This is a genomic window from Clostridium ganghwense (genome assembly GCF_026735165.1).
GTDB classification, from domain to species: Bacteria; Bacillota; Clostridia; order Clostridiales; family Clostridiaceae; genus Clostridium_H; species Clostridium_H ganghwense.
Map to the genome: position 1 here is coordinate 57,672 of NZ_JAPQES010000003.1, position 115,343 is coordinate 173,014.

Below are 115,343 nucleotides of genomic sequence, written 5' to 3' on the forward strand. Positions count from 1 at the left end.
GGAAGTCCTGAAAAATTTGAAGAAATGATGAATAATAAAATAAAAGAATTAGGTCTGAAACATACTCATTTTGTAACTCCAAATGGATTAGATTCTGGTATAAAAGACCATTACACTTCTGCTTATGACTTAAGTGTAATAGCCAAAGCTGCATACAAAAATCCATGGGTAAAAAAAGTTATGAATACCAAAGAAGATAGAGTCGAAATTTCTAATGGTACTATTGGTTATGTAACCAATAGAAATAAATTATTAGATGTCAAAATTGATACAGCATATGCTGATAAAATAGGTATTGATCTCAATCAAATGCCTGCTTCTGACGCTGTTTGTGTTGGTGGTAAAACTGGATATACTTCAAAAGCTGGAAGATGCCTTGTTGCTATTTTTAATAAAGATGGAAGAACTCTTGCTGGAGTAGTTATGAAATCAGTTTATGATGCAAAAGACTCTTATGTGTTTAATGATATGGCTAAAATAATAAATTGGAGTTATGCTGCAAAAAGAACTCCTTTATATAAAGCCAATACAGAATTAAAAAAGATTACTGTAAAATATAAGCCACTTAAGTTTATAGGCCCTGAAAAAGAAGTAACTATACCTTTAGTATCAAAAAAAGATGCAATGTATTATGAAAATGAAGTTAATAAATCTGAAGTAAAAACTGAATTTAAAATTTCTGATATAAACGTTGGAGATTTAAGTAAAGATAAAAGTGTAGGAACTCTTGTAGTTAAAGAAAGAGATGCTGTTAAAACCTATGAATTGTACCCAACAATTTCTTCAAAAGACATTATGAAACAAAATATCCTTCTATATGTAGGAGTAGGTGTAGGTGTTATAGTAGCAATCTTAATAATTCTTCTTCTAATAAAACTAATATCTAGAGGTGGAAGAAGACGTAGACGAAGATATTAATTTCATTGAGTTTATAACAAAAATATAAAAAACTATAGTATAGTTGATAGCTATACTATAGTTTTTTATATTTTATAAGATTTGTCTACTCATAATTAGTAAAAACACTTTAAAAATCTATTGTAAATTATATTTGCTGCTTCATCAAAAGCTTCAGCTACTTTTATCATCTGCTCTTTTGTATTGTAAAAATTTACTCCTATTCTTATATAGTTATCTTTAACAGTTGCAACTATTTTATATTTTTCTATAATCTCTTTAACTTCCTTTTCAATTATTCTCGGATAATATATACTCAATATGCCTGAATAATTTTCTTTTTCTAGTGGGGTCTTAAATTTAATAGGTAAATGACTAATATTTTGAATTAATTCTTGCTGCAATTGAAGCACATGTTTCTCTATTTCTCTTATACCTAATTCATTTATAAGCTTAACTCCTGCATCAATAGCTGCTATACCTGCAAAGTCTAAGTTACCTGCTTCTAATCGCCTACTGTCTTCATGCCATTCAATTTTTGAGAAATCTTTTGGCATTTTAAAAGTATTATCACAGTTTATAACACTTTGATGATTTGCTGATAAAGGAGTAATATCATTGATAATAGCAGAATCACAAAAAACGAATCCTGCACCAAATGTAGATAAAAGTCCTTTATACCCTCCACAAACAAGATAACTAATATTCATTTCTTTCACATCTATATTAAGTCTTCCTACTGCTTGAATTCCATCTACCACAAATATAATATTATTGGCTTTGCAAATTTCACCTAATTTCATTAATTCTATATAAAACCCTGTAGTAAACTGAACTGCAGATATTGCAATTACCTTAGTGTTTCTATCAATAACATCTACGATATCATCAATTACTATTTTATCTTCTTTGCTTCTAACTACGCTAAGTTCTACACCCTTGCTTTGAAGATTTATCCATGCATATAGGTTTGCTGGAAACTCTTGGTCAAAGACAATTATATTGTCACCTGGTTTTAAAGCAAGTCCATTAGCAATAATCCCCATTCCTTCCGAGGTATTCTTAACAAAAGCTATTTCTAATGGCTTTGCATTTATTAATTTAGCTACATTTTTTCTTGCTGAATTAACTATTTTCCATCCATCTGAAACTGCAGTTTTACTATATGTTTCTACATATTGTTTCATAAAATTAAAATATGCATCCTGAACACATTTAGGAGGTACTACTACGGAAGATATATTTAAAAATATAATATCCTTAATATTTGAAAATTCGTAATCAATTAGTTCTCTATTTAACATAATATTAACTCCCCTATTTTCTTTCTTTAAATACTCTCATTATATCAAATATAATTTAATTGATGCAAAAAAACAAAGGGATATATTGTTATAAAGACGTTTCACTTCACTAAGAAATTCTAAAATTTTATAATTTCCTATAGATTAAAAAAATATTGTTAACCATTTGACAAGTATATTCATATATTGTAATATATAAATATATTAATTAAACATTATTTCGTATGTGGGGTGAAAAACTTGGATAATAATTTTCAAAAATATAATGAATTAGCTGAACTATTAAAAGTAATTGCACATCCTGTGCGTTTATGCATAATTAGAGGTTTATTAGAAAAAGGCAAATGTAATGTAAGCACAATGCAACACTGCCTGGATATACCTCAGCCTACTGTATCAAGACATCTACAAAAATTAAAAAACTGCAACATTATAAAAGGTGAAAGAAATGGACTTGAAATAAATTATAAAGTCTGTAATGAAAAAGTAATCAAATTAATTGATTTATTATTTGAAGAAGAAAATGACCAATAACTTTATGGGGGGATTTTTAATGAATAAAAAAATCTTAATTATAGGCGGCGTTGCTGGTGGTGCTTCTGCTGCTGCAAGACTTAGAAGATTAGATGAGCATGCTGAAATTATTTTATTTGAAAGAGGAAACCATATTTCCTTTGCTAATTGTGGTCTACCATATTACATCGGGGGTACAATTCAAGAAAGAGAGAATCTTTTAGTATCTACTCCAAAAGATATGGACGAAAAATTCAATATTGATGTAAGAATCAAAAGTGAAGTTGTTAAAATAGATACTGATAAAAAAGAAGTTACAGTTAATAGCTCTGAAAAAGGAACTTATACAGAAACTTATGATTCTTTAATTTTATCTCCTGGTGCTAAACCAATAAAACCTCCTATTTCTGGTATAGATAATGATAAAATATTCACTCTAAGAAATATGGATGATACAGATAAAATTAAGAATTTCATAACTAATAACAAAATTGATTCTGCAGTAGTTATCGGTGGTGGATTTATAGGTGTTGAAATGGCTGAAAATCTAAATGATCAAAATATAAAAGTAACTTTAGTTGAAGCTGCACCTCATATACTTGCTCCTTTTGATGATGACATGGTAACTATGGCTGAAAAAGAATTACAAGATAATAATATAAATCTAATTTTAAATAATGGTGTAAAATCCTTTTCTCAAAATGGATATAAGTTAGATATTACTTTAAATAATGATGAAAAATTAACTGCTGATATGGTTATTCTTGCAATAGGTGTAACCCCTGATGTTGGATTCCTTAAAGATACTAAATTAGAATTTGGTCCAAAAGGACATATTATAGTTAATAACCATCTAGAAACTAACCTTAAAGATATTTATGCTGTTGGAGATGCTATAGAAATTGTTGACTTTGTAAATGGCAAAAAAAGTGCTATTCCTCTAGCAGGACCTGCTAATAAACAAGGTAGAATTGCAGCTGATAACATTTGTGGAATAAATACAACTTACAAAGGAACACAAGGTACTTCTATTCTTAAAGTATGTGACTTAACATGTGCAAGTACAGGTAATAACGAAAGAACTCTACAAAGAAACAATATACCTTATAATATTATATATGTTTATCCACAAAGTCATGCTTCATACTATCCTGGTGCAACACCAATAACTTTAAAATTACTCTTTAATAATGAAGGTAAAATATTAGGTGCTCAAGCAATTGGCTACGATGGTATTGATAAGAGAATTGATGATATTGCAACAGTTATAAGATTAAATGGTACTGTAATTGATCTTACAGAACTTGAATTATCCTACGCTCCACCATATTCTTCTGCTAAAGACCCTGTAAATATAGCAGGATATTATGCTGAAAATATTATAACTGGTAAATCGGAAGCTGTACTTCCTCGTGATATAGATGGAAGAGATAGAGATTCTATAATTCTTTTAGATGTTAGAACAGATTTAGAGCAAGAGACTGGTTCTATTGAAGGATCTACTCACATCCCATTACAACAACTAAGAGCTAGATTAAATGAGTTAGATAAAGCCAAAGAAATTTGGACATACTGCCAAATTGGCCTTAGAGGTTATCTAGCAGAAAGATTATTAAAACAACATGGATTCAAAGTTAAAAATATTACAGGAGGATTTAAATCATATATGTCTCAAAAATTTAAGCCACAAAAATTAAATTATTCTGAAGAATTAGTTACTTCTGTTGAAAATCCTAAAATAGATACAGGCGTTATTAAAAACTTAGATGCATGTGGTCTTAGCTGCCCTGGTCCTTTAATGAGAGTTAAAGGTGCAGTAGACGAATTAAATCCAGGAGATACTTTAAATGTTTCAGCATCAGACCCTGGTTTTTATGAAGATATTAAAGCATGGTGTAAAAAGACAAATACAGAATTAGTTAACCTAAACAAAGAAAAAGGTATAATTAAAGCAACTTTAAGAAAAAAATCTGAAGTAAATACATTATCTAAAAATGAAGCAGCAACTACTAGCCCTGTAAAGGATTCTCAAACTATGGTAGTATTCAGCGGAGACTTAGATAAAGCTATTGCCTCATTTATAATAGCAAACGGTGCTGCAGCTATGGGTAAAAAGGTTACTTTATTCTTTACATTCTGGGGAATAAACATTCTAAGAAAAAATGAACCAGTATCAGTTAAGAAAAACTTCATTGAAACAATGTTTGGTAAAATGATGCCAAGAGGAAGTAAAAAATTAAAACTATCAAATATGAACATGGGCGGAATGGGTCCAAAAATGATAAGAGGCATAATGGAAAAACACAATGTACATTCTCTTGAAGAACTTATGCAGTCAGCTATTAATAACGGCGTTGAATTAGTTGCTTGCCAAATGTCTATGGAACTTTTAGGCCTAAAAGAAGAAGAATTAATAGACGGTGTAAAATTTGGTGGAGTTGGCTACTATCTTGGCGAAGCAGATGACTCTAATATAAATCTATTTATTTAAAACACATAAAGAAAGCAGTAAAGGAATTACAAGTCCTTTACTGCTTTTTTTATGGTCACTGGGAATTAGTGATTGCAAATTATATATATTAAAGCTCAATAAAAAAACTATTAAACGGTTTTATAGGTCTTGTAATTCTATAAAAATATCTAAAACTTATTATTAAAATTATAAGTCCTATCACGATATACATTGGAATATAACAAGGTATTACTCCCTTTGATATGTTTATAATACCAGGAACTATAATTAAACCAGAAATATTAAAAACTCCATGAGTTAATATGGCTGCCCATATCGAATCACTCCATGTATAGATAATTGCCAGTATGATACCTAAAATTCCTGTATAAACTGTTTGAAATGCATTTCCATGAAATATCCCAAAAATTGAAGCTTGAACTATAATTGCAGAAACTAAATCAATATTTTCTCTTAATTTATTATATATTATTCCTCTAAATAAAACTTCCTCAAAGATTGGAACAAAAATTAATAAACATATAAGTTCACTAATGCTATTACCTCCATTAAAATATGAACCTAATATTTCCCCATATATATGTAATATGTTTACATCACTTTTAGCTATACAACTAGTCATTAAACTAAAGCTAATACTTATTAAAATTATTGGTAAAATATATTGATTCTTAAACTTGTTAAAATCACAATACTTAATTAAATCTTCATTATCAAGTTTAAATAAAAGATAATAACCAATAAAAGTAATTATTATGGCTATAGGAAGTGTGCTAAATCCATATTTAATTATTAAATCATCCACTCCTTCTAACCCAATTTCTTTCTCCATAATAAAAATAGTGATTATAGTAACTAATGACTGTACTAGTATATAAATAAAAAGATACTTTAAGATGTAGAATACCAAATACAAAAATTTTTTCATTGGTTTCCTCCTCTAAACAAAATTATAAAATCTCCTTTAATTTATTTCCATTTTTTTCAAGTCACTTTCTTAATAATACACCATTTAATGTTTTTTGTAAATATTTAACAATAAAAACTCTATGTAAAATACATAGAGTTTTTTTCTGCTTATTTTTATAATTTATAATTTATAAATTATATTTTTCAAGTATTTCATCCATTAATTTACCATTTTCATAAAACAATTCTCCATCTGCATAAATCTTTCCACCATCTCTCATATCACAAAGCATATCCCAGTGAATTACAGATTTATTCTTTCCACCAGCTTCAGGCATAGAGTCTCCTATAGCCATATGAATAGTGCCTCCTATTTTTTCATCAAATAACATATTTCTAGTGAAATTTTTAATTCCATAGTTTGTTCCTATTGCAACTTCTCCAAATCTTGAAGCACCTTCATCTGTTTCTAATAAAGTTTTTAAAAGTTCTTCTCCTTTTTTAGCAGTAGCTTTTACAACTTTACCCTCTTTTACTTCTAAACTAATGCCTTCTATTTCTTTTCCTGCATATATTCCAGGGAAACTGAAAGTTATATGTCCATTAATTCCATCTTCAACTGGTGAAGTAAAGATTTCTCCATCAGGGAAATTAACTTTTCCATCACAATTTATCCAATTTCTACCCGCCATATTAACTTTTATATCTGTACCTTCTGATATTATATGTAGTTCTTTTTTATCATTTAAATATTTTATCCATCTCTCATGATAAGCACTTATCTTCTTCCACTCTGCCACAGGATCTTCTGAATCTAAAAGTCCTGCGCCATAAACAAAGTCTTCGTATTCTGAAAGACTCATATTTGCTTCTTGAGCATCTGCATATGTTGGGAACTGAGTTCCACACCATCTTAGACTGCCATCTCCCATTTTTTCTGAATATATCTTTCTCCAACTTGTTGCACCCTTAGTACTTAATTGTATCTTCTTAGAATCTACATTTGAATTAGCCTTAGTATTTTTTGTTCCCCAAGCAGTAAGCCATACATCTGCCTTTTCTAAAGCAGTTTTTTGTATAAAATTCTCTTCTTGTAATTGTTCATCACTACTGTATTTTAATTTTGCTTGGCTAACTTCATGTGAAGTTAAAACAGTTTCAACGTGAGCACCTGCTTTTATAGTTTCTTTTACAACTTCAACCATCCAAGGCTCTGCAACATCCTCACACTGAACTAAAACAAAGTCTCCTTTTTTAACCTCTGCTGAATAATTAACTAAAAGTTTAGCAAGCTTATTTAATCTTGGATCTGACATTTTAATTCCTCCTTTTTATTTAAAACTGATTATTAACAAATTTAGTATTTTAATCTATATATTATAGTCAGCTCTTCTTTGTTGTCTATCAACTATTTTTTTCTTTCCACTAAAACTAACTAAAAATACTCCTGCAAGAATGATAACGCTTCCCATACCTTGCCAAATAGTTATACTTTCTTTCAAAATTAATGCAGCTGTAACTAAAGTAATCATGGGCTGTAAATTAACATATGTTGTTATTACTGTAGCTCCTAATTTTTCTAAACAATATATGTATATAGCAAATCCTATACAAGAACAAAATATCGCTAGATATAACAAATTTAAAGCTACTTTCATTGACGGCATTTGTAAATTAGCAACTAATAATGAAGGGCTTAAAAATATACACCCCCATATAGCCTGATATGTTGTCACAGTTATACTTTTATACTCACCTTCGACCTTACTATTTACAATATTATACATAACCCAACTTAAAGCTGCGCCTAATGCCATCAAATCGCCAATAGTTCCTTTTGAAAATAAGCTTACTTTGCCTTTTGAAGATACAATTATGACTATTCCTATTAAGCTCAATGTTGTACCTAATATTTTTCTTAATGTAAACTTTTCTCCAAATACTATTCTTTGTGATACAATGGTAAATATAGGTATAGATGCAATAAGTACTGATACATTTGAAGCTGTAGTATATGAAACTGCTAAATTTTCAAATGTAAAATATAATGATATTCCAAATAATCCACCTAAAGCCATCTTGCCCCTATCTTTTTTTAATATTTTTTCCTCCGGAAACTTAATTTTTAAACTTATGTATAAAATAATAGCTGCAACCAAGTATCTATAAAATGCTGATAATATTGGATCAATCTCTTTTACAACTACTTTAATACTTAAATAAGACATCCCCCAAAGAAACATTACAATCCATGCCATCATATGTGCAAATTTCTTATTCATAAATACTCCCCCTTTCATCATTAACCCTAACCATATTTCCACTAAACTACATATACTTTAATATTCTAACATTTCAATATAATTACTGTAAACGATAAAATATACTAAAACCACTAAAATTTCATCAAATTTTAGTGGTTTTAGCTTTAAACTAAATATTTAATTAAACTATCTTTGTCACATAAAGTAAATCTCCCTTTTTCTAAATTCCAATACTGAACATCTTTTGATACCTCGTGTATATATTCTAATAACTGAGGATGACAAGTTGTTAAAAAAATTTGGTTAGTTTTTGATATTTCTAATAAAATTTTCATAACTTGTTTAGTATGCTTCTCATCAAAATTTACAAAAGAATCATCCAATATTATAGGTAATGGAGGATTAATTTCTTTTATTCTACTTAAACGCACCGCCAAAAATAGCTGTTCCTTTGTAGCTCTACTCAAAACCTCTGGATTATGATGAATATTTCCATCTTCCAAAGTAGTTTTAAACTCTAAACTAGATAAGTCTTCTGGTGGAAGTATGCTTTTATATTCACCTTCTGTAATCTGTGATAAATATTCACTAGCACCTCTTAGTAAAGAATCCTTAGTGTTTTCAATAAAATGGTTTTGAAGTTTTCTTAATATATACTCTGCTGCTTTTAGAGAAGCATATTTTTTTGCAAGAGGCCTTAGTCCTTTTCTTCCATTATCAATATACTGTTCTGCATTCTCAATATTTTCTGTAGTTTTCAAAATATCCAGTTCATATTTTAAACTTTGACGTTTTTCCTTTAGATTTTCCAATTCTTTTCTAATATTTTTGAACTCTTTTTCTACAGTATCATATTCTTCATCAACCTCTGAATACAATTTATACTTTTCAAATATATTTTTATAATTGCCATCATATTCACAATAATTTTTTAAAGTCTTCTCTAATATTTCTTGCTCTGACTTTAACTCTAAAACTTCTTTGTATCTCTTATTCATTTCTATATATTCTTCTAAAACTCTTAAAATATCTTCTTTATTATATTCTTCACCTATTGTTTCATATATCTTTTTTTCCAATAAATCTTTTCTATACTGCACCAATTGAAGTTCTTCTGAAAAATCCACATAATCATTAAGAATTTCAATCATATTAAATAGCTTGTCACTATTTTTAATCAAACTTTTTCCTACAGCATCTATCTCTTCTTTATAAATAGTTTTCCTAAATTGACACACTATATTAAGCATAGAATTTAATTCATTATTAACTACGTTTCCTGCTTTAGAAGCTTTACTTACCATTCCTTGAAGATTAATAATTCTACTTTTAAGCTCCTTAACTCTTCTAAAATACTCTTTTAACATATCACCTGAAACTTCTACCTGAAGATTTAATAAACTTCTATAGCCTTGGATTTTTTTATTGTTATTTTCTGCTTTTTTGCATACTTCTTCATAAAGTTTATTCTTTTCATTTAATTCATCCTTGATGTTTTCTATACCATTTCTTAAATCATCACTACTATCACCGCTAACCGTATATGAAATATACTTTATTACACCGTATATTCCTCCTAAAATCGTTCCGGACATAGCTAATATAATTCCAGCTTTATAGTAATTTATAAAAGATAGCACAACACCTAAAATTATAATCATTAACGAGATATAAAAATATCTTTTTATAAACTCATCTATATTAAAATAAACATTTTTAGAATTTGTTTTCTCTATTACTTTTTTATTTACTTTTAACGATTTTAATTCATTTTCTATCATATTTTTTTCATACATCAATTGATTATATTTATCTATAGTATTATTTATATCTTCTATGTTAATAATATCTGTTTTAATACTTAGTACTTTATTAAAGTCATCGCTCCATTCCTCATTAATATTCCTAATTTCTTTTATAATTTCTTCTCTTTCCTGAAGGCAATTTTCCTTCAATTCCTTGTAATTTTTTATCTTTTCAGTCATTCCAGAAATATTATTATAGAAATATTTAATCTTGTCTTTATAATTTATGAGCTTCTCTCTTAAACTTTTATGTCCTCCAGTATTTTGTTTAAATTTAAAATCACTTTGTTCGTATTCATATAAAACATCTTCATATTCTTCTTTTAAGCTTATAACTCTTTCAATAGCTTGATACTTAAAATCCTTTATATCGTTTTCTTCCTCAAAAATATTCAGTTTTAATTGAATTTCTTTAAGCTTTTCATAGGAACTAAAATTACTTTTAATTATTTGGAGAATATTAATTCTTTTTTCTAGGTTTTGAATCATATCTTCTTCTTCACTTATTTGTTTATTGACTTTTTCTAACTCTTTACTTTTATCATAATATTCTTCAACCTCACTTATAGCTTTTTCTCTAAGTTCAATACCTTTTTTTATAGATTTATTGTATTCCTTAAATTGAGCTGTTGAAGAATTCCCATTTTTTCCACCTATTTTTATTGCTTCTTTTTGAATCTCTTTCAATATTTGAGGAACTTGAGCAATTTCCTTGAAACCTGCTCCTAAAAATATTGTCTGCATATTATTTATTTCTTTTGAATTTTTTAATCCTGTGTTTTGTAATTCATCTAAACTTATGGTAAAAAGCTGCTTATATTTAAAATAATCCACATTACTATATATATTCTGAATAGAAATTTGTCTATTAACATTTAAGCCCTTTACCACAGGGTTCTTGTTTCCTTTTATATCTATATTGAATATCTCTCCTTCTTCAGTTTCAACATCATAATTAACCCCATATTCAACATTTGGCGGAGGTAACTCCCTATTATTAGATAAAAAGCCAAAACCTAAATGTCTTAAAAGTTCCATAAAAGATGACTTACCCGCCCTATTATGTCCACCTATTACAACTATGTTTCCATTTAGATTATCCAGCTTTTCATCTCTAAATATGCCAAAATCCTTTATATATATTCTTTTTATTCTCAATTTCCTTCACCTTTTTCTAACAATTTCTCTATGATAATTTCTCCTGCTTGATTTATTATCTCTTCAATGATGTTTTGATCTAGCTGAATCTTTTCCTCATTAAAATCTTCTTTATCATACTTTTTTTGAAATACACTTCCAAAAGTACTTATAATTTCTTTGTTTATATTGTCACATGAAAAAATCTCCTGCACAATTTTATCTATTTCTTTAAATGCTGCATTAGTTTGCTTTAAACTTTCTATATCTAAAATTTCTTTTCTAGTATTAATTTCTATAGAATCCGTATATAAAAATAAATCATTATTCATAAAATGATTATTTAAAGTTTGAACTAAATAATCTCTTATATTTTCCTCATCTTCTCTTAAGATTTCATCAATTTCTCCTCTACCTTCTATACTCCACTGTACGATATATCCTTTTAAAATGCTTGATAAAGGATAAGTACTCTGAAATCCTTCTGGTATCTTTGGAATATTTTCTAAAATAACTTGTCCTTTTTCTATAAACATATCTTCAAGTTCACTTAAATTAATAGGCTTTTTTTCTTTATCTTCATCTATTCTAAGTATAATTTTTTTCCAAATAACCGTTGATGTAGGAATATAACTAATATTACTAGAAAGCTCCTCATTAACCTCTACAAGTAGGCATCCTCCTATGCCATCTTCTCCTATATCTCTTCCCTGAGGAATCCCAGGATATACTATGATAGGACTTATAGGATTAATTAATTTACATTTATGAATATGCCCAAGAGCCCAATAATTTATATTTTCATTTCTTTTTAATTCTTCTACACTACATGGAATATAATTCTTGTTTTTAGGCTCCAATTGAGTATGTAATAAACCAATATTATAAACTGAATTGTCTATAGGTTCATAGGAATTAAAAACTTTTCTTCCTTCCCATTTTCCTCTATATGATTGTCCTAAAATTCTAGCAATTAACCTTTCACTTTTATATTCCTCAAAAGTTTCTGCCTCTTCGCTGCTAAATAAATAAACATTAGTAGGTAAATCAAATAATTCTTCAGCTTTTCCTAGTGGATCATGATTACCTCTTATGATGTATACATTAATCTCATGTTGTTTAAGTATTTTGCACTGACGTTGAAAAAATTCGCCTGCTTTTACTGTCCTAATCTCTCTATCATAAATATCTCCAGATAAAAGAATAAAATCCACCTCATATTTAATAGCACTGTCACAAATTCTTTTAAAAGCCTCGTATACTGCTTCTTTAAACAATGTTTTTATTTCTTTTAAGCCGTCATAATTTATATGTAAAATACTTCCTAAATGAATATCTGCAGCATGAATAAATCTTAGTTTATTCCTAATTGTATTCTTCATTTTTTCGCTCCTTTTATATAAATAAAGATAGGCATAAACATCCTATCTTTATTTTACTCTACTTTTGCTATTTCTTCACTTATCATTAAAAGTTCCTCTTTTACTGATAAATTTTGTTTCCATTTATCGCTTATGTTATGATATCCATAATATACTCCTGCAATTCCTCCTGTAATTGTTCCTATAGTATCCCTATTCTCATAGATTTCTATAGATTTTAATACAGCTTCATCATAAGATTCTGTATTTAAAAAACACCACAAAGAACACTTTAGGGTGTCTACAGCACATTCACTTTTATTTAATTCACTTTCATTAATATCTAATATATCTTTGTATTCGGTAAATTTTTTTAAAACTTCGATTACAGCGTCCCTCTTATTTTCTCCTTTCAGATATCTATATACAAGCATGTTGTAAATTATACATACTTCTGCCGCACTTTTACTGAAATGTGTTAAATTTGACTGTTGTCTTGTAACTTTTATCATATGATCTAATTCCTTATAATATAGTGCTACTGGAATAGTTCTCATAAGTGAACCATTTCCAGCACTTCTTCCCCCTAACTTCAAATGTGCTTTTACTGAAGCTTTTCTCCAATTCTTATATCTTTCATATTCTGCTAAAGCTATTCTAATAGTTAATCCTAAATTTTCAAGATTACCATGATATATTTTAAGAAAATGTTTTCCTATAGCATCTAAAGGTTCTTTAGGCTTTTCTATAATTCCCTTTGCAGTTGCTATCATCATTTTAGTATCATCCGTTATTTCTCTATCATTATATTCAATAAAATATTTTTCAACATCTTCACATCTATTTCTATACTTATTGGGATTATATTTTAAATATTTAGTCAATGAATCTCCACAGGCAGCACCAAATAATCCTCCTCTTATTCTATCTATATTCTTCACTGTACACTCCCCCTATTTACTAAATCATAAATAGATTTAATAAAAATAAACAAATTCATCTACATAATAAATAATATTTATAATTAATCATTTATTCTTTTTAGTATAATCTAATTTTACATCTTGAGTTTATGTATTACAATATTTAAAATTATTTCTTTTTTATGGTATTTTTGTTGTTTTTAATGGCAATATATTAATTTGTTCACAAATTAATATTAGTATCATATCTTATATATGTAGAAATAATTTTGAAAGGTGACTAGTTTATGTATTTTTATCCTCTCTTTAGAACAGCAATGAAATCCTATATAAGAATTTTTCACGCATCTCCTGATGCACCACCTGTAGATGTTTATGCAAATGGTAAATTAATAGCTAGAAATTTACCTTATAAGAATTTTACAGAATACTTACAAGTACCTGCTGGAAACTATAATATTAAAGTATTTCCTACTGGTAAGACTATAAATCCAGTTATAGATACTAACGTAACTCTTGACCCTGAAACAATTTATACAGTAGCTGCTGCAGATACACTAGCTAATCTTAAACTTATTCCATATGTAGATCCAATCATACCTAAAGTAAAAAATAAAGCTTATGTTAGATTTGGTCATTTATCACCTAATACTCCTAACGTAGATATCACTCTTCCAGATGGTAAAATATTATTTGGAGACGTAGGCTTTGAAGACTTAACTAACTATATTGCTGTAGATCCTGGAGTATATACTCTTCAAGCTAGACCTGCTGGAACCTCTGAAGTTGCATTAACAATACCTAATATAAGATTTAAAGAAGATAGATTCTATACTGTTTATGCAGTAGGACTTTTAGGTGAAACTCCTCCTCTTCAAGTTCTTATACCACTTGATGGAAACACATACATCGAGTTTTAAGAAAAGTGCGGCATAAGTTATCAGCAACTTATGTCGCACTTTCTTATAGAACGTATTTTGCTTTTCCTACAAGCTCCATTCCCTCATAAGGAGAATAATCAGTTCCCTCATGTAAATCTTCAATATTCACCTTAAATTTTTTATCTTCCCATATTACTATATCTGCAGTTGCGCCTTCTCTTATATATCCTCTATCATAAACACTAAAAATTCTTGAAGGATTATAACTTAAAAGCTTTACAAAGTTCTCTACTGAAAATCCTCTTTCTTTAACAAGAATAGTATATATAAGACTAGGTCTTAATTGAATTCCAGGTATCCCTTCTGCAGCTTTACTTATATCGTAATAATATTTCTTCTTATGCTCTTCAAATAAATAAGCACAGTGATCTGTAGAAATTAAATCTACAGTCCCATCAAGACAAGCCTCTATTAAAGCTTTATTATCCTTTTCTTCTCTAAGTGGAGGGGATACTAAAAATTTTGTCCCCTCTTTTAATGAAGATTTTAAATATTTAGACGAATTTAAAATCAAATAGTGTGGACATGTTTCTAAATATACTTTTCCACCTTTTTGTTTTATCCTTTTAATAATCTCAACACTTTTGCTGCAACTTATATTGCAAAAATATGTTATGCATTTTGTTATTAATGCATAATTAGCAATTGTATATACAGCATTTTCTTCTGCCTTTGCAGGTCTTTTAAAATTATAATTATGTTTGTTTTTACAATATTCTATGATAGCATTATCTTCACAGTGAACTAGCACCACCAAATCTAATTTAGAGCAATAATTCATAACCTTTATTATTTCTTCATTAGTAAGTCTTTTATCATAAGTTGTATATATTTTTATTCCTTTTATTCCTTTTCTCTTCAACTGTTTAAGCTGCTCATATAAATTATCTTTTACTTCAGTTAATACTACATGAAACTGGTATTTACAGTTAGCAGTCCCTTCATAGTATTTAACTTTTCTATTCAGAGCATCTATTAAGCTTTCATTTTTCTCTGGTAATACAAAATCAAATATAGTAGTTGTTCCCCCAGCCAATGCTGCCATAGTTTCGGTTTCAAAATCATTTGTATCCTTTGAAAATCCTAATCTTTTTGGAAGTTCTAAGTGAGTATGAGTATCTATAAATCCTGGAAATACATAATTATCTTCTGCATCTATTAACTGATCATATTCACAGTATAGTAACTTCCCTATTTTTTTAATTATTCCATCCTCTATTAATATGTCACCGTGAAATTTTCCGTCAAAATTTACAATAAACCCATTTTTTATTAAGGTTTTTATGTTACTCCCCTCCTTACTTCTATTACCGTTTAATATCTATAATATGTCATTGTTTCCCTATAATATTTATTCGGTACATGTAAATATTTTCCTCTAAATTTTCACGTTTTTCTATAATATTTTCACTATAGTATTTATATTAATCAACCCATTGTATATATAACTATTAAAAAAAAGAGAATACATAATTTCTGTATTCTCTCCTCTTAACTCTCTATTATAAATTTGATAATCCTCAATCGAGTAAATTTTAGTTTTTAAAATTTAACACTATATCTTCTATATACAACTAAAACTATAACTACCCATACCGCAGATATAGCCCATGCAGCAATAACATCACTTAAATAATGTACTCCTACATATATTCTACTAATTCCAATCAACACTGCATATGCGAAAATAAAAATACTACTAATTACAGATAAAATTTTATTCTTTACCATAGATAAAATAAAATAAATAACTAAAAGGGCTCCTGACATAGCTATCAATGCATGTCCACTTGGAAAACTATATTGTCCAATATGAGTATATTTTGTAATATCCACTAGCCAATCTCCTTGCGGTCTTGGTCTTCTAGCTATATACTTTGATCCCTGACTTATTCCTGCAGTTATCAGCATATGTAAAGCATAGACTACTGCTTCTAACACTTTATTTCTGTAATATAAAGTTCCAATTACAATTAAAGCTAGTATAATTACTACTACCGTATCTCCACTTACAGTTATAAATACAAATATCTTATTTAGCATCTCACTTCTTATGCCTTTTACCATATTTATAGTCTGGTTATCCAAACTACCTCCAGCAGGTTGAAAACTATCTCCCATCTTGATTATAAAAAATCCTGTCCATATTATAGCTAACACTGCAACCATATATAAATAATAGCTGCGTTCTTTTTTAATCTCATTATATGTACTTCTATATAACATATTCTTCTCCTTTGCTAATTTTAATCCTTTAATAGTATACTATCTTTCTATTCCTATGTCATCAATAATAATCTGTCCATTTTCACTTTCATCAAAAATAAATTCTATTTTCTTTAATTCTTTAGGATTAAATCTACTATTGCTATTTATAAAATCCCTCATTTTAAACTGATAAGTTTGAAGAACAGGTTCAAATTCCTCTCCATACTGAACTTTGTTATAATAATTCCATTTAGCAAATTTAATGCCTATTGCAGGAGGCATAATATTAAAACTACTTAAAGGTAGAGATGCTTCTTCCCCTTTACTGTCCACTACTTTTACAGTAAAATCTGTTAAATCAAATTTATCACTTTTAGTTTTGGTTTCATCTATATCACAAGCTGAAAATATAAGCTTTGAATCTAAATGAATGTTCAATTTATCAGTTGTATTTTGGGATAAATCTATAGTATATCTTCCTCCTTTATTTCTCCATTTTAAATATACTACGTTGTTGTTACTTTCAAAGTCACCTCTTAACTTTAAACTTCCTTCTTTCCACTCCCATAGTCTTTCACCTTCTGCAATACCTCCAGAAATAGTTGTACTTCTCAAATCTACATCTTCTTCATAATTACCTATAAGATTAAAATTAGAATCTTCAAATCTATTTATATAAAGAGTTTGTGGCAAATTTTTTTCTGCTGTATTATAGTCTCTAAAAAGAGAAATATATTTTTTTTCATTCATTAAAGTAGTTTTTAGAAAAGCTGATATATAAATCTTTGCAATCCTTCTCTGGTCTTCTCCCTTTAATATTTGTTTTGTGTTTAAAAGAAAACTTAATGGCTTAGATAAATCTGCTCTTCCCCAAACAGTATTAAATTGCCCATGATTTGCTCCAAAAATATATAGCATACTTTTAAAATGATATTTTTCATCATTAAATTTCACTCTATTGTATTGATTGCTTCCCATAAAAGTTGATATATCACCATCATTTGCTCCTTGTAAAAGTAGATAATCAATATTTTCTAATTGTGTAGGTTTATCTCCCGGCTTATACTGTTCGTCTGTTGGTGCAATGGCAACTATGGACTTTATACTATAGTTAAAATCAAAAGTAGTATCTGCATCAAGTGGATAATATTTAAGCTTATTAAATAACGCTGCTGTAGCTACAGCTTCTCCTCCTCTTGAATGTCCAATTAGTGCTATATTATCTAAGTCAACTTTGTTATAAAAAGCATTTTTATTATCATAATTAAATTTTTTCCACTGTTCTAAATGTTTAAGTATAATCCAAGCTCTAGCATCATTTTCATTTCCTAAATTTCCTGACCAAGAACTATTTAAAAAGTTTTCATCTATGGAAACAGTTATAAAACCTTGACTAGCTAAAATCTCCCCTAAATATTCATATCCACCTTCTGAATACTCTTCCATAGTATGATTTCCATGAACTATTAAAACTAAAGGAAATACACCCTCTCCTTTTGGATACCATACAATGCCATTTAGAGGCATTTTTCTATCATCAAAGCCCCAATATTTACTCCTCAGTTTTCCTTTTATTCCTTTATAATTTTCAAGAAAATTATATGCAAAAACTTCCTTAGTTTTTATATTTACCTTTTCAGCATATTCTTTTCTGTTTTTATCCTTGCCACTTCCGTAGTACAGTTTTTTAACTTCGTATTTTCCTTTTAAAGCAGGACTATCTATAGCTCTCTTTGATACAAATTCTTTATGTAAAACTAAATACCTCTCTAATTCTTTATTATCTGTTCCTGAATTTTTTAACAAGAATACTACACTTAAATTTATAGCTATAGTAAAGAACACTAAACTTATTCCTAAATAATTTTTACTCTTTCTTTTTAATAGTAACCATATACCAATTCCTAAAAATGACTCAATTACTGCAATAGTAAAGGCAATTAATAAATCAGCATAAATGGCTAATCCAAAAACATTATATAAAACTATAGTTATAACTATTACAAATATTAAAAAGAACGCCATAAATTCTGCGGGTATATATCTAAATATTTTTATAAGAACTTTTAATAAAACTCCACTTATATTTACTATTAGAAAACCTACTAAACCACAAATAAAAATATCTATAATTACACCAAGTCCTGTATTTATATATGCTCCTACTATAGCAAATAAAATAAATACACATACTTTTAAAGCAAGTTTTCCTCCTATCCAGCCTTTACCAATATTATCTTTAAACCCATTTAAAATACATGTCCCTTTACTTTTAATCCAATTTTGGGCTTTTCTCTTGTTCATTCAGTTCACCACCAAATTTAAAATCAGTATTTATAATCAAGAATTATATATTTAATTAATTTTACCATTACTAAAAAAATAAGCCAATAGAACTATCTTTTTAGCTCTATCGGCTGTTGAAATTATACTTTACTATCAAATTTTCTCTACTAATTGGGAATTTCCTCTTTCAATTCCTGTAAATCCAGTACGAACTAATTCTAGAATTCCATACTCCTTCACGTTATCAATAAAACCTGAAATTTTATCTTCACTTCCTGTTAGTTCTATAGTAAGACTTTTAGGGGCTACATCTATTACTTTAGCTCTAAATAAATTTACCATTTCAATAACAGCTGCTCTATTTTTGTCGTTAGCTTTAACTTTTACTAATATTAATTCTCTATAAACAGATTTTTCAGGTTTTAACTCTATTATCTTTATAACATTAATAAGCTTATTCAATTGCTTTTTTATTTGTTCTAATATGTGTTCGTCACCAGTAACCCTTATGGTCATCCGAGAAATTTTAGGATTTTCAGTTTCTCCAACAGACAAACTATCTATATTATAGCCTCTGCGGCTAAATAGTCCTGAAATTCTACTAAGAACACCTGAATTATTTTCAACTAATACAGATAATACATAACTTTTAATGTTAATCCCTCCCTCTATAAAGTACTGAATTTTGGATCCACTATACACTCTATAAGACAAGGCCTGTTGCTACCCATAGCTTCTTTAAAGACTTCTTCAAATTCCTCATTAGAATCAACTCTTTTGCTCCACATACCATAAGCTTCACTTATCTTAACAAAATCAGGCTTTATACCAAATTCAATTCCACAATATTTACCTTTTCCAATGTGGTTATCTTGCAGTTCTCTAACCATACCAAGTCTAGAATTATTAAACAGTATAATAATATTACTAAGATTATTTTCAGATAAGGTAGCAAGTTCCCCTAAGTGCATTTGTATAGCCCCATCTCCAACTACTGAAATAACTCTCTTTTCTGGTGCGGCTAATTTTGCACCTATACCAGCTGGAACACTATACCCCATAGTTCCAAGTCCTCCTGAAGTAAAATACTTTCTTCTACCTTTCATATCAAAATTATGAGCTGCCCAAATTTGATTCTGCCCTACATCTGCTGTTAGTATAGTATCTTCCTCTACAAGTTTTGAAATAACTTGAAGTACTTTTTTAGGATTAACATATTTATACTCATAGTGAGTCTCTTTACAAGAATTCTTAATAATATTAATTTCATTAATCCATTCATCTATTTTAAGCTGAAATGAATTTTCCATAAATTGCTTTAATATAGTTTTAGCATCTCCAACAACGGGAATAGTGGTTTCAATATTTTTTCCTATCTCTGCTGGATCAATATCCATGTGTATAATTTTTTTATTTTTAAAATTATAATTAGCATTGGATCGATTTGTTATTCTTGCCCCTATAACTATTAATAAATCAGCTTCGTTAATAATTTTCTTAGAATAACTGTTACCGTGAAACCCTATCATACCAACATAAGAAGGTGAATCTACTGTTAAAGCTCCAACTCCCATTAAAGTGTGTACTACAGGTATTTTAAACTTTTCTGCAAAAACTTTTAATTCTTTAGTAGCTTTTGATGATATTACTCCCCCTCCAGCTAGAATTAATGGTCTTTTGCTATTTTTCAGTGCTCTTAAAGCTCTTTTTATCTGTCCAGCATGCCCTTCTATTACAGGTTTATATCCTGGAATATTAACCTCTCTGGGATAACTAAATTTAATTATCTGATTTTGAACATCAACAGGAACATCAATTAATACTGGACCTTTTCTTCCTGTATTGGCAATATAAAAAGCTTCTTTAATTATTCTTGGAAGTTCTTTTGCATCCTTTACTAAGTAATTGTGCTTAGTAAAAGGTTCTGTAGCTCCTGTTATGTCGACTTCTTGAAACACATCTTTTCCAATTACCGTTGTACTCACTTGTCCAGTAATAGCCACTAAAGGAATTGAATCCATATATGCTGTAGCTATTCCTGTAATCAGATTTGTTGCACCTGGTCCTGAGGTAGCTATGCACACACCTACAGCATCCTTTGCTCTTGCATAGCCGCTAGCACTAAGTGCTGCTGCATTTTCATGTCTAACTAAAACATGCTTAATATTAGAATTTCTAATTGCTTCGTATAAGGATAAAACTGCCCCTCCTGGATAGCCAAAAATTATGTCTACATTTTCTTTCTCCAAACATTTTATTATTACTTCTGCCCCTTTCATATAATTAATCGCCCCTTATCTTATATGAAAATAATTAAAACTATAGATTATAAAGATCTATAGTTTTAATTTTAAATATTTTTAGTATTATAACAAATTCATGTCAACATTTCAAACATTTTTTCAAATAATATAGAATTTTCTCAATATTATTTGGGATTGATTATATACTTATCATATTTTAAACTTCTTCCTTCCTCCCACGGTTTGTAAATCTTAAAAAAATCTATACGCTCTTTTATTGGAGGATGATCATACTTCCACATCTTATAAAATATATCTGGCTTAGGAACTACAACTCCACCTTTAGACAATTTATGAAAGGCTGAAACTGCCGCCTCATTATCTCTAGTTATTTCAATAGCAAAGGTGTCTGCTTGACGTTCCATATAACAAGAATATGCATTAGCTGATGGTACTATGAATAGAAGACAAAAATTAATTATTATTATAGCTAAAGGATATGACGCCACATTACTAATTTTATTAAATTTAAACTTTCCTCTATATCTTTTTATTATACTCGGAGCAACTTTGCTTATTATATATAAAACAATAAATGTAATTATTATCTGTATAAAAATTAATTTTTTAATGTGTCCTAGAACATAATGTCCAATTTCATGAGCCATAACAAAGCTTAATTCTCTTAAATTGAGTTTATTTATAGCTGTATCCCATAAAACAATTCTTTTAGCCTTACCTATCCCCGTCATATAAGCATTAATCATAGATGTATCTCTACTCTTATCTATCTGAAGAATTGTACAGTCTTTTATATTAGCTTTTTCCGTTAACTCCACTAAACTTCTTTCTATTGTTTCATTTCCTAGAGGTTTAAATTTATTGAATAAAGGATCAATAATCACAGGTTGTGCTAAATACATAAAAAGTGTTATAGGTATAATAGCTATTCCAGTATAAATCCACCATTTCTTAGGAGACTTTTTCATTAATTTATACGGTATCCAAAGAAATAAAAATATCCCCACAAAGTTTAATAATAAATTTATAGAATAATTCCTTATCCATGTATTAAAAGATTGATGGGAAAATCCAAAAACATGACTCTGAATATATCCTGCATAATATGTCAAAGGTAAATTAGCCAAACTGTCTATCAAATTATATACAATTCCATAAATACCTATACTCAAAAACAAATTTTTTCCTATACTCTTAGAAAAATTGCTCAGCTTAGCAGAGAAACCTGTAAATAATATAACCACTGGTACTAAAAAACCCATTATTATCTTTGCTGCTTGAACAACTCTATCACTTCTATAATAGCTTTCTCCTAGATTATCATCATTTTTATCATATAAAGTATTACTAATTTTACTCTCATTAAGTACTTTTCTACTAATTGATTTACCTGTTTCTCCTGCAAAAACTGATTTTTCTTTTGTAAAACTAAAAACTCCTATAGTTAAAGTAAGTATAAAAATTAATATCCACACTTTATTTTTGCTCTTCATCCTTTATAATTCCATCTCCTTTAAATTAATTGAAAATTGACAATAAATAAATTGTCAATTTTCAACTGTGCAAAATTTTGATTTATAAAATTTCACACCCATATCTAATTATACTCTAAGTTTTTAAAAAAATTATACAAATCACCAAATAATGTATTGACAAATTACGTTTCAACTGTATATACTGTATATGAACAATATATACAGTATATACAGTTTGTGCACAAAAGGAGAATGTTAAATGAAAATTATAATTTCTAACTCCTCTGGAGAACCAATTTATGAACAAATCAAAAATAGTATTAAATCCCAAATCATAAAGGGTACACTTGCAGAAGGAGATGCTCTTCCTTCTATAAGAAGTCTAGCAAAAGAACTTCAGATAAGTGTAATCACCACTAAAAGAGCTTATTCAGAACTTGAATCAGAAGGCTTTATAGAAACTGTAGCTGGCAAAGGCTCCTTTGTTGCAGCTCAAAATAAAGAGCTTCTTCGTGAACAGAAATTAAAACTCATCGAAGAAAAACTAACTGAAGTTGTTGATGAAAGCAAAATAATAAATTTAAGTTTCGATGATCTTGTAGAAATGCTAAAAATTCTTTTTGAAGAAAGTTAATTAAGAAGGAAGGGTTTTATATGGAAAATATTTTAGAAGTTAAAAATTTAAGAAAAGAATACAATGATTTTACTTTAAATAACATAAGCTTTAGTTTAGAAAAAGGCTTTATTATGGGCTTTATTGGTCCCAATGGTGCTGGTAAAAGTACTACCATTAAACTAATAATGAATTTAATTCATAAAAATCATGGAGAAATTAAAGTATTTGGCCTTGATAATATTGAACATGAAAAAGAAATCAAGAATAGAATAGGCTTTGTTTATGATGAAAACTATTATTATGAAGAATTATCACTGGAAAAAATGAAAAAAATCATAGCTCCTTTTTATACTAAATGGGATGATAAAGTCTTCAATAAATATATGAAACAATTTGACTTAAACCCTAAAAAGAAAATAAAAGAACTTTCAAAAGGTATGAAAATGAAGTTTTCTCTTGCCATTGCTTTATCTCATAATGCTGAACTGATAATCATGGATGAACCAACTTCGGGTCTTGATCCTGTATTTAGACGTGAAATTTTAGATATACTTTATTCACTTATTCAAGATGAAAATAAAAGTGTTTTCTTCTCAACACATATTACTACTGATCTTGAAAAGATAGCTGATTATATAACATTCATCAATAAAGGTAAAATAATCTTTTCAGAACCTAAGGACGATATAATGGAAAGTTACGGAATTGTAAAGGGAGGCCTTGATATTTTAAACAGCAGCACTAAGAAAGAATTTATAAGCATTAGAGAAAATTCCTTCGGTTTTGAAGCACTAACTAATAATGTTGAAAGAATAAAAAGACTATTTAAAAATGAAGTTTTGATTGAAAAACCATCTCTTGAAGATATTATGGTTTATAGTGTGAGGAGGTAATATAATGATAAATCTAATAAAAAAAGATTTAACCATTAGTTTTCATAAAATGACTATATTAGCTTTTATTGCTTATTTCCTAATAATGGTTACATCCCAAGACTATATACCATCAGATACTGTATATCTAATTATGATAACTACAATGGCTTACTTCCTATCAACTATATCCTTTACCTATGACGATAGATTAAAAGGAGAATACATACTTAACTCTCTGCCTATAGATAGAAAAGATATAGTTATATCAAAATATGTATCAATATTTTTTTATATCTTAATTGCTATATTATTTAATGGTATTTTAGGAGGTATATTTGCTACTACAGGTATTGTTGGAAATTTAAGTTTTTTAAATCTAAGCATTATAAAGAAGATACTAGTTACTACTTTTTTAATGTGTTCTTTAAACTTTCCTTTATATTTCAAGTATGGCTACAGAAGAGGAAAGATATTTTCTATCATAATTTATTTCACATTTTTCGCCATAGCAAATTTCTTATCTGCTATTGGAGATATAAACTTCTTACAAAAAATCATTGCATTTAAACAGAATAATCTCCTCTTAGTAGGTAGTATAGTTTTACTAATATCTATATGTATACTAATAACTTCAGCTATAGTTTCCCTTCACATTTATGAAAATAAAGACCTTTAGGAGAGTGATTTTTTAATGTTTAATTTGATACTCAAAGATGTAACAGTTACTAAAAAAACAAATATTATATTGGTTGTATATGCAGTAATTCTTTCTGTAATAGGACTAAAAATGCCTGAAGCTTCTGGATTTCTTTATATTATGTCAATCTTTATGATTGCCTATATAACTATACTTACTGCAAATAGTTATGATGAAAAATATAAATTTCATATTTCCTTAAACAGTCTTCCTATAAACAAAAAAGATATTGTATTATCTAAATATTTATCATTAGTTGTATATGTTATTTTTTATTCAATGGTTGTAATACTCCTTACAAATATCCTTTATAGTTTGGGATTTAAATCCTCTGGTAGAGCTGCAACTATATGGGATCTAATAGTTAGCTTTAATATTTTAGGAATATTTTATTCAATATATTATCCACTCTACTACAAATTTGAAGGTAGCAAATTAAGAATATTTAGTTTTATTTTATATATACTTGTAATAGTCTCTCCAGGTTACGTTGTAAAACTTATTAAGACTACAAATGGACAACATATTCTATATCTACTTTCAAAAATAAATAACATAAATACTCTTCATTTGAGTTTCTTTGTAGTAGTTCTAATTATAATGTTTATTTCTATACAAATATCTACAAAAATTTATTCCAATAAAGAATTTTAATAATTCTCTTATTATTGACATATACTACCCTTTAGTATATGATAAAAATATCGTTTAAAATATGCCTTTCGTCCCAGAATGAGGATGGGAGGCATTTAAAATATTTACATAGGAGTGAAAAACATGGCAGGAAGAGAAGTTAGAACTAGATTTGCACCTAGCCCAACTGGTTACATGCATATTGGAAACTTGAGAACAGCCCTTTATACTTATCTAATAGCTAAACATGAAGGCGGAAAATTCATACTAAGAATAGAAGATACTGACCAACAAAGATATGTAGAAGGCGCTGTTGATGTTATTTACAAAACTTTAGAAATGACCGGATTAAAGCACGACGAAGGTCCAGATATAGGTGGTCCTGTAGGTCCTTACATACAAAGTGAAAGAAAAGGATTCTACCTTGATTATGCTAAACAATTAGTAGAAAAAGGTGAAGCTTATTATGTTTTCAGTGATAAACAAGATGTAGTAGCTGAAATATGTGAAAAAGAACAAAAACCTTATAAATATAATGCAGAATACCATACTATTACTAAAGAAGAAATAGAAGAAAAACTAGCTGCTGGAGTTTCTTATGTTATAAGACAAAAGAACCCTACAGAAGGTGAAACTATTTTTGAAGATGAAATATATGGAGCAATTAAGGTTGAAAATTCAGAATTAGAAGATATGATTTTAATAAAATCTGATGGACTTCCAACATATAACTTTGCTAATGTTGTAGATGATCATTTAATGGGAATTACTCATGTAGTTCGTGGTAATGAGTATTTATCTTCAGCACCAAAGTACAACCGTCTATATGATGCTTTTGGTTGGCCTGTACCAACTTATGTACACTGTCCTCCAATAATGAAGGATGCACACCAAAAGCTAAGTAAGAGAAATGGAGATGCTTCTTTTGAAGATTTACTAGCTAAAGGATACTTAAAAGAAGCTGTAGTAAACTTCATTGCATTACTTGGATGGAGCCCTGGAACAGATCAAGAAATCTTCTCTTTAGAAGAATTAGTAGAAAAATTTGATTATAGACATATAAATAAATCTCCTGCAATCTTTGATGATGTAAAATTAAAATGGATGAATGGAGAATACATTAAAAAACTTCCACTTGAAGATTTCCACAATAAAGCTCTTCCTTATTATGAGGAAGTATTCTCTAGGGAAAATATGGGAAAACTTGACTTAATGAAAATAAGTGAACTTCTTCAAACAAGAGTTGAACTTTTAAATGAAATACCAGAAAAAATTGATTTCTTTGATGCTTTACCAGAATATGATTCAGCACTATACATTCATAAAAGAATGAAAACTAATCCTGAAAACTCACTACCTACTTTAGAAAAAGTTTTACCAACACTTGAAAATTTAGAGGATTGGTCTTTAGATTCAATACATGATACAATATTTAATCTAATATCAGAAATGGAAGTTAAAAATGGTGTGGTTTTATGGCCTATAAGAACTGCTCTTTCAGGTAAAAAATCTACTCCAGGTGGAGCTTTCGAATTAGCTGAAATTCTAGGTAAAGAAGAATCTTTAAGAAGAATAAAAGCTGGTATTGAAAAACTAAAAAATGAACAAAACTAATTCCTATATAAAAAGAGATGGAAAGTAACTCCATCTCTTTTTTATAGTTTATTTATCATACTAGCCAAATATCCTGCTCCAAAGCCATTATCTATATTAACTACACTAGTACCACTTGAACAGCTATTTAACATGGATAAAAGAGCTGAAAGTCCTCCAAAATTAGCTCCATATCCAACACTAGTAGGTACAGCTATTACTGGTTTATCCACAAGTCCTCCTACCACACTAGCAAGTGCTCCTTCCATTCCAGCCACTGCAATTACAACTTTTGCGCCTCTAATCACATCTAATTTATTAAACAATCTATGTATTCCCGCTACTCCAACATCACTAATTCTCTCTACTCTATTTGCAAAAATCTCTGCTGTTACTGCTGCTTCCTCTGCTACAGGTAAATCTGATGTCCCTGCAGTAACTACAGCAATATAAGTGTCTGTAAGCTCTATCTCTTTTTTCTTTACAGTAATAGTTCTCGCCAACTCATTATATTTAGCATCTTTACATATTTCTCTAACCTGCTCATACATTTCTTTAGTAGCTCTAGTACCTAAAATATTATTTTCCTTAGTATTCATAAATTCTATGATGCCTTTTACCTGCTCTACTGTTTTCCCTGCACAATAAATAACCTCTGGATAACCTACCCTAATTTCTCTGTGATTATCAATCATTGCATAACCTAAATCTTTAAAAGGTAAATCACTAAGTTTATTTACACCTTCATCAACTGATACATTTCCACTTTTTATTTCTTCCAGTAAATTCTTTATATTCTCTGAATTCATATTTTCTTCACCTCTTTTAAGGTTTCATTTAAACTTCCAACTCTATACCCTTCCATATCTAAAGATACATACTTAAATCCAAACTCTTTAAGGTTAGTAGAAATACTATCTAAAAGTCCTTCATTAAATAACTTGTGTCTATCTTCTCTCTGTACTTCTACTCTTGCTAAATCTTTATGACATCTAACACGAACAGCTTCAAAGCCTATACTCATTAGATACCTTTCTGCTTTTTCAACTCTTTGTAGTTCTTCTATTTTAATCTCATTGCCATAAGGAATTCTTGAAAGCAAGCAAGCATAAGCTGGTTTTTTCCACGTTTTAAGTCCTAATTCTTTAGATAATTCTCTTATGTCATTTTTTGTTAAATTGTTTTCTAGTAAGGGACTTTTAATTTTAAGTTCACGTAATGCAATAAGTCCTGGTCTATAATCCTTTGTATCATCTAAATTAGTACCATCCAAGACATATTTATATCCATTTTTACTTGCAAATTCTTTTATTTTAGTAAAAATAGCTTTTTTGCATAAGTAACATCTATTATCTGGATTAAATTTAATTTCATCCATTATCACAGGAACCTCTACAAACTCATGCTTTATACCTAATTCAGCCACCAATTCCTTAGCTTCTTCTATTTCCCAATTAGGTATATAAGGCGATACTACAGTTACTGCTATAACCTTATCACCTAAAGCCTCTTTTGCCGCCTTTAGTAAAAAGGTACTGTCCACCCCACCTGAGAAAGCAACAGCTGCACTTTTCAACTCTTTTAAATATTCTAGAAGTTTGTTATATTTATCATTCATCATTAGCTTTCTACTCCTTTATATTTTTTAAAACTTCCTCATATACATTTTTAATTGGAACATTATTTTTTTCTGCTAATTTTCTACAGTCCTCATACTCTGCTTTCCACTTAATTTTCTTACCTTGATAATATCCATTTTTAACCCTTACTTCTCCATAGATTGTACTCACATTAGAAAAATTTCTTTTAAGCTTACTTCTATGAACTTTGTATTCTCTAATTCCCAGTGTTGTAGTTTCCATAAATATTATTTCTTTTAGATTATCCTTGTTTTCTTCCCCACAAAGAACACTCAGTATTATTCCAAGCCTGTTCTTTTTCATAAAAATTGGTGTTCTATATACGTCTAAGGCTCCACTATTAAAAAGCTTCTCCATTATATAACCATACACTTCTGGATTCATATCATCTATATTACACTCTAATATATGACATTCATCCTCTTCTATTTCTTCATTTATTAATTTTTTACTTTTTTTTTAGCTAAATAAACTCTCAATACATTAGGTATTTCTGTATCTCTTCCACCTACACCATATCCAATTTTCTCTATACTAAACTCTTTTATATCAGTAAATTCATCCACATTAGAAGCCAAAATTGCAGCTCCTGTTGGTGTAGTTGTTTCGAAGGGAACAATCCCTGATTTTACTGGAATTCCTTTCAAAATTTCTACTGTTGCTGGTGCTGGAACTGGAATTAGTCCATGAGCACATTTTACAAATCCTCCACCAAGCTCTACGGAAGATGCCATTACCTTATCAACCTTTAAATAATCTAAACATATAGCTGCTCCAACAATATCTACTATGGAATCTGTAGCTCCTACTTCATGAAAGTGAACTTCGTACAAAGGCTTTCCGTGAACCTTTGCTTCTGCTTCTGCTACCTTCATAAACATATCTAAACTTAATTTTTTAACATTATCACTTAAACTACTAGAGTTTATAATCTCTTCAATATCCTTTAGATTTCTATGTACATGATGATGCTCATGACTATGTGCATGATGATTATTGTTATGATCATGATGGTGATGATGCTTTAAAATCACATCAACTTTTGTTCCTTCAATCCCTTTTCTGCTGTCTCTTCCTACTCTTATTTCATATTCATCATCTAGATTTAATTTTGAAAGTTCTTTAATTAGATAATCCTTATCCACTCCTAAATCAACCATAGCACCTAAATTCATATCTCCACTTATTCCTGAAAAACAATCATAATAAAGTATTTTCATAGGTTTCTCTCTCCTTTTTACATTTACTTTATGTTATTTTTAACTAAAAATTCTTCATCTTGTATAACCTTGTTATAATCATCATCTCGTATTATTCTATGATCTTCAGAAAATACAATAGCTCTTTTAAAAATCCCCTCTACATATTCAAAATCATGTGTAGAACAGATAAGGGTTTTTCCTGAAGCATTAAGCTTTTTCATAAGCTCTCTTAGAAATTTTTTCCCCTTAGGATCAATTCCATTCATGGGTTCATCTAAAGTTATAACCTCTGGATTCATGGAAAGTATACATGCAATAGCTGCTCTCTTTTTTTCTCCTCCACTTAAATTATACGGAGCTTCGTGCTTTATTTTTTCAATATTTAAAAGTTCCAGACAATCGTATACTCTTTTGTTCACTTCTTCCTCATCAATTCCCATCTGCCTAGGTCCAAAAGCTATTTCTTCATATACTGTAGAGCAAAAAAGCTGAGTATCAGAATTTTGAAATATAAATCCCATCTTTTTATGAAAAAGCTTTGAAAAAGTATTGTTATTCAGCTTTTTCTCTGTAATTTTCTCACCATCAAAAATGTATTCTCCCTTTTGTGGAAAAGCTATACCATTTAAAACCTTTAGAAAAGTAGACTTACCACTACCGTTAGGACCAATTAGTGCAATAGCTTCACCTTCATTTATTTCAACGCATATGTCCTTAAGTGCAATTCTATCTTTATAGCTATAGGTTACATTTTTTACTTCAATCATACTGTCTCCTTCCCCTAAAGTTTATATTGTAGTTAATATGAAAATTATTATAAAACTTAAATTTATTATGAAGTACAGAACATCATTTTTTCTTATCTTTGAGTTAAGCGGAGCAGTATACTCACCAGTAAACCCTCTGCATTCCATAGCAGAAAACATCTCTTCTCCCATTTCCTTTGACTTTAAAAATAAATTACCCATAATTTTAGATATACTCTTATATTTTTTATTATTTTTTCCTACAGATCTGAGCTTTAGGGCATATAATAGTTCAACAGAGTATTCTCCTAAAAGCACAATATATTTAATGGTTATTTCCATAACCCATATAAATAAGTCGGGTATAAATAAGAGCTTTAATGCTTTAGTTACATGATCCCATTTAGTTGTATATGATAAAAGGTTTACAGAAACTATAGTTCCTATTACCTTAATTAAAATGAGTATGCTATTCTTTATATTCCCTCCCATTAACGAAGGAATTAACATTATAAGTGTAAATAAAGGAATTACCACACTAATTGTTAGAATATTTCGTCTTTCTTCATTATCTAAAGTTAATGCAGTTCCCAAAACACATGTATCTATTAATAAAACATATATATAACTTCTAGATATAGAGATTAAAATAATATTTAAAAGTGTAAAAAACACCTTTAAAGTTGGATTTACTCTGTATATAAATTTATTACTGTATACTCCTCTTCTTCTAATTTTTGAAAGTACCTTTAAGATAGAAATAATACTTTTATCCAAAAACTGCTGATGATCTTTCTCTGGTATATATTCTTCTTTTTTAAAAAGCCAATCTGCTGACATACCTTCACCTGCTTTATTTAATAAGTTACATGGTTCTTATGTTTTTTCTTTGTTGCAAATTTAATAATAATCAATATTAATGCAACTCCAGCTACAGCTGAAAGAATATATCCTGCAATTTCTGGAAGTCCTGAAATAGAATAATCAGGCATAATAGCTTCAAAATTAAATCCATCTTTCATACCCTTAGGTATAAATCCCAGCATATCTTTTATTTCATCTGTACCCCATTCTCCCCATGCTGTTCCTGTAGCCAAAAGTCCTATAGGTACAAATAAAATCATAGCTGTAATTAATCCATAAATAGGGTTCATTTTTACAGAAGTGTCTTCGTATATTGCAGAAGGTGAAGTTTTCTTTACATAACCATATACAGCTGTAGTAACCACTCCTTCAATTACTCCTGCCACTAATAAATGAGGTATCAACATAGCTGGTATTGCAGCCTCAATCCCATATGGGCAATAGAGTGGAAGACCTACTGCATCTTTAAATAAAAGCGGCTGAATTCCAAATTCTAAAGCTGTAAAAAATGCTGCTACATTTAAAGATATATATGCTCCAATAAAGCTGGCAACATATTCACCTTTTTCTCCTTTTAATCTACTACTTATAAATTTATAAATATAATATCCTACAAAAGGCATAATAAATGCCATATTAAAACAGTTAGCTCCAATAGCTAAAATTCCACCGTCTCCAAAAAATAACGCTTGTATAACAAGGGCAATAGTAACTGAAATAGCTGCTGCATAAGGACCTAAAAGAATGGCTGCTAAAGTAGCTCCTACAGCATGACCTGTTGTACCACCTGGAAGAGGTACATTAAACATCATTATAAGAAATGAAAAAGCCGCACAAATGCCAAGAAGAGGCATCTTTTTTCGTGATAGCTCTTGTTTAACTTTTACTGCTGCTCTTCTCCATATCGGAAGCATAACTGCCCCCAGCGCAGCACATGTAGATGGACTTAAATAATTATCTGGAATGTGCATAATTATTCCCCCTTCTTTTATTTTTAATTTTAAGGAGCAATAATTATGCCAATTTTTTCATTACTTATTTTCAGCTTTTTTTACAAATTCGAACACGTCAATTTCTCATATTGAGAAATATTTTGTCTCAATATGAGAAATCACTTTCTATTTTCTCATATTGAGATTTTTATTTATATCTGGTTTCACCATTTGTTCCTTCATATATTTAGCCCTTGGATTTAATTTTTTATAATTGAGACTATATATTTCTATCACACTCTTAATCTTCTCACTATAAAAACTGTCTTTAGAACTGTCATATCTTGAATTTAAGAAATTGTAATAAGCATTATACATTGGATAATAAAATTTTTCTTTTTCTATAAACTCTTCATAGTATTTAACTGCCTTATTATCATCTTTTAATTTATCGTAGCTAAAAGCTAGATTGCCTACTATTCTTGGATCATACCCATTTATTTCATGAGCTTTTTCTAAATTCTCAATACATCTTTTTAAGTTTTCTTCATTTCCTGTCTCTAAATATTTCTTGTTATATACCTGAGCTATTGCAGCATAATTTTTAGGATTTTTAAACGTAATATTTTTTTCTATATTATAAATACCTAAAGCTTTTTCGTATTTTCCTTTATTTTCATAATTGCTGCCAATAAAACTCATAAAATTAATCATTATTAAATAGACGCTGAACAGTATTAAAACAAATTTGCCTAAAATCATTACTATCTTTTTATTCTTTATATTCTGCAGCTTTTTCTCTGCTCCTCCAAAAGCTACAATCATAACAACAAATATAAAAATTTGAGGATATGCAAAATCAAAATCTAAAAGACTGTGACAATATATACTTAAAACTAGTGGTATATAATATTTTTTGTTTTCATCATCACTTTTAACTAATAAATATATTCCATAACCTCCTATAATAACAAAGATTAACACACCTAAAATTCCTAAATCATATCCTCTTTGAAGTATAGAATTATGCACATATCTAACATCATAAAAAGCTGACTGCTCTAAGTATTGTCTGTATTCAAAAGCATTTATTCCATGTCCCATTGGATTTTTTATTATACTTTTTAGCACATCGTCATAATACACCAATCTTTCCTGCAAAACTGGAGTCTTAAACGAAATATTTTTTATTCTAAGCAGCCACTGAGTTTTAAAGAACATAGAAAAGGTAATACTTAAAATCCCCACGATTACTACTGCGAAATTTTTAGACTTTAAGCTCATTTTTTTACCTATATAATGTAGTAAATACAAAACTAAAGGTATAATAAACATTATGCCTATTCCTAAGTACTCAACCCCTATATAAATCAAGAGCGCTATAAATAAGCTCCATAAGCTTATAAATTTTTCTTTCTTAAAATTATAAAATAATCTAACTCCTAAAAAGATTATCAAATAAAATAATGAATTTCTTGATCCTGTATAAAAAATTCCAACAATTAATATTATCTCAAATAAAAAAGATAATTTTTCTTCTCTCAAAATTTCATTTATATATAATCCTATTATTAAAACTAAAGCATATGTATTTGCATATCCTAAATTACCATCTATTCTTTTATGTAGTATAATTCCTTGATAAATTACAAATACTAAAGTCGAAGCACTTATTAAATAAGTTACTACTTCTAATATGTGCTTCCTGACCTTCCTTAAATTTGAGAAAATAATATAAAATAATACTGCATTAATATATATTGTAAGTCCAGTAAGGGAACTTATTGTGTCCTTTGTTATTCCTAGCGAAACTACACCTACACCACATAACACACTAAGAAAATATAAATACTTTTTATCTAATTTAAATTCTTCCTTTCTATACATATGTAAAAAAATCACTGCAGCAAAGGTTAAAATAACACTTCCAAATCCCTCTCCCAAAGTATTGTAAGGGAAAAGTATTATCAGAGCTATTAAAATGTATATTTGCACTTTATTTTTTTTCATCTCACTCTCACCACTTTATAAATTCTATCTTCTACTGTAAATAAATCTATATAAAAAAGGCTAATGACAGCAAGCCATCATTGCCTTTTCTAAACTCTCTAAGCTTCTTTTTATTCTACTATTTTCCAAACACCATCTTGCTTCTTCACATTTAGCTTTATTGTCTTTACTTCTTTAACAGTTTCTTTGTCTTTTTTAGTTAAAATTTCTGAATCAAATAATACATAAGCTGTCGAAGATCCAAGACTTACATTTTTTATTACTGCCTTTGAAACTTTAGTGTTATTATCTTCTACAGAATCCTTCCAAACAGTTATTATATAATCAGTAAAACTTTTTTCTCTTGTATCTAAATCCTTAGATTCTATGATCTCAAATTTAACATCTAAGTTATCTCCAGTTTCTTCTGTTTCTTCTTTTTCAGCTTTTTTAGTATTAAACTTTACTATTACAGGCTTACTTAAATTACTTCCTGATGAAGATTTAACAGTTTCTTTTATTACTATATAATAAGCTTCCCCATCCTTATAATTAACTTGTGGAGCTAACTTAATTGAAGTATTATCACTTCCTAAATAAACTTTTACCTTTTGCTTTGCTCCATCTTTATCAACTACCAAGATATTACTTTCATTAACACTATCTTTATCTAACTTCATATTAAATTTAACTGTCCACTCTTTATTTGTAGATACATCTTCAGAATTTTCAGCGTTTTTCTCTTCATGTTCCTTAGGAACTACTTCTGAAGGAATTGAATCACTGATGCTATTACTTTTTCCATAGCAAATTATTCCTTCACAATAAGTACCAATATAGACTCTTCCATCACTACCAGTTTCCATACTTGTTATATAATCATCAGTTTTAATATCATAATTACATACAAAATTATCTGCACCCTTATCTTTAGTGTAGATCATATTTGAATCTACCCACAAAACTAACTTGCCATCTCCTGTTTTCTCTAGTCCATTAATTTCACTGTAAGTTTCCATGAGACTAGCTCCTTGATTTGCAAACCTCATATCCTTTGCCATCATATTATTTCCATCTAACTTATATACCATATACCCATTTTCAGCAGCATTATATACAAACTCTAATTCATCATTTTCACTAAGGAATATATCAGATGGTTCTTTGCCAGAGCTTAATCTATAATTTATCTTCTTATAATCTTTTCCTTTTAATTCATAAAGACATACTTTCTTATCCAACGTTTTAGTAACTAGATATATTTTTCCTTGATTATCTTTTAATAAATTATAACGATATGCCTTTTTGCCATCATTAATCTCAGACAAGCTTATTTCTTCTACATTTTTATTTTTATCTACAATATAAATTTTATCTGTACCTAAAACATATAAAAGTTCATTATTATCAAATTCCATAGCTCTTACCTCCTTAAAGGTATCACTACTATTGTCTTTGATAAGTTTTATATATTCTTCTAATGAATTATTTGTTATCTTATATACCGAATTATACGAAGGCAAATACACTTCATTTTTATATAAAACAGCTCCCTCATAGGTTCTATAATTTGTTGCAACGGTATTGTTTATCTTAAATTCACCATTTTTTAATGTTGTCTCTACTAATATATCATCCTTTAGCTTGTCTTCTTCACTATATTTGTAATTATCACTTAATATTCTGATATCATTACTTTTATCCTTTAAAACAAAAGCATAATTATTTACATAACTGCTAACCATAACCTCTTCTTCATTATTACCATTGATTAACTTTAAACCTTTTACATCTCTGATAGCGATTTTACTTTTACTTTCAACATTTATTTCTTTACTATTTTTTGATGCTTTGTATTCCTCTTTAAACTGGTCATTAATCAGCTGTTTAACACTATTATTATCTAAAGCCCATACATTTCCTGTTTTATCAATACTAATATCTTTAACTTTTGGAACCTTAAATTCCTTTATAATTTTTCCGCTCTTATCAAAATGTATTACTTTATCTCCAGCAGCAGCCCATAATGTTCCGTCATTAGCTATTTCATAACCCTTTATATAATCTTCAAAATTAAATTTTTGAACTGTTCCTCCTTGTGAAACTCTTCCTAACATATATTTTTTAGCTTTGTAATCATTCTGAGTAATTTTAAACCAAGCATTATTATTTGAATCTACCTTAAGATTAGTAAAAGCATCATCATAATGGAATTTTCTATCCCAATCAAACTCTGCAACAGTATTTGCACTACTGTTTTGTGTATTATCTACTCTTAATAATTCATATTTAAGCTTGTCTCTTCTATATACAGAAAACCATTTATTATTATTGCTATCAATAGCTACTTCTTGTAGTCTACAAGAATAAGGTTCAAAATCTATATATTGATTAATCAAGTTAGATTTTGCTTCAAACTTTTCTGTATCTATACTTAACAATTTATACGCTGAATTTCTTCTATATGGAGTCAAATATATGTACTTGCCATTTCTATTAATTTTAGTACTTGGAAATATATCCATTTTACCTAAATCATACTTTTTAGCTTTTCCATTCTCAATAAAATATAATGCATCTCCTGTAAGTGCTAAGCTGTAGTCATCATATTGCTTAACCTGTAGAATTTCACCATCAATATCGTACTTATTTTGAATACTTGTTTTTTCTTCATTGTATGTCTCATATCCCTCAGCAGCTTGTACACTTTCTACTAAAAATCCTACTGGTAATAAGGTAACAATGAAAAAATATATTAGCAATGAGCTAATAATTTTCTTGTTATTCATCATAATACCCCCAATTCTAATAAATATATATTTTCTATTATACTACATTTATTGTTATAATTTAAGAGTTCAAAGTAAACTTAAAAATATGAAAAACAGCATCTAGTAAAATAGGTGCTGTTTTTCATATTAAAATCAAAGGGATTAAGAAAAACTATTAATTCTAATCCGTTAAAAACAGATGTTCAGGAAACCATCTTCCTGAACATCTGTCTTTTATTTAATTTTAGTTATCTATTATTTAACATCCATCCATCCAGAAATTACCATCATTTGAACTTCTGATGTTCCTTCATAAATTTCTGTTATTTTTGCATCACGCATCATTCTTTCAATTGGATAATCACTTGAATATCCATAGCCACCAAATAATTGTAAACAACGTCTTGTTACATCGCTGGCATTTCTAGAAGCAACCAATTTTGCCATAGCAGCTAAATGTGAAAATCTTTGATGATCATCCTTTGCACATGCAGCTTGATATACTAAAAGTTTTGCAGCTTCTGTATTTGCACGCACTTGAGCAAGTTCAAATTGTGTATTTTGGAATTTTGAAATAGGACGTCCAAATTGAACACGTTCCTTAACATATTTTACAGTTTCTTCTATTGCACCTTCTGCAATACCAAGAGCTTGTGCAGCAACACCAATACGCCCTCCATCAAGAGTTGCCATTGCAATCTTAAATCCTTTACCTTCTTCTCCTAAAAGATTTTCCTTTGGAACTATGCAATTATCAAAGAATAATTCACATGTAGAAGATGCACGGATTCCCATCTTTATTTCATGACTTCCAACAGAAAAACCAGGGAAATCTTTTTCAACGATAAATGCTGAAATACCCTTTGTTCCCTTACTCTTATCTGTCATAGCCAAAATAATATATATGTCTGCATATCCTGCATTAGTAATAAATATCTTGCTGCCATTTAATACATAATGGTCTCCTTCTAATACAGCTGTTGTCTTTTGCATAGAAGCATCAGTTCCAGCAGCAGGTTCTGTTAATCCAAAGGCACCTAACTTTTCACCTGAAGCAAGTGGTTTTAAATATTTCTCTTTTTGTTCATCTGTACCATATGTGTAAATTGGTGTTGCACAAAGACTTGTATGTGCTGAAACAATAACACCTGTTGTTGCACAACATTTAGATAATTCTTCTACACATTGTATATAACTTAATGTATCCATTCCAGATCCACCATATTCTTCTGGGAATGGAATTCCGAATAATCCCATTTCAGCCATTTTCGCTACATTTTCTTCTGGAAAACGCATACTTTCATCAATTTCTTTTGCAATTGGTTTTACCTCATTTTCTGCAAAATCACGATACATTTCTTGTAATTGTTGATGATTTTCACTTAGTTTAAAATCCATATTAATTCCCTACCCTTCTTTTTTTATATTTGTATTTTAATTGTGTTTTATTAGTTGTTACCATCTAATAGGCAACATACTTTACCTGGATTCATAATACCATTCGGATCAAACACTTGTTTAATGCCTTTCATTAAGTTTATATTTATTTCTCCAACACTATCTACTAAATAGCTGATCTTTCCACTACCAATTCCATGTTCGCCTGAAACAAGACCTCCACATTTTGTTGCTTCTGGGTAAATAAGATCGAAAAATTTATCAACTCTTGCTTTAAATTCTGCTTCTTCTAAATCATTACTGCATTGGTATATGTGAAGATTTCCATCTCCTGCATGTCCAAAGCTTTTAATAGCAAGTCCACATTCTTCACCAGCTTTATTTACAAATTCAAGATAAGAAGGAATCTTATTTACAGGAACTACGACATCACATTCATCTAATAATTTTGTTTCTGCCATAATTGCCTCTAAGAAGCTAGAACGAGCTGCCCATGCATCTTTCATCTTTGCAGGTGTATCAGCTATAAGAACATCAATTGCTCCTGCTTCTAATGCTATTTCACTAGCTTGCTCAATAAGAGTATCTAACTCATCTTCACTACCTGCATCTAAAGTAACAAGCAAATAAGCATTTGCGGTTGTTCCATCAATTACTTGTGGAAATACACTTTTTCCAAGATATCTTTCACTAGCAAGAACAATTTCTCTCTCCATAAATTCCAATGCTTGTGGATTTATGTTTGTCATTTTAAGTTTAGGAACAGTAGATATACAATCATTCAAATTTTCAAAAGGAACAATCAAACTAGCAACTACATTTGGTGCTGGCATAACTTTCAAAGTAAGTTCTGTAATAATTCCAAGTGTACCTTCGGAACCTATTATTAAATCTTTCAAACTATAACCTGAACTTGTTTTTGATACTGTAGCTCCAAAGTGAGTAATTTCTCCTGTTGGAAGAACAACTGTCATTTCACGTACATAATCACGTGTTGCACCATATTTAACAGCTCTCATTCCGCCAGCATTTGTCGAAACATTTCCACCTAAACAAGCGAACTTTTCACCAGGATCTGGAGCGTATAATAACCCTTGTTTTGTACAATCCTCTGCAAGATCATTTAACAAAACACCAGCTTGAACATGAACAACAAAATTTTCTAAATCATAAGAAAGTATTTTATTCATCTTTGTAATATCAATTAAAACACCACCTAAAAGTGGAACTGCTCCACCTACAAGTCCTGTTCCTGCTCCTCTTGGAGTTACTGGTATCTTATGTTCATTACATATTTTTACTACTGCAGCAACTTCCTCTGTGGAATGTGCCATAAATACAACCTTCGGAGCCGATTTTCCATAAATAGGCATTTCATCATGAGAATAATCTTCATTGATATCATCACCTGTTAAAATATGTCCTGGAGCTGCCTCCTGTAATTTTGAAATTAATTCTTCTGTTAATTTATTATACTCAGCCATAATACTCATTCCTTTCTACTTTTTATGAACTGCATTGTACCTGTACTAAAAATCAAATTATACGTAATTTTGTTTTCATTTCTAACCTAAGGAGCAGAAAAACCTTTACTCTGCTTTTGCTTTCTTCATTTCTTCAATCATAACTGGAAGAATCTCAGTTGCATTTCCAACAATAGCTATATCGGCGATTTCAAAAATTGGAGCCTCTTCATCTTTATTAATTGCCACAATATAATTAGAACCTGACATTCCAGATGTATGTTGTGTTGCTCCAGAAACACCACATGCAATATAAAGTTTTGGTGCTACAATCTTTCCTGATTGTCCAACTTGGTGTGCACGAGAAAGCCATCCCTCTTCAATTGGTGGTCTTGTTGCACCTACTACACCACCAAGTACACGTGCTAATTCTTCAACAAGTTTGAAATTTTCTGCATTTCCCATTCCACGTCCACCAGCAACAATAACTTCTGCTTCTTCTAAATTAACAGATTCAGAAATTTCTTTTACTGTATCAACAATTTTTGCCTTAACAGCATCAGCTGGAATTTCTACTTTTTTCTCTGTAACACCTGCATTTGAAGCAGCCTCTGGCTTTGAAAAACTTCCATTTCTAACTGTAACTACAGCCGTGCCTTCTACTTCAATTTGTTCTAAAATTGTACCACCATAAGCTGGTCTAGTATATATAACTTTACCATCAGTTTTACTCATTCCTATTACGTCACTTACACATCCTAAACACATACGTCCTGCAATACGTGGTGCAATATCTTTAACCAATGCTGTGTTAGCTAATAGAACAATATCTGGATTTTGTTCCTTAACAGTTTCTGATAATACTTCTGTTAAAGTATCACAGTCTGTAGCAGTATCTGTAAAAATAACTGGAATTCCTAAAGCAGCTACTGTATCTGCAGCAGCCCTGTTACCTGCTACAAGAGCTGTTCCTTCTGCGTCTAATGCTTTTACTGCACTAATCAATTCAAGGCTTCCGCCTAAAGCTTTTTCTCCATCTGTTTCAATAAACAATAATGCTTTCATACTCTCATTTTCCCCCTTAATTAGATTGCCTTATCTTTTTTCATTTGCTCCATAGCAGCACTTACTGCCAATGTAATATCTTTCTCTTGAATTTTGATACCAGCCTCTTTCTTAGGAGGTTCAACATATTCAATACAACGTACTTTTGCTTGTTTTACCTCTCCAATTTCTGCTGCTGAATAAGTTGGAATGACTGCCTTACGGCTTTTCATCTTAGTTTTAATAGTAGGATAACGTGGATCATAATTTGGTTTACTTACTGTTGCTACAGCTGGAGATTCTAAAGAAACTATATTATATCCTTCTTCAGTTTCTTGATGAACTTCCATGACATCATCTTTTAAATTCACTTCAATCGCTCTACTTACAAAGCCTATCCCTATTTTTTCAGCAAGCATTGCTCCTACTTGAGCAGTAATTTCATCTGTGGATTCCATTCCACAAAGAATTAAATCAAATTTTTTATCTTTGTCTTTTTCAATTTTTTGAATAGCATCTGCCAAAACATCAGCTGTTCCAATAGCGTCTAAATCTGCATATAAATCATCTTTTACAAAATATGCTTCTTTAGCTCCTACAGCAAGACAATTTTTTAATGTGTTTATAGAATCATCTGCTCCAACATTTAATACACTAACATTTCCTCCATTAGCTTCCATAAAACGAACTGCTAACTCTAATGCATATGTGTCAAATGCATTTGCTACCAAACTGACTCCGTTTAAATTAGGTTGTTTCTTCTCCTTGTCCAAATGGATTTCAATAGAATCATCTGGAACCTGTTTTACACATATAAGAATCTCCATACTATCCCTCTCCTTTATACTTTTGTATTATTATTGTATATATTTACATTATTAAACTGTTTTTTGATAGAACCATTGTGTATTTTAATTTTTATAAAATACCATTTTATAACTATTGTTTTGATTTAATTTCTATAAAAGTATTATTCATTGGTCCTACCAATTTGTATGTTTTAATTTTAGCATAATATGTTAAATATTTCTATAATAGTTATTTTATTAACAATCCTTTATCTACATTAAAATGTAATCAGTTGTAGCTGTATAAGCCTTCTGTTGAATATTTTTTGAAAAAATTTTTTTCAATTATTTTGTTCAGCATACTTTTTACATTAAAGTTAGTTAAATGTAAAACTTGCATGTAAATACTTTCTATATTTATTTCGGCATAGTCATCCTACCAATTTTTTATATTAAAAAGTAGAATAATTTCTACTTTTTAATATAAAAAATCAGTTAAAATATGTTTTTCATAAATACACTTACAATAATCAAAGCAAATATACCTGCTAAAATACCATAGCCTAGGGAAATTTTAATATTATTTTTAATAATTTTCCCTTCCTTACCAACCAATCCAACAGTTGTTAATACTGCTACTACATTATGAACACAAATCATGTTGCCCGCAGCAGCGCCTACTGATTGTAGTGCAAGAATTGGAGTTACTGGTATCCCTACTTGATTTGCTGCACTAAACTGAAGTGCACCAAACATAATATCTGATACAGTTGCACTTCCCGATATAAAAGCTCCTAATATTCCAACAATTGGTGCTACTATATACCACCCACGTCCTGCTAAATTTGCTGCAGTTTTAGCCATTACGATTAACATTGAATCTGAATTAGCCGCTGCACCTGAATTCATCATTATATATGTCATACCAAGAGCAAAGAATAATGCTATTGAAGCTGGTTTTATCTGTTTTAAAGTATCCTTCCAAGCTTTAGCTGCTTCTTTTTTATCAAGTCCATGCATGAATGGAATGATTAATGCAACTAACATAAATGGTATAACTCCTGGGTTGTACAATGGGGTTATTCCTCTTGATAAAGATGTACCTAAAATATTATGCCAAGTTATATTCCACTGTTTAAGGATTGGAGTAAGTCCTATCCATTTTAAACGCCCTAGTAATAATAATATTCCTATCAAAACATATGGTGCCCAAGCTTTACCTGCACTCATCACATTTTTATTTTCAACATTAGCAACTGATGCTGCAACTTCACCTTCCCAATCATCTTCCCACTCATTATGAGGTTTAAAATCCCACTTAGTTTTTGGAATGAATACTCCTTTTCTAATAGCAATTACAAATATAGGAATTCCAATTAAAGCTCCTAGTAGTGATGGAATTTCTGGTCCAACAAAATTTGATATTAGTACTTCTGGAATAGTAAATACTAAACCTCCAAATAAAGCTAAAGGCCATACCTCTAAACCTTTTTTTATGCTCTTATCTACAATTAAAGTCATAGTACAGACCATAGCAAGTGGAATAAATGATCCTACCAATAGATGTAATATACCTGCAAAACCACCTGTATTGATCAAGAAAGTTCCAAAATCCCCTTGAAAACCTCCAGCTTCTACCATAGATTTTAAACTTGCAAACCCACCAATTATTGGTGTTCCTACAGCACCATAAGTAACTGGTGCACTATTTCCTATTAATGCAACCATAGCTGCTACTAACGGTGGAAACCCTAATCCTACAAGTAGTGGTGCTGCTACTGCTGCTGGTGTTCCAAATCCTGCTGCTCCTTCAAAGAAAGCCTCCATCAAGAAACCTATTACAATAACTTGAACTCTTCTGTCAGTTGATACAGCTGCCATAGATTGTGCAATTCCTTCAACTCCACCACTTTTTCTCATTATCTGAAGAATAAGTAGTGCTCCATAAACTATAAGTAATATATCAATAGTGTTTATAGCTCCAGTAATTGTAGCTGCCCCAATCCATTTAAGAGGCATTTTCCAAAAGATGGCTGCTAATATCAAAGAAGTAAAAAAACCTACTGGCATTGCTTTTGTAGATGGCCAGTTATACCTTATCATTAAAATTCCTACTACTAGAATTGGTATTAAAGCTATTAATGCTAATCCCATTTTTACACCTCTTCTTAATTCCATTTTTTTAATAAATTGAAAATGTAGCTACTTTTCTTTATTCTATTTTACTATTCATTGGACTGACAATCAGATTATCTGTTTAAATACTATCACACATTTCTAAACATTTCCATAATAGTTATTTTTTTAACTCATCCCTTTTAACGTCAAATCTGTAATCGATTACGAAATTGCATACTTTCTTTTTTATAAAATTTTTCTAATTTTATTGTTTTGGATACTTTTTCTATATTAGTTAGTTAAATGTCAAACTTTATGAATTTAGGCAAAAAAAATAAAAGCATCCTTGTTTTAATAAACTCCACTTTATACTTGGAATTAGCCAAAACTGAATACTTTTAATCCATAATTTATTATTTTTCACCTTTTCAATGTGTTAATCTTATAACGTTATCTATTTTTTGTATTTAAATATAACTACTCTATGCATGCTAGCTTAATTTTATTAGATTTTCATTAATCAATTCCATATGCATTCTCATAACAGTAGCTGCTTCTTGAGAATCGTGCCTTTCTAAAGCGTTATAAATACAGTTATGATGATAATCAATAATATCTTTATTACTTTCATTTTTTAATATTTGAAATCTGGCATCCTTTATTAAAGAATCAATCAAAGTTGAAATAGTATTTAATATAGTCACTATCAAAGAATTTCTTGAAGCTTTAGCTATCTTAAAATGAAATTCTTTATCAAGTCTTGCTTTTATATCTTCATCTCCATATTCTCTAATCTTCTCTATTAATTCTCTTAGCTCTTTAAGTTCCTCTTCTGTTATCATTTTTGCTGCCAGAGCAGCTGTTTCCACTTCTATAACTCTTCTTAACTCAAATATTTCTTGTGGTTTACTTTTATTAAGTATAAACATGATAGAAAGCGGTTCAAACAAACTGTTTTCAAAATTTTTTCTAATAAAATTTCCTTCTCCCTGTCTGCAATCTAAAAGCCCTACAACTTCAAGTGCTCTTAAAGCTTCCCTTATAGACGCTCTACTAACCCCTAATTGTGATGATAAATCTCTCTCGGATGGCAGCTTATCTCCTGTTTTAAGAGTTCCATCCCAAATCATACCTTTTATCTGTTTAATTACCTGTTCATAAACTTTCGTAGTTTTTATAGTTGTAAACACTTACTCGTCTCCTCTCTTAACGCCCCATAACATATAACATTATTTTACATAACATATATTATACTTTTATATAACATATAATCTTGTTTTAATTATATAGTTTCATATTATCTTTGGTCAATAACGAGTTCAAAAAATTTCCTTTTAGAATCAAGTCAATTTATAGACAAATAAGAAATAAATATTTTATATGCCAAAAAATAATTTAAAGACAGGTCATAAAACTTAAATTTTATGACCTGTCTTTAACAATTATATTATGGGTATAGGGACCTAAATTATTGACATACTTTACCTGGATTTAAAATATTTTTTGGATCGAATGCAGCTTTAATTCCTCTCATTATTTGCATGTATTCAGCACCATATTGATCAAACATATATAGTCTCTTAGCATATCCTATTCCATGTTCACCAGATACTAGTCCATTTAATTCAACTGATTTTTTATACATACAGTCAAATACTTCGTTTAATTTCTTTTCCCATTCTTCATTATTTAAATTATCCTTACAGATGTAAACGTGTAAGTTTCCATCTCCAGCATGGCCGAAGCTTGGTATTCTGACATTAAATTCTTTTGATAATTGGTGAGTATATTTTATAAATTCAGCAACTTTATTTCTTGGTACAACAACATCACATTCATCCATTTCTGGAGTTGATGCGTTAACTGCTTCAAGGAATGCTCCTCTAGCTGACCATACTGATTCTTTTCTTTCATCAGTATCAACTATGAATGCATCTAATGCTCCTTCTGCTAAGCAAAGATCTGCAACAACTGAGTAATCGGCTTCAACTTGTTCCGTGCTGTTTCCATCAAATGTTAATAGAAGATAAGCATCTGATGAATTATCTGGGAATTTCTTTCCTAAGAATTCTTCTGCTGCTAATATAACTTCTCTTTCCATGAATTCTATAGCAGTTGGTATTGCTTTTGATTTTATTATCTTTGGTACCATTTCTATAGCATTATCTAAATCTGGGAATGGAATTAATAAACTTACAGATTTCTTAGGTAATGGTAATAATTTAAGTATTGCTTTAGTAATTATTCCAAGAGTACCTTCTGAACCTACAATTAAGTCTTTTACACTGTAACCTGAACTGTTTTTAACTACTTTCCCACCTAATTCTAATACTTCACCATTTGGAAGCACTACTTCAAGACCTCTTACATAGTCTCTTGTAACACCATATTTAACTGCTCTCATTCCACCTGCATTTGTACTGATGTTTCCTCCTATTGTAGCACTCTTTTCACCTGGATCTGGTGGGTAGAATAAATCATGCTCTTCTACATATTTTCCGATTTCCATTAATAGGACACCAGGTTCTACTGTTAATGTTAAGTTTTCTTCATCTAATTCTAAAATTTTATTCATCTCAGTCAATTCAACCATTATTCCCCCATGTAGTGGAACTGAAGCTCCAACAAGTCCAGTACCTGAACCTCTTCCTACAATAGGAATATTATGATTATAAGCATATTTCATTATATTTGAAACTTCTTCAGTAGAGTGTACTTTAATCAAAGCATCTGGATAATTACTTATTCCACCTAATTCGTCATGGCTGTAATCTTCACTTATTTCTTCTCCAACAAAAACATTATCCTGGCCAACTACTGATTTTAAAAATTCAATATCTTTAGCATCTATCTTTTTATATTCCATTGCTAGAACCTCCCTTTTAATAATTAACAGTTTGTAAGTAAGTTTGTAGTTTAAACTTTCTCTTATTTAGTTGCTGCTGCTTCTGCTAATCCATTTCCGCCATTTATGTCTTCAATTAATTGTGGAACTATTTCATATAAATCTCCTATAACTGCATAATTTGCAACTTTAAGTATTGAAGCACTTTCATCTTTATTAATTGCAAAGATACAATCTGAGTTATTCATACCTGCTACAAATTGAATAGCACCTGAAATACCTAATGTAATTATTAATTTTGGTTTAACTGTTCTTCCACTTAATCCTATTTGCTGTTTAGCATCTATCCAGCCAGCTTCAACAAGAGGTCTTGTTCCTGCAATTTTTGCTCCTAGTAAGTCAGCCAGCTCTTGAACCATAGCCATGTCCTTTTCTGCTTTTAGCCCTCTTCCTACAGCTACGATTACTTCTGCTTCTGAAATACTTTCTTCTAATTCTTTTTCAATTACATCTAAAACTGTTATATTTGATGCAAATTTAGCTGTATCCATTTCACAGGTAGTGATTTTCCCTACTTTTTCTGCAGTTCTTTCTGGAATATCAAATATTTTATATCTAACTGTAGCTAATTGTGGTCTGTTATTAGGAGTATGAATATGAGCCATGATGTTTCCACCAAACGCCGGTCTGATTTGATCTAAATCTGTATTTGGTTTAACATCAAGAATTGTACAGTCAGCTGTAAGTCCTGTTCTAAATCTTGCAGCTATTCTAGGAGCAAGCGATCTTCCTACAGTTGTAGCTCCAACTAAGATTGATGATGGCTTGATTTTATTAATAAAATCTTCAAAAGCCGCTGTATATGGTTCTATTCTGAAATCTTTTAATTCTTCATAGTCGTAAACAAAAACTTCATCAACACCATAATGTAATAATTCTTCTGCTTTATCTTTAATATTGTGTCCTATAAATACAGCATATACTGGATGATTTATCTTAGCAGCAAGCTCTCTTCCTTTTCCGATAAGCTCCATAGTTACTGGATGAATCTCTCCATCTACGTGGTCAACATAAACTGCTATACCATTCCATTTACTTTTATCCACTTGAGGTTTTGCTTCATCTTCAACAAATTCCGCTACACCTTCTGGTCCTTTTTTAACACAAAGCTTACACATTTTACAGCCTGCAGTAATTTCTATTTTTCCATCCTTTTCTTCCATAGCATTAAAAGGACATATATCAATTAGTTGGTCTATTACCTGTTTATTTAACTTTTCTTCATGGATTATTAACTTTCCCATTTTGCATCCTCCTCTTCTATTTCAAACAGCTTATTTTACTTAATCATCTACTATCTCTAATTTTATCTTAAACAAATTTAAGTTCTCTTAGCTTACCTGCAATCTTACCTACTAATTCTTCACCATTTCCATTCCAAGTTTCTTGTTCTTTATCATGTGTTGGTGGGAATATTCTTTCAACTTGAGTTGGAGAACCATTTAGTCCATATTTGTTTTCATCTTGGTCTTGAAAATCTTTTAAACTTATAACTTTTATTTCCCTATCTTGAGTTGCAAGTTTTGTTTTATAAGATGGTAGTCTTGGTTCCATAATATCTTTTTCAACTGTTATTAAACAAGGATACTTAATGTCTACAACTTCAATAGTATTTGGCATATCCATTTTTACAACTACTGAGTCTTCTTTAATTTCAACTATTTCTAAAACATTAGCAACATGAGGAATATCTAAATATTCAGCCATTTCTGGTCCAACCTGTGCTGTATCTCCATCTGTTGTTTGCTTTCCACAAATTATAAGATCATATTTCCCTAATTTTCTTACACCCTGTGAAATTGTATAAGATGTTGCTAAAACGTCTGCTCCTGCAAATTTTCTATCTGAAAGTAATGTACCCTCATCTGCTCCCATCATATATGCTTCTTTTATAACATCCATTGATTGAGGTGGTCCCATACTTATTACTTTTACTGTTCCGCCTTTTTCTTCTTTAATTCTTAGTGCTGTTTCAAGAGCAAATAAATCATATGGATTCATCTTTGAATCAACACCATCTCTTATTAATACTCCTGTAACTGGATCAACTTGTACATTTGAACTTCCTGGAACTTGTTTAATACAAACTATCATTTCCATTGTTTTTTACCCCCTAATAATTTTTACTTGAATTAAATATTAAATTGGTATAATGGTCTTACCAGTTATTTTTTTATATATAGAAGGACTTGCGTCCTTCTTTTTTTTAATTTCATTATACTTAACTATAGTTACTAAATCAACTATATTTTATTATTTTTTGTAAAACATTACATTGGAATTATACTACTACCTATATAAACTACAATTCCTAAAAGAACTACGTAACCTATACAGAATTTTATTGTTTTACTTAATATCTTACCTTCAGCCCCTGCAAGTCCTGTAGCTGCAGTTGCTACTGCTATACTTTGAGGCGATATCATCTTACCAGCTGTAGCACCTGTAGCACTACCTGCTGCAAGCCATGTAGCATTTACTCCTATTGATTTTGCAACATCTACTTGCAATTTACCAAACAATACATTTGATGATGTGTCACTACCTGTTACGAAAGTTCCAAGTGCACCTATTATTGGAGCTATGAATGGGTAGAAAGAACCTGTAACTTCAGCTAATACTGTTGCTATTGAATTTATCATTCCACTATATCCCATAACTTTAGCTAATGCAACTATAGAAACTACTGTTATTGCTGATTTAGTCATTTGCTTCATTGTTTTTCCTAAAATGCCTACTATTTCACCAAATTTAGCACCTTGAATCATACCCCCTATAAAAGTTGCAATTATTATCAAAGTACCTGGAGTTGCAATCCATTTAAATATATAAGGTTTTGCTCCCTCTCCAGTATATATGTGTACACTTGTTTTAATACTTGCAAGTGCATGATATATGCTTGGGAATAACTTACTGCTGAAAATCATAAAGAAGAATATCAATATATAAGGTAACCATGCTTTTAATGCTACACTGCCAGTAATTGTTTCATCTGTTTTTCCAGCAGTATCTTTATAAAACATTTTTGCCATTAATACAGTTGCAGCCATACTGCATACACTACCAATTAAGGATGGAAGTTCTGCTCCCATATATTTTGCGGCTAAAAGCTCTGGAATTGCAAATGAAAGCCCTGATACTAATGTTATTCCAAATACTCCTTTTATTCCTTTAACGCTTCGAGTTGTTAACATTACAAGTACAAATGTTATTAATATGATAAATGGGAATAATTGCAGTCCTGCGTAGTAACTCAAAACGTTTACATCTAATCCAGCAATTTTTGCCATAGTAGAAACTGGAATACCTATAGCTCCAAAAGCTGTTGGAACAGTATTGGCAATCAAACATATAATTGCTGCAAATATTGGTTCGAATCCCATAGCTGCTAATATACTTGCTGGTATTGCCACTGCTGTGCCATATCCTGCAACAGCTTCTAAGAATCCTCCAAACCCCCAAGCTATTATTAGAACCAAAATTCTTCTATCTGTAGTTATGCTTGATAGCATTTTCTTAATGATGTCCATACTCTTTGTATGTAAGGATAGGTTGTACGTAAATACTGCTGCAATAATTACAATCATTATTGGCCATAGTGCCAGTGCAACTCCTTCTAAAGCTGCCGTCACTGCCTGAGGTGCTGGCATTTTCCATACTAGAATTGCTAATATTACTGTCAATACCAAAGTTGCTGAACAAGTCTTATGTGCTGGCATTTTTAGAATTCCTAATGATACTATCAGCCACACAATAGGAATAAGTGCAATAAAGAATAGTGCATACATGTTCATTTTCTTTCCTCCCCCTTAATTATGAGTACTGGTATAAACTAACAGGTAATATGGTCTAGTGGTACGACCATTTCCTTTTGTTGAGTACATGTTATCATAATTTTAAGACTATTTCTACAATTGTTTTTTTATTAACAACCTTATTAAATTAAGTATATATGCAAAACTCCCTTTATGTAATCGTTTACTAGAGCGAATCGTCAAAAAATTTCTTCTAATTTTTAAGTTTTTCTGTAACATTAAGGTATTTTTAGTTAATAATTTAACATAGCAAGTTATAAATACCTTTTATTAGAATATAATCTTTTATTTTAATATCCAGTAACCAGTGAAGGAAGTTTTGCTAAGACAAAACCTGAACTTAAATAAAACAAAGAGCAAGAACATAGATATTCTCTACATTCTTACTCTTTATTTATGTTTATTTTTACTTAATTTAATTTTTAAAATTTTCTTTTCATCTTTCTTCCTAGCTACTAGTTACTGGCTACTGAAAAGTGCAACGCACTTTTCTTATAGTAGATACCACCTTAAAATTTCTTCTCCCCAAAATACGGCTATCATTGCTCCCATAGCTATATAAGGACCAAATGGTATATAATCCTTACGGCTCTTCTTTTTAGTAATTATAAGTAAAACTCCAATTACTGCACCTAATATAACTGATAAAAATAGCATTAAAGCTGTTAGCTTCCATCCCAAGTACATACCAGCTAGAAAGCACATTTCAGCATCACCCCAGCCCATACCACCAGTAAGCAATATAATAAGAGAAATAAATCCCCCACCTATTAAAGCTCCAAGGATATATGTACTTATACTATCTCCTTTAAAGTAATATATAAACAAAAAAATTACTCCTATTATAACACCACTTATTGTGGTTTTGAAATATATATCCGTAGTGTCTAAGTCTATTATCCCTATTACAATTAAAAAGCAAGCTAATACTGCAAATTTTAAAAATTCAATAGATAATCCATAGTGACCATATATACCTACAAAAATAATTCCTGTAAATAATTCTGTAAGTGGATACCTTATACTTATCTTTTGTCCACAATATCTACATTTTCCCTTTAAAAATATATAACTTATAACAGGAATTAAATCATAAGGTTTTATTCCATTTTTACAATTTGTACAATGTGATGGTGGGTAAGCTATACTTTCTTCTCTTGGTATTCTATATATACATACATTTAGAAAGCTGCCTATTAATAATCCTAAAACTAAAACAAATATGTAATCCATTTTTATCACCTCATTTTTTAGTGCATGATTTCCTATACCTTTTCACAATTATATACATTCATTTCTATATTATAGCTATAATTCCTTTAATTGTTGAATATGCTAATAATAAAAAACGTATAGATAACTTTTTTAGCTATCTATACGTTTTTTAGTTTAATCTAATTTAGGTAATTTCTCAACTAGTATTTTTAACTTTGCTACTTCAACATTATCAATTTTTACTTTATTAACTATTTGAATATTTTGGGGTGCATCAGTTATAAATGTATATTCAATAATATATGTTTTCCCATTTTCAAATTGATATTTTAATAACTCATTACTAATTTCATTCAACTTGCATATTGAAGTAAATACTGGAGTTCTATTAAGCGTTCCATTATTTAATTCATATATATTGAATTTAGTATTTCTAGTATTATACCTAGCGTCAACATCAATTTCAAACTTAGATTTATTATTATTAACTTCAATCATAACCCCAATATGCTGCACCATCGTTCTTATAATATTAATGTTATTAACTTTAACATTACTTTCTTCTGATTCATTTCCTCCAATAATATACTTATTAGCTCTATCATCTTTCACAAATATTCCTTGTTTCACAACATTAGTTTTTGCTGTACTTATATCAAAAATTCTTCGTGATATATTACCATCACTATTTCTAACTTCTACTTCCAATATACTTGATCCAGCAATCAGTTTTACATTATTTTGTCTATATACTCCTGAAGAAGAATTTGTTTTTGGATGAGTTGTTTCTGTTATATATTCAGTTCCATTTGCTTCAAATTCATCTACCCAAATATCTGGTTGAGATTCTATTACAATATTGTTTTCTCCTTCAACAAACTCATTTGTAACTAATTTAATTATAGGTACTGTAATTGTTACGCTCTTATTAGCTTCGTCAGTTCCAACAATCGTAATATACTTACCTGTTAAAAAGTTTTCATCTAATCCAGACTTAATAAAAGTTTTTATTCCATCTACAGCAGTTACATTTGGATCATAAATATTATATTCAGCATCAGCAGTGTTCTTAACTTTAAGTTGCTTTAAAGAAATTTTTTCACCATTAACTACAGCTTCTGTGACATCAACATTTAAATCATACTTATTGTGATCACTTGAATTTGATACTAAGCTAGTTCTAATTAATAAGCCAGATATTTCTTCAACATTAATATCTTCAAATTCTAAAGAAGTCATATTAAATATTTTTTTACCTTGTTCACCATTATAATCATTATAAGTTATGAATGAACCTTCATGTTCACCTAAAACATATCTTCCTGCACTAACACACCTAAATTGCACTTCAAAACTTACAGGATCAGCTACAAGTTTATCTTTATTTTTATTTAATCTGTACGTAATATTAGGTATATTTCCTGTTACTGTACCATTAGTAAAGGTAAATTTACTATTGCTAATTACACTCAAACCAGTTGATACATTTTCTTGGAATTTAATATTGTTAATAACAAAATTATCAAAAAGCTTATTTCCATTTTTGTCTATAGCATTCTCCCCTTGAGATTGTATTAACGCAATTTGATTATCATCAAAGTAATCACTAAGAGATAATTCTAATGGAGTTATTGTATATTTTGATTTAAAAGTTTCTCCACGTTTAAAATTATCATCATCAGCTAATATAGTTCTTGCTAATTGTAATTGTGCTTCAAATGGATTAACCACTAATTCCATATCAATAAACGGATTTTTAATCTTATCACCATCAAAAGCTGTATATTCTAAGTAAGATGCCTTGTTTGAACCTAATGTGTAAGTACCTTTTTCACTTACATTTAACTTGACTCTTACCTCAAAAGGCTGTGCTGTATAACTTCCATCACTTTGTTTTGTATAAGTAATATTAGATACATTTCCAACTACCACACCTGAATTTGTTAAATCTACATTTTGCAATCCTTCAACTTTTAAAACATTAAATTTATTTACATCTGGAAAAGTTTCTGTAAATTTGACATTAGTAACAACTAACCTATCTTCAACGGATTGATCACCAAAAGCTTTACTTATCTCTTGTGAAGTAATCGGTTGAGGAGTTATTGTATATACAATTTCAAAATTTCTACTCTCCATTACTGAAGTTTTATCATTAGCAATTTTTCTTGTTACTACTACATCTGGTGTTAGTTTTTTAGTTACTCCTATCGTAAACCTCGAAAATTCTTTCTGTCTATTAGCACCATCTAAGTCTTCATAATTTACTGTCGCTTTTTCATTAACCCCTAAATTAAATTCTTTGACTTCATTTCCTTTAAATCTTACTGTAAAAGTAATTGGTTGTGCTTCATAAACACCCTTTTCATCATTTCTCCTATAAGTTATATTTCCTAAATTCTTTTTAACATTTTGACCTGCTACTTCAAATCCATTAACTCCATTTTTCTCAACTATTTCAATACCCTGTGGTAAAATTTCTTCATATTGAATGTTTTTAATTATGCTTTCACCATATTTTTCTTGAATTTTAATATCTTCTGGTTTAACAGTATATTCTATATTAAATTCATCTGCAACTCTAATAGCACTATCTCCTACTATTTTTCTACTTAATGTAATAGGCGCTTTTCCCCCTACAACAAAAGGTCCATAAAAACCTTCTCGATAACCCCCATCAGAATTTTCAGCTTTATAGGCTATATAATATTTACCCGGTTGTTCTGGGAATTGTACTCCATAATTCACCTTAAAAGTAGCTTCTGGATATTCGCCTGGAGTATTATTTTTTGCTGGATAAAACCAATTATAAGGAACATTATTTTTATTTCTATTTGTAATTTTATTTACGTTGTTATACCATAGTTGAAAATGTGCTGAACCACCCCAGTTAAAATACTCTAAATAAATTGGATAATACTTATCTTTCTTTAATCTCATAACATTATTCAATGTTCCGAACTTTGAACCTTGTGGAACAAAAAAGCTATTTTTATTAACAATATCTATTTGTTCACCATCAACAATTATATATCCATAACTTCCATCATCAGAGTTTATACCAAAATAGTAATCCCCATCTTCATCTGGCTTTATATATCCCCAGAATTTTGATGATTCCTTATAATTATTGTCTACAAAGAAATTTCTCATAAATACTGTATTCGCTAGCCATTTTCCATTTATATGATCTATATAAGAATTAGCATCTGATACTGCAGTTGACTGAATTTGTATAATGTTGCTCGGTTTCTTAAAGGTTTCACTTCTATTAGACCACTTATCTCTTCCTGATAAATTAGGCATATGACTTACATCATAGCTTCTCCACTTTAAATATCCCGACTTATCCTTCATGATATCTGTGTTACTATTTCCATCATTATTAACTTTAACATCTGTCCACCCTTGTGTTGGTAAGTTTTGAGGTTGTACATTTGATTTGACAAATTTATATTTAAAGCTATCTAAATTAACATCTTCTGCTTGAAATTCAGCATAGCCTTGACCTTTTAATAAGTTATCTGTTTCTAAAAATTTATCTTCTCTTTCTGTTCCAGAATTTTGTGATTCAACTTTAAAAGTATCTTTCACTCCCAATGCATCAGAAACCTTGATTGTTACCTTTGGCTTGTTTGAAGACTGTTCCAAAGAAATTTGTGCTTCACTAAAATATTCTTTTTCTTGACCATCATACTCTTCACCAAGAGTATATTCTACAAAAGACTCATCATTAGCCCCTAACTTATAAGAATTATTTTTCTTTGTTTTGTAAGTTATATTAAATGAAATCTCATCTGCGTTAAACTTATCTCCACCTTTACTGTAATATACAGGAATATCTCCAACTATTTTATTGCCTTCAACTCTTAATCCTTGTGGAAGATTTTCTGCATTCACAACCTCTAGTCCTTGTGTAAAAGATTCTTCAAAATGAGCATCAGCAGTAAGGCTATTCTTGAATTTCTCATTTACAGATGCTGTTATCTCTCTGTAATAATGATTACCTACTTGTATTATCTTACCTTCTTGTAGTTCCTTTTTTTCTTCTTGAGTCAAATTTTTATAATTGCCATGAGCCACTATTTCATAAAGTTTATCATCAATAGGAGTAAAATTATTTTTATCACCAAACCAATATTGTTTCATTTGTATCTTTCCATTATTTTTTCTAAACTTTTTATAAAGTTTCCCTCTATATTCACCAAATATATTATCATAATCAACTGAAATAGATTGAGGTATTATTCTATAATTAGCTAAAAAAGTTTCTCCTAAAGATAAACTATTATCATTTATTGTTCTTTGTATTTGTACTAAATCATCAGATATAATTTGTTTATTTGATACATTAATACTTTCAGAAGATAATGGTACTGTTTCTAAACTATTATTAACATTATATTTTACAAAAGAAGTTTCATTTAAACCCAAAGTATAAGTTCCTACTCTATTTGCTTTGTATGTTACTGAAAATTCAATAGGCTTGGCTTCATATTTGCCATTACTATTTTTTGTATAATAAATATTTTTAATATCACCAACTATTTTATTTTCTTCCACTCTTAATCCTTGTGGTAACTCTTCTGAGTTCATGACTTGTAACTCATCAATGGTTTCTTCAAAATGAGCAGATGCACTTACATTAGTTTCAATAATTTTTTGAATTTCATCATATACAGACTGAATATCAGACTCACTTTGTGCATTTTTATATACTCCACCAGCACTATTAGCAATTTCCAAATTTTTAGAATCATCTGTTCCATTACCAAATCCAACTACAAAAGTTTTTATATCTGAGTCCTTTATTTTTTCTGTTGCAATTTTTTTTGAATAAATTAAAGCTTCTTCTCTATAATCATTTATTATAGTCCCATTATTTCTCCACGTTGTTTGATAATACCCACTTGCTTTACCATACCCCATTTTATAACCAACGCTATAAGCTTCTGGTTGACCATCTGTCATCATAATAATAAATTTTTCATGTCCATCATTATTATTTAAGCGATAATATGCTCTTCTTAATCCATCACCTATGTTTGTACTTCCATGTGCTGATAATTCATCAATCTTTGTTTTAATTCCTACATTAATCCTAAATTCCTTTTCCAAATCAGACTTTTTGTAAACCCTAACAAATTGGCCATTTTTATAAATATAAAATCTACTATAAGAAGAGTCACAATATACATTATTTTTATTAATATTTAGTTCATTACAAATTCTATTAATATTTGAATTTGTTAAATTCTCATCATCATTTTCATTTACATAATCTAAATCAAATACAACATCTGCCAAATTATCATATTTAACTAAACCAATTCTAACTTTATCATTCCCCTTAAATTTCTCAACAAATCCTTTAGCAACATTTTTCATTATACTTAATCTTTTCTTATTATAACTTACATTTTCAGCTCCATTTACTCCCCAATCCATACTCCCTGAAGTATCAATCACCAAAACAATATCCTTGTTCTTATTTGATTGCTGATTAATGGTAAGTTCTTTAGGTGTTATGGTATAATCCACAGTAAAAGTATCTCCTACTTCAAGATTACGACCATTAACTGTTCTGTTTATTACAACCTTATCTCCTTCTGAATTTGTTTCTGCTGCAAAAGCTGGCAGAATACTTATTTGATTCAGCATAAATACAAAAACTAGAATAAAATTAAATATCTTTTTTCTCATTTTATATCCCTCCTTTACTTATTCCTAAAATAAACCTCACTTTCTACACTACTTGTTACCTTGTCCTTACTTAATACTATTATCAATTTAACACCGTCAGCATTTATAAAAGACTCGCTCGCACCTAAATTTACGACTTGTATATTTTCAGCTATTACCATTCCACTAACCTCATTTGCAGATAAGCTTCCATCCTTGTCTATAATTTTATTGCTGTCACCACTAGTTCCATGCCAAAGTTTATTATCTGCAACTTCAAAAATCTCATATAAATCACTGCCACTGTCATCTACTGTTTTAAATACTATTCTGTCTATATTTCCTCCATTAGTTTTACGTGATAAATCTTCCGCTCCTTTTTTTACCTCCAATATACCTTTAGACCCTATCGCAAAATCTACAATTTTCTTAATTGCTTTTTCACCTTCTGATTGCAAATCTACCTGCTTACTTACTTCATTAAGTGCTTTGTAATTGGTAAAAAAGAAATTAGATAATGGAATCATTACTATTCCTAATATGGATATCACTATCAAAACTTCTATTAATGTAAATCCTTTCTTTTTCACTTTTATATTTAGATCACCTACTCTTGCAATCATTTTAGTATCTTCCATTTCGTTCTTGTAATTAGTTTATCTCTAATAATGTCACTCTTTACACTGTCATCATCTGTACCTACAGAAGTTTTTGCTTCAACTTCAAATTTGTCTGACAAATTATTTTGAAATACATTCTTAAAATCTTCATAGTTATATCCAATAAGTCTTTTTACATACTCTCCATCATATGTTATCTCTTTAGGGTTACTATCCTTAAATATCAAACTTCCTCCGCAAATTATAGTTCCTTTAAAGTTTATATTTCCAGAGAAATAAACATCACCAGCAGTAATAATAATTCCTCTAAATTCTGCAGTATTACCTTGTTTTTCTACTGTAACTTTTTCCCCACTAATTGAACTAGTATTTACGCCTTCAGCAGCAAAGACATACGATTTATTAGTGTCATTATTTAATAGAATTACATCACTACTATTATCTATTTTGCCCTCAGTATTTTTACCTACAAACTTGTTTGTAATCCTGCTGAAATTCACTTTATCCTTTACTTTTTGCTGTACATTGTTTATTGTTTCTAAATGTTTTTCATCTGTAACGTTCTCACCCATGTAGAATATCTTTCTTTTTATTTCATGTACCTTATCTCTTACTTCATCCCAATTACCAAAATTACTCTCAATTATTTCATCGTGATTACTGCATATAATGGCTCCTGTATTAGCAAGAATTTTATTTTTATCTTTTATTATAATGCCGTTTTTACCGCCTAAATTTAATTTATAGTCATCATCTTTTTTATATTCATTATGATAATGCTTAAAATAATAACTTTTATCAAAAACATTTAAATCTATACCATCCAAGAATTTTGATGCAAGTATAAGTGGCTCCTTATATTCAAAGGTTACATTATTTTCCTTCAAACTTTTTTCTTTATCATTCTTTGGATCTCCCTTTGTAAGCGGCATAGTATATGCTTTATAGTTTCCTTTAATAGATACAGATTCCCCTGTTTGATATTCCTCATTATTATAAAGCTGTATATAAGAAGATCCTGCTATAAGAACCTTGTCATCAACTCCACTAGTTTCAATATTTATAGAAGATCCACTACCTATATCCTCAGCATTAACTATAATAGAACTTGAATGATTACTTTTATCTGAAGCACTTCCATCACTAACACCATAGAAACCACCAGCTATATTTATCTTAGAGGCTTTAGCATTCAATTCTAAATCGTCCATTGTAAACAAACTACCGCTTAAATTATCATCTTTATTGATATTTAGGTTAGACCCTTCTGCACTAGTATCTATAATGGCATTTCTTACATAAGCATCTCCATTTACAACAAGATTACTGTTTGTACCCTTCAAAAATATATTTTGTGCGGAAGATAATTCACCATTGACAGTTAAATTAGAATTATGCTTGTCTAATATAATACCACTTTTAACCTCTTTCTCATTAGTAATTTCACCATTTTCACCCACATTAGTTCCTTTTACAAAAACATCTCCTTCAATATCTACATTACTTCCTTCAACTTTCATATCACCATCTACAGCAATCCCTTTTTGGAAAGCAAGATTTTCTGGAACTTTTATTATACTGTTCTCTATATAATAAACAGCTTTGTACTCTGGAACAACTATTTCATATCCGGCTTCAACTTGTTTTCTTAAATTTTCATGATTAAAAGTAGATACTAATCCTATTTCCATTTTGTCATCTGAAAACTTCAAAGGAATAGTAGTATTTGGTAAAAAGCTCATCTCTGGCTTTGAGCTATCACTATTAAACTTCTCTCCAACACCATTTTCATCAAATTCATAATTATCACTTTTTATTAGTTCAGTTTCTAAGTTACTTTCTATATAATCTCTAAAAGCTATCTGAAATTTTTCATTTTGAAATTCTTTTATTTTTTCTTCATTTACAGAACCATCTTCATTTAAATACGGACTACTATAATTTTTGTCAGCAAGTACTTTTAATTTTTCCTCATGAATTATATTACTTAAATTCACCTCTTCATTTTTTACCGCAGTATTACCTTTATCTATGGCAGTATCAACTATTTTTCCTATAATTGCATAAGCTTTATCAAGTCCTGCTTCAGATGCATAAAAATTTGTTTTCATAACTTCATTCATCCTGCGAACCTTATAGCTTGAAAGTGTAACTGAGAGTATAGCTGCTCCAAAAACACTAAGTATACTTAGCATTACTAGTACCATTACAAGTGAAGAACCTTTTTTAACGCTAAAACTCTTTTTCATATTATCCTTCCTTATTTTAGAAATGTCTTATATCCTTTATTCACACTTAAAGTTTCTCCTGTTTTTTTATCCGTCACTTTTACAACAATCTTATAAAGTCTTTTATTGGCTTCATTTGAAATAGATGAATTATCTTCTATTTTTAAAATGTCATTATACTGTCTTATTTTACCACCGTGTTTTTCAACAATAATTTCAGGTGATGAACTTAACTTATCAGCTTTAACAAAATATAACTCTAAAATATCACTGCTTTCATTATCTGCTGAAATTGTAAGTCCATTTGGTAAATCTCTTAAAATATCAATTCTTATTTTTATTTTATCCTTTTCTTTTTCACTGCTTCTAATTATTTTTTCGTGTCCAATTGTTCTTTCATCTTCAGTTTTTTTCTCTTCATCTCTTAATGTAAACACTATATCATTGTCCATACTGTGAATTTTTATATAAGGCTTGACTACATTTTGTTGTGGTATTGATAAAATTTGATTATTATTATAAAACTGTATAACTTCACTTTGCTTTGGAAATACAATCTTATAATCAGAAGCTATGCTGTCACTGCCATTTTCTCCACTTACTGAATTATGTTTAAATTCATAGCCTTCAACAGGTTCTATAGAACAATCCACATGAAAATTACCTTCATCTAAATTATAGCTGTTCAAATTAACTCCTGATTTGATTTTTTCCATATACTTTTGTGCCAAATTAGTAGCTTTTTGCTTATCCTCTGAAACTTTTGTAAACTTAACTGAGGTTAAAACCATACTGGAAAGAGGAGTAATTATTATTCCAAGTATAGCAATGGTTATTAAAAGTTCTAGTAAAGTAAAACCTTTGCTCTTTCTCATTTTCCCCCTCCAAATCAACTACTTACGATTCACTGTAATTTTTCCACTTTTATTAATCACACTTACTCTTGGCTTATTTTTATCATCATATTTTATATCGACTATAACTTCTTTGTTAGTATTATTATATAATTTCACACTAGCTCCTGCTAAATCTTCGCTAGAATTTCTTGAACTTGAAAATATAGAAATATTGATGGTGTTTTCTATTGGATTAAATACAGTTCCATTGCCATTAAAATCTGCTGGATAAGCTTCTTTACCATTTTTATATTTATAATAATATTTTCCATTTGCTTCAGTAATATAAAGTTCTACACTTTCAATACCTGGATTATCTGATATAACATAAGATTTTTTAGAACTGTCCTTTGTTTTTCCAAGTATAACTGTTGGTAAATCTGAACTTATAGGCACAACATTCATAGAAAAATCGTAATTTCTTTTACTTTCAGTGACTACTTCTGCTTTTCCTATTGTATTATCGAAAAATGGATTAATCTTACCATATTCATTCTTAAAATCCCACTTTAAGTATTCACTGTCTTCCTCAATTGAAAGTTTAGGTACTGCATAAAATTCAAGAGTTAAATTCCCTGCAAGGTTACTTTCATCAGCAGTCAAACTTATATTTTTTATAACTATTCTATTGTTGAAATTTGTAATTTCATCTATAAATTTCATTACATTATCGTATGAACCTTTAAAATTAATACCTATTGTCATTTTTTCTGCTTCTGGCTCAACCTTTTTATTATCTTTTTCTTTATCATTATTTTCTTTATTATTATTTTGTTGACTTTTATTTTTATTTGAAGACTTTTCTTCGTCTAAAGCTTTATATTCTTTAACAATCCCTTCTAATAAGAATGATTGAGTATTATCTTTTTTCTGCTCTTCTTTTAATTTCTGAACTTCTGGTTTTGATATGCTAAAAGAATCACATTGCACACCAGATTTTTCTATCATATCATTTAAAATAACTATTATCTTTTCTTCTTTAATTGAAGGGAATAATTCTATTACATTCTCATATATTTTACTATTAATAATTTTTATTTCTTTATTAAGCTTTTTCTCATGAACTACATTATTATTTAATTTCTGAATTTCTACGTTGTATTTATCTCTTTTGTCTTGTAACTCTTTAACTTTATCCATTCTTACACTAAATATAAATTTATAATATGCCCCAAGGAGTGCAACAATTAACAATATAATCAGTAAGATTTTTTCACGCTTAGTTGCTTTCATTTACACTCTCCTCCTTAAACGAACATATAATGTTGAATGAATATTGTGTTCCTTCCTCAGAACTTGTTATATTTGATACATGAACATCATCAAATACTCCACAAGTTTTTAAATTATGCTCAAACTCTGCAATAGAAGTTCTATTTGCAGCCGTTCCTTGTATGGTTACATTATCACTTATATTCATTACCTGAAAAGATACTTCCTTAGGAACTTGATTAGATACTTTTTTTATAAGTGCTGTTTTTATCCTGTCACTCTTCATAGTTATTTTATTTACTTCTTCCACAGCATCATAATAATTGTTTAATAAGTTCAGTTTTTTCTGTGCAATATCCATTTTTTGTGCTGCTGTTTTAAGTTCTTTTGAATTTAAGATTTTCTCTTTGCTAGCAACTTCATTTTCTAGAGAATTTATTTTAAATACAGTATATAAATGCCCAACCACCATTGCACCAACTATCATAGTTGCTATAATACCAACATAAACAAATTTTAAGCTTGAACTTTTCTTCTCTTCATAAAAGGCTTCAAAAAAATTATAATCTCTCATATCATCACCTATCTAAGTCTAATAATGCCGCCAATGGCATTTAGATATCTTTCTAAGTTAATATTACAAGCTGCTTCACCAGTTACTGAAATATTGCTCATCTGCTCCAGTTTTTCAACAGGTATATTAAGTAATGATTCCATATATCCACAAATCCCTTTAAGTTCACTTACTCCACCATGAATATAAATCTTGCTCATTTTTTTAAATCTATTTTTATTTATATAGTAGTCAATCATTCTTTGAATATCACTAGCCCATCTATCCACTACTCTCTTTACAGAAGCAGTAATAATCTCAGCTTCTTCATTTTCTAAAATCTTACCTTCTTTTAAATTACATAAAGCCATCTTTTTCTTTTCAGCTTCTTTATCACTTATACCAAGTTCACTAGCTATATTAGCGTCTAAATAACTTCCTCCGCCCATAATAATTCTTGTAAACTGCAGTACTCCTTCTGAAATTATATTTAACTCTATTTGTTCATAGCCTATATCTACAACTACCACAGTATTTTCTAAGCTGTATTGTTCAGAATTAATATCTATATCATCAATATCAAATAATTTAGCTATACAGTTTGAACTTAAATCTAAAGCCACTGGAGTAAACTTTAACTCCTTTGCTAAATCCCAATACATCTTTGCCATTATTTTAGGATAAATTCCTACACGTATTGCCGCCTTCTTTACACTCTCTTCTTCATACTCGTTTAGCTTTTTATATTTAATTATATATTCATCAAAATTTATAGGAAGATACTGCTTCATTTCGTATTCTATTAAAGAATCCATTTCATTGGGTTTTACAAGAGGAACAGAAATCTCCCTTGTAATTATAGAGGTGCTTTTAGATACGCATATTAATTTCTTGGTCTTAGTATTCATTCTTTTTATAGCTTCTGCTAATTCTTCTTTCATTGTAATTAAATTAGTAATTTCTCCATCATTAAAACAATTCTTAGGAACTTCAAAACTCAGGGCTTTTTGAACTATTACCTTCTTTCCCTGCATCCTTCCTTCCACCAGCTTAGCATTTTCACTTCCAAGTTCCAGTGATAATACATTTCTTTGAAACAAGCTGAGCACCTCCTTTTACGTAGTACAGTTTCATATAGTTTTCATAAAATAACTTTTTGAATTATTTCTCTTAAATAACAATTTATACATTATAGGTGTAATAACCCATAATGTATAAATTAAAATTAATTTTATATACTTTACACACTCATTATTTTGGATATACTTGTTTAGTACCAGTAGTATCTCTGTAAACAGTTATTTCTCCAGCTGACGAAATTTTTATATAAAATGAAGCTGCACTTCCTGTTTGTTGAGGTTTAGGAACTGTACTAAGCTCAGCTGTAACTTTTGGAGCAGCTGTAGTTGTTACAGCTGTTACTGCAGTATAATCTGTACCTGTTGTTAAGGTTCCATTAGCAATTGCCATTGCAGCAGCATCTGCTATCAGCTTACCATTAGCTTGATCTGCACTTATTTTAGCTTTTTCTTGAGTATTAGTAAATCTAGGTATTGCCACAGCCGCCAATATTCCTAAAATAGCAATAACAACAATAAGTTCAATAAGTGTAAAACCTTTTTTCTTCTTTAAGTTTTTCTTTAAATTAGTATTCATAAAAATACCCTCCCCTTTTAATGTTTTATTTAAAGTTTAATTATAATCATAAATATAGTTAGCTTTTTGAATTAACTGTCCACTGTCAATTCTCAACTGCCTTTATATTGCGTTGTACATATCAAACATAGGCATTAACATAGCTATAACTATAAATCCTACCAATAGTCCTACTACTAAAATAAGTATAGGTTCTACCATGGCAGTCATTTTTGATAAGGCTTCTTCAACCTCTTGATCATAAAACCTCGCTGTTTTTTCTAAAATATCATCTAAAGACCCTGACTCTTCCCCTATTTTTATCATGGATATAACCATAGGTGGAAAAATCTCTATATGTTCTAGAGCTTCATTTAATGGAATACCCTTTACTACCTTTTCTCGAACCTGCATAAGCAAATCTTCAACCATTTTATTGTCAAGAACCTTTGATACAATCTCAAGAGCATTTACCATAGTAACTCCACTATATAGAATTGTTGATAATCCTCTTGCAAATCTTAAGGTTACTATTTTCCTATTTGTACCCCTAATTAAAGGGAAATTCAATTTTAACTTATCTAAATTTCTAGCTCCTAAAGTGGTTTTGCCATACATTCTTATTCCTAATATAAATAACATAATAACTATAAGAATCATATACCAGTAATTTTTTAGTACTGCACTCAACCCAATAACTGCTTTTGTAGGACCTGGAAGTTCCATATTACTGCCTTCAAACATAGTCATGAAGGTTGGCATTACAAAGGTTAATAAAAAAGTTACTACTCCTATAGCTGCAATTAATAATATTATCGGATAAATAAGTGCTCCTTTTATCTTACCGTTTATTTTATTATCCTTTTCATACTGCTCTGCCATTCTTTCTAAAATCGTGCCTAAACTCCCAGTTTCTTCTCCCGACTCTATCATATTTACAAGCAGCTTTGGATAAACATCTTCATATTTTTTCATAGCACTTGATAGAGTAGAACCTTTTTGAATATCCTCGTATATTACATCAAGACTATCCCTCATTTTTTTATTTGTAGATTGTTTTCTAAGCAAATTAACTGAATTCAGTATATCTGAGCCAGCTTCATGAAGCGTTGCAAACTGTCTGCAGAAAACCGCTAAATCTTTTGTCTTAATCTTTGAAAAGGCACTTCCCAGCTCAAGTTCTTTACTTTGAATCTTTTCTTCAACATATAAGGGGTAATAGTCATTTTCCCTTATCATTGCAAGGACTTCGTTTTTGTTGTTAGCACTAAACTCTCCTTGGATTCTTTTCCCTTTGTTATCCATTGCCTTATATTTAAATAAGGGCATAACATTCACCTCTTTTGTTATGCATATTTTTTACTACTCCTTCAAAAATGCAACCTTTGTCAGCTCCTCAATAGTTGTCTGACCTTTTAAAACCAACTCTTTACAAGCTTTTTTCAAAGTTTTCATTCCCATTGACCTATTTAAATCTCTGATTTTATCTACACTTTCCTCATCCTGTATTAAATCTCTGTGTTCCCTTGTTATTTCCATTATTTCATATATGCCTTTTCTACCATAATAACCAGTGTTGTTACAGTAAGTACACCCTTCACCTTTATACAACTTAAGTTCTTCGTTTTTATCAATACCCAGCATCTTCTTTTCATAGGAACTTGCCTCATATTTTGCTTTGCATTTTGGGCAAATCTTTCTTACAAGCCTTTGAGATATAAGTCCTGAAACTGAAGATGCAAGAAGATAAGACTCTATCCCCATATCCATTAGTCTAGCAATGGTTGAAGCTGTATCATTGGTATGAATTGTACTTAAAACTAAATGACCTGTTATAGCAGCTCTTACTGATATTTGAGCTGTTTCAGCATCTCTAATTTCTCCTATCATAACTATATCTGGATCCTGTCTCAAAATAGCTCTCAATCCCGAAGCAAATGTCATTCCTGCTTTAGTATTTACATTTACCTGATTTACCCCATCTATAGTGTATTCAACTGGATTTTCTACTGTAACAATATTTCTCTCTCCACTATTCAGTTCAGTAAGTAAGGTATATAAAGTTGTAGATTTTCCACTTCCTGTAGGACCTGTAGCTAAAATTATTCCATAAGGACTTTTTATAATTCTTTCTAGCTTGTCCATATCTTCACAAGTCATACCCATGTCTTCCTTATTTATTAAAGATTCATTTTTCTTCAGAACCCTTATTACTATCTTTTCACCAAAAACTGTTGGAAGAGATGATACTCTCAAATCAATCTGCTGTTCATCAATTTTTGTAATAATTCTACCATCCTGTGGAATTCTCTTTTCTGCTATATTAAGACTTGCTAATATTTTAATTCTAGTTACTAGTGAACCCATATTATCTTTTGATGTTCTTAAAACCTCTTGAAGTGCCCCATCAACTCTGTATCTTATTCTTATATAATTTTCAAAAGGCTCTATGTGTATATCACTTGCGTTAGCCTTAACTGCATTTTTTATCACTGAATCAATAAGCTTTACTACTGGTGCATTTTTTACATCTTCAAATTCTTCTACATCTTGTTTTACTTCTAATTTTTCATGTGATTTACTCAGTTCTTCTGCAGCCTTTTCTACATATTCACTTGAATAATACTTATCTATAGCCTTTTCTATATTCAATTTAGTGTCTATTACTGTAATAACTTGTCTACCTGTAGCTATTTGAACATCATCAATAGCATACAAATTAAGCGGATCTGTCATAGCTACCTTTATATTGTTTCTTTCAAAAGCAAAAGCAATTAATCCATATTTCTTTGCTAAATTTTCTGGTACTGCTCTAACTGCATCTCTATCTAGCTTCATCATATCTAAATGAACTCTACCTATACCCAACTGCAGCTTAAGAACTTCTATAATATCTTCTTCATTTAATATCTTGTCCTGAATAAGAAGTTCACCTAACTTAGCACCTGAAGATCCCTGCTTTGCTAGTACAGTTTTTAATTGTTCCTTCGTAATTTTACCTGCTTGAACCAATAAGTCTCCAAGTCTTTTTTTATTTAAAACATTCATCTTCTCATTCACCTACTATCTGTTGATATAATTCGACAAATAATGATACTATCCTTTATACTTTAATTATATAAGATTTTTTTGCTTTTTTCCAATGAAAATTTTACAAACTCACATTAATCTGATATAATACTAAGTTTGCATATTTTGCTATCGTTATTAAATCATATTTTTAAATAGATAATAAATTAAATATAAAAAAACCGACCACTTCTTACGAAATAGTCGGTTGCACTACTAACTCCCTATATACCAAGTGCCCAAATACAGTATATAGTTCTTCGTTTCCCATAGTATTGACTTTTGATATATATATATTCCATTTCTTTCAATAATTACCCATTTTATACCCTATTCATACATTATAATACATAATATTAGTAATAGTCAATTTTTTTGTCAAAGTATTATATGTTTTGTATTTTTGCATTATCTTACTCCACTTCTTTTTTTAAGAACTTCTTCCAATCTATATATATTTGAAAAAGACTAACTACATCCTGTTCATTATATAAAAGTATTCTCTGCTTCTTTTCTTCTGGCATTCTATTCATATAATCAAAATCTTTCATAACCTTACAAAATGTCTTAGATAAATTAGAACCGCTTATGAGTTCCCCTTCTCTCTCTATATCAAATATCTTTTCCAGATTTTTCAGTCCAATATTGGCTCCCATTAACTTTTCATATTCCCTCTGTAAATCAATTTTTTTATAATAATCATCTATATTATAATCAACTTTATTTTTATCAAACAAATAATCTATTACTGTAAAATCATTATTGCCTGAAAAAGTTACTATATATCTTTTATTGTATTTTTCATACATTTCCTTAAAATAATTCTTTGCCATGTCTAAAATAGGAAGTGCATCTTTTTTACCTTCTATCATATACTGTGTTACTTTTAGTTCATTATCATTACTATCATAATAACAACATCCAAAAACTCCTATGCATATTGGTTTTTTATAAAGATAATGTTCTAAATCAAAGAATACTGCATCCTTAAATAAATCTTTCTTCCCATCAATTTCCAATATAAACTCTTGGGAAAAATTTTCTACTTTAATGTTATTTTCTCTTATAATCACCTTATCACTCTTTTCTAGTCTAAACTAAATAAATTATACCATAAAATATTATATATTTCTGTTTTTTCATTGTCTCATATTTTCCTAATTTTGCGAACTATATTCACATTCTTCAAAAAACATCAAAAACCACCTTATATTCTCATAAAATTTCAAATGTAACACACTTATTTATATATTGACAAAATGAGTATATGATGATAATATTTAATTGAGAATGATTTTCATGATTATAGAGGGGGATATAAAATGAGCATTAGCGATTTAAGACCTGGCGAAGAGGGATTTATAGATAGAATTATTGGGAATGAAAAACTTTCAAAAAGATTATTAGCTTTGGGTTGTATAGAAGGTACTAAAGTAAGCGTAAAAACTTCTGCTCCTTTTGGTGATCCAATTATTATAAAAGTAAGAGGATTTGACTTAGCAATAAGAAAAAAAGATGCTCAAAATATTAAAATAAAAACTAATTTACAAATGAAAACAGCATAATAAGGAGGCTTAATATAAATGATTACCGCAGCATTAGTTGGAAATCCTAATGTAGGTAAAACCACTCTTTTCAACTCTTTAACAGGTTCTAACCAACGTGTAGGAAACTGGGCCGGAGTTACAGTTGACAGAAAAGAGGGTTACATAAAAGATTCTATTAAGATAGTTGACCTTCCTGGAATCTATGCAATGGATACCTACTCAAATGAAGAAAAAGTAGCAAAACAATTTTTATTACAAGAGGATGTTGATGTAATAGTAAATATAGTGGATGCTTCTAATTTAGATAGAAATCTATATTTAACTACTCAGCTGAAACAATTTAACAAACCTATAATACTTGTACTTAATATGATTGATGTAGCAGAAGCTAAGGGAATGTCAATAGACTTTGATGTTCTTTCTAAAAAATTAGGAGTTAATGTAGTTCCTATAATAGCTTCTAAAAATAATGGAATTGAAACTATAAAACAAAAACTATTCCAAAAAGAGTTTAACTTTTCACTTCTTAATAAATATAAAGAACTGAATGAAAAAGAAACTTATAATTACATTGAAAATATTCTAAAAGACTGTATTGCCTATTCTATTGACAATAAAGTAACTGCTACTGAAAAAATAGATAAAATAGTTTTAAATAAGTTTGCAGCTTATCCAATTTTCTTTGCTATTCTATTCTTAATATTCAAGTTTACATTTAATTGGGTGGGACAACCTTTAGCAGACCTTTTAGATGGAGCTTTAAATGAGAATTTAGTTCCACTATTACAAAATGTATTGTCCAGCAGCAGTCCTTGGTTTAAATCTTTAATAATAGACGGAATAGTTGGCGGAGTTGGATCTGTTGTTGTATTTTTACCAGTTATTTTAGCATTATTCTTAGGAATTTCTTTCCTTGAAGATAGCGGATATATGGCTCGTGGAGCTTTTATTATGGACAAGATAATGAGAAAAATGGGGTTATCAGGTAAAGCTTTTATCCCATTAATAGTTGGTTTTGGTTGTTCTGTTCCTGGAATAATGTCAGCAAGAACCTTAGAAAGTGAAAAAGATAGAAAGTTAACTGCCTTACTTGTGCCTTTAATGTCTTGTAATGCCAGAATACCTGTATATGCACTTTTCGCAGCTGCTTTCTTTAAAGGTAAACAAGATATAGTAGTTTTTTCACTTTATTTACTAGGGATATTGATGGCTTTCATAATAGGACTATTATTTAAAAATACTATATTCAAAAAAGATGAGGAACCTTTTATTATAGAATTACCTGAATATAAATTACCTGAGGCTAAAAGCTTGCTACTTCATACTTGGGAAAAAGGAAAAGGGTTCTTAAAGAAAGCCGGTACACTTATATTTGCAGCTTCAGTTATAATTTGGTTACTACAAAACTTCAACTGGTCTGGAATGACGAATATAAACAACAGTTTTCTTGCAAATATAGGAAACCTTGTTAGTCCTATCTTTAAACCTTTAGGCTTTGGTTCTTGGCAAAATGCTGTTGCTCTAATTACTGGACTTATGGCAAAAGAAGTTGTTGTTGGAACTCTAGGAGTTGTTTATAGTGGTGATTTATCTAGCGCTATAGCTTCTCATTTCACAACAATATCAGCTTGCAGCTTCTTAGTTTTTGTTTTACTTTACACTCCTTGTGTATCAGTAATTGCTGCAATGAAAAAAGAATATGGAACTAAAATGGCAGTATTTTCTGTATTTTATCAATTAGTTTTAGCATGGTTAATGGCATTCTTGACCTATAATATAGGAACATTAATTTTTTCATAAGTTAATAATTAATAATTATTAATCCTTTATTACTCACAATGAGGTGATTTGAATGGAAATGTTTATAACTATTCTACTTATTGCTCTTGCAATATTTATATTAGTTAAAAGCGCTAAGAAAAAAATATCTGGCGGATGTGATTGCGGAAGTTGCTCATCACATTGTCCAATGTATGATGAAAAAAAGTAAATATGGAATATCTACAAGCCCCTTTAATATACATATTAAAGGGGCTTAGTTTTATTAAAATATGAGAAAGTAATTTCCAAATTATATCGAAGCAATTCTATCCATAATGATACCTATAATACCAACTGATATTGTTCCCTTCCTCATACCATGAATCGTCCTTAGCTTATCCTCCCAGCATCATTTAACTTTCTTACTTTAGTTTTATAAAATATTCAACTACTGCCTCTATAGAAACCATACCAACAACCTTATTTCCTTCTACAATTGGTATTGAAGCTATATCATTATTTATAAGCTTATTTGCTACTTCTATTACGTCGTCATCTTTATTGGCAGTTATAACATCTTTTGTCATAATACTTTCTATAGGATAAGTATCATAATGTCCTTGTTCAATTAAAAATCTATAAATGTCTGCTTTTACAACAACTCCTGCTAGATTTCCATCTTTATCTTCCACTGGTGCCCCATTTATATTATTTTTATTCATCACATCAAGAGCTCTTTTTATATTGTCGCCTATATCTATTGTTATAACTTGGGAGTGCATTATTTCCTTAACTTTCATACTCTACCCCTCCTAATCATAATTATATAATTAACAAAATAAATGTTAAATATTCTTTAGTAGCTATTGTTTATTATTTTTTTAAATTCACATTCATCTATTTTCCCTTTAAGTATGCAACTTATAATTCTTGAAGCTGCTTTCCTAGATATTCTTTCTATATCCTCATCTATGGTAATTTTATTTTTTCGTAAAAGATAATTTAAATATTTCAGCTGTTTTTTTGTTATACAATCTTCTCTTTTTAAACTACTGTTACATTCTATATCATAGACAATTTGAAATATTGGAGGCAAGTTTAAAACATCTTCAAAATTATGAAGCATGATAATATCTCTAAGTTCAAAATCTTTATTATCTAAGAAATGAAAATAAAGTTCTACACAAATTCCTCCATCTATATTATCTTCTCTTTCTATTTCAAGAAATTTTTCTACACTTTTTAAATTGCATCTTTCTATGCCTAATTGTTTATAATAAGGTCTAATAATTCTATATAAATCTATATGCATCTTTGGCTCTATAAATTCTATATTATTAACTTTCATTTTTCTTTTAATAAAAGGTTCATCAAAAGCTTTTCCATTATAAGAACACCATACATTAAAATCTGTTATATCTTTTTTAAATACATTTAACACATCTTTTTCTTCTTCTAAACTTTCAGCAAAATATTGCCTTATAAAAAAAGTACTTTTGTCTACAAACCATCCTGCTGATATTAGAATTACACTGTTTTTTCCCTTATCAAAACCAGTTGTTTCTATATCAAAGAACATTATCTTTTTCATATCATAATGATTAAATATTTTTTTAGAAATTGTTACTTTTTCCATATGTTCTTTTATAAACATCTTTTTCCTCCAGTATAAAATATTCATGACGCTATCTCTATATAATATTATTTTAATACAAAACCTATTATATAACAAATTTACAAACAATTTCTTAAATATATTTTACTTAATAAACGCAAAGAGTGCCAAAAATTGGCACTCTTTATATTTATCTTATTTATTATTTTTCTTTGAATTTGATTCAAACTCTTCTTTCATTAATTCTTCAATACGATTATCAAGAGTTTTCTCATATTCTTTTTTGACTTGAGTCACTGTATCTGATATTTCTTCAACAGTAATTGATTTTTGTGTATTTAGTTCACTAGTTACTTCTTTAATCTTATCTTTTTCTATATTGGATAAGTCATTTTTAGCTTTCTTTATTTGATCTGCTTTTTCTTTTTCGATTACATCTCTTGTTTCCTCGATCTTCTTTTAAAACTTCATTTCTAACATCCGTCTTTACTTTTTGTCTGTAAGATGCAAATATTGATTTTATCTTAGCTTGTATTGTACTTCCTGCTGCTAACGCAACCCCACCAACTGCAAATGATAATAGTATAATAATAATGTCCTTCGTCTAAGAAATCAATGTGATTCTATTACCTATATCTGTTATTTATTCTATGCTAACTAAGGTATGGAAAACATGGTATAAAGCTAAAAAACACTTCAAAGATTTTAAAAATCTTTGAAGTGTTTTTTTATAGCGAGTGCCGTAGCTTCGCTATTCCCCTATGCTAAATGAGTGGTAATTTTAGCTTCATGAATGTAAGTCGTCGTCCCTTAACCCTTAAATACCTACCTATGCTAAACGAGTGATAGTTTAAACTTCATGAACGTAAGTCGCCCTCCTTTACGGAGGGCAGTTGGTTTTTGGTTTACATTTTTTCTACTACTTCTATTCCTAGTAGGGATAATGCATTCTTAATAACTTGGCAAGTTGCTTCTACCATTTTAAGTCTTGCATTTTTAACTTCTAATTCTTCTGTAGCCATTATATTGTGAGCATTATAGAATTTATTGAAAGCTTTTGCAACTTCAATAGTATATCTTGTAACTATTGAAGGCTCTAGTTTATCTATAGCATCTAAAATTTCTTCATTAAATCCGCCAAGAACTTTTACAAGTTCAAACTCTTCTTTAGAAGTTAATTTGCTGAAATCAGCTTCTCCTGAAACTTCTCCAGCACGTCTTAATATGCTCTTACCTCTTGCGTAAGTATATTGAACATATGGGCCTGTTTCTCCCTCAAAGTTTAACATTTCATCCCACTTAAATACTATGTCTTTTTCTCTTCTATTCTTTAAGTAAGTAAATATTACAGCTCCTATACCTACTTTTTTTGCAACATCTTCTTTATTTTCAAGTTCTGGATTCTTTTCTTCTATTACTTCACGAGTTTTTCCTACAGCTTCATTTAATAAATCTTCAAGGAAAATTACTTGACCTCTTCTTGTTGAAAGCTTTCTATCTGCAAATCTTATAAGACCGAATCCAACGTGTTTACACTTTTCAGCCCAATCATATCCCATTTTTTCTATTACTTTAAATACTTGTTTAAAATGAAGTGATTGATCAGAGCCAACTACATATATACTCTTATAAAAATCATAATTATTTTTTCTATAGAAAGCTGCTGCTAAATCACGAGTTGCATAAATAGTTGCTCCATCAGCTTTTTTAATTATGCATGGAGGCATATTTTCTTCTTCCATCATTACAACTTTAGCTCCATTACTTTCTACAAGTAGTCCTTTATCTTCTATATCTTTTACTACAGCATCCATTTTATCGTTGTAGAAGCTTTCTCCAGCATAAGAATCAAATTTAACTCCAAGAGTTTCATAAACTTTATCAAATTCTTTTAAACTTAAATTCTTGAATTTTTCCCAAAGTTCTACTTCTTCTTTACTTCCATCTTCAAGCTTTTTAAAATACATTCTTCCTTCATCTTCTAAAGCAGGATCTTTTTCCGCTTCATCATGAAATTTAACATATATTCTTAAAAGCTCTTTTATAGGCTCTTTTTGAAGTGCATCTTCATCTGCCCATCTTTTATAAGCCGCTATAAGTTTACCAAATTGCGTTCCCCAATCTCCAAGATGGTTTATACCTACACAATTGTATCCTTCAAAACTTAACATTTTGTATAATGAATTACCTATAGCAGTACTAAATAGGTGTCCTACGTGGAAAGGCTTAGCAATATTAGGTGATGAATAATCAATAGTAACATTCTTGCCTTTTCCTATTTCTGATGCTCCATACTTATCTCCTTCAGATAAAACCTTATCTATTGTTGCTTTTACAAAAGTTCCTTTATCCATAAAGAAGTTTACATAAGGTCCTAATGCTTCGATTTTTTCAAAACCTTCTTTATTGATTTTTTCTGCTAATTCAGCAGCAATCATATTTGGTGCCTTTCTAAAAGTCTTAGCAAACTGGAAGCATGGGAAAGCATAATCCCCCATCTCAGGCTTAGGTGGAATTTCGATAAGTTTTTCTATAGCCTCTAATTCTAGCTCTACATGCTCTTTAATTTTCGCTGCAACACTATTTTTATAATCCATGTAACAATTCCTCCTCATTTTTCCAAAATAAAAAAACCGTCTCTGAAAAACAGAGACGGAAATATCCGCGGTACCACTCTTGTTGACTAAAAATTTAGTCCTCTCAAAACTTTAACGCAGTTAACGGCTTACCTAATTATAAATAATAACGCTCTTATTACTTATAACTTTAGCAGCTTCTCTAAGGTTCTCTTCTCCTAATAAACTCTTACAGGCTTCCACCATTCCCTGCTCGCTTAAAGCTTTTAAAAGGATACTCTCCTCTTCATTGAATATGTATAGATTATTTACTCCTTATTATATTATTAGTGTTTTATATTTGTCAACACTCAACTTATATTATAATTTTATATAAATTTAGACAGTCCATACTTACTAAAAACTATGAACTGCCTTATTATTTATTTTCTAGTCTCTTTTAAGATGATTAAAATCTCCTCTTAGATATTTAAGTGATGCCATCTCCTCATGTATTTCTGCTGGAGTTCTAAAACCCATTCTTCTTATCATTGGAAGTGAAGGAGACCATCCTTGAAGAGCATGTTGAAGTAAAAATGCTGCTGACATTCCAGATAAAACATACCATTTCTTATTTACTGTAGCTCCCAGAATCAGACTTGTAAGTATTAAACCTGAAGCCTTAGTTTCTAAAACTCGATCCACATCCCATTCATTTTCCAATTCATCTATTCTAGCAGAAAGTTCTTCATTGCTTTTGTCTAAGTGTTTTCCTATGCTTAGTAGTGTATCTTTATAAATTTGTTTATTAACTTTTGAACTTGTATGTTTTTGTACTCTTTCTGTGCTCTTAGGTAAAATTTTCTTTATTTCTCTCCTCTTATGCTTTCTTCTTTTATGGTTCATCTCATCAAAGTATATCTCCATATTCACTTTCTCCTTTAACATGGTTTATTCTTTAATTTTATTTTCTACCAAAAACTTATTTACATACATAAATAATCAGGGACAGTCCTTGAAATTTATTAAAATTGTCAGGGACAGTCCTCTTGTTTTACTCTTGTTTTACTCTTGTTTTACTCTTGTTTTATTAACTTAAATCAGGGTAATATGAAGGAATATACATTTCTTTTCCTTTAATAATATCTAAAGTTCTGTCAATATCAGTTAAAGGTTCTCTACAAACAAAATTCTCACAGATATATACTGTGGTTTTATTATCTACTTTCTTATTGTTTTCTAAGTTAGGCATAATTTCCTTTAAATTCTCTTGATTATTATTAAGAAGCACTGTAGAAAATGGAAGATATTCTTTATTTAGTTCTCCTATTATTTTCTTAGTTTCTGAATCTTTCATATCTCCAGCTATAACAATTTCCTTTCCTCCAGCACAGCCATACATTACAACCATCATAAAATATGCATAAGCACTTGGCATATTTTGAACTTTTCCACCAAGTGAAGTAAACATTCTACTTACCATTTTTTCCACATCCATATTTTTAGTCATTCTAGCTAATCTAAGCATATTTAGTGCTGCTACTGAATTCCCAGAAGGAATTGCACCGTCATAAATCTCTTTAGGTCTCCATATCAGTTCTTCTGCATCACTTCCATATAAGAAGAAAGCTCCCTTCTTATCATCCCAGAAATATTTCTCCATATCTTTAGTTAAATCTATGGCTTTGTTCAAATAATCGCCTTCAAATGTAGCTTCATATAACTCAACTAGTCCCCAAAGCAAGAAAGCATAATCATCTATATATCCAAGATACATAGCTTCTCCTTTTCTATATCTAGCCAATAGTCTTCCTTCATCATTAATTAATTTTTTGTATATAAAGCTTACTGTCTTTTTAGCATTTTCTATATACATATCATTTTCTAATACTCTTCCGCAATAAGAAAGAGCCGCTATCATAAGACCATTCCATGAGGTTAATATTTTATCATCCTTGTGAGGATGCTCTCTTCTTTCTCTTGCTTCAAAAAGTTTTTTAGTTATATCCTCCAACCTATCCGTTATTCTATTATCTTCATATAATTTTTCTAAGTTGCAGTCTATTAAATTAGGTATGTTCTTACCTTCAAAATTTCCTTTTTTACTTATTCCATAATATTTGCAGAATAATTCACTATCATCGTCTCCTAAAACTTCTCTTATTTCATCATATGTCCATAAATAGAACTTGCCTTCTACTCCTTCTGAATCAGCATCTTCAGCACAATAAAAAGCCCCATATTCGTCCTGCATATCCCTCAGTACATATGAGAATATCTTTTCTGTAACTTCTTTATATAATTTTTTACCTGTAACTACATAAGCTTCTGTATAAGCAATGGCCAAAAGTGCATTATCATATAACATTTTTTCAAAATGGGGTACTAGCCACTTTTCATCTGTAGAATATCTTGAAAATCCATAACCTACATGATCAAAAATCCCACCCTTATACATTGAATCTAAAGTCTTAGTTACCATGTTTAAAGCTCTTTCAGAACCTGTTTGTTTATAATACCTCAATAAAAAATACAAATTTTGAGGAGATGGGAATTTAGGTCGTCTGCTAAAGCCTCCATAATTAATTTCATAATTATTTCTTAGTTCCTCAAAGGCTCTTTCAATACTCTTACTCTCTATTGGCTCTGGACTGCTTGTATTCATCTGCTTTATATACTTGAATATTTCTTCACTATTATTTAAAATTTCATCTTCGTTATTTCTCCATACTTTAATTACATAATTTAATATTTCGGTGATACCATGCATACCATTTCTACTTTCCTTTGGATAATAAGTTCCAGCAAAAAATGGCTTTTTATCTGGCGTCATAATTATTGTTAAAGGCCATCCTCCTGTACCATTCATTATTTGACATGCATTCATATAAACACTATCAACATCAGGTCTCTCTTCTCTGTCTACTTTTATAGAAATAAAATTTTCATTAAGAATTTTAGCCACTTCTTCATCTTCAAAGGATTCTTTTTCCATCACATGGCACCAATGACATGTTGAATATCCTATACTTAAAAATATTGGTTTATTTTCTTCCTTGGCCTTTTCAAAAGCTTCCTCACACCAAGGATACCAATCAACAGGATTGTGTGCATGCTGCAGTAAATAAGGGGATTTTTCATTTATCAATCTATTAGTTTTTTGAGCCATAACTGTAGACATTCTATCAACTTCCTTCTTATTGTTTTTGTAATAGTTTAACACTGTGAGAGTTGGACTATTCACAGAATTAATATGCCTTTTTTACACAATATGCCAATTCTATTATCGTAATATATTTATAAATATTAACAGTTAATCCATAAATTTTATTTTTTTATTTATCAATCTCTATACAAAGAATAGATTGACTGTGTGAGTAATTATATATGACAATTCTCTTCTTTCATTCAAAACATACAAATACTTAGGTTTACTTACTTTTAATTGACTTTTTTACTTGTTTTAGCTTATGATTGAGTTTCTTTAGTTACAATAATATATAAAAAAGATGTACACCAAATCATCAAGTGATTAGAAGAAGGCAATTATTATTAAGATAAATTTAAACATTAAATTTGCTATTTTCTTATTATGTAATTAGTTGATTGTACAAGTGGATTTTTGTATAATACAACATATATAATTGGAGGTGTTTTGATGATAATTGATATTACACAAGTTACTAAATTAGATAGAGTTTATAGACCAGGTTCACCCCCTTTAAAAGTAGAAAAAATAAAGTGTTTTGAAGGAACTAAAAAGGAATATACTACAACCTTGTTTTCTTGTGCCGTTCATAATATGGGAACTCACATAGATGTTATGAGTTCAGATGTAGTATTGGAAAATGAAAGATTAATATCACCAGGGATAAAATTTGATGTTTCTCATATAACTGATAGACCAGTTGAACTGAATGATTTAGATGTTTCACATATTAAAGAAGGACATTTTGTATTTTTTCAAACAAATTGGGATAAATACTTAGATGATGAAGAAAAGTATAATATACATCCTGAAATTTCTATGGAGGTTATAAAGTATTTAGTAGATAAGAATGTTAATATGATTGGAATAGATACTTTGGGCCTTGGTTATAGTAGAAATCATGGACTTATAGATGTTTTCCTTGGGAAAAGTGGTATCTATGCAATTGAAAACTTAACTAATCTTGATAAAATACCTAAAAAAGATTTCAGAGTATATTGTTTACCTATGAAAATAGAAGGACTAGACGCATTTCCTGCTAGAATATTAGTTGAATTTTAATTAAATCAAGTATTTAAGAGCAAATCCACTATTTCAATTGGACTTGTGGACTTGCTCTTTTTTATACAAATAACAAAGCAGTTGACCCCTCTCTATTAAATCTACAATAATAATATATAAATAAGTTAGCACTTTTCGTTCTTTACACGATACATTGAAATATCTGCTTTATTTATAAGTCCTTCAAGGGAGGAGCCTTTCTCAGAAGAAATACTCAAACCAATACTGCAATTAATTGTAACAGTTTTACCATCTAAATCAATGGGTTCTTTAATGCTATTTTCCAACTTTTCTATAACTGACGAAACATCATTTTCCGATTTGATATCAGTTAGCAAAATCATGAATTCATCTCCACCCACTCGTGATACTTTATCGTTACTCCTCACTATATTTTCCAGCCTTATTCCAACTTCCATTAATAACTTATCTCCCATTTCATGTCCATAATTATCATTTATATACTTAAAATTATCCAAATCTAGATATAATATTGCAATTTTACTTTTACTTTTTCTTCTACTTACAATTTCATTAAAATATTCTTCAAAAGCTTTACGATTTGCTAAACCTGTCAAATGATCATGATAAGCCATATATTCTGTTTTCTTCAAAAGATATATAATTGAAGCTATAAATATTATAAAAACTGTAGCAATAGTAAAAATATTAATTAAAAATGAACTAGTCTCTTTATTTATTTCGCTCAGCATCTCTTTATTGCTATAAGTAATTCCAATAACAAAAGAATTCCACCAATCATTTTTACCATCTTTCTTTTCTGTTAAAATTGGAATATATTTGGTAGTTGTAGTGAATTTTGAATTCTTAACAACTCTTGATTTAATGGTATTAGATAAAACTGCCTCTTTCACTAGAGTTTTATTGTGTTTCGGAATATTGATATCTATAGGATTCTTTTTATCTTTTATAATACCAACATTATTTGCTTGTTCATTAAATCTGTAAAAACAAATATCTTCTACATATTGATATTTATCTACTAGATTTCTAGCTAATGAAAATACATTTAGTTCTTTTAGCACAGAATATCTATCAAGTATATCAATCCCTAATTCTATCAGGTATTTATGATCAGGTGTAGGCATATAACTATATTTTTTTATTTCGCCAGTATTACTTGAAATGTCCATTTTATCAGCAGTAAAATGATTATCCTCTAAACGACTTTTTAATAATTTTGAAAATGATGGATATTTTGAAAAATCCATATCCAAGTCCTTCTCAAAAGTAGTCTTTATTACTTTAAAATTACTATCAATTATATAAATATCATAATCATCCATTTGATTTTTAATTTCATCTAAATTCCAAGTTCCAATTTGAGGATTATTTTTATATTCCTCTAACAATATCTTAGAATAGTTTTCCATCTCTTCATTTAGTATATTTTCAGATATACTATAAGCCGCATTAGCATTCTCTAAAGCATTAATAACACTGTTTTCTACTAAATGACTTTGTGCTTCATATTTATACTTAATTATCTCTTTTGTTCTTTTGTAACTATTATAGGACATATAAAGTATTACAATGAAAACAGTAATAATTATCAAATTATTATACTTTCTTAATAATTTCATAATACAAATTCCTTTCTCTATTCTTACTGAAATTTTTCTACTCTGTATGATATATGATTCAAAACTACTTCTTCTTTTATTTCTACGCCAATCGTCTATGTCCTCTTTTTCACTCTATAATTCCTATGATAATCATTGATTAAAATATGAGTACAAATCAATAGGATTCTCTTACTTTAAAACATAAAGAGCAAATCTAGCTTAATACATTAGATTTGCTCTTTATAGTTTCTAATTCTCTTTTAAATTATTAGCGGCTGTATGTATGTTTTCAGCCATTTGTTTCATTGATTTTTTTACAATTTCTAATTCCTCTTTTGAAATATTTTGAGTTAATACTTTACTGCTTTTTTCTAGTATTGATATTATTTTATCTTTTATTTCATTTCCTTTTTCTGTAATATAAAGTCGATGAATTCTCTTATCTATTGAATCTCTTTTTTTATAAACATATCCCAAATCTATTAATTTTCTTATAGCTTTTGCAACATCTGCTTTTCTAAGTTTTAGTGAATCTACAAGGTCTTCCTGGCATATTCCTTCACAATGATACAATTCTACTAAAACTTTATATTGATGTTTCTGTAAATCATATGGTTCAACTTCTTTATAAATATAATAAAATAAATACCTTGAAATAATATCTATATACTTTCCAACTGAATCCTCTCTTGTTATATATTTAATATCCATCAGATTTAATTCCTCCAATATTCTAAAATAATTACTTTCTATATTATATATTATTTTTCATAAAAATCCCATACACATTAAAAAATTAGTTGCAAAATCAAACTATTTATATTAGAATAGTTTCATAATGAAACTTATTTATGGAGGGATTTTTATGAAAAGCATAATAGTTGAAGCCTTAAAACCAAATTTTGAGACAGTAGCAATTTTACGAAGCAATGAAAAGCCAGAAGGTGCTATACAACCTCTTCCTGGAAAATATACTTGTATAATGCCATTCTTCGCACAGGTAGCTGCAAAAGGTAAAACAGCAGTATTTGATAGAGAAACATATGGTTGTTCTGGTGCTAAAGCAGGTCTTGGATTTGGGTCAGCTTATGGTGAAGAAATGGGAGGATACGATACTTTTTCTGCCTTTTTCTCAAAAGGTCTTGACTCTGCAAAAGATAAAGAAAAATATAAAGAAATTGCTGAAAATACTAATGCACATCTTCGAAGAAAGCTTCTTAAAGGTGAAAGATATCAAACTTCAAGAGAAAAAGCATACAAATGGATGACAAAAGACCTTCCTGTGTATAACTTTACTGAAAAATATGTAATTCTAAAACCATTAAAAGATGTTACAGCGGATGAAACACCTCACTCCATCATATTTGCTGTAAATCCTATTCAACTAACAGCTCTTATAACTTTGGCAGGTTCTATTAGAGAAGGAATCAATGATACCATAACGCCTCAAGGAGCTGCATGTCAGATGATTGGTGCATATGTTTTCCATGAATCAGAATCTAGTAATCCTAGAGCTGTTTTAGGAATGCTTGATCTTGCAGCCAGAAAACATGTTAGAGGAATTTTACCTGACGATATTTTAACTTATGCCGTTCCATGGAAGTTATTTCTTGCTCTTGAAGAGGAAGCAAAAGAAGGGGTGTTTAAATCTCCTATTTGGCTTGATCTTTTTGAATAATCTATAGTTTTAACACTTATAATTTTTTTTAGGAAGGAATAAATTTATGAAAAAGAAAGCAGCAATTTTATCAATTTCTCTTTTGCTAATTATGTCTGGAGCTGCCATATCGCCTGCTCTTGGAAGTATTAGTGAGAATTTTGAGAATGTTAATATATTATTAATAAAAATGATTTTAACTCTACCTTCTATTTTAATAATGCCATCAAGCATTATATCTGGGAAATTGTCAATGAAGATAAAAAAACGTTCACTGCTAATTACAGGATTATTTATATACTTAATAGGAGGTATTGGAGGTGGTTTCGCTACAAATATATATATTCTTTTAATGTTTAGAGCATTATTAGGTATTGGAGTTGGTTTAATATTGCCGCTTTCCACTGGGCTAATAGTTGACTTTTTTGAGGGTGAGGAAAGAAAAAAAATGATGGGGTATTCAACAGCTCTCAACAATCTAGGAGCAGTAATAGCTATTATATTATCTGGTATATTTGCATCGATTAATTGGCGTCTTTCATTTAGTGTCTACTCAATAGCAATTATAACATTAATTTTTATTGTATTTGTACTACCTGAACCTAAGGAAGTTACACATGTACAAGATTTACATTCACCTTTAAATAAAAAAGTATATAAAATGATGTTATCAATGATTGTGATTAATATTGTATTTTACTCAATTCCAACCAATATATCATTATTTATTAAAGTAGAAGAACTTGGGAGTCCTAACACCTCTGGATTTGTAATAGCTTCTTTAAACTTAACTTCTTTTATTGCAGGGTTACTTTTAACTAAAATCACAACCATATTTAAAAGAAATACACCTGTTTATTCATTATTTATGATGTTTTGTGGATATATAATATTAATCTTTTCAAAATCTTTAGTTCAAATAGAAATTGCTTTAATTTTAATTGGTCTAGGTTTAGGAATTCTTCTTCCATTAATATTTATTGAAACAAGCAAAAGTGTACCACTTAAAGATAATACTTTTGCAATGGCATTAGTCAACAGCAGTATGTACTTGGGTCAATTTTTATGTCCAATATTAGTTAGTTTTATAGGAAGCTTTTTAGGAAATACATCAATTAAATTTGCTTTTCAGTTTTCCGCTGCATTAATATTAATTTCAATGTTAATTACGTATTTCGAAGTTAAACCTAAAAAATTTCCAAATCATAATATTTCACAATCATGAAGAATTCTTACTTCATATATTAAATTTAATTTTATAAAAAGACCTTAATAATAATAGAATTTTAAGGTCTTTTACTTTGCTTATCATAATATTTATCTCAAAATATGTTTGTTAATATTCTATTCTATCTCTTCCATTTCTTTTAGCTGTATATAAAAGCTTGTCCGATTTTCCTATTAATTCTATAGCAGTTTCTGATTTTAGTTCTGCAGCTCCTACACTTATAGTTACCGTAATATTTTCTTCTTTAAATTTTATTTCTGAAATACCTTTTCTTAATCTTTCAGCTAAAATTACAGCACCTTTTAAATCTGTTTCTGGTAGTATTAATATAAATTCTTCTCCACCATATCTTCCTATAACATAGGATTTTCTCAATTGCTGTTTTAATTCATTACCTATTTTTATTAAAACCTCATCTCCAGTCTGATGTCCATAAGTATCATTAATCAATTTAAACTTATCAATATCAAACATAATTAATGAAAGCTTATTATTGTATATTTTAGCACTTTTTATTTCTTCTTCTAATCTTTCATACATATATTTATGATTGTATAAACTTGTTAACCCATCTATATTAACCATTGTCTTTAATTGTAAATTTTTTCCTTTTAATTCTTGTAATAATAAAAATGTTCTAACATTGGCTTTTAATCTTGCCATAAAAATATTTTCACTAAAGGGTTTTAAAATATAATCATCTGCTCCAACTGATAATATGTTTGAAATAATTTTTTCATTATCCATAGCAGAAATTGAGATAATAAAGGCATATTTATATTTTTTACGAAGTTCTGAAATAACTTGTTTTCCAGACATAGTAGGCAAAATAAAATCTATTATGTATAGAGAATACTCTTCTTTCTTATTTAAAAGTTCCTCTGGCTCAGTATAATAATCAACATTGGTAATATTATTCATCTCAAATATTTTTCGTATTATCATAAGCTCTAATTCATTATCATCTAAAACTGCAATTCTAATGTCCTTTAATTGTTTGTTTCTGAAATCTTCTAAATTTATATAATATTTTATTCTATCTATTAATATATTTTTAGATATAAAATCTATAGCACCTAGTCTAAAAAGTTTATTTTTAGTTTCTATATCATCCCTAGCTGACAGCACAATAACGGGAATATCCTTATATTCACTTTCATTTAAAGCCCTTAAAAATTGCTCTCCATTTTCATTTTTTAATTCTACTGCCGTTACAATTAAGTCTATTTTATTATTTGCTAATACTTGAAATGCTTCTTTTGAATTATTAGCTGTTAGATATTTAACCCCTTTTTCTCTCGAAAAATCTTTTATAATTTCTTTATAAAAAAAATTAGAATCAACGTGTAGAATTGACAACATATTATTTATTCGCCCCTTATATAATTACTTTCACTATTGCTATGATATGTATTTGTTGATTTTAAACGTAATTTTATGTGATAAAAGCTAATTCATAAAAACGTTTTCCTTTTACTTAAGTAATTATAACATTATTTTTCTATGGTGTGATATAAATTAAAATATTGACTTTATTGTAAACCAAATGTATTTTGTTTAATTAGTATAAATAACCCCTTATATCTTTGTACAATTTGTCAATATATATATGTATACTAGTCCTGTATAATAATATTAAAGAATTAAATCGTAAGGAGAGGATTATAATGGCAGGATTAAATTTAAAAAATATAGAAAAAGTATATCCAAATGGATTTCATGCAGTTCACGATTTTAATTTAGATATTGAAGATAAAGAATTTATAGTTTTCGTTGGACCATCTGGATGCGGAAAATCAACTACTCTTAGAATGATAGCAGGACTTGAAGAAATATCATCTGGAGAATTATACATAGGTGAGAATATTGTAAACGATGTAGCTCCAAAAGATAGAGATATAGCTATGGTATTCCAAAACTATGCTTTATACCCTCACATGACTGTTTTTGATAACATGGCTTTTGGATTAAAACTTAGAAAGATGCCTAAAGATGAAATTAACCAAAAGGTTACTGATGCTGCTAGAATACTTGGTATAGAAAATTTATTAAAAAGAAAACCTAAACAGCTTTCAGGTGGTCAAAGACAAAGGGTTGCCTTAGGACGTGCTATAGTAAGAAATCCTAAAGTTTTCCTTATGGATGAGCCTCTTTCAAACTTAGATGCAAAATTAAGAGTTCAAATGAGAGCTGAAATTAGTAAACTTCATCAAAGCCTTCAAACTACATTCATTTATGTAACTCATGACCAAACTGAAGCTATGACTATGGGAACAAGAATTGTTGTAATGAAAGATGGTTTTGTTCAACAAGTGGCAGATCCTCAAACTATATACAAACATCCTTCAAACATGTTTGTTGCATCATTTATAGGATCTCCTCAAATGAATTTTATTGAATGTACTTTAAAAGAAGAAAACAATAATGTCTATGCTGAATTTAAAGGAAATAAAGTAACACTTTCAGCTGAAAACTCAAAAACTTTAAAAGATTTAGGTTATGTAAATAAAGAAGTTGTACTTGGTATAAGACCTGAAAATATGTTTGTACATTCTGAGGTATCTGATAATAAAGATAATGTAATTGAAACAAATGTACAAGTAACGGAAATGCTTGGTTCAGAAACATATTTACATTTAGATATGCAAAACCAAAACGTTATTGCAAGAGTTGATCCTAGTACTAAAGCAGAAATCGGAAAAAATATTAATATTGGCTTTGATATCACTAAAATACACATATTTGATAAAGATACAGAAAAAGCTGTATTCTAGTATAAAACAAATTAAATCGGAAAAGCTTAATTAGAGCTTTTCTGATTTTTAATATATATTAATATATAATGGTAGGTGGACTATCTCTAATGAATAGTAATAAAATTAAACGTATATTTAATAAACTTAAAACTATAATAGATACAGAAATAACTCTAATGGATGAATCAGGTTATATAATTGAAAGTACAGATAATGAAAAAATAGGTAATTATGATAACAATTTTAAAAATGTTGATTTAAGAAAAAACCTCTGTCAAATTGGTGATTACACTTATTACTTTTTTAATTTCGTAGATGGTAAAAAAAATGTATTTTCAATCAAAGGAAAAAGTGAAGAAACTAAGAAGCTTGTTGAGATTATAGGTATTTTTTTAAATGCGGATTTTAATGATGTATCACAAAGTGAACTTTTAAGAAACTTATTAATAAATGGAATTGAAGATGGTGATTTAGAACATTTAAATAAAAAATTCTACATAAAACCTCAAACTACAATGAGGGCATTAGTGATTGAAGTAAAAGAGAATGTAATGAAAGAGCTAGAAAATCTTATTTGTCATATCTATCCTAATGAATTGTATACTAAAATAAGCAATAACCTTTTTTGCTTTGTTGAAAAGTGCTCAAAAGATAACGATCAATATTTTATTCAAATATACGATGCTATTTATTCTGAATTATTTTATGAACCTAAAATAGGCGTAGGAACAGTTGTTGATAATATAAAGGATTTGTCAACATCCTATAAAAAAGCTGTAAAATCTATTAAACTTGGTAAATTATTTTTTCAAGACAGAAATATTTACTACTGCAAAGATTTTGGACTTCCAACCTTAATCAATAATATGGATATTAAATCCCTAGAAGAATTATATAAAGATATGAATTATAATAATATAGATGAAATATTATCTGATAGTGAACTAGTTACTACAGCTATAAAATTTTTTCAAAATAATTTAAATATTAGTGTAACAGCAAAACAATTATTTATCCATAGAAATACATTAATATATAGATTAAATAAAATACTAAAAATATCTGGATATGATTTAAGAGTTTTTGAAGATTCAATAAATTTTAAAGTTGCCATGTTCATTCATAATTATATAAAATAAGGGGACGGTTCTCAAATTACAATTAAACTTAGGGACTGTCCCCTTGTTTTATTGTAATTAAAAATCAAGGACTGTCCCCCATAAATTCGAGAACCGTCCCTTAAACAAAAGAAAAGTGTACACGTAATGTGTACACTTTTTAAACTTATTTTATTCTTTTGTAACCTTTGGTTGTGGTTTTTTACGGAAATTAAGTATAGCATTTGCTGGACATTTTTGAGCGCAAAGTCCACAGTTTACACAATTATCGTAATCAATAACTGGTAAGTTATTTTCCATTTTAATAGCATCTTTTGGACATGCTTTAACACAAAGAGTACATCCAATACATCCTACAGAACAAGCATTTTTAACATCTAGTCCTCTATTGTGTGAGTTACATGATACAAATACTAGTTGTTTTTGTGGTACAAGTTCTATAATGCTCTTTGGACATGCTTGAACACAAGCTCCACATCCAACACAGTTATCTTTATTTACTTTAGCTATGCCATCTTCTATAGTTAAAGCATTAAATCCACAAGCTTTAACACAGCTTCCTAATCCTAAGCATCCAAATTCACATGATTTAGATCCAGCTCCTGGAACATTCATAGCTTCTTGACAATCTTTTAAACCATAGTATTCATATTTATCTTTAGCTTTGTCACAAGTACCTTGACATTTTACATAAGCAACTTTTGGTTCAGAAGCTCCTACTTCTAATCCCATTACTTCACCTATTTTTGCAGCTGCAGCAGCTCCACCAATTGGACAAGCGTTTGGTGCAGCTTCTCCATTTACAACTGCTTCTGCATAAGCATCACATCCAGCAAATCCACATCCACCACAGTTTGCTCCTGGAAGAGCATCTCTAACAAGTGGTATTTTTGGATCAACCTCTACTGCAAATTTCTTAGATGAATATCCTAAGATTAATCCGAATAATAATCCTAGTCCACCTAAGGCAAGTATAGGAAATAATATATCATTCATACTTTTCCCCTCCTTATACTAAGCCAGAGAAGCCAAGGAATGCTATAGCCATTAATCCAGCTGTGATTAACGCAATTGGTACTCCTCTAAGTGCTTCTGGCATTTTATCGTTTGCTTCCATTCTTTCTCTTAAACCTGCAAGTAATACTATTGCAAGCATAAATCCGATTCCTGAAGCAACACCGAATATTAATGAATTTAATAAACTGTATTTTTCATTTACGTTTATGATAACCGCACCAAGAATAGCACAGTTAGTTGTGATTAATGGTAAGAATACTCCTAATGCTTTATAAAGATCAGGCATAGTCTTCTTCATAACTATCTCAACAAATTGAACTAATGATGCAATAACTAGTATAAACGCTATTGTGTACATGTACTCTATGTGTAACTTTACAAGTATAAAGTTATAAACAAAATATGATATAACTGATGCTAGTCCCATAACGAAAGTAACTGCTGCACCCATTCCTTTAGCAGTCTCTATTTTCTTTGAAACTCCAAAGAAAGGACAAATACCAAGGAATCTAGCTAGTACCATGTTATTTACTAACAACGCAGAAATAACTAAAACAAATATATTCATTATTCACCCAACCTTCCTTTTAGGTATTGTTAGTTTTATTTTTTAGCTTTATTTAATTTTCTTTGATTAATAATCGCCATCATAATTCCAAGAGTTATAAATGCTCCTGGTGCAAGTACGAATATTAATGCTGGAAATTGTTTAGACATAATTTGTGTACCAAACACTTGACCTGTTCCTAAAAACTCTCTTACTAACCCTATAACTGTTAATGATAATGTGAATCCTAACCCTTGTCCAAGACCATCAAACATAGAAGCTATTGGTCCATTCTTAGAAGCATATGATTCTGCACGTCCAAGTATCATACAGTTAACAACAATAAGTGGTATAAAGATACCTAATGATTTATTTAATGTTGGTACAAAACCAGCTAATAAGAATTGAAGCAAAGTAACAAATGATGCAATGATAACTATAAATGCTGGTATACGAATTTTATCTGGTATAACCTTTCTAAGTAAAGATACAACAATGTTAGCTCCTATAAGAACTACTGTTGATGAAAGTCCCATACCAAGACCATTCACAGCACTTGAAGTTACGGCCAAAGTAGGACACATCGCTAAAACTTGTACAAATGTTACATTTTCATTGAAGATACCATTCTTCAATCTCTCTATAGCAACGCTCATTATTTTTGTCCTCCCTTCAATTCATCATTGTAGAAGTCTACTGCTGCATTAACGCCTGTAGTTACAGCAGCTGATGTAATAGTAGCACCTGTTATTGCTTTTATTTCATTATCATTTGCTGGATCAGCTTTTACTACTACAAGTTTCTTTTCAATAGATTTTTGTTTATATTGATCAGCAAACTCTGCTTCTGGTGCTTTAGCTCCAAGACCTGGTGTTTCAGTATGAGCTAGTATTTTTATACCTTCTACTTTACCTTCATTAGAAATACCAACCATCATTTCTATTAATCCACCATAACCTTTAGGTGCAACCTTTATAGCATATCCTGCTACATCACTTCCTGTTTTTCCTGCATTAACTTCAAGAACAAGATTTCCTTCTTCTATCTTAACATCTTGCTTTTCAAAGCTTTCAGCCTTTGGTAAAACTTCTTTCATAGCTGCATCATTTTCTTTCTTTTGTTGTATAGCAATAGGTTCAGCAGTTATCTTATGTGCTCCCCCTAATATAAATCCGGCAATAGCTGTGATGATTAATAGCGTTATTCCTAGGCTTATTATCTCCTTTGTGCTCTTATCCATCTTACTTCACCTCCCCAGTTCCAAACACTCTTGGTCTTACATATTTGTCTATTAAAGGTACGAATAAGTTCATTATAAGAATTGAGTAAGAACATCCTTCTGGATATCCACCCCATTTACGAATAATCATAGCTAATGCACCTGCTATAACAGCAAATATAATTTGACCTTTTTTAGTCATTGGAGATGTAGTATAGTCAGTAGCCATAAAGATACCACCAAGCATTACACCACCAACCATTATTTCATATATACCAGCCATAGCGCCTAAATCTCCTCTTCCGAAGATTGTTCCAAGTACTGCTATAGTTCCAAGATAAAATACTGGTATATGCCAAGTTATAACTCTTCTATATAAAAGATAAGCAAATCCTATAAGTAATGCAATAGCAGAAGTTTCTCCTACACATCCTCCTACTTGTCCTATAAAAGCTTGAGTTAAGCTTGGTAATTGTTGTCCACCGGCTTCTACACCCTTTAATATTGCAAGTGGTGTTGCTCCTGCTGTTCCATCTACAGGATTTGTCCATGTTGTCATAGCAACTGGATATGAAGCAAGTAAAAATGCTCTTCCTGCAAGTGCAGGGTTAACTATATTTTGTCCAATTCCACCAAATAAGCATTTAACAACTATAACTGTAAATACTGATCCTATAACAACCATCCATAATGGTAAAGATGGTGGAACGTTGAATGCAAGTAAAAGTCCTGTTACAACTGCACTTAAATCACTTGCTGTGTTTTGTGTTTTAGATAATTTACACCACACTACCTCTGAAGCAACACAAGATATAACTGCTGTTAATATAACTAATGCTGCTTGTAATTTAAAGAAATATATTCCTACTAGTGTAGCTGGAAGTAATGCAATAATAACATCTCTCATAATTCCTCTTACTGAACTATTGTCACGAATATGAGGAGATGAGGACACTGTATACATTTCAGCCATTTAAATTCACTCCTTACCTATTTTTTTCTCTTATTTGCTAAAACGGTTCTTTTTGAAGTACGAATTGATTGAATTAAGTGACGCTTAGCTGGACATACAAATGTACAAGATCCACATTCGATACAATCTAATCCATGACCTTCTTCAAATCCTTCTAAATCTTTTCTTCTTCCTAATGAATCAAGAGCTGATGGTATTAAGAACATTGGGCATGCTTGAACACATTTTCCACATCTAATACAGCTTGATTCTTGTGGTAATACTGCTTGTTTTGCAGTTAAACAAAGAATTCCTGATGCTCCTTTAACAACTGGTATATCTAAAGTAGATATAGCCATACCCATCATTGGACCACCTGAGATTACTTTAATTGGATCTTCTTTAAATCCACCACAAGCATCAACTAATTCTCTAAATGCCATACCATTTCTTACTCTTACATTCTTTGGTTCCTTAACAGCTTCACCAGTTACAGTAACAACTCTTGTAATTGAAGGTCTTCCAAGTACTACTGCTTGGTAGATTTCATGAAGTGTTGTAACGTTTTGTACTATACAACCTGCATCTGCTGGAAGCTTTCCTGATGGAACTTCTCTCTTAGTTATAGCATAAATTAATTGTTTTTCAGCTCCTTGAGGATATTTAGTTTTAAGACCTTTAACTTCTATATTAGAAATATCCTTAACTGCTTTTTGCATTGTTTCTATAGCATTTTTCTTGTTATCTTCTATTCCAATATATCCTTTTGCATTTGGATACATATGAAGAATTATTTTAAGACCTTCAACGATCTTTTCAGTTTCTTCTAACATTAATCTGTGGTCACATGTTAAATAAGGTTCACACTCAGCAGCATTAACTACTATTGAGTCAATATTTTTGTCTGGTGGTGGAATAAGTTTTACGTTAGTTGGGAAACAAGCTCCTCCCATACCAACTACTCCAGCCTCTTTAACAAGTTCTGCAATTTCTTCTTTTGCCATTCCCTTGTAGTCTTTTGGCTTAGCGAATTCTACTTCTTCATATTGCCCATCATTTTCAACTATTACTGCAAGTGATTTTGTTCCACTAGCAGTTAAAACTGGTTTTACATCCTTTACAGTACCAGAAACACTACTGTGAATGTTTGCAGAAATAAATCCACTAGCTTGACCTATTTTTTGCCCAACTAACACTCTGTCACCTTTTTTAACTAGGCACTCAGCAGGTGCTCCTATATGTTGGGACATAGGAAATACTAAAAGATCTTTAGGCTGTAAATCTTCAATCGGCTTGTTTTCTGTGAAACGTTTGCCGTGTGGTGGATGAACGCCTCTTTTAAAAGTTAATAATTCCATATAAATCCTCCTATCTTTAATGTTAAATATGCATACTCAATAAATAACCATGCACAAAAATACAATTTATAGGAAATTAGTATTCACTATAAATTTATTACTATAGAAATAAATATTAAAATATTTTAATATTCATTGTATACAATTACATTGTTGAATATAGCACAATTTAGTTACAATCCATATATATAATATCACAATAAATTACATTTGTGTGTGATCAATCACTAATTATGTCAATTTTTTTTAACCTTTTTTGTTAAAATTTATTATTATGCACAAATTGTTATTTCTTGTCAAAAAAGATTCATAATTTTATTAAATCTTTTTTAATTTCATTTACCATATTCTCCAAATTCATCAAAAATAATTTTCATTAAACTACTATGTAATTTTAATTCCATTCTAAAGCATCTTTCATTAACCACTTAACCTACTATATAATACCACATTATATAATACATTTGTAAATTTGCACAATATTAAAATTAGTCTGACATTTTCATAGCGTATTTATAACTATCTTATTATGCAAATTTTTATCAATAATTCCTTCTTAATTTATTACAAAAAGCAAAGAAATGATATTAAATTGTGACAGCGTAATTCACTAAATATAATCAAAAGTCAACATTTAAAAATCATTTCTTCCTTAGTTTATATAATTTTTATAAGCTTTTTCTCATTTCCAAGTACTCATCATAGGTAACTCTCTTATCAATTACTCCATCTGGTGTAATTTCAATAATTCTATTAGCAACAGTTTGTACAAATTGATGGTCATGAGAAGTAAATAAAATTGTTCCTGGGAATTTTATAATTCCATTATTAACAGCTGTGATAGATTCTAAATCTAAGTGGTTAGTAGGTTCATCAAAAATTAAAACATTTGCTCCACTTAACATCATCTTAGACAGCATGCATCTAACTCTTTCTCCTCCTGAAAGCACGTCAACTTTTTTAAGTGCTTCTTCTCCAGAGAAAAGCATTCTTCCAAGGAAACCTCTAATGAAACTTTCTGATTTTTCTTCAGAAAATTGACGAAGCCAATCAACTAAATTTAAATCTACATTATTAAAAAATTCTGAGTTATCCTTTGGAAAATATGATTGTGATGTAGTAACGCCCCATTTATATTCTCCACTGTCAGACTCCATTTCACCCATTAAAATTTTAAATAATGTTGTTTTAGCAATTTCATTTTCTCCTACAAAAGCTATTTTATCACCTTTGTCTATAATGAAATCTATATTGTTAAGAACTGTTTCTCCATCAATTGTTTTAGTTAATCCCTTAACACTTAATAAATCTTTACCAGCTTCTCTATCCGGACTAAATCCTACAAAAGGATATCTTCTTGATGATGGTTTTATATCATCTAAAGTTATTTTATCAAGAAGTTTTTTACGAGAAGTTGCTTGTTTTGCTTTAGATGCATTTGAACTAAATCTCGCAATAAATGTCTGAAGTTCTTTTATTTTCTCTTCTCTCTTCTTGTTTTGATTTTTAGCCATTTCCAATGCTAATTGGCTAGATTCATACCAAAAATCGTAGTTACCAACGTATAATTGTATTTTCCCAAAATCTAAATCTGCAATGTGTGTACATACTTTATTTAAGAAATGTCTATCGTGGGAAATAACTACAACTGTCCCCTCAAAATCAAGAAGGAAGTCTTCTAACCAATTAATTGATTTTAAATCTAAATGGTTAGTAGGCTCATCTAATAGCAATACATCTGGATGTCCAAATAGTGCTTGAGCAAGAAGTACTCTTACCTTCTCCATAGCACTTATATCCTTCACTAGCTTTTCATGAAGTTCTTCGCCTATACCTAATCCCATTAATAAAGTGGCTGCTTCTGATTCTGCTTCCCATCCATTAAGTTCAGCAAATTCGCCTTCAAGTTCAGCTGCCTTTATTCCATCTTCATCTGAAAAATCTGACTTAGCATATAAAGCATCTTTTTCTTTCATAATTTCGTAAAGTCTAGCATGTCCCATTATTACCGTATCCAAGACTTTGTACTCATCAAATTGGAAATGATCTTGTTTTAAGACTGCCATTCTTTTTCCTGGTCCAAGTATTACATCACCAGTATTAGGCTCAATTTCTCCTGAAAGTATTTTTAAAAAAGTAGACTTACCAGCACCATTAGCTCCTATTAACCCATAGCAATTTCCTGGAGTAAATTTAATATTAACATCCTCAAATAACTTACGGTCACCATACCTTAAACTCACTCTGCTTGTACTTATCATATAATTCTTTTTCCTCCATATTTAAACTTTTTTTATCTTCCGTCAAACTCCTCAAATATTATAACATATAAAAGGGGACGGTTCTCAACTTTTTAGCATAAAAAAGTTGAGAACCGTCCCCTCATTTTTGTAATTTTTATGAAAGTTTACCTATAACTAAATTTAATATTCTATAATTTTTTCTTAATTTTAAGAATATTACCTACTTGAAATTGTTTACTTTTGGTAATCTTGAATTAATTCCGTCAATAACTTTCAACCATGCATAATTCAAGAGCATTTTTAATTAATCTGTTCCAAAACTATAGTAAATCTATTAGTTTACTACTCCAGCCTAAAAACCTCTATAAATGTAGGAAAATACACTTTGAGTAATAATATAATTTATGCTACTATTAAACCGAATTTAAGGCAATTATAAATAATATATTTTAAGAGGAGAAATATTATGAAAAATTTATTTAAGGAAATAGTACTATTATTCCTTGGCTGTGTACTTTTTTCAATTTATGTTTCAGTATTTTTAGTACCAAATAAAATTGGTACAGGAGGCTTGACTGGAATCGCTTTAGGATTAAATCTTTTATTTAAATTTCCTATTGGTTTTACTACTTTAATTATGAACATTCCTCTTTTCATTTTCGGTTATAGTCTTTTAGGTAAGAAGTTTGCTATTAAAAGTGGAATAATTGTGGTTAGTTCTTCTTTACTAATAGATTTTCTAAACTCACATTTCTCATTTAAACCCCTTGGTGATATGCTAACAGCGACAATATTTTGTGGAGTTATTTCAGGCATAGCAATGGCAATATTATTTATGAATGGAGCATCAACTGGTGGTCTTGATATATCTGGTAAAATTATCAGAAGTAAATTCCCAAACCTGCAGCTTCCTAAAATTTTACTTGCCCAAGATATAGTTATATATATTTTTATAGGCCTAACATTAGGTCCTCACTCAGTAATGTATGCAATTATAATGAGTTTCATTAGATCTAAAACTATGGATACTATTCAAGAAGGAATAGCTTCTTCAAGACAATGTATTATTATATGCAAAAAACCTGATTTAATTATTGAAGCTATAAAAAATGAACTTGGAAGAGGAGTAACTCTACTTAATGCTGAAGGCTGCTACTCTCATACTGATAGAAAGTTTGTATATGTCGTTATTCAAAAATTTCAATTAAATAACTTTAAAAGCATAGTTAATCGTATTGATCCTACTGCTTTTGTGGCAGTATCATCAGTAAATGATATTCAAGGTAATTTTAAACAAAAGTCTCTTTCTATGTAAACATAGGGGACGGTTCTCAAGTTTTATTCAAAACTCGAGAACCGTCCCCTATTCTATCAAAAATATAAGAATTAATAACAGCAAAATATTCACGTACATAATAATTAGGTATCAGTAAAAAATGAAGTTTTGCTGGTACTGCATATGTATCAAATCCAACTCTTTTAGCAAGAAATTGTGCTCTAAACATATGAAAATTAGTTGTAACAATAGATATCTTTATATCTGTTCTACCATCAATTTGTTTAAGCTTTTCTTTGGTATATTCTATATTTTCAGCTGTACTAGTTGATTTTTCCTCTTTCACAATGTTATTTTCATCAACTCCATGCTTTACTAAAAATCTTTTCATAGCTTCTGCTTCTGTTATATACTCTCTTGGTCCTTTTCCACCTGAAACTATGATTTTAACATCTGGATACTTGTCTATATATTCTAAGCTTTTATACATTCTTTGGCTTAAAGCTAATGACATTCTTTCTCCTCTTAACCCCGCTCCTAAAATTAATAAATAATCACTTTGCTTAAATTTATTATTGCTTCCTGACGCAATAATAAACCCTTCTATAATAATAAAAGAGACTGCTCCAAGCGAAACTAATATTGTAAATATTTTTTTCACACTTTTATTAACTTTGATTTTTTTATTTTTTTCTAATTTTTTAATCATACCTATCAAAAACATAACAATTGCAAGCATTAACCAAAATGTTGAAAAACTTATTTTTCCTCCAAATATAACTAATAAAAAATAATATATAACATATATTACCCCCAACATAGTTATACTTATATTTCTCACTTTTTCCATATGTTACACCTTTCCTAATATTTATTGAATTTAACTTTTTAAATTTAATCACTACTTATACTACAAATTATCTTAACACTTTATTTTATCTAAAAGTTATCAAATTAGTAACAAATAGCCTGGTATCTAGTTCATTTATATAAGTATCTATTAAACATGTACATATACTTATTAATATAGTCTTTTCAAACATAAAAGCAGCTATTACTAGCTGCAAATAAGTTAATAAAAATATAGTATTAAACTGCTCTTAATTTACAATTTATTTTTTCTACTCTTTCTTTTATCTGATTTATAGTTCTACTGCTCACTTCATTGCATCCTATTGTTGATTCACTAAAACCGTAGACTCCATGAAAATCAGAACCACAGAAAAATTGTCAAATACTCCTGGATGAGCTAATACTGGTACTCCTCCAGCTATTTTAATAACCTTTATCGCTTCTTCCACATCAACATACTTTACAGATATACTCTGAATACGTTGTACAATATTTTCATAAATACCGCAATATACATTATTGCAATATCCTTTTTCTATTAATGCATGCATTATATGCTTCTTATTTACGCATATACTACCTAAAGACAGTTTTTTTACTTCATTCCAAGTAATATTAAATCCACATTTTATTATTTGTTCAACTATTGCTTTTGATTCTTAATTTCGTCTTACATTTATTGGTGTGCAAAATGCTTTTACCATTTCATTATTTGGATCAATAAAATAACCTAAAACATGAACTTTTCTATCTTTATAATAATCATAGGCTGAAATCTCAATACCAGGTATTATTTCTATATCCAACTTTTTTCCTAATTGAGTAGCTTCTTCTATGCCCTCTGTTGTATCATGATCAGTTATAGCCAAATGAGTAATCCCTTTTTTCTTAGCAAACATAATTATATCATTTATTTCCATATAATTATCCGATTTTTTAGTATGACAATGTAAATCTATTATTATATACCTACCTCATTTCAAATATTAAATATTTTACCTTATATTTTTTATTTTATTTCTAAAAACAATTCTTGCTATTTAACATTTGCTACTACTCCCCACTTATCTATTTCCAATCACTTACTCATATTTATATAATTTAGGCTATAAGCGACTTCTTCGCTCTGCACTATCAATAAAAAACTATGGGACGGTTCTTATCTTTTTATTGTCTTTATAAAACAAATTTAATGTTGATTAAATACTAACTAATTGGTCAATAATTAAATGTATTTATATTTAAGGAGTGATAACTATGCCAAGAACAGCTAGATTAAAATCTACCACAGCAATATATCATGTTATGATGAGAAGCATAAGTGATTTTAATCTTTTTAGAGATAATAAAGATAAAGATAAGTATCTAAAGTTACTTAAAAAGTATAAAGGAATCCATATGTTCAAACTTTATGCGTTTTGTCTTATGGATACTCATGCACATTTATTAATTGATTCTAATGGAGCTGATATAAGTGGCTTCATGCATAATATTAATCAATGTTATGCTCAATATTATAATAAAAAATATCACAGAACTGGCCATGTATTTGGAGATAGATTTAAAAGTAAAATAGCTACCAATGATGTTTCTATTATGTGTATGTCTGCATATATACACAATAACCCTAAAGATATAAAAGGATATAAAAATTGTGTTGAAAACTATAAATATTCAAGCTTTGGAATATATTTAGGAAAACAAAATAATATCCTTAATATAGTAGATTCACAGTTTATAGTAAATCACTTTAATTCTGATCCAATTTTGGCTACAAATCGTTATTTTAAATTTGTTAAATCCAGAACCAATGAAAATATTGATAATCTATCAATTGAAGAATTAGAATTTAAAAATATACCTACAAATTATAAAAGTTATGTAAAGCCTATAACAAGAACTTTTACTCCTAAAGAAATTATCAAATATGTAGCAGATTCATATAATTTCAATGAAACAGATATACACTTAAAATATAATCACAAATCATCTACTTATAGGGCATTATGCGTACTTCTAATGCATAATTTATGTGATTTAAAACTTTCTAAAATATCCAATATTTTAGGAAATATAAGTCTCTCCACTGTATCTCAACTTTGTTACAAAGGCTATAAATTAATTCATGAGGATTGCACATATCAAGATATAATTATAAATTTTTTAAAGTATAAAACAGCTTAATCTTTTAGTAATATAAAATTTCATTATCTAAGATTTATTTTTATTTATAGAATTATTTGAGAACCGTCCCCTATTCTCACCATTTTTTCTTGTAAGTATATACACTTTTATGATATAGTATATACGCTTTAATTAAACCTGCAAACCCACTACTAAGGAGGTACTCAAATATGAAACAAACAACAAAAGAATACTGCCTTTTATTTCTGGGATGTTTATTATACTCCGTAGGTACATCTATATTTTTAATACCCGCAAATATAGGCTCTGGAGGGGCAACAGGTATTGCTCTTTGTTTTAATTCCTTATTTAAATTTCCAGTTGGATTAACAATTATATTTGTAAATCTACCTCTATTTATATTTGGTTATAAATTACTAGGTAAGAATTTCGCTTTTAAGAGTGCACTTATTGTTTTTTTATCTTCGATATTTATAGATTATCTTAATTTGATTCTTATCCCTTTTAATTTAAAATCAATAATGTCACAAGATGTTATGTTATCTTCTATATTCTGCGGTATTACTATTGGAATTGGTATAGCTTTAATCTTTATGGCTGGTGGCTCTACAGGTGGATTTGATATATCAGCTAAAATAATTAATAATAAATTCCCATCATTATCTATATCCAATATCTTATTAATTCAAGATATATTAATTTACTTATTCATAGCAATAGTTTTAGGTCCTCGCTCTGTCATGTACGCTCTTATAATGAGTTTTGTAAGAACCAAGTCAATAGATACTCTTCAAGAAGGTATATCGTCATCAAAACAATGTATGATAATTTGTGAATCTCCTGAAGAAATAATTTCAGAAATTCAAAGTAAGTTATTAAGAGGAATTACGATAATTGATGCTGTAGGTGCTTATTCTAATGGAAATAAAAAAATTATTTATGTTGTCATACAAAATAATCAGCTAAGCAAACTAAAAAAAATTGTAAAACATACTGATCCGAATGCTTTTGTAACGGTATCATCAGTAAGCGATATACTTGGCAATTATAGACAATCTTCTATGAGTATATAAAAGTATATATACAATAAAAAACACACTGTCTTATATAATTCACAGTGTGTTTTTTCTATAAAAAATCCAACTAAAATTTGAGAACCGTCCCTAGTATAAAAGTCTGAAATCAGGTACTTTTATAGATTCATTGCCTTTTCCTTTTTCAATCTTATCAATAATTGACTTAACATTGTCATAGTTATCTTTGATTACTTTTTTCGTATATTCATCCATATCCTCTTCAATTCCTGCAACTGCTTGCTTTAAATTATAGTATCCTCTGTTGAAATCATTTGTATACATAATATAATAGCATGCTGCATTATTTAAAGTTAATATGTCATTTTTATTAAGTTTATACGCTTTTCTTATTTCTTCTATACCCTTATCTGATTTACCCATAGTAAGATAAACAGTACCAAGGGTTCTATGATATTTTATCGAATTTTCCTTTAATTTTACACACTCTTCTAAAACTTCAGCCGCTTCTTTATCCTTTTCAGCATTAAAATAAATCAACGCAATATTATATTTTATTTCTGGTTCAGAAGGTTTAATGTTACTTGCCAATTTATAATATTCTAAAGCTTTTTCTGAATTTTGTGCTTGATACCAGTAGTAATTAGCTGCATTTCCTATAATATTATAATTATATGGTTCCTTCAGCATTCCTGTTCTAAAATATGCTGCTGAAGCTGTGCTATTATCATTTTTCTTTAAAATTTCTGGCATAAGAAATGCATAGTTATCTGGGTAATTCTTATTCTTTTCAATAGATTTTTTACAATATTCTGCTGCCTTGTCTAAATCATTTTTCTTTAAATAAAACCATCCAGCAGTATGAAATACTCTATAATCGTCCTTGTTATTTTTTATTACTTCATCAATCAATTTATTAGCTTCATCATATTTCTTTAAATTCTGAAGTACCGAAGCCTCAATTAACTTTATTTCTATTTTTCCAACTTCCTTATTCTTAAGTTCATTTATCAATTTTTCAGCTTGTTTAGAATCTTCAGCACTTAAAGAATATACTTTTGCAAGCCACATCTTATATGCTATATCTTCTGGATTGTTTTCCTGTAATTTTTTTATGCTCTTAATAATCAAATCTCTATTGTAAACGGAAACTTGAGCTAAAACATCGTAAATTTTATATTGGTCCTTATTTACATTCCAGGCTTCCTTAAGCTCTGAAAATCCTCCATCCATATCATCTATTAACATAAGCAATCTTGAATATTCTGCCATGTCATATGCAGAGTTTTTATCTACAGCGTATGATTTTACTAACTTTTCAGCTTCTTCATTTTTACCACTTGATCTGTAAATCGCTATCATAGTTTTTATTAACTTTTTATTTTGAGAATTAGATTTTAAAGCTTCTTCACCGTATTTTAATGCCTCTTCTACGTTTCCATTCATGAATTCAGTAAAAACTATATTATTTATTATTTCATCTTCTTTACTTTGAGAATCCTTTGCAATTTTTATGTGTTTTTGTGAATTTTTAATATCTCCCTTTACTGAGTATGCTTCTGCTATTTTTATATTTTTCCAAGCTAATATTCTATCTTCATCTTCTAAGTTCTCGGTTTTTATCTTGTTATATTCTTCTATAGCCTTATCATATTCTCCTGAATAAAAATATTCTTGTCCCTTTGCTTCTAATTGTACATTTTTCTTAACAAGATTACCTTTTCGTGTTGCAAAAAGTGCAATAATTACTACTAAACAGACAACTGCTCCAACCGCACTTACTATAGTTTTTTTATTTAAATTTTCTTTATTAAAATTTATATCAAATTTCATATTCAATTCACCTCTTATCAACACTTTATGTTCTATTTTAACAAACTTCTAAAAAAAAAGCTACAAAATTACTTTTCTTTAAACAAATTAAAAGAAAAATTTCATTTTATTGTTAACATTTTGTATTTAAGTTATACTATAATCTAGTTGAATAGTATCAAAACTATTTCTCATTAATGTTATGATTAGGAGGCGTAAAATTGAAAAGAAAAAATAAAAGAAGAGTAAAAGTAAAAAACAGACTGCGTTTCACCCTAATTTCTACACTTACTTTAGTTATAATAATCTCTCTAGGATTTTGGATCAGCAGTTTAAAAGCTAAAAATAATACTGATAATTCCTCTAATAAAAAAATTGTAGAAGCTGAAAAACCAAAGGAAACTCCTCCAAAAGAGGAAGTAAAAAAAGAACCTCCAAAAGAAACTCATTCTGAAATTTTATTAACTTCTGTTGGAGATTGTACTTTGGGACGTGATGATAAATATGCCTATGAAAACTCACTGCCATACATATTTAAAAAGAATAATAATGATTATTCTTATTTCTTCAAAAATGTATATGAAATATTTAAAAATGATGATATAACTATAGCAAATTTAGAAGGAACTTTTACAGATTCTAAGGCAAAAGCAAGCAAGAGTTTTACCTTTAAAGCTCCTACTAATTACGCTAAAATCTTAACTCATGGAAGTATTGAAGGGGTTAATCTTTCAAATAACCATATATATGATTATCTAGATAAAGGTTTTGAAGACACTAAAAAAGCTTTAGAGACTGTAAATGTACCATACTTTGGCGAGGGTAATATTTGGAAGACAGAAGTAAAAGGAATCAAACTAGCATTTTTAGGATATAGAGGTTTTTACAGCAGCGATAAATTTCTAAAAAAACTAGCAGATGATATAAAATCTTTAAAATCAGAAAATTATGTTGTAATAATAAACTTACATTGGGGTAAAGAGGGCAGCTATTACCCTATTGAATCACAAAAAACAATTGCCCATCACGCAATTGATAATGGAGCTGATTTAATTATTGGACATCATCCTCATGTAATTGAAGGAATAGAAAAATACAAAGGTAGACTTATATGCTACAGCTTAGGTAATTTCTGTTTTGGAGGAAACAAGAATCCTCGTGATAAAGATACAATGATTGTACAAGTTAAATTTAATTTTACTAATGATAAATTTAATTCTTATGATTTTAAAGTAATACCATGTAGTATTTCATCAGTAAATTATATGAACGATTACTGTCCAACCCCTCTTAAGGGAGATAAAAAAGCTTCACTTATTGCAAAAATCAATAAAATATCTTCTAATTTAGATTTTAAAATTGATGGTGAATTCCATAATATAAAAGTGGAAAATTAACACCCTAATTAATCTATACTTTTCATAAAAAATAAATAACTACTAACATATGTTAAATTAATAAATTTTATTCAAAAAACTTAACGTCATATCAAGAGTAAAAAAGCCAAAATTCTTATTTTTTTCTTTAAGAGTTTATGGCTTTTTTGTTTTTTACTACTCAATAATGAAGAAAAACAAAATATTATATATAAGAATGACAAACAGTAAAATATTTCCATTTAGATGAATACATGATAAAATCTTATTAATACCCTTAGTATAAATTTTATAAATTTAGTACATAATTCTTTAATAGGATGGAGGTGTTTATTTATTAATATTAAATCCATTTTAGCAATAATTTCTTCAAAATTTGTTATGTATTTATCTAAAATATTATATAAAGGCGGAACAAATTTCCCAGGAAAAGTCGCTCTAAAATTTGATAAAAACATCTTAGGTAAACTCGCAAAAAACTATAGTGTAATATTAATTACTGGAACAAATGGCAAAACAACAACTACTAATATGATTTATACTATACTAAAGAATAATGGTGAGAATGTAATAACCAATCATACTGGTGCCAATATGTATACAGGAATAATATCCTGTTTCATTAAAAACTACAAATTTGGTGACAAAACCCAAAATAAATATGCTGTGATTGAAGTAGATGAAGCTAATGTAAAATACATAACAGAATATATAAAACCTAAAATTATTACCATAACAAATCTTTTTAGAGATCAATTAGATAGATATGGTGAGGTATATACAACTTTAGAAAAAATTCTAGAAGGAGTAAAAAAAACGCCCAACTCTACCTTGATTTTAAATGGTGATGAATCACTTTTAGGAAAATTAGATTTAGAAAATAAAATATTATATTATGGCTTTAAAACTCCAATAGACACTAAAAATGAGCTTTCATTAAATGCCGATGCAAAATTTTGCAAAGTCTGCAAACATCCTTACAACTATAATTTCATAACTTATAATCATTTAGGAGATTTCTATTGTGAAAGTTGTGGATATAAACGTCCTGAATTAGATTTCTTTATTAATCAAATAATTTCTTTGACCTCTGGTGGCTCTATCGTAAAAATCAATAACAAGGAATATTTAATAAATCAATCTGGTACATATAACATATATAATGCTTTATGTTCCTTTAGTACTTCAAAAGCTTTAAAAATTTCTGATTCTGTTATTTACAATTCTCTTAGAAATCTTAACTGTAGTTTTGGACGTCAGGAAGTTGTAAAGATAAACAACAAAGATATAAAAATAATCTTGGTAAAAAATCCTGCTGGATTTGATGAAGCTTTAAATTCCATTAATTTAGATGACAAAAACAAAAGTTTAGCCTTACTTTTAAATGATAATTCAGCTGATGGAAAAGATGTTTCTTGGATTTGGGATGTAAATTTCGAAAATTTAAATTCTGTAAAAATTGACAATATAATGGTGTCAGGGATACGTTTATATGACATGGGAGTAAGACTTAAAGTTGCTGGCTTCAGTAAAGAAATTTTTTCTGTTTGTGATAATTATGACTGTCTTTTAAATCATATCGAAAACTGTAATGGTTCTATGATATATATGTTAGCTACTTATACAGCTATGACTAGCTTTAGAAAATTTTTAAATAATAAAGGCTACATAAAAAAATTGTGGTAATAGCTTTCTAAGTGATAATAAAAACTTACTATTAAAAGTAACTATTAATAAAATAGAGTAATTGTTATCCATATACTCTGGAGGTGATATTTTGGAACTTAATATTTGTCACATGTATCCCGACTTACTAAATGTTTATGGAGATGTAGGTAATATTTTAATACTGAAATATAGAGCTGAAAATCGTGGAATTAAAACAAATATATTTAACATTTCTATAAATGACGATTTTGATTCTTCAAAATACGATATTGTATTTTTCGGAGGTGGTCAAGATTATGAGCAATCAATTGTTTCAAAAGATTTAAAGAAAAATAAAAAAAATCAGATAAAACAATACATTGAAAATAACAAAGTATTTTTATCAATCTGTGGTGGTTATCAACTTCTTGGAAAATATTACGTAACTCCTTCTGGTGAAGAAATCGAAGGACTTAATGCTTTAGATATATATACCAAATCAGGTGATAAGAGATTTATTGGTAATACTGTAATATATAATAAAGATTTTAAAGAAACCTATGTAGGTTTTGAAAATCATTCAGGGAAAACCTATATAGGTAATTTAAAGCCCCTTGGAAAAGTTTTGACTGGCTACGGAAATAACGGCGAAGATGGATATGAAGGCTGCATATATAAAAATACCTACTGTACTTATTTTCATGGTTCATTGTTATCAAAAAATCCAGAACTTGCAGATAGATTACTGCTAACTGCTCTAAAAAATAAATATGGTAACTTCATATTGCCTCCTTTAGATGATACCTATGAACTTAAAGCAAAAGAATTTATTATCAAAAGAGAAATGGTACAGTAGGTTAAATTAATTATATATTAAATAAGTAACCGCTGAATTAGTTTTTATTAACTAAATTTAGCGGTTCAACTTATCATTTATTTACAATTTTACTCTTTACTAATTCCTCATATTCACTAGCTATAATTTCATCAAAGGTTTTAAATACATATCCCTCATCTTTATAATACTTTATAATGTCTGGCAACGCTTCTACAGTTGTTTTTTTATAATAAGAATCATGCATAAGTACAACTAATATTTTGCTCTTCTCACTTATTTTCTTACTTTGCTTTATAACATTATTTTTAATTTTGTAAGCTGGTACATTTTTACCCAAAGCATCATTAGAGCAAATATTCCATCCAACGTAATTTATATTTTCTTCTTTTAACATCTCCCTAATTTTCTTCATTGTATTCCCATTTGAAACTTTATTATATGCTCCTCCTGGAATTCTTATATAAGAAACAGGTTCTTTTTTTATAGATCTTCTAATCACATCATTACATTTTTTTAAATCTTCCATATAACTTTCTGGACTCTTATATATTTCCTTGTAATCATGAGAATATGTGTGAACAGCAATGCACATATTATTTTTATATAATTCCTGAAAAACTTCAGAATTTTCATCTGCTAAAGCTCCAATTATAAAGAAAGTCCCTCTCACATTATTTTCCTTCAAAATTTGAACTATTTTTTTTGTATTATTTATTGAAGGGCCATCATCAAAAGTTAAATATACAGCTTTAGGATATACTTTCTCATTATATCTGATTTTATTTTCTTTATCTTTATTCCTAAATATAGGTAATCCTGAAGCAAAATTATAACTAAAACACATATTTAAAATTATAATAAGTATCAGAATTATTGATTTTCCCCTAAATTTAGCCATACATAGCACCCTCTTTATTTATTCCTACATAACTATAATGTACTTTTTCTTTTAAAATAACTCAATGTAATTTAATGAATTTAAACAAGATAAGGGGACGGTTCTCAATTTTTACTAAGAAAAAAATTGAGAACCGTCCCCTAAAAAATAAAAAGCCTTACGGCTTTTTAAAGTTTTTTCTGAAGCGACATAGCTAAAGAAAAATATTTTATTGATTCTTTTACTGAATCCATCTCATGATACATTTTACCCATTTCCATATATCTATCATAAACTTCTTTTTTACTGCCAAATTTAGCAAGAGAATCAAGAGATAAATTCATATACATTTCAGCCGAAATCAAATTATTTCGTTCTAATAAAATCTTAGATTTTAAATAATATGCTTTTTCAATAAATCTAATATTATCTAAATTTATTGCACGATTCAACACATCATCACTTAACTCTTGAGCTACTTCTATAGCTTTATTATCTACAAGTTCAGAAGTACATGTAAGCATAAACTCAACTAATTTCTCCTGATTATCCTTAGGATATATTTCAACCGCTTTCTTAACATACTCCACAGCCTTATCCTTTACATCTGTTTGGAACATAGCAGAAGCAAAATTATATATAGCTGTAGATTTATGTTCACTATTATCTTTATACATGTCATAAGCCTTAGCTTCATATTCTTCAAACTTACCTGTATCCAACTTTAGAGAAAGAATCGCCATCATATGATACATTTTAGCCTTTTTAAGTTCATCCTCTACATATTCAAATAAATCATTTAGCTTTCTCGCAACTTCATAAGCACTATTATACTCATGAAGTGTATTATACGCTGATGCTTCATAATATATAATATCTGCAAGCATATTAAAATCTTTATCTTTACCATCCACTAAGTTTCTTCTTACATTCCTAAAGTAATTAATAGCTTGATAGTATTCTTTATTCTTATAAAAATATCTTGCAATATCCATATAATATATAGATTTTTTATTTTCAACAGTAGCATTATTACTCAGGTCATAATATCTTCCTATATTTTCTTGTATATCTTTAATCTCACTATTTTCTAACATATACTCAAATATTAAGTGCATAATGTGTAAAGCAAGATTATAATAACTATATCGCTCTGCTAATTCCAAATTATATTGCAGTTCAACTAGATATTCCTCGCTTTTATTGTTGTCCAATAAATTCATTATGTTTACATTAATTTGTTCTTCTACATCCTGTTTTAAATAGGTAATATCTAACTCTAATTTTTGTGAAATAAATTCTAAAACCCAATCCTCAGGATTAACTTTTCCATTTTCTATACAACTAAGTTTTGAAACAGAAATTTCATTTTCGCATACATCTTTTAATGTATATCCTTTATAAATTCTTGCTCTTTTTATCTTTTCTCCAACAGATAAAACTTCCATGTGCATCACCCATCCAATATTACACTATTTCAAAACCCCTAATCTTTTAAATGCTTCAACACCTTCATTTAAATATTTAGCAGCTTCTTTATCTTTTCCATTATCCACATAAAATTTACCAACTAAAATAGAAATCTCTGCATACTCGTCAGTAAGTTCCATATTTCTTGCATATTCTAATGCTAGTATCAAGGTATTTTCTGCTTCTGCTAAATCTTCTTCAAGTATATCCACTCTATACTTTAGAAGATAATAGTTAAGCAAAGCTAACTTACCTCCATTTTCAGTGTTGTCCAATATTTCCTTCAAAATTTCTTTAGATCTATCAAGATCCTTTAATTTAATGTAGTTCTCGCATATATTAATAAGAGTTTCTATATATTTTGAATCTCTATATTGTTTTCTTAATTTTTTAGCCTTATGATAATGTTCAAAGGATTCTTCTAAATTGTCAAATTCAGAAAATAATTTTCCTAAGTTATTCTCAATATGAGATACATATTTCAAATCATCAATCTCTTTAAACAGCTTTAAAGCTTCATTAGAATATTTTATTGCTTTATCCATCTCTCCTTTTTTACTATATTCTTCTGATAATAATAAAAGAGATTTAGCATATTCTTGTTTATTATCAACTTTTTTTAATTTAGCATTAGCTAGATATGAATAATTTATAGCCTTTTCTATATCTTCTAACTTAAAATATGTGTTAGCAATATAATAATAAATTTGTCCGATTAAAAAATCATTGACCAAATTATTATCACTGTACACCTTTTCTGCCTGTTGAAAATAACTACATGCAGCATGATATGCCTGCATATCTAATGTAATTGTCCCAAGCTTTAAAAACGTATTTATAATATCCTCAAATCTATTTTCCTTTATAAATATTACATTAGCAGATAAAAGATATTGTTGAGCTAGTCCTAACTCTCCTTTTAATGTATATATTTCTCCTCTTAAAAATAAGTTTTTAGCTTTTCTGTATTCTAATTTAAATTTTTCTGCATAATACAGAGCATTATCTATATACTGTTCTCCTAAACTTAATTCATAATTTAATATATGTGATTCTGCAATATTTTGAAAATAAATAGATATCTTCTCAGCTTGAGTCTCTTCCGATTCCATAAGATATTCTACAGAAATGTTAAGTGTACTTGCTAAATACTCTAACAAATCCATACTTGGATTCGACTTACCTGATTCAACCAAGCTTATTTGTCCCGGAGTTATTCTATCCCCTGCTAAATCCTTCAATGTCATATTTAATTCTTTTCTTCTTCTCTTAATTTTTTCTCCTAAAGACAATATTTCCATAAATACCTCTTCCTTTGCCAAAATATAATTAATACATTTAATAACATTTAATAATTCAGTAAATAATAAGTTCATTATAACATATTTCATTTATATTCTGCAAAAAAAATAGTGTATATTTTGAAAACAATTAAAAAAAAATAAAGGAATTCAAAATTTTACAATATATTGAATTCCCCTCATTTTTATCTAATATCTATCTCATCCAATTCATAAAAGTATCATATGCATCTTCTGCTGTATTTAACATGTTTCTGCTGCCTCTTCTTAGTCTCTTTCTTGTGCTTCTATTCATTTGTGGCACCAATAACATACCCGCAGTTACTCCAATAATGGCACCTGTAGTCATACCTCTTATAAATTTTGCCTTCATTTATTCACACCCCTTATTTTAGTTTGCAGTTTACAGTTAGTAGGTCATAGTTAATTAAAAGTTTATGTATTAATAGCATTATTAACTCTCCTCTGTTAACTACTTTTACCTATATGTTGTGCAAATTTTAAAATATTAAACATTATTTATAAGATAATAAATCAGTTCATCTTTTAATTTACCATCCATTTTCTTTATATAATCTATTAAAAAACTATTCTCTTCCTTCGTAAGCTTTTTCAATTTTTCAATTTCCTCTTTAATAGTATTTCTTTCTTCTCTTAAAACAGTATCCTCTAATCCATCTTCCTCAACAATTATATTTGATGCAGTCTCAAGTCCTACTATTTCTATCATTTTTTCTTTTAAAGCTTCATTTTTAACCTTTAATTCTTTACTCTTTAATAACTTTTTAGTTTCCCCTTTAAGCGGTACATTTATTGCCTTTTTAGCAAATTCATCAACAATTTCATTATATAAATCTCCAGTATGGCTATCTACTTTAACAAAAGTTACATTTACATCATTCGACTTAGTTAGACAGTTAAAATCCTCGTAATATTTTTTCGACGATTCTTCCTTTCTTTCCCAAAAACCTGTAGCATGGTAACACACTCCAACATAATCATGAATTATAATTAAATCATTTATACCATTGTCTCTTGCATATTCTAAAGCCTTAATAGATCCTTTAAGTTCACCAGCTATCTGTCTTATAGCCTTGCTTGCATTATCTTCTGAAGCACCGTTTTCAATGTGAAGAATAACATCATTCTTTACAACTACTAAACCATAAGAATATTTTTCTGTAGCAATATTATAACTACCATCAATATACGCCTGTATTTTATCAAGAGGATACTCATCTACTCCTTTTTTAAGAAATCCACTTCCCATATTTAAATATTCATCTGCTTCTTCCATAGAAGTAAAACTCTTGTATTTAGCGCCCTTAACACCTTTAACATATTTTAAACACTCGTTCCAAGAATAAACTATCTTATCTTCAACCTTTGTATTATTCTCAAAATCGAATCCTTCCTTAATAGCATATATCTTCTTTGCCATAGTTCATCTTCTCCTAAACTTTCTAAACTTATTTTCTTTTTCTCTTCTTTTTTCTATGTATCACTTTTTTAGAGACTACAAATATTCCACTTAAAACACTTATAGCTTTTTTCCTTCCTATCACACTATAAGAAAATTCTTTTATTTCCCTAGCCTTAGTTATAATATCATCTTTGCCCTGCCAATGCTCTAAAATAATATACTCTGGTATATCCTCTATAATCTTATCCAAAACAAAAAAGACTATTCCAGCATCATCAAATTGCCCTATAATAGGTATAGAATCTGGTAAAATATCTAAAGGCAGCGCTAGATAACCAACTGCTGCACCAATTAAAGCCTTTGTTTTAGGTTTAATTCTATTATCTTTCATAAGTCTATATAAAAGAACTATTATATCTGGGATAAGCATAGCATATTTTGCAAAATCCTTATATTCTTCTGGAAACTTATCCTCTACTTCTTCTCTTATCTTCGAGTAAGTGTCCTCTGTTTTATTTACAATCATTATTTCACTCTTACCAGACACTTCTTTATCACAAGAATTCTTACTTTCATCATTACTATTTTCCTGTCCTCTGCCTTCTGCATTTTTACTTATTTTATCTTTAAGTTCGTCTAAAGATACAGCTTTTTTAGCTTCAGAATAAATTAGATTTTCAATTTCAACCTCTAATTCACCTTTTAATGCAGTAATACTTCTGATAGTAAATTCTACAGCTGGTATGTATTTTGATAATAAAGTGAAATTTAAATATATTGTATCCTTCTCTATACTTATTCCCATACTTTTAAAATTCTTCAGAAGCTTTTTAAGCGCAAAATTTACGATTTTCACCCATATAGGTATTTTAGCCACTTTAAGATTAAATAACCTGAACTTTAATATATTATTTTCTACACTTCCAAAACCAAGAGCTGCAGAAAAACCTATTCTTAATCCTTTAGTATAATAACCTTCTACTTTTAACAATTCATTTATTTCAATCTTTTCTATTTTTAACCCATCAACCTGCACATTCTCCGCTATCATTCCCAGCAGGTCTTTTTCCGTCAATTTAACCCTTATATCAGAAATATTCATATATCTTTTGTTCCTAAAGTGTTTATTCTAAACGCTTAAGAACATCTCCCCCCCAACTTAGAATAATTTAGCAATTCAAGTAAAGTATACACAATAATTTAAATTAACACAATAAATCTTTTCCTATACCCTTTTTACATAAATTACTTTAGCAAATTTTATGATTTTTATTAGACATCCATTTATAAATTTATTATAATGAAAACCTAGGTTGACATAATAAATTTAAAATATATTGAAACTTATACTATATTAGGAAGGATGATTGGGTGAATAAAAGAAAAAACAAATATATCTTGATTCCAATAATTACAGCTATAGTATCTATTGTACTTATTATAATCACTACCATAACCTATAAATCTTCAGGTTCAAAATCTTATACAGAATTTATGAATGATGTGAAAAGCAATAAGATTTCAGTAGTATATTATACAAATTCTCCAAATCTTAAGGTTAAACTTAATGATGGAAGCATTTATGAAACTGATAATCCTAGAAGTGATAAGTTCAAAGAAACTCTTCTAAGTGATGGAGTAAAGGTTTCTGAACAATCTTATGTTTCTCCTATTGAGATTATACCTTTTGTTCTTTTGGGTGTTTCTGTAATAGCTATTCTTGTAATGGCTTTAAAAAATTCAAAGGTAGCTTCAAAAGGTCTTCGTTCTGTTGATTCTTTAGATACAAGTGCAGTAGAAGACATTGGTTATACTTTCGAAAATGTTGCTGGAAATGAAGAAGCAAAAGAAAGCGTTAAAGATATAGTAGATTTTCTTAAAAATCCTGAAAAATATAATGCTTATGGTGCACGTATGCCAAAAGGAATTATATTACACGGTGAACCTGGAACTGGTAAAACCCTACTGGCTAAATCTATTGCTGGTGAAGCTGGAGTTCCTTTTTATGCCATGTCTGGTTCAGATTTTATACAAGTGTATGTAGGGGTTGGTGCTAGTAGAATAAGACAATTATTTAAAAAAGCTAAAACTCACGGAAAAGCAGTAATATTCATTGATGAAATTGATGCCATAGGAAAAAAGAGAAGCAGTTCTGCTGGAAGCGGTGGTTCTGATGAAAGAGATCAAACATTAAATGCTCTTCTTACAGAAATGTCAGGCTTTAATGAAAAAGATGGTATTGTTGTAATGGCTGCTACAAATAGATTAGACATGCTTGATGCAGCATTACTAAGACCTGGTAGATTTGACAGACACATAGAAGTTGCTCTTCCCGACGTAGCTGCAAGAGAAAAAATATTATCACTACATCTTAAAAATAAACCTGCTAAAGATATTGATATAAAAGAATGGGCACAAAAAACCTCATTATTCTCAGGAGCAAAGCTTGAACACTTAGTCAATGAAGCCGCAATTCTTGCCTGCAAAGAAAATAGTGATCATATAGAAAATAACCACTTTGATACAGCCTTTTCTATAGTTTTAGCAGGATATGAAAAATTAAACAGAGATCATATAAAAGATATAGATAAGAAAATCACTGCTTATCACGAAGCTGGACATGCTTTAGTATCTGCAAAGTTCCTTCCAGAAGAGAAGGTTTCCAAAGTTACTATTATTCCAAGTACAAAAGGTGCTGGTGGTTATACTTTAAGTATCCCACAAGACCAAATGTATCAAAATAAGGATTATTTGAAAAAAAGAATAATGGTACTTCTTGGCGGAAGAGCTGCCGAAGAAATCATTTTTGGAAAAGATAAAATAACTACTGGTGCATACAGCGACTTAAAACACTCAACAAATATAATTACTAATATGGTTACCTCTTATGGAATGGGAGACTCTTTAGGCTTATTAACTCTTTCAGAAATAGGAGATCTATCCACATCAAATAAACAGGATATTGTAAAAGAGTGCAAAAATATTGTTAATACTTTATATGATGATGTTAAAAATCTTCTTTGTGAAAATAAAGAAATTTTAGAAGAGTTGTCAAAACAACTTATAGAAAAAGAAACCTTATACAGTTCAGATATTGATGAAATAGTTAACAATTGATACTACATTTAAAATAATAAAAGAAAAGACCCTAAATATAGATAAATTCTATATCTAGGGTCTTTTTATGTTCTTTTTTCATTTAAGTTTTTCTGTAAGAAAAAATTCATTCATTATCAATTATTCACTTAATAAATTTACTTTCTACTATTAAAGATACTAATATCCCACCTATTACTCCTCCTAAGTGTCCAAAATTATCAATATTAGGCAGAGTAAGTCCAATAAATATATTTATTCCTATAACTGAAAGTATATTTGTAACCATACCTTTTCCAATTCTATCTCGCATTTTAAATGCAAAAACTAAGGCTGCACCAAGAAGTCCAAATATAGCACCTGAAGCTCCTATTGAAACTCCTTCTGAAAATAAATAGCTAAAAATTGAAGAAACAATCCCTGCTGCAAAATATATTATTATATATTTAATCTTTCCATAAACCTTTTCTACTAAAGGTCCTAAAGCATATAAACTATACATATTTAATACTAAATGCACAAGTCCACCATGTAAAAACATAGCTGTAACAAGTCTATAATATTCACCTCTACTTATAAGCTCATTAACTTTAGCACCAAAATATATCAAAACTCTAATATCACTATCTAATATATTACGCGAAAAAATAGCTGTTATTATGTACATAAGCACATTAATACTAATCAAAGAAATAGTTATTATAGATTTCTTATCTTTTCTTTTTTCACTTTCCACCTTTTCATTATACTGTAGTATACTGTACATCTGAGCACCAAATTCTTCTAATTCTTGCGGACAATACACTAA

At 29.1% G+C, this 115,343-nt stretch carries 92 protein-coding genes, 1 pseudogene, 1 riboswitch and 1 other annotated feature (2 of these 95 cut by a window edge); of the genes and pseudogenes, 24 read left to right on the forward strand and 69 right to left on the reverse strand.

Annotated features, from left to right (window positions below; all coding sequences use genetic code 11):
• Positions 1–918 carry the 3' portion of a D-alanyl-D-alanine carboxypeptidase family protein gene (locus tag OXH55_RS09545; protein ID WP_268049711.1) on the forward strand. Its footprint begins 411 nt before the window's first position, so only the last 918 of its 1,329 coding nucleotides appear in the window; its start codon lies beyond the left edge, outside the window; its stop codon occupies positions 916–918.
• Between the two features lie 95 nt (positions 919–1,013).
• Here OXH55_RS09545 and OXH55_RS09550 read toward each other — a convergent pair whose 3' ends face one another.
• Positions 1,014–2,201 (reverse strand): aminotransferase class V-fold PLP-dependent enzyme, encoded by a 1,188-nt coding sequence (locus OXH55_RS09550; RefSeq protein WP_268049712.1) that lies wholly within the window; start codon positions 2,199–2,201, stop codon positions 1,014–1,016.
• A gap of 240 nt (positions 2,202–2,441) precedes the next feature.
• On the opposite strand from OXH55_RS09550, the gene OXH55_RS09555 reads away from it, so the two are divergent.
• Together OXH55_RS09555 and OXH55_RS09560 are read left to right on the forward strand one after the other, a co-directional pair.
• Positions 2,442–2,735, forward strand: coding sequence for an ArsR/SmtB family transcription factor (locus tag OXH55_RS09555; RefSeq protein WP_268049713.1), 294 nt, complete (start codon positions 2,442–2,444; stop codon positions 2,733–2,735).
• A gap of 19 nt (positions 2,736–2,754) precedes the next feature.
• Positions 2,755–5,205, forward strand: a complete 2,451-nt coding sequence (locus tag OXH55_RS09560) for a DsrE/DsrF/DrsH-like family protein (protein ID WP_268049714.1) — start codon at positions 2,755–2,757, stop codon at positions 5,203–5,205.
• A gap of 88 nt (positions 5,206–5,293) precedes the next feature.
• On the opposite strand, the gene OXH55_RS09565 is transcribed toward OXH55_RS09560, so the two are convergent.
• The 6 genes from OXH55_RS09565 to OXH55_RS09590 all read right to left on the reverse strand — a co-directional run bounded on the left by OXH55_RS09565 (position 5,294) and on the right by OXH55_RS09590 (position 13,604).
• A complete protein-coding gene (locus OXH55_RS09565; protein ID WP_268049715.1) occupies positions 5,294–6,115 on the reverse strand; it encodes a CPBP family intramembrane glutamic endopeptidase in 822 nt (273 codons plus the stop codon).
• Between the two features lie 169 nt (positions 6,116–6,284).
• Complete coding sequence (locus OXH55_RS09570; RefSeq protein ID WP_268049716.1) at positions 6,285–7,412, reverse strand: aminopeptidase; 1,128 nt, start codon at positions 7,410–7,412, stop codon at positions 6,285–6,287.
• 54 nt (positions 7,413–7,466) lie between these two features.
• Positions 7,467–8,378 carry a DMT family transporter gene (locus OXH55_RS09575; RefSeq protein WP_268049717.1) on the reverse strand — a complete coding sequence of 304 codons (912 nt, stop codon included), beginning with the start codon at positions 8,376–8,378 and terminating at the stop codon, positions 7,467–7,469.
• Between the two features lie 146 nt (positions 8,379–8,524).
• On the reverse strand, positions 8,525–11,323 hold the full coding sequence (locus tag OXH55_RS09580; protein ID WP_268049718.1) for an ATP-binding protein: 2,799 nt from the start codon (positions 11,321–11,323) through the stop codon (positions 8,525–8,527).
• Positions 11,320–12,684, reverse strand: coding sequence for a metallophosphoesterase family protein (locus OXH55_RS09585; RefSeq protein WP_268049719.1), 1,365 nt, complete (start codon positions 12,682–12,684; stop codon positions 11,320–11,322). Before OXH55_RS09585 ends, OXH55_RS09580 begins: the two co-directional genes overlap by 4 nt.
• A 53-nt stretch (positions 12,685–12,737) precedes the next feature.
• Positions 12,738–13,604: an ADP-ribosylglycohydrolase family protein gene (locus OXH55_RS09590; protein ID WP_268049720.1), complete on the reverse strand. Its 867-nt coding sequence runs from the start codon at positions 13,602–13,604 to the stop codon at positions 12,738–12,740.
• Positions 13,605–13,873: 269 nt separating this feature from the next.
• Here OXH55_RS09590 and OXH55_RS09595 point away from each other — a divergent pair, with 269 nt between their 5' ends.
• Positions 13,874–14,506, forward strand: a complete 633-nt coding sequence (locus OXH55_RS09595; protein ID WP_268049721.1) for a DUF4397 domain-containing protein — start codon at positions 13,874–13,876, stop codon at positions 14,504–14,506.
• A 43-nt stretch (positions 14,507–14,549) separates the two neighbouring features.
• On the opposite strand, the gene OXH55_RS09600 is transcribed toward OXH55_RS09595, so the two are convergent.
• The 6 genes from OXH55_RS09600 to OXH55_RS09625 all read right to left on the reverse strand — a co-directional run bounded on the left by OXH55_RS09600 (position 14,550) and on the right by OXH55_RS09625 (position 22,778).
• Positions 14,550–15,848 carry a dihydroorotase gene (locus tag OXH55_RS09600; RefSeq protein WP_336296771.1) on the reverse strand — a complete coding sequence of 433 codons (1,299 nt, stop codon included), beginning with the start codon at positions 15,846–15,848 and terminating at the stop codon, positions 14,550–14,552.
• A gap of 221 nt (positions 15,849–16,069) precedes the next feature.
• Positions 16,070–16,753 (reverse strand): phosphatase PAP2 family protein, encoded by a 684-nt coding sequence (locus OXH55_RS09605; protein ID WP_268049722.1) that lies wholly within the window; start codon positions 16,751–16,753, stop codon positions 16,070–16,072.
• A gap of 39 nt (positions 16,754–16,792) precedes the next feature.
• Positions 16,793–19,039 carry a poly(ethylene terephthalate) hydrolase family protein gene (locus OXH55_RS09610; RefSeq protein WP_268049723.1) on the reverse strand — a complete coding sequence of 749 codons (2,247 nt, stop codon included), beginning with the start codon at positions 19,037–19,039 and terminating at the stop codon, positions 16,793–16,795.
• A gap of 135 nt (positions 19,040–19,174) precedes the next feature.
• The gene (ilvN, locus tag OXH55_RS09615) at positions 19,175–19,675 is read right to left on the reverse strand and encodes an acetolactate synthase small subunit (protein WP_268050071.1); all 501 of its coding nucleotides are present in this window, start codon (positions 19,673–19,675) and stop codon (positions 19,175–19,177) included.
• 14 nt (positions 19,676–19,689) lie between these two features.
• Complete coding sequence (ilvB, locus tag OXH55_RS09620) at positions 19,690–21,300, reverse strand: biosynthetic-type acetolactate synthase large subunit (protein WP_268049724.1); 1,611 nt, start codon at positions 21,298–21,300, stop codon at positions 19,690–19,692.
• 149 nt (positions 21,301–21,449) lie between these two features.
• A complete protein-coding gene (locus OXH55_RS09625) occupies positions 21,450–22,778 on the reverse strand; it encodes a M48 family metallopeptidase (RefSeq protein WP_268049725.1) in 1,329 nt (442 codons plus the stop codon).
• 241 nt (positions 22,779–23,019) lie between these two features.
• On the opposite strand from OXH55_RS09625, the gene OXH55_RS09630 reads away from it, so the two are divergent.
• From OXH55_RS09630 to gltX, 5 genes are all read left to right on the forward strand, one after another.
• Positions 23,020–23,394, forward strand: coding sequence for a GntR family transcriptional regulator (locus OXH55_RS09630; RefSeq protein WP_268049726.1), 375 nt, complete (start codon positions 23,020–23,022; stop codon positions 23,392–23,394).
• A gap of 20 nt (positions 23,395–23,414) precedes the next feature.
• The gene (locus tag OXH55_RS09635; protein WP_268049727.1) at positions 23,415–24,269 is read left to right on the forward strand and encodes an ABC transporter ATP-binding protein; all 855 of its coding nucleotides are present in this window, start codon (positions 23,415–23,417) and stop codon (positions 24,267–24,269) included.
• A gap of 4 nt (positions 24,270–24,273) precedes the next feature.
• Positions 24,274–24,927 (forward strand): ABC-2 transporter permease, encoded by a 654-nt coding sequence (locus OXH55_RS09640; protein WP_268049728.1) that lies wholly within the window; start codon positions 24,274–24,276, stop codon positions 24,925–24,927.
• Positions 24,928–24,942: 15 nt separating this feature from the next.
• Positions 24,943–25,602, forward strand: a complete 660-nt coding sequence (locus tag OXH55_RS09645; RefSeq protein WP_268049729.1) for an ABC-2 transporter permease — start codon at positions 24,943–24,945, stop codon at positions 25,600–25,602.
• Between the two features lie 123 nt (positions 25,603–25,725).
• On the forward strand, positions 25,726–27,195 hold the full coding sequence (gene gltX / locus OXH55_RS09650; protein ID WP_268049730.1) for a glutamate--tRNA ligase: 1,470 nt from the start codon (positions 25,726–25,728) through the stop codon (positions 27,193–27,195).
• A gap of 41 nt (positions 27,196–27,236) precedes the next feature.
• On the opposite strand, the gene larB is transcribed toward gltX, so the two are convergent.
• The 30 genes and pseudogenes from larB to OXH55_RS09800 form a co-directional block, all read right to left on the reverse strand.
• The gene (larB, locus tag OXH55_RS09655) at positions 27,237–27,983 is read right to left on the reverse strand and encodes a nickel pincer cofactor biosynthesis protein LarB (protein ID WP_268049731.1); all 747 of its coding nucleotides are present in this window, start codon (positions 27,981–27,983) and stop codon (positions 27,237–27,239) included.
• Entirely contained in the window at positions 27,980–28,792 is an 813-nt protein-coding gene (gene larE / locus OXH55_RS09660) for an ATP-dependent sacrificial sulfur transferase LarE (RefSeq protein ID WP_268050072.1), read from the reverse strand. Before larE ends, larB begins: the two co-directional genes overlap by 4 nt.
• A 10-nt stretch (positions 28,793–28,802) precedes the next feature.
• Positions 28,803–30,034, reverse strand: a pseudogene (gene larC / locus OXH55_RS09665) (nickel pincer cofactor biosynthesis protein LarC).
• A 23-nt stretch (positions 30,035–30,057) separates the two neighbouring features.
• Complete coding sequence (locus OXH55_RS09670; RefSeq protein WP_268049732.1) at positions 30,058–30,783, reverse strand: energy-coupling factor ABC transporter ATP-binding protein; 726 nt, start codon at positions 30,781–30,783, stop codon at positions 30,058–30,060.
• 21 nt (positions 30,784–30,804) lie between these two features.
• On the reverse strand, positions 30,805–31,602 hold the full coding sequence (locus OXH55_RS09675; protein ID WP_268049733.1) for an energy-coupling factor transporter transmembrane component T: 798 nt from the start codon (positions 31,600–31,602) through the stop codon (positions 30,805–30,807).
• A 17-nt stretch (positions 31,603–31,619) separates the two neighbouring features.
• Positions 31,620–32,597 (reverse strand): cobalt transporter CbiM, encoded by a 978-nt coding sequence (gene cbiM, locus OXH55_RS09680; RefSeq protein ID WP_268049734.1) that lies wholly within the window; start codon positions 32,595–32,597, stop codon positions 31,620–31,622.
• A 147-nt stretch (positions 32,598–32,744) separates the two neighbouring features.
• Entirely contained in the window at positions 32,745–34,568 is a 1,824-nt protein-coding gene (locus OXH55_RS09685) for an O-antigen ligase family protein (RefSeq protein WP_268049735.1), read from the reverse strand.
• 110 nt (positions 34,569–34,678) lie between these two features.
• Positions 34,679–37,336: an Ig-like domain-containing protein gene (locus tag OXH55_RS09690; RefSeq protein ID WP_268049736.1), complete on the reverse strand. Its 2,658-nt coding sequence runs from the start codon at positions 37,334–37,336 to the stop codon at positions 34,679–34,681.
• 237 nt (positions 37,337–37,573) lie between these two features.
• Positions 37,574–38,716, reverse strand: coding sequence for an acyl-CoA dehydrogenase (locus tag OXH55_RS09695; RefSeq protein ID WP_268049737.1), 1,143 nt, complete (start codon positions 38,714–38,716; stop codon positions 37,574–37,576).
• A gap of 50 nt (positions 38,717–38,766) precedes the next feature.
• Positions 38,767–40,200, reverse strand: coding sequence for an FAD-binding oxidoreductase (locus tag OXH55_RS09700; RefSeq protein WP_268049738.1), 1,434 nt, complete (start codon positions 40,198–40,200; stop codon positions 38,767–38,769).
• Between the two features lie 105 nt (positions 40,201–40,305).
• Positions 40,306–41,244 carry an electron transfer flavoprotein subunit alpha/FixB family protein gene (locus OXH55_RS09705; RefSeq protein ID WP_268049739.1) on the reverse strand — a complete coding sequence of 313 codons (939 nt, stop codon included), beginning with the start codon at positions 41,242–41,244 and terminating at the stop codon, positions 40,306–40,308.
• Positions 41,245–41,264: 20 nt separating this feature from the next.
• Positions 41,265–42,050 carry an electron transfer flavoprotein subunit beta/FixA family protein gene (locus tag OXH55_RS09710; protein WP_268049740.1) on the reverse strand — a complete coding sequence of 262 codons (786 nt, stop codon included), beginning with the start codon at positions 42,048–42,050 and terminating at the stop codon, positions 41,265–41,267.
• A 456-nt stretch (positions 42,051–42,506) separates the two neighbouring features.
• Positions 42,507–44,189, reverse strand: coding sequence for an L-lactate permease (locus OXH55_RS09715; protein ID WP_268049741.1), 1,683 nt, complete (start codon positions 44,187–44,189; stop codon positions 42,507–42,509).
• A gap of 431 nt (positions 44,190–44,620) precedes the next feature.
• Entirely contained in the window at positions 44,621–45,319 is a 699-nt protein-coding gene (locus OXH55_RS09720; RefSeq protein ID WP_268049742.1) for a FadR/GntR family transcriptional regulator, read from the reverse strand.
• Positions 45,320–45,597: 278 nt separating this feature from the next.
• A complete protein-coding gene (locus OXH55_RS09725; protein WP_268049743.1) occupies positions 45,598–46,995 on the reverse strand; it encodes an FAD-binding oxidoreductase in 1,398 nt (465 codons plus the stop codon).
• A gap of 62 nt (positions 46,996–47,057) precedes the next feature.
• Positions 47,058–48,278, reverse strand: coding sequence for an electron transfer flavoprotein subunit alpha (locus tag OXH55_RS09730; RefSeq protein ID WP_268049744.1), 1,221 nt, complete (start codon positions 48,276–48,278; stop codon positions 47,058–47,060).
• 67 nt (positions 48,279–48,345) lie between these two features.
• On the reverse strand, positions 48,346–49,134 hold the full coding sequence (locus OXH55_RS09735; RefSeq protein ID WP_268049745.1) for an electron transfer flavoprotein subunit beta/FixA family protein: 789 nt from the start codon (positions 49,132–49,134) through the stop codon (positions 48,346–48,348).
• Positions 49,135–49,304: 170 nt separating this feature from the next.
• Positions 49,305–50,828: an L-lactate permease gene (locus OXH55_RS09740; protein WP_268049746.1), complete on the reverse strand. Its 1,524-nt coding sequence runs from the start codon at positions 50,826–50,828 to the stop codon at positions 49,305–49,307.
• A 513-nt stretch (positions 50,829–51,341) separates the two neighbouring features.
• Positions 51,342–52,082 (reverse strand): prepilin peptidase, encoded by a 741-nt coding sequence (locus OXH55_RS09745; protein WP_268049747.1) that lies wholly within the window; start codon positions 52,080–52,082, stop codon positions 51,342–51,344.
• A gap of 156 nt (positions 52,083–52,238) precedes the next feature.
• Positions 52,239–57,767, reverse strand: a complete 5,529-nt coding sequence (locus OXH55_RS09750; RefSeq protein ID WP_268049748.1) for a VWA domain-containing protein — start codon at positions 57,765–57,767, stop codon at positions 52,239–52,241.
• Between the two features lie 14 nt (positions 57,768–57,781).
• Complete coding sequence (locus tag OXH55_RS09755) at positions 57,782–58,384, reverse strand: type II secretion system protein (protein WP_268049749.1); 603 nt, start codon at positions 58,382–58,384, stop codon at positions 57,782–57,784.
• Positions 58,366–60,615, reverse strand: a complete 2,250-nt coding sequence (locus OXH55_RS09760; RefSeq protein WP_268049750.1) for a pilus assembly PilX N-terminal domain-containing protein — start codon at positions 60,613–60,615, stop codon at positions 58,366–58,368. Before OXH55_RS09760 ends, OXH55_RS09755 begins: the two co-directional genes overlap by 19 nt.
• An 11-nt stretch (positions 60,616–60,626) precedes the next feature.
• Positions 60,627–61,469, reverse strand: a complete 843-nt coding sequence (locus OXH55_RS09765) for a prepilin-type N-terminal cleavage/methylation domain-containing protein (protein WP_268049751.1) — start codon at positions 61,467–61,469, stop codon at positions 60,627–60,629.
• Between the two features lie 18 nt (positions 61,470–61,487).
• Positions 61,488–62,723, reverse strand: a complete 1,236-nt coding sequence (locus tag OXH55_RS09770) for a hypothetical protein (RefSeq protein WP_268049752.1) — start codon at positions 62,721–62,723, stop codon at positions 61,488–61,490.
• Entirely contained in the window at positions 62,710–63,276 is a 567-nt protein-coding gene (locus OXH55_RS09775) for a PilN domain-containing protein (protein ID WP_268049753.1), read from the reverse strand. The genes OXH55_RS09770 and OXH55_RS09775 overlap by 14 nt, the downstream gene beginning before the upstream one ends.
• Before the next feature lie 8 nt (positions 63,277–63,284).
• Positions 63,285–64,355, reverse strand: coding sequence for a pilus assembly protein PilM (gene pilM / locus OXH55_RS09780; RefSeq protein WP_268049754.1), 1,071 nt, complete (start codon positions 64,353–64,355; stop codon positions 63,285–63,287).
• Positions 64,356–64,506: 151 nt separating this feature from the next.
• On the reverse strand, positions 64,507–64,911 hold the full coding sequence (locus OXH55_RS20020) for a type II secretion system protein (protein WP_272509019.1): 405 nt from the start codon (positions 64,909–64,911) through the stop codon (positions 64,507–64,509).
• Between the two features lie 102 nt (positions 64,912–65,013).
• Positions 65,014–66,219, reverse strand: a complete 1,206-nt coding sequence (locus tag OXH55_RS09790) for a type II secretion system F family protein (protein ID WP_268049755.1) — start codon at positions 66,217–66,219, stop codon at positions 65,014–65,016.
• Between the two features lie 33 nt (positions 66,220–66,252).
• On the reverse strand, positions 66,253–67,938 hold the full coding sequence (locus tag OXH55_RS09795; protein ID WP_268049756.1) for a GspE/PulE family protein: 1,686 nt from the start codon (positions 67,936–67,938) through the stop codon (positions 66,253–66,255).
• A gap of 214 nt (positions 67,939–68,152) precedes the next feature.
• Positions 68,153–68,235: riboswitch (cyclic di-GMP riboswitch) on the reverse strand.
• 137 nt (positions 68,236–68,372) lie between these two features.
• Positions 68,373–69,032: a ribonuclease H-like domain-containing protein gene (locus OXH55_RS09800; protein WP_268049757.1), complete on the reverse strand. Its 660-nt coding sequence runs from the start codon at positions 69,030–69,032 to the stop codon at positions 68,373–68,375.
• A 249-nt stretch (positions 69,033–69,281) separates the two neighbouring features.
• Between OXH55_RS09800 and OXH55_RS09805 the strand changes: the two genes are divergently transcribed.
• Genes OXH55_RS09805 through OXH55_RS09815 form a run of 3 tightly spaced genes read left to right on the forward strand, consistent with a single transcriptional unit; the run spans position 69,282 to position 71,496 of the window.
• The gene (locus OXH55_RS09805; RefSeq protein WP_268049758.1) at positions 69,282–69,524 is read left to right on the forward strand and encodes a FeoA family protein; all 243 of its coding nucleotides are present in this window, start codon (positions 69,282–69,284) and stop codon (positions 69,522–69,524) included.
• An 18-nt stretch (positions 69,525–69,542) separates the two neighbouring features.
• Positions 69,543–71,306 carry a ferrous iron transport protein B gene (feoB, locus tag OXH55_RS09810; RefSeq protein WP_268049759.1) on the forward strand — a complete coding sequence of 588 codons (1,764 nt, stop codon included), beginning with the start codon at positions 69,543–69,545 and terminating at the stop codon, positions 71,304–71,306.
• Between the two features lie 52 nt (positions 71,307–71,358).
• Positions 71,359–71,496, forward strand: a complete 138-nt coding sequence (locus OXH55_RS09815) for a FeoB-associated Cys-rich membrane protein (protein WP_268049760.1) — start codon at positions 71,359–71,361, stop codon at positions 71,494–71,496.
• A 193-nt stretch (positions 71,497–71,689) separates the two neighbouring features.
• Here the strand turns inward: OXH55_RS09815 and OXH55_RS09820 are convergent, their stop codons facing one another.
• The 5 genes from OXH55_RS09820 to OXH55_RS09840 form a co-directional block, all read right to left on the reverse strand.
• The gene (locus tag OXH55_RS09820; protein ID WP_268049761.1) at positions 71,690–72,067 is read right to left on the reverse strand and encodes a CBS domain-containing protein; all 378 of its coding nucleotides are present in this window, start codon (positions 72,065–72,067) and stop codon (positions 71,690–71,692) included.
• Positions 72,068–72,123: 56 nt separating this feature from the next.
• A complete protein-coding gene (locus OXH55_RS09825) occupies positions 72,124–72,921 on the reverse strand; it encodes a ribonuclease H-like domain-containing protein (RefSeq protein ID WP_268049762.1) in 798 nt (265 codons plus the stop codon).
• Positions 72,922–73,787: 866 nt separating this feature from the next.
• Positions 73,788–75,479, reverse strand: coding sequence for an arginine--tRNA ligase (gene argS / locus OXH55_RS09830; RefSeq protein WP_268049763.1), 1,692 nt, complete (start codon positions 75,477–75,479; stop codon positions 73,788–73,790).
• A 48-nt stretch (positions 75,480–75,527) separates the two neighbouring features.
• Positions 75,528–75,757: a binding site (T-box leader), on the reverse strand.
• 130 nt (positions 75,758–75,887) lie between these two features.
• Positions 75,888–76,364, reverse strand: coding sequence for a DUF2892 domain-containing protein (locus OXH55_RS09835; RefSeq protein WP_268049764.1), 477 nt, complete (start codon positions 76,362–76,364; stop codon positions 75,888–75,890).
• A 163-nt stretch (positions 76,365–76,527) separates the two neighbouring features.
• Positions 76,528–78,618 (reverse strand): thioredoxin domain-containing protein, encoded by a 2,091-nt coding sequence (locus OXH55_RS09840; protein ID WP_268049765.1) that lies wholly within the window; start codon positions 78,616–78,618, stop codon positions 76,528–76,530.
• Positions 78,619–79,095: 477 nt separating this feature from the next.
• On the opposite strand from OXH55_RS09840, the gene OXH55_RS09845 reads away from it, so the two are divergent.
• A complete protein-coding gene (locus tag OXH55_RS09845; protein WP_268049766.1) occupies positions 79,096–79,707 on the forward strand; it encodes a cyclase family protein in 612 nt (203 codons plus the stop codon).
• A 125-nt stretch (positions 79,708–79,832) separates the two neighbouring features.
• On the opposite strand, the gene OXH55_RS09850 is transcribed toward OXH55_RS09845, so the two are convergent.
• Together OXH55_RS09850 and OXH55_RS09855 are read right to left on the reverse strand one after the other, a co-directional pair.
• Positions 79,833–81,311, reverse strand: a complete 1,479-nt coding sequence (locus OXH55_RS09850) for a GGDEF domain-containing protein (RefSeq protein WP_268049767.1) — start codon at positions 81,309–81,311, stop codon at positions 79,833–79,835.
• 231 nt (positions 81,312–81,542) lie between these two features.
• Entirely contained in the window at positions 81,543–82,004 is a 462-nt protein-coding gene (locus OXH55_RS09855; protein ID WP_268049768.1) for a MarR family winged helix-turn-helix transcriptional regulator, read from the reverse strand.
• Positions 82,005–82,158: 154 nt separating this feature from the next.
• On the opposite strand from OXH55_RS09855, the gene OXH55_RS09860 reads away from it, so the two are divergent.
• Both OXH55_RS09860 and OXH55_RS09865 read left to right on the forward strand, forming a co-directional pair.
• Positions 82,159–82,971 (forward strand): DUF169 domain-containing protein, encoded by an 813-nt coding sequence (locus OXH55_RS09860; RefSeq protein ID WP_268049769.1) that lies wholly within the window; start codon positions 82,159–82,161, stop codon positions 82,969–82,971.
• A gap of 46 nt (positions 82,972–83,017) precedes the next feature.
• Positions 83,018–84,175, forward strand: a complete 1,158-nt coding sequence (locus tag OXH55_RS09865) for an MFS transporter (RefSeq protein WP_268049770.1) — start codon at positions 83,018–83,020, stop codon at positions 84,173–84,175.
• Between the two features lie 111 nt (positions 84,176–84,286).
• On the opposite strand, the gene OXH55_RS09870 is transcribed toward OXH55_RS09865, so the two are convergent.
• Complete coding sequence (locus OXH55_RS09870) at positions 84,287–85,540, reverse strand: diguanylate cyclase (protein ID WP_268049771.1); 1,254 nt, start codon at positions 85,538–85,540, stop codon at positions 84,287–84,289.
• 305 nt (positions 85,541–85,845) lie between these two features.
• On the opposite strand from OXH55_RS09870, the gene OXH55_RS09875 reads away from it, so the two are divergent.
• Complete coding sequence (locus OXH55_RS09875; protein WP_268049772.1) at positions 85,846–86,952, forward strand: ABC transporter ATP-binding protein; 1,107 nt, start codon at positions 85,846–85,848, stop codon at positions 86,950–86,952.
• A gap of 89 nt (positions 86,953–87,041) precedes the next feature.
• The gene (locus tag OXH55_RS09880) at positions 87,042–88,073 is read left to right on the forward strand and encodes a helix-turn-helix domain-containing protein (protein WP_268049773.1); all 1,032 of its coding nucleotides are present in this window, start codon (positions 87,042–87,044) and stop codon (positions 88,071–88,073) included.
• 150 nt (positions 88,074–88,223) lie between these two features.
• On the opposite strand, the gene rnfB is transcribed toward OXH55_RS09880, so the two are convergent.
• The 7 genes from rnfB to OXH55_RS09915 all read right to left on the reverse strand — a co-directional run bounded on the left by rnfB (position 88,224) and on the right by OXH55_RS09915 (position 95,406).
• Complete coding sequence (gene rnfB, locus OXH55_RS09885; RefSeq protein WP_268049774.1) at positions 88,224–89,048, reverse strand: RnfABCDGE type electron transport complex subunit B; 825 nt, start codon at positions 89,046–89,048, stop codon at positions 88,224–88,226.
• A 13-nt stretch (positions 89,049–89,061) separates the two neighbouring features.
• A complete protein-coding gene (gene rsxA, locus OXH55_RS09890) occupies positions 89,062–89,637 on the reverse strand; it encodes an electron transport complex subunit RsxA (protein ID WP_268049775.1) in 576 nt (191 codons plus the stop codon).
• Between the two features lie 35 nt (positions 89,638–89,672).
• On the reverse strand, positions 89,673–90,272 hold the full coding sequence (rsxE, locus tag OXH55_RS09895) for an electron transport complex subunit RsxE (protein WP_268049776.1): 600 nt from the start codon (positions 90,270–90,272) through the stop codon (positions 89,673–89,675).
• Entirely contained in the window at positions 90,272–90,856 is a 585-nt protein-coding gene (locus OXH55_RS09900; protein WP_268049777.1) for an RnfABCDGE type electron transport complex subunit G, read from the reverse strand. Before OXH55_RS09900 ends, rsxE begins: the two co-directional genes overlap by 1 nt.
• 1 nt (position 90,857) lies before the next feature.
• Positions 90,858–91,808: an RnfABCDGE type electron transport complex subunit D gene (locus tag OXH55_RS09905; RefSeq protein WP_268049778.1), complete on the reverse strand. Its 951-nt coding sequence runs from the start codon at positions 91,806–91,808 to the stop codon at positions 90,858–90,860.
• Between the two features lie 17 nt (positions 91,809–91,825).
• Positions 91,826–93,145, reverse strand: coding sequence for an electron transport complex subunit RsxC (rsxC, locus tag OXH55_RS09910; RefSeq protein ID WP_268049779.1), 1,320 nt, complete (start codon positions 93,143–93,145; stop codon positions 91,826–91,828).
• Positions 93,146–93,813: 668 nt separating this feature from the next.
• Positions 93,814–95,406 (reverse strand): ABC-F family ATP-binding cassette domain-containing protein, encoded by a 1,593-nt coding sequence (locus OXH55_RS09915; protein WP_268049780.1) that lies wholly within the window; start codon positions 95,404–95,406, stop codon positions 93,814–93,816.
• Positions 95,407–95,854: 448 nt separating this feature from the next.
• Here OXH55_RS09915 and OXH55_RS09920 point away from each other — a divergent pair, with 448 nt between their 5' ends.
• A complete protein-coding gene (locus OXH55_RS09920) occupies positions 95,855–96,703 on the forward strand; it encodes a YitT family protein (RefSeq protein WP_268049781.1) in 849 nt (282 codons plus the stop codon).
• A gap of 16 nt (positions 96,704–96,719) precedes the next feature.
• Here OXH55_RS09920 and OXH55_RS09925 read toward each other — a convergent pair whose 3' ends face one another.
• The 3 genes from OXH55_RS09925 to OXH55_RS09935 all read right to left on the reverse strand — a co-directional run bounded on the left by OXH55_RS09925 (position 96,720) and on the right by OXH55_RS09935 (position 98,481).
• Complete coding sequence (locus OXH55_RS09925; RefSeq protein ID WP_268049782.1) at positions 96,720–97,514, reverse strand: YdcF family protein; 795 nt, start codon at positions 97,512–97,514, stop codon at positions 96,720–96,722.
• 322 nt (positions 97,515–97,836) lie between these two features.
• On the reverse strand, positions 97,837–98,067 hold the full coding sequence (locus OXH55_RS09930; RefSeq protein WP_268049783.1) for a hypothetical protein: 231 nt from the start codon (positions 98,065–98,067) through the stop codon (positions 97,837–97,839).
• A gap of 108 nt (positions 98,068–98,175) precedes the next feature.
• A complete protein-coding gene (locus OXH55_RS09935; RefSeq protein ID WP_336296772.1) occupies positions 98,176–98,481 on the reverse strand; it encodes a PHP domain-containing protein in 306 nt (101 codons plus the stop codon).
• Between the two features lie 292 nt (positions 98,482–98,773).
• Here OXH55_RS09935 and OXH55_RS09940 point away from each other — a divergent pair, with 292 nt between their 5' ends.
• Together OXH55_RS09940 and OXH55_RS09945 are read left to right on the forward strand one after the other, a co-directional pair.
• A complete protein-coding gene (locus OXH55_RS09940) occupies positions 98,774–99,700 on the forward strand; it encodes a transposase (RefSeq protein WP_268049784.1) in 927 nt (308 codons plus the stop codon).
• 170 nt (positions 99,701–99,870) lie between these two features.
• Entirely contained in the window at positions 99,871–100,734 is an 864-nt protein-coding gene (locus OXH55_RS09945; protein WP_268049785.1) for a YitT family protein, read from the forward strand.
• 90 nt (positions 100,735–100,824) lie between these two features.
• Here the strand turns inward: OXH55_RS09945 and OXH55_RS09950 are convergent, their stop codons facing one another.
• Positions 100,825–102,528 (reverse strand): tetratricopeptide repeat protein, encoded by a 1,704-nt coding sequence (locus tag OXH55_RS09950; RefSeq protein ID WP_268049786.1) that lies wholly within the window; start codon positions 102,526–102,528, stop codon positions 100,825–100,827.
• Positions 102,529–102,728: 200 nt separating this feature from the next.
• Here OXH55_RS09950 and OXH55_RS09955 point away from each other — a divergent pair, with 200 nt between their 5' ends.
• From OXH55_RS09955 to OXH55_RS09965, 3 genes are all read left to right on the forward strand, one after another.
• Positions 102,729–103,904 (forward strand): CapA family protein, encoded by a 1,176-nt coding sequence (locus tag OXH55_RS09955; protein WP_268049787.1) that lies wholly within the window; start codon positions 102,729–102,731, stop codon positions 103,902–103,904.
• A gap of 360 nt (positions 103,905–104,264) precedes the next feature.
• A complete protein-coding gene (locus tag OXH55_RS09960; RefSeq protein WP_268049788.1) occupies positions 104,265–105,569 on the forward strand; it encodes a MurT ligase domain-containing protein in 1,305 nt (434 codons plus the stop codon).
• 91 nt (positions 105,570–105,660) lie between these two features.
• Complete coding sequence (locus OXH55_RS09965) at positions 105,661–106,386, forward strand: type 1 glutamine amidotransferase (protein WP_268049789.1); 726 nt, start codon at positions 105,661–105,663, stop codon at positions 106,384–106,386.
• 73 nt (positions 106,387–106,459) lie between these two features.
• Here the strand turns inward: OXH55_RS09965 and OXH55_RS09970 are convergent, their stop codons facing one another.
• From OXH55_RS09970 to OXH55_RS09995, 6 genes are all read right to left on the reverse strand, one after another.
• Positions 106,460–107,266, reverse strand: coding sequence for a polysaccharide deacetylase family protein (locus OXH55_RS09970; protein ID WP_268049790.1), 807 nt, complete (start codon positions 107,264–107,266; stop codon positions 106,460–106,462).
• 167 nt (positions 107,267–107,433) lie between these two features.
• Positions 107,434–108,693, reverse strand: coding sequence for a helix-turn-helix domain-containing protein (locus OXH55_RS09975; RefSeq protein ID WP_268049791.1), 1,260 nt, complete (start codon positions 108,691–108,693; stop codon positions 107,434–107,436).
• Between the two features lie 24 nt (positions 108,694–108,717).
• Positions 108,718–110,016: a helix-turn-helix domain-containing protein gene (locus tag OXH55_RS09980; protein WP_268050074.1), complete on the reverse strand. Its 1,299-nt coding sequence runs from the start codon at positions 110,014–110,016 to the stop codon at positions 108,718–108,720.
• A 196-nt stretch (positions 110,017–110,212) separates the two neighbouring features.
• Positions 110,213–110,389 (reverse strand): YtxH domain-containing protein, encoded by a 177-nt coding sequence (locus OXH55_RS09985; RefSeq protein WP_268049792.1) that lies wholly within the window; start codon positions 110,387–110,389, stop codon positions 110,213–110,215.
• A gap of 135 nt (positions 110,390–110,524) precedes the next feature.
• Entirely contained in the window at positions 110,525–111,457 is a 933-nt protein-coding gene (locus tag OXH55_RS09990) for a ribonuclease H family protein (protein WP_268049793.1), read from the reverse strand.
• Positions 111,458–111,485: 28 nt separating this feature from the next.
• A complete protein-coding gene (locus tag OXH55_RS09995; RefSeq protein ID WP_268049794.1) occupies positions 111,486–112,541 on the reverse strand; it encodes a YkvA family protein in 1,056 nt (351 codons plus the stop codon).
• A gap of 269 nt (positions 112,542–112,810) precedes the next feature.
• On the opposite strand from OXH55_RS09995, the gene OXH55_RS10000 reads away from it, so the two are divergent.
• Entirely contained in the window at positions 112,811–114,556 is a 1,746-nt protein-coding gene (locus OXH55_RS10000) for an ATP-dependent metallopeptidase FtsH/Yme1/Tma family protein (RefSeq protein ID WP_268049795.1), read from the forward strand.
• 124 nt (positions 114,557–114,680) lie between these two features.
• Here the strand turns inward: OXH55_RS10000 and OXH55_RS10005 are convergent, their stop codons facing one another.
• A protein-coding gene (locus tag OXH55_RS10005) for a rhomboid family intramembrane serine protease (protein WP_268049796.1) crosses the window boundary here: on the reverse strand, positions 114,681–115,343 show its 3' portion. Its footprint extends 306 nt past the window's final position; the window shows 663 of its 969 coding nt (coding positions 307–969); its start codon lies beyond the right edge, outside the window — the gene reads right to left on this strand; its stop codon occupies positions 114,681–114,683.

Excerpts from the sequence above, each read along its gene's own strand:
- OXH55_RS09550 (WP_268049712.1), bottom strand. The coding sequence starts at position 2,201 with ATGTTAAATAGAGAACTAATTGATTACGAATTTTCAAATATTAAGGAT.
- OXH55_RS09560 (WP_268049714.1), top strand. The coding sequence starts at position 2,755 with ATGAATAAAAAAATCTTAATTATAGGCGGCGTTGCTGGTGGTGCTTCT.
- OXH55_RS09565 (WP_268049715.1), bottom strand. The coding sequence starts at position 6,115 with ATGAAAAAATTTTTGTATTTGGTATTCTACATCTTAAAGTATCTTTTT.
- OXH55_RS09570 (WP_268049716.1), bottom strand. The coding sequence starts at position 7,412 with ATGTCAGATCCAAGATTAAATAAGCTTGCTAAACTTTTAGTTAATTAT.
- OXH55_RS09575 (WP_268049717.1), bottom strand. The coding sequence starts at position 8,378 with ATGAATAAGAAATTTGCACATATGATGGCATGGATTGTAATGTTTCTT.
- OXH55_RS09585 (WP_268049719.1), bottom strand. The coding sequence starts at position 12,684 with ATGAAGAATACAATTAGGAATAAACTAAGATTTATTCATGCTGCAGAT.
- OXH55_RS09595 (WP_268049721.1), top strand. The coding sequence starts at position 13,874 with ATGTATTTTTATCCTCTCTTTAGAACAGCAATGAAATCCTATATAAGA.
- OXH55_RS09605 (WP_268049722.1), bottom strand. The coding sequence starts at position 16,753 with ATGTTATATAGAAGTACATATAATGAGATTAAAAAAGAACGCAGCTAT.
- OXH55_RS09610 (WP_268049723.1), bottom strand. The coding sequence starts at position 19,039 with ATGAACAAGAGAAAAGCCCAAAATTGGATTAAAAGTAAAGGGACATGT.
- ilvB (WP_268049724.1), bottom strand. The coding sequence starts at position 21,300 with ATGAAAGGGGCAGAAGTAATAATAAAATGTTTGGAGAAAGAAAATGTA.
- OXH55_RS09625 (WP_268049725.1), bottom strand. The coding sequence starts at position 22,778 with ATGAAGAGCAAAAATAAAGTGTGGATATTAATTTTTATACTTACTTTA.
- OXH55_RS09630 (WP_268049726.1), top strand. The coding sequence starts at position 23,020 with ATGAAAATTATAATTTCTAACTCCTCTGGAGAACCAATTTATGAACAA.
- OXH55_RS09635 (WP_268049727.1), top strand. The coding sequence starts at position 23,415 with ATGGAAAATATTTTAGAAGTTAAAAATTTAAGAAAAGAATACAATGAT.
- OXH55_RS09640 (WP_268049728.1), top strand. The coding sequence starts at position 24,274 with ATGATAAATCTAATAAAAAAAGATTTAACCATTAGTTTTCATAAAATG.
- OXH55_RS09645 (WP_268049729.1), top strand. The coding sequence starts at position 24,943 with ATGTTTAATTTGATACTCAAAGATGTAACAGTTACTAAAAAAACAAAT.
- gltX (WP_268049730.1), top strand. The coding sequence starts at position 25,726 with ATGGCAGGAAGAGAAGTTAGAACTAGATTTGCACCTAGCCCAACTGGT.
- larB (WP_268049731.1), bottom strand. The coding sequence starts at position 27,983 with ATGAATTCAGAGAATATAAAGAATTTACTGGAAGAAATAAAAAGTGGA.
- larE (WP_268050072.1), bottom strand. The coding sequence starts at position 28,792 with ATGAATGATAAATATAACAAACTTCTAGAATATTTAAAAGAGTTGAAA.
- OXH55_RS09670 (WP_268049732.1), bottom strand. The coding sequence starts at position 30,783 with ATGATTGAAGTAAAAAATGTAACCTATAGCTATAAAGATAGAATTGCA.
- OXH55_RS09675 (WP_268049733.1), bottom strand. The coding sequence starts at position 31,602 with ATGTCAGCAGATTGGCTTTTTAAAAAAGAAGAATATATACCAGAGAAA.
- cbiM (WP_268049734.1), bottom strand. The coding sequence starts at position 32,597 with ATGCACATTCCAGATAATTATTTAAGTCCATCTACATGTGCTGCGCTG.
- OXH55_RS09685 (WP_268049735.1), bottom strand. The coding sequence starts at position 34,568 with ATGAAAAAAAATAAAGTGCAAATATACATTTTAATAGCTCTGATAATA.
- OXH55_RS09690 (WP_268049736.1), bottom strand. The coding sequence starts at position 37,336 with ATGAATAACAAGAAAATTATTAGCTCATTGCTAATATATTTTTTCATT.
- OXH55_RS09695 (WP_268049737.1), bottom strand. The coding sequence starts at position 38,716 with ATGGATTTTAAACTAAGTGAAAATCATCAACAATTACAAGAAATGTAT.
- OXH55_RS09700 (WP_268049738.1), bottom strand. The coding sequence starts at position 40,200 with ATGGCTGAGTATAATAAATTAACAGAAGAATTAATTTCAAAATTACAG.
- OXH55_RS09705 (WP_268049739.1), bottom strand. The coding sequence starts at position 41,244 with ATGAAAGCATTATTGTTTATTGAAACAGATGGAGAAAAAGCTTTAGGC.
- OXH55_RS09710 (WP_268049740.1), bottom strand. The coding sequence starts at position 42,050 with ATGGAGATTCTTATATGTGTAAAACAGGTTCCAGATGATTCTATTGAA.
- OXH55_RS09715 (WP_268049741.1), bottom strand. The coding sequence starts at position 44,189 with ATGGAATTAAGAAGAGGTGTAAAAATGGGATTAGCATTAATAGCTTTA.
- OXH55_RS09725 (WP_268049743.1), bottom strand. The coding sequence starts at position 46,995 with ATGGAATATAAAAAGATAGATGCTAAAGATATTGAATTTTTAAAATCA.
- OXH55_RS09730 (WP_268049744.1), bottom strand. The coding sequence starts at position 48,278 with ATGGGAAAGTTAATAATCCATGAAGAAAAGTTAAATAAACAGGTAATA.
- OXH55_RS09735 (WP_268049745.1), bottom strand. The coding sequence starts at position 49,134 with ATGGAAATGATAGTTTGTATTAAACAAGTTCCAGGAAGTTCAAATGTA.
- OXH55_RS09740 (WP_268049746.1), bottom strand. The coding sequence starts at position 50,828 with ATGAACATGTATGCACTATTCTTTATTGCACTTATTCCTATTGTGTGG.
- OXH55_RS09745 (WP_268049747.1), bottom strand. The coding sequence starts at position 52,082 with ATGGATTACATATTTGTTTTAGTTTTAGGATTATTAATAGGCAGCTTT.
- OXH55_RS09750 (WP_268049748.1), bottom strand. The coding sequence starts at position 57,767 with ATGAGAAAAAAGATATTTAATTTTATTCTAGTTTTTGTATTTATGCTG.
- OXH55_RS09755 (WP_268049749.1), bottom strand. The coding sequence starts at position 58,384 with ATGGAAGATACTAAAATGATTGCAAGAGTAGGTGATCTAAATATAAAA.
- OXH55_RS09760 (WP_268049750.1), bottom strand. The coding sequence starts at position 60,615 with ATGAAAAAGAGTTTTAGCGTTAAAAAAGGTTCTTCACTTGTAATGGTA.
- OXH55_RS09765 (WP_268049751.1), bottom strand. The coding sequence starts at position 61,469 with ATGAGAAAGAGCAAAGGTTTTACTTTACTAGAACTTTTAATAACCATT.
- OXH55_RS09770 (WP_268049752.1), bottom strand. The coding sequence starts at position 62,723 with ATGAAAGCAACTAAGCGTGAAAAAATCTTACTGATTATATTGTTAATT.
- OXH55_RS09775 (WP_268049753.1), bottom strand. The coding sequence starts at position 63,276 with ATGAGAGATTATAATTTTTTTGAAGCCTTTTATGAAGAGAAGAAAAGT.
- OXH55_RS20020 (WP_272509019.1), bottom strand. The coding sequence starts at position 64,911 with ATGAATACTAATTTAAAGAAAAACTTAAAGAAGAAAAAAGGTTTTACA.
- OXH55_RS09790 (WP_268049755.1), bottom strand. The coding sequence starts at position 66,219 with ATGCCCTTATTTAAATATAAGGCAATGGATAACAAAGGGAAAAGAATC.
- OXH55_RS09795 (WP_268049756.1), bottom strand. The coding sequence starts at position 67,938 with ATGAATGTTTTAAATAAAAAAAGACTTGGAGACTTATTGGTTCAAGCA.
- OXH55_RS09805 (WP_268049758.1), top strand. The coding sequence starts at position 69,282 with ATGAGCATTAGCGATTTAAGACCTGGCGAAGAGGGATTTATAGATAGA.
- feoB (WP_268049759.1), top strand. The coding sequence starts at position 69,543 with ATGATTACCGCAGCATTAGTTGGAAATCCTAATGTAGGTAAAACCACT.
- OXH55_RS09815 (WP_268049760.1), top strand. The coding sequence starts at position 71,359 with ATGGAAATGTTTATAACTATTCTACTTATTGCTCTTGCAATATTTATA.
- OXH55_RS09820 (WP_268049761.1), bottom strand. The coding sequence starts at position 72,067 with ATGAAAGTTAAGGAAATAATGCACTCCCAAGTTATAACAATAGATATA.
- OXH55_RS09825 (WP_268049762.1), bottom strand. The coding sequence starts at position 72,921 with ATGTTTATAAAAGAACATATGGAAAAAGTAACAATTTCTAAAAAAATA.
- argS (WP_268049763.1), bottom strand. The coding sequence starts at position 75,479 with ATGGATTATAAAAATAGTGTTGCAGCGAAAATTAAAGAGCATGTAGAG.
- OXH55_RS09835 (WP_268049764.1), bottom strand. The coding sequence starts at position 76,364 with ATGGAGATATACTTTGATGAGATGAACCATAAAAGAAGAAAGCATAAG.
- OXH55_RS09840 (WP_268049765.1), bottom strand. The coding sequence starts at position 78,618 with ATGTCTACAGTTATGGCTCAAAAAACTAATAGATTGATAAATGAAAAA.
- OXH55_RS09845 (WP_268049766.1), top strand. The coding sequence starts at position 79,096 with ATGATAATTGATATTACACAAGTTACTAAATTAGATAGAGTTTATAGA.
- OXH55_RS09850 (WP_268049767.1), bottom strand. The coding sequence starts at position 81,311 with ATGAAATTATTAAGAAAGTATAATAATTTGATAATTATTACTGTTTTC.
- OXH55_RS09855 (WP_268049768.1), bottom strand. The coding sequence starts at position 82,004 with ATGGATATTAAATATATAACAAGAGAGGATTCAGTTGGAAAGTATATA.
- OXH55_RS09860 (WP_268049769.1), top strand. The coding sequence starts at position 82,159 with ATGAAAAGCATAATAGTTGAAGCCTTAAAACCAAATTTTGAGACAGTA.
- OXH55_RS09865 (WP_268049770.1), top strand. The coding sequence starts at position 83,018 with ATGAAAAAGAAAGCAGCAATTTTATCAATTTCTCTTTTGCTAATTATG.
- OXH55_RS09870 (WP_268049771.1), bottom strand. The coding sequence starts at position 85,540 with ATGTTGTCAATTCTACACGTTGATTCTAATTTTTTTTATAAAGAAATT.
- OXH55_RS09875 (WP_268049772.1), top strand. The coding sequence starts at position 85,846 with ATGGCAGGATTAAATTTAAAAAATATAGAAAAAGTATATCCAAATGGA.
- OXH55_RS09880 (WP_268049773.1), top strand. The coding sequence starts at position 87,042 with ATGAATAGTAATAAAATTAAACGTATATTTAATAAACTTAAAACTATA.
- rnfB (WP_268049774.1), bottom strand. The coding sequence starts at position 89,048 with ATGAATGATATATTATTTCCTATACTTGCCTTAGGTGGACTAGGATTA.
- rsxA (WP_268049775.1), bottom strand. The coding sequence starts at position 89,637 with ATGAATATATTTGTTTTAGTTATTTCTGCGTTGTTAGTAAATAACATG.
- rsxE (WP_268049776.1), bottom strand. The coding sequence starts at position 90,272 with ATGAGCGTTGCTATAGAGAGATTGAAGAATGGTATCTTCAATGAAAAT.
- OXH55_RS09900 (WP_268049777.1), bottom strand. The coding sequence starts at position 90,856 with ATGGATAAGAGCACAAAGGAGATAATAAGCCTAGGAATAACGCTATTA.
- OXH55_RS09905 (WP_268049778.1), bottom strand. The coding sequence starts at position 91,808 with ATGGCTGAAATGTATACAGTGTCCTCATCTCCTCATATTCGTGACAAT.
- rsxC (WP_268049779.1), bottom strand. The coding sequence starts at position 93,145 with ATGGAATTATTAACTTTTAAAAGAGGCGTTCATCCACCACACGGCAAA.
- OXH55_RS09915 (WP_268049780.1), bottom strand. The coding sequence starts at position 95,406 with ATGATAAGTACAAGCAGAGTGAGTTTAAGGTATGGTGACCGTAAGTTA.
- OXH55_RS09920 (WP_268049781.1), top strand. The coding sequence starts at position 95,855 with ATGAAAAATTTATTTAAGGAAATAGTACTATTATTCCTTGGCTGTGTA.
- OXH55_RS09925 (WP_268049782.1), bottom strand. The coding sequence starts at position 97,514 with ATGGAAAAAGTGAGAAATATAAGTATAACTATGTTGGGGGTAATATAT.
- OXH55_RS09930 (WP_268049783.1), bottom strand. The coding sequence starts at position 98,067 with ATGCATGCATTAATAGAAAAAGGATATTGCAATAATGTATATTGCGGT.
- OXH55_RS09940 (WP_268049784.1), top strand. The coding sequence starts at position 98,774 with ATGCCAAGAACAGCTAGATTAAAATCTACCACAGCAATATATCATGTT.
- OXH55_RS09945 (WP_268049785.1), top strand. The coding sequence starts at position 99,871 with ATGAAACAAACAACAAAAGAATACTGCCTTTTATTTCTGGGATGTTTA.
- OXH55_RS09950 (WP_268049786.1), bottom strand. The coding sequence starts at position 102,528 with ATGAAATTTGATATAAATTTTAATAAAGAAAATTTAAATAAAAAAACT.
- OXH55_RS09960 (WP_268049788.1), top strand. The coding sequence starts at position 104,265 with ATGTATTTATCTAAAATATTATATAAAGGCGGAACAAATTTCCCAGGA.
- OXH55_RS09970 (WP_268049790.1), bottom strand. The coding sequence starts at position 107,266 with ATGGCTAAATTTAGGGGAAAATCAATAATTCTGATACTTATTATAATT.
- OXH55_RS09975 (WP_268049791.1), bottom strand. The coding sequence starts at position 108,693 with ATGGAAGTTTTATCTGTTGGAGAAAAGATAAAAAGAGCAAGAATTTAT.
- OXH55_RS09980 (WP_268050074.1), bottom strand. The coding sequence starts at position 110,016 with ATGGAAATATTGTCTTTAGGAGAAAAAATTAAGAGAAGAAGAAAAGAA.
- OXH55_RS09985 (WP_268049792.1), bottom strand. The coding sequence starts at position 110,389 with ATGAAGGCAAAATTTATAAGAGGTATGACTACAGGTGCCATTATTGGA.
- OXH55_RS09990 (WP_268049793.1), bottom strand. The coding sequence starts at position 111,457 with ATGGCAAAGAAGATATATGCTATTAAGGAAGGATTCGATTTTGAGAAT.
- OXH55_RS09995 (WP_268049794.1), bottom strand. The coding sequence starts at position 112,541 with ATGAATATTTCTGATATAAGGGTTAAATTGACGGAAAAAGACCTGCTG.